The organism is Streptomyces sp. NPDC052064 (assembly GCF_055585925.1).
This window is the reverse complement of sequence record NZ_JBVJJE010000006.1, coordinates 170,985-286,327: the sequence shown is the minus strand read 5'-3', so window position 1 is coordinate 286,327 and position 115,343 is coordinate 170,985. Positions and strand designations below refer to the sequence as shown.

80 protein-coding genes, 1 tRNA gene and 6 pseudogenes (2 of these 87 cut by a window edge) are annotated in these 115,343 nt (G+C 71.3%); 50 read left to right on the top strand and 37 right to left on the bottom strand.

Annotated elements, in window-relative coordinates:
* Both ACZ6TU_RS18380 and iolC read right to left on the bottom strand, forming a co-directional pair.
* Positions 1–799, bottom strand: partial view of a Cgl0159 family (beta/alpha)8-fold protein gene (locus ACZ6TU_RS18380; RefSeq protein WP_467670782.1) — the 5' portion only. Its footprint begins 80 nt before the window's first position; the window shows 799 of its 879 coding nt (coding positions 1–799); its start codon is at positions 797–799; its stop codon lies off the left edge, out of view.
* A gap of 12 nt (positions 800–811) precedes the next feature.
* Positions 812–1,789 carry a 5-dehydro-2-deoxygluconokinase gene (gene iolC, locus ACZ6TU_RS18375; protein ID WP_467670784.1) on the bottom strand — a complete coding sequence of 326 codons (978 nt, stop codon included), beginning with the start codon at positions 1,787–1,789 and terminating at the stop codon, positions 812–814.
* Positions 1,790–2,110: 321 nt separating this feature from the next.
* Between iolC and ACZ6TU_RS18370 the strand changes: the two genes are divergently transcribed.
* The 8 genes and pseudogenes from ACZ6TU_RS18370 (at position 2,111) to ACZ6TU_RS18335 (ending at position 8,750) form a co-directional block, all read left to right on the top strand.
* Positions 2,111–3,130 (top strand): sugar ABC transporter substrate-binding protein, encoded by a 1,020-nt coding sequence (locus ACZ6TU_RS18370; protein ID WP_467670786.1) that lies wholly within the window; start codon positions 2,111–2,113, stop codon positions 3,128–3,130.
* Positions 3,130–4,206 carry an ABC transporter permease gene (locus ACZ6TU_RS18365; RefSeq protein WP_467670788.1) on the top strand — a complete coding sequence of 359 codons (1,077 nt, stop codon included), beginning with the start codon at positions 3,130–3,132 and terminating at the stop codon, positions 4,204–4,206. Before ACZ6TU_RS18370 ends, ACZ6TU_RS18365 begins: the two co-directional genes overlap by 1 nt.
* A gap of 5 nt (positions 4,207–4,211) precedes the next feature.
* Positions 4,212–5,123, top strand: a complete 912-nt coding sequence (locus ACZ6TU_RS18360) for an ATP-binding cassette domain-containing protein (protein WP_467670790.1) — start codon at positions 4,212–4,214, stop codon at positions 5,121–5,123.
* Between the two features lies 1 nt (position 5,124).
* Entirely contained in the window at positions 5,125–6,027 is a 903-nt protein-coding gene (locus ACZ6TU_RS18355) for a sugar phosphate isomerase/epimerase family protein (protein ID WP_467670792.1), read from the top strand.
* A gap of 18 nt (positions 6,028–6,045) precedes the next feature.
* Positions 6,046–7,065: a Gfo/Idh/MocA family protein gene (locus tag ACZ6TU_RS18350; RefSeq protein WP_467670794.1), complete on the top strand. Its 1,020-nt coding sequence runs from the start codon at positions 6,046–6,048 to the stop codon at positions 7,063–7,065.
* 128 nt (positions 7,066–7,193) lie between these two features.
* A pseudogene (locus tag ACZ6TU_RS18345) lies at positions 7,194–7,649 on the top strand (SMODS-associated NUDIX domain-containing protein); the annotation flags it as partial.
* 58 nt (positions 7,650–7,707) lie between these two features.
* Positions 7,708–8,538: a hypothetical protein gene (locus ACZ6TU_RS18340; protein ID WP_469549540.1), complete on the top strand. Its 831-nt coding sequence runs from the start codon at positions 7,708–7,710 to the stop codon at positions 8,536–8,538.
* The gene (locus ACZ6TU_RS18335) at positions 8,535–8,750 is read left to right on the top strand and encodes a hypothetical protein (RefSeq protein WP_469549536.1); all 216 of its coding nucleotides are present in this window, start codon (positions 8,535–8,537) and stop codon (positions 8,748–8,750) included. The genes ACZ6TU_RS18340 and ACZ6TU_RS18335 overlap by 4 nt, the downstream gene beginning before the upstream one ends.
* Positions 8,751–10,020: 1,270 nt before the next feature.
* Here the strand turns inward: ACZ6TU_RS18335 and ACZ6TU_RS18330 are convergent.
* From ACZ6TU_RS18330 to ACZ6TU_RS18320, 3 genes are read right to left on the bottom strand one after another with little or no spacing between them, the layout of a single operon-like run.
* The gene (locus ACZ6TU_RS18330; protein ID WP_469549534.1) at positions 10,021–11,025 is read right to left on the bottom strand and encodes a Gfo/Idh/MocA family protein; all 1,005 of its coding nucleotides are present in this window, start codon (positions 11,023–11,025) and stop codon (positions 10,021–10,023) included.
* Positions 11,026–11,073: 48 nt separating this feature from the next.
* Positions 11,074–11,850: an SDR family oxidoreductase gene (locus ACZ6TU_RS18325; RefSeq protein WP_469549532.1), complete on the bottom strand. Its 777-nt coding sequence runs from the start codon at positions 11,848–11,850 to the stop codon at positions 11,074–11,076.
* Between the two features lie 8 nt (positions 11,851–11,858).
* Positions 11,859–13,016: a phytanoyl-CoA dioxygenase family protein gene (locus ACZ6TU_RS18320; protein WP_467670805.1), complete on the bottom strand. Its 1,158-nt coding sequence runs from the start codon at positions 13,014–13,016 to the stop codon at positions 11,859–11,861.
* A 108-nt stretch (positions 13,017–13,124) separates the two neighbouring features.
* On the opposite strand from ACZ6TU_RS18320, the gene ACZ6TU_RS18315 reads away from it, so the two are divergent.
* A complete protein-coding gene (locus ACZ6TU_RS18315) occupies positions 13,125–14,159 on the top strand; it encodes a LacI family DNA-binding transcriptional regulator (protein ID WP_469549528.1) in 1,035 nt (344 codons plus the stop codon).
* 74 nt (positions 14,160–14,233) lie between these two features.
* Entirely contained in the window at positions 14,234–14,845 is a 612-nt protein-coding gene (locus tag ACZ6TU_RS18310; protein ID WP_469549525.1) for a TMEM175 family protein, read from the top strand.
* Between the two features lie 3 nt (positions 14,846–14,848).
* Here ACZ6TU_RS18310 and ACZ6TU_RS18305 read toward each other — a convergent pair whose 3' ends face one another.
* Positions 14,849–16,012: a Gfo/Idh/MocA family protein gene (locus tag ACZ6TU_RS18305; RefSeq protein WP_467670811.1), complete on the bottom strand. Its 1,164-nt coding sequence runs from the start codon at positions 16,010–16,012 to the stop codon at positions 14,849–14,851.
* A gap of 111 nt (positions 16,013–16,123) precedes the next feature.
* Between ACZ6TU_RS18305 and ACZ6TU_RS18300 the strand changes: the two genes are divergently transcribed.
* The 5 genes and pseudogenes from ACZ6TU_RS18300 to ACZ6TU_RS18280 form a co-directional block, all read left to right on the top strand.
* Positions 16,124–17,122: a LacI family DNA-binding transcriptional regulator gene (locus tag ACZ6TU_RS18300; protein ID WP_467670813.1), complete on the top strand. Its 999-nt coding sequence runs from the start codon at positions 16,124–16,126 to the stop codon at positions 17,120–17,122.
* Between the two features lie 71 nt (positions 17,123–17,193).
* Positions 17,194–17,373: pseudogene (locus tag ACZ6TU_RS18295) on the top strand (4-carboxy-4-hydroxy-2-oxoadipate aldolase/oxaloacetate decarboxylase); the annotation flags it as partial.
* Positions 17,374–17,591: 218 nt separating this feature from the next.
* Complete coding sequence (locus ACZ6TU_RS18290) at positions 17,592–17,831, top strand: hypothetical protein (RefSeq protein WP_467670815.1); 240 nt, start codon at positions 17,592–17,594, stop codon at positions 17,829–17,831.
* 66 nt (positions 17,832–17,897) lie between these two features.
* Positions 17,898–17,971: transfer RNA gene (locus ACZ6TU_RS18285), tRNA-Pro, on the top strand.
* A 237-nt stretch (positions 17,972–18,208) separates the two neighbouring features.
* A pseudogene (locus ACZ6TU_RS18280) lies at positions 18,209–18,460 on the top strand (transposase); the annotation flags it as partial.
* Between the two features lie 86 nt (positions 18,461–18,546).
* Here ACZ6TU_RS18280 and ACZ6TU_RS18275 read toward each other — a convergent pair.
* Positions 18,547–19,662 carry a trypsin-like serine peptidase gene (locus ACZ6TU_RS18275; RefSeq protein WP_467670817.1) on the bottom strand — a complete coding sequence of 372 codons (1,116 nt, stop codon included), beginning with the start codon at positions 19,660–19,662 and terminating at the stop codon, positions 18,547–18,549.
* A 362-nt stretch (positions 19,663–20,024) separates the two neighbouring features.
* On the opposite strand from ACZ6TU_RS18275, the pseudogene ACZ6TU_RS18270 reads away from it, so the two are divergent.
* Positions 20,025–20,303: pseudogene (locus ACZ6TU_RS18270) on the top strand (IS5 family transposase); the annotation flags it as partial.
* A 44-nt stretch (positions 20,304–20,347) separates the two neighbouring features.
* On the opposite strand, the gene ACZ6TU_RS18265 reads toward ACZ6TU_RS18270, so the two are convergent.
* A complete protein-coding gene (locus tag ACZ6TU_RS18265) occupies positions 20,348–21,718 on the bottom strand; it encodes an aKG-HExxH-type peptide beta-hydroxylase (protein ID WP_469549519.1) in 1,371 nt (456 codons plus the stop codon).
* Complete coding sequence (locus ACZ6TU_RS18260; protein ID WP_467670821.1) at positions 21,715–22,947, bottom strand: FxsB family cyclophane-forming radical SAM/SPASM peptide maturase; 1,233 nt, start codon at positions 22,945–22,947, stop codon at positions 21,715–21,717. The genes ACZ6TU_RS18265 and ACZ6TU_RS18260 overlap by 4 nt, the downstream gene beginning before the upstream one ends.
* 259 nt (positions 22,948–23,206) lie before the next feature.
* On the opposite strand from ACZ6TU_RS18260, the gene fxsA reads away from it, so the two are divergent.
* The 3 genes from fxsA (at position 23,207) to ACZ6TU_RS18245 (ending at position 28,264) form a co-directional block, all read left to right on the top strand.
* Complete coding sequence (gene fxsA, locus ACZ6TU_RS18255; protein WP_467670823.1) at positions 23,207–23,407, top strand: FxSxx-COOH cyclophane-containing RiPP peptide; 201 nt, start codon at positions 23,207–23,209, stop codon at positions 23,405–23,407.
* Between the two features lie 124 nt (positions 23,408–23,531).
* A complete protein-coding gene (gene fxsT, locus ACZ6TU_RS18250; RefSeq protein WP_469549516.1) occupies positions 23,532–27,191 on the top strand; it encodes an FxSxx-COOH system tetratricopeptide repeat protein in 3,660 nt (1,219 codons plus the stop codon).
* Between the two features lie 77 nt (positions 27,192–27,268).
* The gene (locus tag ACZ6TU_RS18245; RefSeq protein WP_469549514.1) at positions 27,269–28,264 is read left to right on the top strand and encodes a hypothetical protein; all 996 of its coding nucleotides are present in this window, start codon (positions 27,269–27,271) and stop codon (positions 28,262–28,264) included.
* Here ACZ6TU_RS18245 and ACZ6TU_RS18240 read toward each other — a convergent pair.
* From ACZ6TU_RS18240 to absR1, 5 genes are all read right to left on the bottom strand, one after another.
* A complete protein-coding gene (locus tag ACZ6TU_RS18240) occupies positions 28,242–30,512 on the bottom strand; it encodes a hypothetical protein (protein WP_469549511.1) in 2,271 nt (756 codons plus the stop codon). The two genes, ACZ6TU_RS18245 and ACZ6TU_RS18240, sit on opposite strands and share 23 nt — an antisense overlap.
* A 53-nt stretch (positions 30,513–30,565) precedes the next feature.
* Positions 30,566–31,663 carry a hypothetical protein gene (locus ACZ6TU_RS18235; RefSeq protein WP_469549508.1) on the bottom strand — a complete coding sequence of 366 codons (1,098 nt, stop codon included), beginning with the start codon at positions 31,661–31,663 and terminating at the stop codon, positions 30,566–30,568.
* Positions 31,660–32,535 (bottom strand): hypothetical protein, encoded by an 876-nt coding sequence (locus ACZ6TU_RS18230; RefSeq protein ID WP_467670833.1) that lies wholly within the window; start codon positions 32,533–32,535, stop codon positions 31,660–31,662. The genes ACZ6TU_RS18235 and ACZ6TU_RS18230 overlap by 4 nt, the downstream gene beginning before the upstream one ends.
* Before the next feature lie 55 nt (positions 32,536–32,590).
* Entirely contained in the window at positions 32,591–33,844 is a 1,254-nt protein-coding gene (locus ACZ6TU_RS18225; RefSeq protein WP_469549505.1) for a cation:proton antiporter, read from the bottom strand.
* Between the two features lie 479 nt (positions 33,845–34,323).
* Positions 34,324–35,409 carry a beta-glucuronidase AbsR1 gene (gene absR1, locus ACZ6TU_RS18220; RefSeq protein ID WP_467670837.1) on the bottom strand — a complete coding sequence of 362 codons (1,086 nt, stop codon included), beginning with the start codon at positions 35,407–35,409 and terminating at the stop codon, positions 34,324–34,326.
* Positions 35,410–35,504: 95 nt separating this feature from the next.
* On the opposite strand from absR1, the gene ACZ6TU_RS18215 reads away from it, so the two are divergent.
* Complete coding sequence (locus tag ACZ6TU_RS18215; RefSeq protein WP_469549502.1) at positions 35,505–37,229, top strand: LuxR family transcriptional regulator AbsR2; 1,725 nt, start codon at positions 35,505–35,507, stop codon at positions 37,227–37,229.
* A gap of 63 nt (positions 37,230–37,292) precedes the next feature.
* Here ACZ6TU_RS18215 and ACZ6TU_RS18210 read toward each other — a convergent pair whose 3' ends face one another.
* Positions 37,293–39,860, bottom strand: a complete 2,568-nt coding sequence (locus ACZ6TU_RS18210; RefSeq protein ID WP_469549888.1) for a CHAT domain-containing protein — start codon at positions 39,858–39,860, stop codon at positions 37,293–37,295.
* 177 nt (positions 39,861–40,037) lie between these two features.
* On the opposite strand from ACZ6TU_RS18210, the gene ACZ6TU_RS18205 reads away from it, so the two are divergent.
* The 3 genes from ACZ6TU_RS18205 to ACZ6TU_RS18195 all read left to right on the top strand — a co-directional run bounded on the left by ACZ6TU_RS18205 (position 40,038) and on the right by ACZ6TU_RS18195 (position 42,588).
* Positions 40,038–41,468 carry a S8/S53 family peptidase gene (locus tag ACZ6TU_RS18205; protein WP_469549499.1) on the top strand — a complete coding sequence of 477 codons (1,431 nt, stop codon included), beginning with the start codon at positions 40,038–40,040 and terminating at the stop codon, positions 41,466–41,468.
* Between the two features lie 62 nt (positions 41,469–41,530).
* Positions 41,531–42,106, top strand: coding sequence for an RNA polymerase sigma factor (locus tag ACZ6TU_RS18200; protein WP_467670843.1), 576 nt, complete (start codon positions 41,531–41,533; stop codon positions 42,104–42,106).
* A 5-nt stretch (positions 42,107–42,111) separates the two neighbouring features.
* Complete coding sequence (locus tag ACZ6TU_RS18195) at positions 42,112–42,588, top strand: hypothetical protein (RefSeq protein WP_467670845.1); 477 nt, start codon at positions 42,112–42,114, stop codon at positions 42,586–42,588.
* 83 nt (positions 42,589–42,671) lie between these two features.
* On the opposite strand, the pseudogene ACZ6TU_RS18190 reads toward ACZ6TU_RS18195, so the two are convergent.
* The 5 genes and pseudogenes from ACZ6TU_RS18190 to ACZ6TU_RS18170 form a co-directional block, all read right to left on the bottom strand.
* A pseudogene (locus tag ACZ6TU_RS18190) lies at positions 42,672–42,791 on the bottom strand (cytochrome P450); the annotation flags it as partial.
* A 102-nt stretch (positions 42,792–42,893) separates the two neighbouring features.
* Entirely contained in the window at positions 42,894–43,682 is a 789-nt protein-coding gene (locus ACZ6TU_RS18185; RefSeq protein ID WP_467670847.1) for an N-formylglutamate amidohydrolase, read from the bottom strand.
* Between the two features lie 134 nt (positions 43,683–43,816).
* Complete coding sequence (locus ACZ6TU_RS18180; RefSeq protein ID WP_467670849.1) at positions 43,817–46,036, bottom strand: NADP-dependent isocitrate dehydrogenase; 2,220 nt, start codon at positions 46,034–46,036, stop codon at positions 43,817–43,819.
* 662 nt (positions 46,037–46,698) lie between these two features.
* A complete protein-coding gene (locus ACZ6TU_RS18175) occupies positions 46,699–47,796 on the bottom strand; it encodes a mechanosensitive ion channel family protein (RefSeq protein WP_467670851.1) in 1,098 nt (365 codons plus the stop codon).
* A 229-nt stretch (positions 47,797–48,025) separates the two neighbouring features.
* A complete protein-coding gene (locus tag ACZ6TU_RS18170; protein WP_469549493.1) occupies positions 48,026–49,009 on the bottom strand; it encodes a lysylphosphatidylglycerol synthase transmembrane domain-containing protein in 984 nt (327 codons plus the stop codon).
* A gap of 213 nt (positions 49,010–49,222) precedes the next feature.
* Between ACZ6TU_RS18170 and ACZ6TU_RS18165 the strand changes: the two genes are divergently transcribed.
* The gene (locus ACZ6TU_RS18165; protein WP_469549884.1) at positions 49,223–51,109 is read left to right on the top strand and encodes an ABC transporter ATP-binding protein; all 1,887 of its coding nucleotides are present in this window, start codon (positions 49,223–49,225) and stop codon (positions 51,107–51,109) included.
* A gap of 103 nt (positions 51,110–51,212) precedes the next feature.
* Positions 51,213–51,719, top strand: coding sequence for a hypothetical protein (locus ACZ6TU_RS18160; protein WP_467670855.1), 507 nt, complete (start codon positions 51,213–51,215; stop codon positions 51,717–51,719).
* 2 nt (positions 51,720–51,721) lie between these two features.
* Here the strand turns inward: ACZ6TU_RS18160 and ACZ6TU_RS18155 are convergent, their stop codons facing one another.
* Positions 51,722–52,702 carry a Bug family tripartite tricarboxylate transporter substrate binding protein gene (locus tag ACZ6TU_RS18155; RefSeq protein ID WP_469549491.1) on the bottom strand — a complete coding sequence of 327 codons (981 nt, stop codon included), beginning with the start codon at positions 52,700–52,702 and terminating at the stop codon, positions 51,722–51,724.
* Positions 52,703–52,799: 97 nt separating this feature from the next.
* On the opposite strand from ACZ6TU_RS18155, the gene ACZ6TU_RS18150 reads away from it, so the two are divergent.
* Together ACZ6TU_RS18150 and ACZ6TU_RS18145 are read left to right on the top strand one after the other, a co-directional pair.
* Positions 52,800–54,428, top strand: a complete 1,629-nt coding sequence (locus tag ACZ6TU_RS18150; RefSeq protein ID WP_467670859.1) for a sensor histidine kinase — start codon at positions 52,800–52,802, stop codon at positions 54,426–54,428.
* Complete coding sequence (locus ACZ6TU_RS18145) at positions 54,425–55,126, top strand: response regulator (RefSeq protein ID WP_469549488.1); 702 nt, start codon at positions 54,425–54,427, stop codon at positions 55,124–55,126. The genes ACZ6TU_RS18150 and ACZ6TU_RS18145 overlap by 4 nt, the downstream gene beginning before the upstream one ends.
* An 8-nt stretch (positions 55,127–55,134) precedes the next feature.
* Here the strand turns inward: ACZ6TU_RS18145 and ACZ6TU_RS18140 are convergent, their stop codons facing one another.
* Complete coding sequence (locus ACZ6TU_RS18140; protein ID WP_469549485.1) at positions 55,135–55,446, bottom strand: hypothetical protein; 312 nt, start codon at positions 55,444–55,446, stop codon at positions 55,135–55,137.
* A 247-nt stretch (positions 55,447–55,693) separates the two neighbouring features.
* Entirely contained in the window at positions 55,694–56,641 is a 948-nt protein-coding gene (locus ACZ6TU_RS18135) for a methionyl-tRNA formyltransferase (protein ID WP_469549483.1), read from the bottom strand.
* A gap of 263 nt (positions 56,642–56,904) precedes the next feature.
* Here ACZ6TU_RS18135 and ACZ6TU_RS18130 point away from each other — a divergent pair, with 263 nt between their 5' ends.
* The 8 genes from ACZ6TU_RS18130 to ACZ6TU_RS18095 all read left to right on the top strand — a co-directional run bounded on the left by ACZ6TU_RS18130 (position 56,905) and on the right by ACZ6TU_RS18095 (position 77,225).
* Positions 56,905–58,260, top strand: coding sequence for a lysine N(6)-hydroxylase/L-ornithine N(5)-oxygenase family protein (locus ACZ6TU_RS18130; protein WP_467670865.1), 1,356 nt, complete (start codon positions 56,905–56,907; stop codon positions 58,258–58,260).
* A 273-nt stretch (positions 58,261–58,533) separates the two neighbouring features.
* Entirely contained in the window at positions 58,534–59,592 is a 1,059-nt protein-coding gene (locus ACZ6TU_RS18125; RefSeq protein ID WP_467670867.1) for a FecCD family ABC transporter permease, read from the top strand.
* Positions 59,589–60,650 carry a FecCD family ABC transporter permease gene (locus tag ACZ6TU_RS18120; RefSeq protein WP_467670869.1) on the top strand — a complete coding sequence of 354 codons (1,062 nt, stop codon included), beginning with the start codon at positions 59,589–59,591 and terminating at the stop codon, positions 60,648–60,650. Before ACZ6TU_RS18125 ends, ACZ6TU_RS18120 begins: the two co-directional genes overlap by 4 nt.
* Positions 60,651–60,688: 38 nt before the next feature.
* Positions 60,689–61,528 carry an ABC transporter ATP-binding protein gene (locus ACZ6TU_RS18115; RefSeq protein WP_467670870.1) on the top strand — a complete coding sequence of 280 codons (840 nt, stop codon included), beginning with the start codon at positions 60,689–60,691 and terminating at the stop codon, positions 61,526–61,528.
* 115 nt (positions 61,529–61,643) lie between these two features.
* Positions 61,644–62,702 carry an iron-siderophore ABC transporter substrate-binding protein gene (locus tag ACZ6TU_RS18110; RefSeq protein WP_469549480.1) on the top strand — a complete coding sequence of 353 codons (1,059 nt, stop codon included), beginning with the start codon at positions 61,644–61,646 and terminating at the stop codon, positions 62,700–62,702.
* Between the two features lie 46 nt (positions 62,703–62,748).
* Positions 62,749–64,536: an ABC transporter ATP-binding protein gene (locus tag ACZ6TU_RS18105; protein WP_469549478.1), complete on the top strand. Its 1,788-nt coding sequence runs from the start codon at positions 62,749–62,751 to the stop codon at positions 64,534–64,536.
* A gap of 58 nt (positions 64,537–64,594) precedes the next feature.
* Complete coding sequence (locus ACZ6TU_RS18100) at positions 64,595–75,538, top strand: non-ribosomal peptide synthetase (protein WP_469549476.1); 10,944 nt, start codon at positions 64,595–64,597, stop codon at positions 75,536–75,538.
* Positions 75,525–77,225: an ABC transporter ATP-binding protein gene (locus ACZ6TU_RS18095; protein WP_467670878.1), complete on the top strand. Its 1,701-nt coding sequence runs from the start codon at positions 75,525–75,527 to the stop codon at positions 77,223–77,225. The genes ACZ6TU_RS18100 and ACZ6TU_RS18095 overlap by 14 nt, the downstream gene beginning before the upstream one ends.
* 83 nt (positions 77,226–77,308) lie before the next feature.
* Here the strand turns inward: ACZ6TU_RS18095 and ACZ6TU_RS18090 are convergent, their stop codons facing one another.
* The gene (locus ACZ6TU_RS18090) at positions 77,309–78,415 is read right to left on the bottom strand and encodes an alpha/beta hydrolase-fold protein (protein ID WP_469549471.1); all 1,107 of its coding nucleotides are present in this window, start codon (positions 78,413–78,415) and stop codon (positions 77,309–77,311) included.
* 91 nt (positions 78,416–78,506) lie between these two features.
* Between ACZ6TU_RS18090 and ACZ6TU_RS18085 the strand changes: the two genes are divergently transcribed.
* From ACZ6TU_RS18085 to ACZ6TU_RS18075, 3 genes are read left to right on the top strand one after another with little or no spacing between them, the layout of a single operon-like run.
* Positions 78,507–78,719 (top strand): MbtH family protein, encoded by a 213-nt coding sequence (locus ACZ6TU_RS18085; protein ID WP_467670882.1) that lies wholly within the window; start codon positions 78,507–78,509, stop codon positions 78,717–78,719.
* A gap of 6 nt (positions 78,720–78,725) precedes the next feature.
* On the top strand, positions 78,726–80,324 hold the full coding sequence (locus ACZ6TU_RS18080; protein ID WP_469549468.1) for an amidohydrolase: 1,599 nt from the start codon (positions 78,726–78,728) through the stop codon (positions 80,322–80,324).
* Positions 80,321–80,845, top strand: a complete 525-nt coding sequence (locus tag ACZ6TU_RS18075; RefSeq protein WP_469549465.1) for a GNAT family N-acetyltransferase — start codon at positions 80,321–80,323, stop codon at positions 80,843–80,845. The genes ACZ6TU_RS18080 and ACZ6TU_RS18075 overlap by 4 nt, the downstream gene beginning before the upstream one ends.
* A gap of 19 nt (positions 80,846–80,864) precedes the next feature.
* Here ACZ6TU_RS18075 and argB read toward each other — a convergent pair whose 3' ends face one another.
* The 7 genes from argB to ACZ6TU_RS18040 all read right to left on the bottom strand — a co-directional run bounded on the left by argB (position 80,865) and on the right by ACZ6TU_RS18040 (position 86,646).
* Positions 80,865–81,779, bottom strand: coding sequence for an acetylglutamate kinase (gene argB, locus ACZ6TU_RS18070; RefSeq protein ID WP_467670888.1), 915 nt, complete (start codon positions 81,777–81,779; stop codon positions 80,865–80,867).
* A 57-nt stretch (positions 81,780–81,836) separates the two neighbouring features.
* Positions 81,837–82,496 (bottom strand): isochorismatase family protein, encoded by a 660-nt coding sequence (locus ACZ6TU_RS18065; RefSeq protein WP_469549462.1) that lies wholly within the window; start codon positions 82,494–82,496, stop codon positions 81,837–81,839.
* 73 nt (positions 82,497–82,569) lie between these two features.
* Complete coding sequence (locus ACZ6TU_RS18060; protein ID WP_469549460.1) at positions 82,570–83,634, bottom strand: NAD(P)/FAD-dependent oxidoreductase; 1,065 nt, start codon at positions 83,632–83,634, stop codon at positions 82,570–82,572.
* A gap of 21 nt (positions 83,635–83,655) precedes the next feature.
* Complete coding sequence (locus ACZ6TU_RS18055; protein ID WP_469549457.1) at positions 83,656–84,174, bottom strand: isoprenylcysteine carboxyl methyltransferase family protein; 519 nt, start codon at positions 84,172–84,174, stop codon at positions 83,656–83,658.
* Complete coding sequence (locus ACZ6TU_RS18050; RefSeq protein ID WP_469549453.1) at positions 84,171–85,259, bottom strand: type III polyketide synthase; 1,089 nt, start codon at positions 85,257–85,259, stop codon at positions 84,171–84,173. Before ACZ6TU_RS18050 ends, ACZ6TU_RS18055 begins: the two co-directional genes overlap by 4 nt.
* Positions 85,260–85,558: 299 nt before the next feature.
* Positions 85,559–86,401: a UbiA family prenyltransferase gene (locus tag ACZ6TU_RS18045; protein WP_469549450.1), complete on the bottom strand. Its 843-nt coding sequence runs from the start codon at positions 86,399–86,401 to the stop codon at positions 85,559–85,561.
* Positions 86,392–86,646 (bottom strand): hypothetical protein, encoded by a 255-nt coding sequence (locus ACZ6TU_RS18040; protein ID WP_469549448.1) that lies wholly within the window; start codon positions 86,644–86,646, stop codon positions 86,392–86,394. The genes ACZ6TU_RS18045 and ACZ6TU_RS18040 overlap by 10 nt, the downstream gene beginning before the upstream one ends.
* A 187-nt stretch (positions 86,647–86,833) precedes the next feature.
* On the opposite strand from ACZ6TU_RS18040, the gene ACZ6TU_RS18035 reads away from it, so the two are divergent.
* Complete coding sequence (locus tag ACZ6TU_RS18035; protein ID WP_467671492.1) at positions 86,834–87,706, top strand: oxygenase MpaB family protein; 873 nt, start codon at positions 86,834–86,836, stop codon at positions 87,704–87,706.
* A 46-nt stretch (positions 87,707–87,752) separates the two neighbouring features.
* Here ACZ6TU_RS18035 and ACZ6TU_RS18030 read toward each other — a convergent pair whose 3' ends face one another.
* The 6 genes from ACZ6TU_RS18030 to ACZ6TU_RS18005 all read right to left on the bottom strand — a co-directional run bounded on the left by ACZ6TU_RS18030 (position 87,753) and on the right by ACZ6TU_RS18005 (position 96,191).
* Entirely contained in the window at positions 87,753–89,234 is a 1,482-nt protein-coding gene (locus ACZ6TU_RS18030; RefSeq protein ID WP_469549881.1) for a glycoside hydrolase family 43 protein, read from the bottom strand.
* Between the two features lie 87 nt (positions 89,235–89,321).
* A complete protein-coding gene (locus ACZ6TU_RS18025; RefSeq protein ID WP_469549445.1) occupies positions 89,322–90,065 on the bottom strand; it encodes a cupin domain-containing protein in 744 nt (247 codons plus the stop codon).
* A complete protein-coding gene (locus ACZ6TU_RS18020) occupies positions 90,062–90,994 on the bottom strand; it encodes a DUF6807 domain-containing protein (protein ID WP_469549443.1) in 933 nt (310 codons plus the stop codon). The genes ACZ6TU_RS18025 and ACZ6TU_RS18020 overlap by 4 nt, the downstream gene beginning before the upstream one ends.
* Positions 90,987–92,114, bottom strand: coding sequence for a Gfo/Idh/MocA family protein (locus ACZ6TU_RS18015; RefSeq protein WP_467670898.1), 1,128 nt, complete (start codon positions 92,112–92,114; stop codon positions 90,987–90,989). Before ACZ6TU_RS18015 ends, ACZ6TU_RS18020 begins: the two co-directional genes overlap by 8 nt.
* Positions 92,115–92,385: 271 nt before the next feature.
* Positions 92,386–94,101 (bottom strand): substrate-binding domain-containing protein, encoded by a 1,716-nt coding sequence (locus tag ACZ6TU_RS18010; protein WP_467670899.1) that lies wholly within the window; start codon positions 94,099–94,101, stop codon positions 92,386–92,388.
* Between the two features lie 89 nt (positions 94,102–94,190).
* A complete protein-coding gene (locus ACZ6TU_RS18005; RefSeq protein ID WP_467670900.1) occupies positions 94,191–96,191 on the bottom strand; it encodes an RICIN domain-containing protein in 2,001 nt (666 codons plus the stop codon).
* 483 nt (positions 96,192–96,674) lie between these two features.
* On the opposite strand from ACZ6TU_RS18005, the gene ACZ6TU_RS18000 reads away from it, so the two are divergent.
* The 11 genes and pseudogenes from ACZ6TU_RS18000 to ACZ6TU_RS17950 form a co-directional block, all read left to right on the top strand.
* A complete protein-coding gene (locus ACZ6TU_RS18000) occupies positions 96,675–98,474 on the top strand; it encodes an RICIN domain-containing protein (RefSeq protein WP_469549440.1) in 1,800 nt (599 codons plus the stop codon).
* Between the two features lie 273 nt (positions 98,475–98,747).
* The gene (locus tag ACZ6TU_RS17995) at positions 98,748–99,776 is read left to right on the top strand and encodes a LacI family DNA-binding transcriptional regulator (RefSeq protein ID WP_467670902.1); all 1,029 of its coding nucleotides are present in this window, start codon (positions 98,748–98,750) and stop codon (positions 99,774–99,776) included.
* Between the two features lie 550 nt (positions 99,777–100,326).
* Positions 100,327–101,643, top strand: coding sequence for an ABC transporter substrate-binding protein (locus ACZ6TU_RS17990; RefSeq protein ID WP_469549437.1), 1,317 nt, complete (start codon positions 100,327–100,329; stop codon positions 101,641–101,643).
* 70 nt (positions 101,644–101,713) lie between these two features.
* Positions 101,714–103,774 carry a beta-galactosidase gene (locus tag ACZ6TU_RS17985; protein WP_469549435.1) on the top strand — a complete coding sequence of 687 codons (2,061 nt, stop codon included), beginning with the start codon at positions 101,714–101,716 and terminating at the stop codon, positions 103,772–103,774.
* 30 nt (positions 103,775–103,804) lie between these two features.
* Positions 103,805–104,716: a carbohydrate ABC transporter permease gene (locus ACZ6TU_RS17980; protein WP_469549433.1), complete on the top strand. Its 912-nt coding sequence runs from the start codon at positions 103,805–103,807 to the stop codon at positions 104,714–104,716.
* 82 nt (positions 104,717–104,798) lie between these two features.
* Positions 104,799–105,626 carry a carbohydrate ABC transporter permease gene (locus ACZ6TU_RS17975; protein WP_469549431.1) on the top strand — a complete coding sequence of 276 codons (828 nt, stop codon included), beginning with the start codon at positions 104,799–104,801 and terminating at the stop codon, positions 105,624–105,626.
* A 62-nt stretch (positions 105,627–105,688) separates the two neighbouring features.
* Positions 105,689–105,949: pseudogene (locus ACZ6TU_RS17970) on the top strand (FAD binding domain-containing protein); the annotation flags it as partial.
* A 1,211-nt stretch (positions 105,950–107,160) separates the two neighbouring features.
* Entirely contained in the window at positions 107,161–108,789 is a 1,629-nt protein-coding gene (locus ACZ6TU_RS17965; protein WP_467670910.1) for a TIGR02677 family protein, read from the top strand.
* Entirely contained in the window at positions 108,789–110,126 is a 1,338-nt protein-coding gene (locus ACZ6TU_RS17960) for a TIGR02678 family protein (RefSeq protein ID WP_467670912.1), read from the top strand. Before ACZ6TU_RS17965 ends, ACZ6TU_RS17960 begins: the two co-directional genes overlap by 1 nt.
* A complete protein-coding gene (locus ACZ6TU_RS17955) occupies positions 110,123–114,334 on the top strand; it encodes a TIGR02680 family protein (protein ID WP_469549427.1) in 4,212 nt (1,403 codons plus the stop codon). Before ACZ6TU_RS17960 ends, ACZ6TU_RS17955 begins: the two co-directional genes overlap by 4 nt.
* Positions 114,331–115,343, top strand: the 5' portion of a protein-coding gene (locus tag ACZ6TU_RS17950; RefSeq protein WP_469549425.1) for a TIGR02679 family protein. Its footprint extends 286 nt past the window's final position; the window shows 1,013 of its 1,299 coding nt (coding positions 1–1,013); its start codon is at positions 114,331–114,333; its stop codon lies off the right edge, out of view. Before ACZ6TU_RS17955 ends, ACZ6TU_RS17950 begins: the two co-directional genes overlap by 4 nt.

Here is a 115,343-nt window from a genome sequence, read left to right as displayed (position 1 = left end):
GGCCCTGCACGGTGGGCAGGCGCAGGGCCTTGCGCCAGCGTTCGTACGCGCCCTCCTGGTCGCCGCCGACCTCCCCGCCGAGCAGCACGGCGGGGAGCGTGGAGGTCTCCAGGACCTGGGCCATGTCGTCCGGGTCGTCGGTGACGGGCAGCTTCAGCCAGGTGTAGGCGGAGGTGCCGCCCAGGCCCGCAGAGATCGCGATGGACCGGGTGACGGCCTCGGCGGACAGGTCGTTGCGCACCTTGCCGTCGACCCGCCGGGAGATGAACGGCTCGACGAACAGGGGGAGTTGCCGGGCCGCCATGGCGTCGATCGCCCGCGCGGTGGACTCCAGGGTGGTGAGCGAGCCCGGGTCGTCGTAGTCGATGCGCACCAGGAGCTTGCCCGCGTCGAAGCGGAGCCGGGCGATGTCCTCGGCGCGGTGGCCGGTGAAACGGTCGTCCATCTCGAACGTGGCGCCGGCGAGGCCGCCGCGGTTCATCGAGCCCATCACGACCTTGCTCTCCAGCACCCCGAGCAGGAGCAGGTCCTCCAGGATGTCGGCGGTGGCGAGCACCCCGTCGACCCCGGGCCTCGACAGCGCGACGCAGAGCCGTTCCAGCAGATCGGCGCGGTTGGCCATGGCCAGGCGCCGGTCGCCGACCGCGAGGGCGCCGCGCGCCGGGTGGTCGGCGGCCACGATCATCAGCCGGCCGCTGTCGCCGATCAGCGGGCGGCGCACCCGGCGGGCCGCCGCCTCGGCGACGGCCTCGGGATTGCGGGCCCGGACCGTGGTGAGGTCGGGGATGCCGATGTTCAATGCAGGCTCCGTTCAGTGACTCGTGCTCGGCGACGGCACTTCGGCGAGGAGGTCCTCGACCTCGGACTCGGCGGGCATCGCGGAGGAGCAGGCGAGGCGTGAGGCGACGAGGGCGCCGGCGGCGTTGGCGTGCCGCATGGTCTTCTCCAGGTCCCAGCCGGCGAGGAGGCCGTGGCAGAGGGAGCCGCCGAAGGCGTCGCCCGCGCCCAGGCCGTTGACCACCTCGACCGGCACCGGCGGCACCTCGGCCCTGGTGCCGTCGCGGTGCACGGCCAGGACGCCCTTGGGGCCCTGCTTGACGACGGCCAGTTCCACGCCTGCCTCCAGCAGCGCGTCGGCGCAGGCCTGTGGCTCGCGCACGCCGGTGGCGACCTCGCACTCGTCCAGGTTGCCGACCGCGACGGTGGCGTGGCGCAGTGCCTCGCGGTAGTACGGGCGGGCCTCCTCGGGGTCGGCCCAGAACATCGGCCGCCAGTCGAGGTCGAAGACGGTGATGCCCGCCTTGTCGCGGGCCTTGAGGGCGGCGAGGGTGGCGGAGCGGCTCGGCTCTTCGCTCAGGCCGGTCCCGGTGATCCAGAAGATCCGGGCCCCGCGGATCGCGAAGAAGTCCAGCTCGTCGGTGTGGATCTCCAGGTCGGGGGCCTTGGGGCGGCGGTAGAAGTACAGCGGGAAGTCGTCCGGCGGGAAGATCTCGCAGAACGTGATCGGCGTCGGGTGGGCGTCGACCGGGGTGACCCAGCGGTCGTCGACGCCGAAGGACTTCAGCTCCTCGTGCAGGTAGGTGCCGAAGGGGTCGTTGCCCGTCCGGGTGATGACCGCCGTACGGCGTCCGAGGCGCGCCGCGGCGACCGCCACATTGGCCGCCGAACCTCCAAGGAACTTCCCGAACGTCTCCACTTGTGGCAGCGGGACGCCGGTCTGGAGGGGATAGAGGTCGACCCCGATGCGGCCCATCGTGATCAAGTCGAAATACTGGGCTGGCCCGGCCATGCACGACCTCCTCGGGAAGCTGGGGATGCGGGTCCGGAGCCGCCCTGACACCGTGGGGCGTGGGTGACCTGGGACCTGCCGCTCAACAGGTGTAGGTGCCGGAGCAGGGCCCTGTCAATAGTTTGTACTTACATTCGGACCTGCTTGTGAAATGATGTCTTAACAAAGTATTGACAGCGAGCGCGGCAGGGACTTGTATCCCGTGGCATCGCAACAGTCTGTTTGCGGCATCATGATCCGGACTCCGTAAGGCTCCGGGACCACGGATCCCTCGTGATCCCCTCCTTTCCCCCGCAGTAGCACAGTGAGGTGCCAGGAAAGATGGACCGCTCTTCTCACCCCCGCTCCCGCAGAATCGCGCCGGTTGTCGCCGTTGCCGCGGCAGCGGCCCTGACCCTCGCCGGCTGTTCCAGCAGTTCCGGGGGCAAGAAGTCCGAGGAAGGCGCCGCGAACGCCTCCGCCGGCAAGGCGACCACGCCCCGCATGACCGTCGCCCTCGTCACCCACCAGGCGCCCGGCGACACCTTCTGGGACACCGTGCGCAAGGGCGCCGAGGCCGCCGCCGCCAAGGACAACATCAAGCTCATCTACTCCGCCGACCCGAACGCGGGCAACCAGGCCAACCTGGTCCAGAACGCGATCGACCAGAAGGTCGACGGCATCGCCGTCACCCTCGCCAAGCCCGACGCCCTCAAGGGCGTCATAGGCAAGGCCGAGAAGTCCGGCATACCCGTCGTCGGACTCAACTCCGGCCTGAGCGACTGGAAGAACCTCAACCTGCTGGAGTTCTTCGGCCAGGACGAGTCCGTCGCGGGCGAGGCCTTCGGCAAGAAGCTGAACGAGGTCGGCGCCAAGCACGTCCTGTGCGTCATGCAGGAGCAGGGCAACGTCGGCCTGACCGAGCGCTGCGACGGCGTGGCGAAGACCTTCAAGGGTAAGACCACCCCCGACAACGTCAACGGCACGGACATGCCGTCGGTGAAGTCGACGATCACCGCCAAGCTGAAGCAGGACCCCTCCATCGACTACGTCGTCACGCTCGGCGCCCCGTTCGCGCTGACCGCGGTGCAGTCGGTGGGCGACGCCGGCAGCAAGGCGAAGGTCGCGACCTTCGACCTCAACAAGCAACTCATCAAGGCCATCCAGGACGGCTCCATCCAGTTCGCCGTCGACCAGCAGCCCTACCTCCAGGGCTACCTGGCCGTCGACGGTCTGTGGCTCTACAAGAACAACGGCAACTACAGCGGTGGCGGCGAGCAGCCCGTGCTGACCGGCCCGGCCTTCGTCGACAAGTCCAACGTCGACAAGATCGGGGAGTTCGCCGCGAAGGGCACCCGGTGATGAGCATGACCCAGCAGGCCACGCCGGCGGTGGACACACCGCCGGCCTCCGGCCCCAAGGAAACCGACGGGCGAACGGCACAGCGCCCCCTGGCGCTCAGACTGCTCTCCCGGCCCGAGGTCGGCGTCTTCCTCGGCGCCGTCGCGGTCTTCGTCTTCTTCCTGATCGCGGCGCCGTCGCTGCGCCAGGGCAGTTCGATCGCGACCGTCCTCTACCAGGCGTCGACCATCGGGATCATGGTCGTGCCCGTGGCGCTGCTGATGATCGGCGGCGAGTTCGACCTGTCCTCCGGCGTCGCCCCGATCGCCTCGGCGCTGACCGCGAGCATGACCGCCTTCCAGCTGACCCTGAACGTGTGGGTCGGCGTGGTGGTGGCGCTGGTGGTGTCGCTGGCGATCGGCTTCTTCAACGGCTGGCTGCTGGTGAAGACCGGGCTGCCGAGCTTCCTGGTCACCCTGGGCACGTTCATGGGCCTGCAGGGCGTGAACCTGGCGGTGACCAAGCTGATCACCGGCAACGTGGCCACCGACGACATCAGCGACATGGACGGCTTCGACCAGGCGAAGGCGATCTTCGCGTCGTCCTTCAACATCGGCGGCGTCGAGGTGAAGATCACCATCATCTGGTGGCTGGTCTTCGCGGCCCTGGCCTCCTGGGTGCTGCTGCGCACCAAGTACGGCAACTGGATCTTCTCGGTCGGCGGCAACAAGGACAGCGCCCGCGCGGTCGGTGTGCCGGTGAACTTCACCAAGATCTCGCTGTTCATGCTGGTCGGCTTCGGTGCCTGGTTCGTCGGTATGCACAACCTGTTCGCCTTCAACACGGTGCAGTCCGGTGAGGGTGTGGGCAACGAGCTGATCTACATCGCGGCGGCGGTGGTCGGCGGGTGTCTGCTGACCGGCGGCTACGGCACGGTGATCGGCCCGGTCTTCGGCGCGTTCATGTTCGGCATGGTCAACCAGGGCATCGTGTTCGCCGGATGGAACCCCGACTGGTTCAAGACCTTCCTCGGCGTGATGCTGGTCGGCGCCACCCTCGTCAATCTGTGGGTCCGCAAGCAAGCGACCCGGAGGTGATCGCAATGACAAGCAATTCCACGGGCACCCACGGGGCCGTTCTGAAGGACACCCAGACCACGGACGAGCGGCCCGTCGTCGAGCTGCGGGGCGCCGGCAAGTCCTACGGCAACATCCGCGCCCTGCACGGCGTCGACCTGTCCGTGCACGCCGGCAAGGTGACCTGCGTCCTCGGCGACAACGGCGCCGGCAAGTCCACCCTCATCAAGATCGTCTCGGGTCTGCACCAGCACACCGAGGGCGAGTTCCTCGTCGACGGCGAACCGGTGCGCTTCTCCACCCCGCGCGAGGCTCTCGACAAGGGCATCGCCACGGTCTACCAGGACCTCGCCGTCGTCCCGCTGATGCCGGTGTGGCGCAACTTCTTCCTCGGCTCCGAGATGACCAAGGGCCCCTGGCCGGTCCGACGTCTCGACATCGAGAAGATGAAGAAGACCGCGGACGAGGAACTGCGCGCCATGGGCATCGTCCTCGACGACATGGAGCAGCCCATCGGCACGCTCTCCGGCGGCCAGCGCCAGTGCGTCGCGATCGCCCGGGCCGTCTACTTCGGCGCCCGCGTCCTCATCCTGGACGAGCCGACCGCCGCCCTCGGCGTCAAGCAGTCCGGTGTGGTGCTGAAGTACATCGCCGCCGCCCGCGAGAAGGGCCTGGGCGTCATCTTCATCACCCACAACCCGCACCACGCCTACATGGTCGGCGACCACTTCAGCGTGCTGCGCCTCGGCACCATGGAACTGTCCGCCTCCCGCAGCGAGGTCAGCCTCGAGGAGCTGACCAACCACATGGCCGGCGGCACCGAACTCGCCTCGCTCAAGCACGAGTTGGCCCAGGTGCGCGGCGTCGACGTCGAGGAGCTCCCCGAAGAGGGAGACCTCACCGCCCCCGTAGCCACGTCTTCGGAAGGAAAGTCCTGACATGGCCCTCGCGCTCGACCGCATCCGGGTCGGCTCCGCCCCCGACTCCTGGGGCGTCTGGTTCCCCGACGACCCCCAGCAGGTGCCCTGGGAACGCTTCCTCGACGAGGTCGCCGAGGCCGGCTACTCGTGGATCGAACTCGGCCCGTACGGCTACCTGCCGACCGACCCGGCCCGGCTCACCGACGAGGTGACCAAGCGGAACCTGAAGGTCTCCGCCGGCACGATCTTCTGCGGCCTGCACCGCGGCCCCTCCGAGTGGGACTCCACCTGGGAGCAGGTCAGCCGGGTCGCCGCCCTCACCCAGGCCATGGACGCCAACCACCTCGTGGTCATCCCGTCCTTCTGGCGGGACGACAAGACCGCCGAGATCCTGGAGCCCCCGGAGCTCACCACCGAGCAGTGGCGCAACCTCACCACGGGCATGGAGCGCCTCGGCCGTGAGGTGAAGGACAAGTACGGTCTGGACATCGTCGTCCACCCGCACGCCGACACCCACATCGACACCGAGGAGCACGTCGAGCAGTTCCTCGACTCCACCGACTCCGGCGCGGTCAACCTCTGCCTGGACACCGGGCACTACGCCTACTGCGGCGGCGACAGCGTCAAGCTGATCGAGACGTACGGCGAGCGCATCGGCTATCTGCACCTCAAGCAGGTCGACCCGGACATCCTCGCCGACGTGGTCGAGAACGAGGTCCCGTTCGGCCCCGCCGTGGCGCGGGGAGTCATGTGCGAACCGCCCGCCGGTGTGCCCGAGCTGGGTCCGGTTCTCACCGCCGCCCAGAAGCTGGGCGTGGACCTGTTCGCCATCGTCGAGCAGGACATGTACCCCTGCGAGCCGGACAAGCCGCTGCCGATCGCGGTGCGCACCCGCAAGTTCCTGAGGTCCTGCGGCGCCTGACGATCCGAAAGGACGGCCATGACTGAGCGCGCCACCCTGGGAGTCGCGGTCATCGGTACCGGGAGAATGGGCGCCGACCACGTGCGCCGCATCCACGAAGTCACCAGCGGAGCACGGGTGGTGGCCGTGGTGGACGTCGACGCGGAGCGGGCGAAGGCCGTCGCCGCTCGCGTCGACGGCTGTACCGCCTACACCGACCCGGCGGCCGCGATGGCGGCGGCCGACGTCGACGCCGTCCTGATCGCCTCCCCGGGCCCGGCCCACGAGGCCACGCTGCTCGCGGCCTTCGAGCGCGACCTGCCCGTCCTGTGCGAGAAGCCGCTCACCCCCGACGCGGCCTCCGCCCTGCGCGTCCTCGAAGCCGAACTGCGCCTCGGCCACCGCCGTGTCCAGGTCGGCTTCATGCGCCGCTACGACCCCGAATACGCGAAGCTGAAGGCCCTGCTGACGTCGGGTCAGCTGGGCCGCCCGTTGATGCTGCACAACCGGCATCGCAACGTGGCCAGTCCGCCCTTCTTCACCAGCTCCATGCTCATCAGCGACTCCGTCGCCCACGAGGCGGACGCGACCCGCTGGCTGCTGGGGCACGAGATCACGGCGGTCACGGTCCTGCGCCCGGCCCCCTCCGCCAACGCCCCCGACGGGCTGCGCGATCCGCAGTTCGTCGTCTTCGAGACCGACGGCGGCGCACTCTCCGACGTGGAGATCTTCGTCAACTGCGGCTTCGGCTACCAGGTGCAGGCCGAGGTGGTCTGCGAACGCGGCACCGCCCGCATCGGCGACGGCCACGCCCTGGTCACCAACATGGCCGGCCGCTGGGGCGGCACCATCGCCCAGGACTGGACCGAACGCTTCGAGACGGCCTACGACCGGGAGGTCCAGACCTGGGTCGACGCCACCCGCCGCGGCGAGGTCACCGGCCCCAGTGTCTGGGACGGTTACGCCGCGGCGGCGGTGTGCGAGGGGGGCGTGCGGGCGCTGGAGGACGGCGGGCGGGTGGAGGTCGAGCTGGTGGAGCGGCCGCCCATGTACCGGTGACGAGCGCTGCCCGGCGGAAACCGGGAACCTCCGATCCCCTGAAGTCACCTCTTGGGATCGTCGTACCAGAACGGTGCGCAACAGGACACAGCGGCCGCTAGGATCCACTCCTCGAAGAGGGGGATTCAGTGCTCGCGGACATCGCTGTTCGCGTTGCCGTCACCGTAGCAGCGGCATTGGTCGTCTACATCGGCAAGACACTCTGGCAGAACCGGCGGCATCTACGGCTGCTTCTGCTCCTGTTCACACCGTGGCGGCGCATACGTGTCTCGGTGGCCGTGCTCCTGCGGCTCGACGACGAGGACCGCTACATCCTGTTCGACTCGCCCACACGGCCGGCGGCCTTCGGCCCGCCCGGCGGAGTGGTCAAGTATCACGAGACCGAGCGCCGCAAACTGGACAAGCTCGGCTTCGAGTGCGAGCAACGCAGCCAGGAGGTGATGAGGTGCGATTTGCGGGGCTTCGTACGAGCGGCCAGAATCCCGGGCTTCGCACGCTGGCTGCACGGCGGCGCCGACCGTGAGCCGGCGACGGACTGTCTGCGCCGCGAACTCGTCGAGGAACTGGCCGAGGTCGGCCACCCCGAACTGACCCCATGGGTGCCGTCCGTCAACTTCACCCTCGTCCGCCGGGTGGTCGACGGTGACGGACTTCTTGCCGGACCGTACGTTCCAGAAGCTGTTCGACCCTCGGACCGCCCTGAGCGCCTTACCGGTGGTCTGGCGCGCTTCCTACAACCAACTCGACCCCGAGCGGGCCATCCTCGTCTGTCTCGCCGTGCGCAACGTCCTGCGACGGGGACCTGCCGTGGTCGGGACGCGTTTCGCCGGGCTGCGCTGGGACGTCACCTTCTTCCACGTACACCTGTACCTGGCGGGGTCGCTCCAGGAGTACGCCACGGAACAGATGGCCCGGGGGCGCAGCCGTCTGGTCCGCCCCATGCTCGAAGAGGCCATCCGCTGCTGGGAGATCGTCGAACCGGACGCGGACCGGCTGCTGGCCCCCGAGAGCAAGGCACGCCGCATCTGCCGTGGGAAACGCGGAGTCACCCGGCTCTACCTGGCCCGCAACACGCGGCGGCCTTTCGACCTCCTGCGGGGAGCCCGCACGGATCTGGAGTACGCCGAAGCGGCGGAGGACACCAGCGCCGGTCACTTCACCTTCCTGCTGGAGGTGCTCAGCCGGCTGTCCGACGATCCGGCGGGACTTCCCGCACTCTGGGACGCGGCCGACGCCCTGATCGAACGGGCGGTCCCCCACGTCGCCGGTTCCTCCCGCTGGCTGGTCACCCTGGGGGAGCACCGGCTCAAGAGGGCGCAGTCACCGCACGGCCGCCCCGCCGACGGGCTCGACGTCCAGTCGGCCTCCGCGTTGTACGGGCAGTTGCGCACCGACCTCGTGCCGGCCGGTGAGGAGAGCCGGGAAGCCCAGGTGGCGCTGGGCGGGCGGCCCTGCACTACGCGAAGGTCATGAAGCTCGCCGGCGGCAAGGACGACGAGGCGGTGATGCTCCACCACCTCACCGAGGCGATCAGCTGGTTCGAAGCGGTCTCCCAGGACGACCAGGCCCCGGACAACGTGCACGGCCTGCTGGGTGAGGCATACCTGCGGCGGGCCCGTACGGGCAGTGAGAAGGACCTGCGGGCAGGGCGTGGCAACTCGATCCCCACTGGCCCTGGCCGCTGATGCAACTGGCGGAATTCGCGGCCCCACGGGCGCGGAAGGGCGTATCGGCCGTGACCCCGCAGGGGAGCGGGACGCCGGAACTCGGGGACGAGGAGCACGCGGACCCGAGGGTGTCCGAGATCCGGCGTGCGGTCCGCGAAGGCGATCAGGCCTGGCTCTACCAGGAAGCGGCGTGGACGGCCGTCCACGCGCCCAGCCCTTTCGCCAGGAGATTCTGGGGGGACGGTCGGAAACCTACGTACTCGACGACCCCCAGCGGCTGCTGTCCGCGACGCTCGTACTGAAGCCGACCAGCCGGGGCGAGGCCGAGGCGGAACGCGATCAGCTGGCGTCCCTGCGCCGCTACCTCAAAGACACCGGGGCACCGGACTGGATGCTGCTGCCCGCCCCCTGGCGATGGTCGAACTTCCCCCGGACTGGCCGACGTCCCGCGATCCCGCGCCGGACACCGCCCTGGCGTCGCGTCGCGCGGTGGGCCGAAGCCTGGCGGCGGCCATCGCGGACGCCTACGAAGGACGCGGTGGGCACCCGCTCGCGTCGCTCGCCCAGGCGGTTCGGTACCTGGCACGCATCCACGTCTGGGCCACGGAGGTGTCGGAACCGCCGTCGGGGCAGGCCTCCACCGCGACGGACGCCTACGAGAGGGTCGCCGGCGACCTGGCCAAGCGTGCCGGACGACTCGGCGTCCCTCGCGCGGACGCACTCGCCGCCCGCTGGGCAGCGGTCACGCCCGCCGAGCTTCCCCCGGTTCCGGGCCGCGACGCGCACGCGGAGAACTGGCTGGTCACCGACAACGGCAAGATGGTCGCCCTCGGTCTCGAACCCCACGGCCACCTTCCCCTGCTCTACGAGGTGGTTCAGCTGGTCGAGGACCACGCCGCCCTGGGCCTCAAGGACAGCGACTGGCCGGAACGCGAGGCTCTGTGCGGGCTGTACCTGGACGAGCTGGCGCACCTCGGTTACCCGGCGACGGTCGCCGCCGCGCACGTGCTCCCCGCCTACCAGTCGTTCGCTCTGGTGCGGGCGCTGTTCCTGATGGAGCATCTGTCGGAGAACGCGGCGGCCGAACTCGGCCGCCTCCACGGGCTCCCGCCGCTGGGCGCGGAGACGTCTCGGCCATGCCCACGCCCTGATGGAACGCTGCGAGGAGGCAGCGGCCGCGGCCGGGCTACGGAGCCTGGCCGCGGAGCTGAGGGGCTTTCTCGACGGCTGACGGCAGGTCCGCGCCCCTCCCACGGGCGGGCCCGGCCTTCGTCGGCAGGCCCGCCCGTCAGGCCTCCCGCGCCTCCGCGATCGTCACCGGCCGGTGCTCGTGCAGCGACAGCGTGCACGCCTCGGCGATCCAGCCCGCTTCCAGGGCGTCCTCGATCGTGCAGGGGGAGGGGCGGGTGCCGGCGACGACCTCGGTGAACGCGGTCAGTTCGGCGCGGTAGGCCTCGGTGAAGCGGTCCATGAAGAAGTCGTGCGGGGTGCCCGCCGGGAAGGTCACGCCCGGCTCGACCGAGCGCAGCGGCAGCTTGTCCTCCAGGCCGACGGCGATGGAGTCCGTAAAGCCGTGGATCTCCATGCGGACGTCGTAACCACGGGCGTTGTGGCGGGAGTTGGACACCACCGCGATGGTGCCGTCGTCCAGGGTGAGGATTGCGCCGGTGGTGTCGGCGTCACCGGCCTCCTTGATGAAGTCGGCACCGCGGTTGCCGCCCACGGCGTACACCTCGGTCACCTCACGGCCGGTCACCCAGCGGATGATGTCGAAGTCGTGCACCGAGCAGTCGCGGAAGATGCCGCCGGAGGCGGCGATGTACGCGGCGGGCGGCGGTGCCGGGTCGAGCGTGGTCGAGCGGACCGTGTGCAGCGTGCCGAGCTCGCCGCTCCGCACGGCGGCGCGGGCGTTGACGAAACCGGTGTCGAAACGGCGGTTGTAGCCGATCTGGATCGGCACGCCCTTGCCCTGGACGGCCTTCAACACCTCGACGCCCTCGCTCATGGTCTTGGCGACGGGCTTCTCGCAGAAGACGGGGATGCCGGCCTCGACCCCGGCGAGGATCAGCGCGGGGTGGGCGTCCGTCGCGGCCGCGACGACGATGCCGTCCACGCCGGCGGCCAGCAGGGCCTCGGGCGAGTCCACGACCTCGGCGCCGAACCGTTCGGCGGCGGCCTTGGCGGCGTCCGCGAACGGGTCGGTGACGACGAGGGACTCGACGGCGTCGAGCCCGGAGAGGGTCTCGGCGTGGAAGGCGCCGATGCGGCCGAGGCCGAGGATTCCGATACGCATGGGGGTGTTCGCTCCTAGTGTGCGGGTCTTGCGAGGGGGGAAGAAGGGCTAGTCGAGGCCGCCGAGCACGTTCTGGTCCCAGTCGATCACCGATCCCGTGACCACCCCGGACCGGTCCGACAGCAGGAACACCACGAAGTCGGCGATCTCGTCCGGTTGGCCCAGCTTGCCCATCGGCAACTTCGTGGCGGCCTGCTCACGCCAGCCGTCCCCGGCGCCGTGGAAGGCCCGCTGCGTCGCGTCCTCGCCCTCCGTCGCCGTCCAGCCGATGTTCAGGCCGTTGATGCGGATCCGGTCCCAGCGGTGCGCGTGCGCGGCGTTGCGGGTCAGGCCGATGAGTCCGGCCTTGGCGGCGACGTACGGCGCCAGGAACGGCTGCCCGCCGTGCGCCGACGACGTGATGATGTTGACGATCGTGCCGGGCGCCTCCCGCGCGACCATGTCCGCGACCGCCGCCTGCATGGCGAAGAAGGGCCCCTTGAGGTTGATCGCGATGTGCTGGTCGAACAGCTCGGGCGTGGTGTCCAGCAGCGTCCCCCGGGAGGTCAGCCCGGCGGAGTTCACGAGGCAGTCGACGCGGCCGTACGTCTCCAGGACCCGGGCCACGGAGGCCTTCGCCTGCGCCGCGTCCGACAGGTCGGCCCGCACGTACAGGGCCTTGCCGCCCGCGGCGGTCAGCTCCGCCACCAGCGCCTCGCCGGGTTCGGGGCGCCGCCCGGTGACGGCCACGACCGCCCCCTCGCGGACCGCGGCCCGCGCGATGGCGGCGCCGACCCCCTGACTGCCGCCGTTGACCAGGACGACCTTGTCGTCGAGAAGTCCCACGAGGTTCCTCAGCTCTCTCGTCGTTCGGTACCGGCCCGCAGCTCCGCCCGGAGCGCCTCCGGCGTCCACCCCTCGTACAGTGCCCGCCGGACGAGATCCGCCTGCGAGGGCGGGGCCAGGCCGTCGACCGGCGGGTCGCTGTCGAGGTTGGTGGGGAAGGGGTAGCCCTCGGCGCTCGCCGCGATGACGTTGGCCAGCCACGCGTCGCTCGCGCCTTCGGCCTTCCGTTTCAGCAGCACGGGGTACACCGCGTTCGCCACGGCCTCCCGGTCCACCGTCTCCATCGCGCGCCCGAACGCGGACGACACCTGCAACAGGTTGGCCATGCGCCGGATACCGGCAGAGCGGTTGGTGCCGGCGGCGTGGAAGAGGGCCGGGTTGAAGAAGACCGCGTCGCCCTTCGCGAGCGGCAGCTGCACCTGGTGCGCCTCGAAGTACGCCCGGAACTCCGGGCGCCGCCAGGCGAGATAGCCCGGCTCGTACCTCTGCGAGTGCGGCAGGTACATCGTCGGCCCGGACTCCACCGGCATGTCGCAGTGCGCGACCGCGCCCTGGAGGGTCAGCACGGGGGAGAGGCGGTGCACGTGCCCGGGGTAGGCGGCGGCGACCTCGTCGGACAGGAAGCCCAGATGGTAGTCGCGGTGCGCGGTCTGGGCGGCGCCGCCCGGGTTGACCACGTTGAGCTGCGAGGTGACCTGGTAGCCGGGGCCCAGCCAGGCCGTCGCCACGAGGGCGAGGACGTCGTTGGCGTAGTAGTCGGCGAACGCCTCCGCGTCGTAGAGAGCCGCCTTCTCCAGCGCGTTCCACACCCGGTCATTGGCGCCCGGCTTCGCGAAGTGGTCACCGGCTGTCGCGCCCGAGGCGCGCTGCTCGGTGATCAGGGCGTCGAACACGGCGGTGGCCCGGTCCACGACCTCCGGGTCCGGAAAGGCACCGCGGAAGACGACGATGCCGGGCCCCTCGGCGAGCGCGCGCACCAGCTCGGCCTGGACCACCCGGTCGCCCTCGAGCAGACCGGCGTCGTAGACCGGCACGTTCCGCTCCACGGCAGAGGCGTGCGGATAGTCGGCGGGGTCCGTCGCCCGCTCGACCAGCGCGCGGAACGCGTCGAGATCGCAGTCCTGCTCGGACAGCCAGACGCGGGGGTGTACGGGAGTGAAGGACATCGTCGTCCCTTCGGGGTCACGGAGCGACGGAGCCCTGTCATTCTTGTCAGTACAAACCCCTCGAACAACCAGCAGGCAGCCATCAAAAACCCCTCAAGGAGCCGGCGCATGGGTCACCCCTTCCCGATCCGGGAGATCGCACGTCAGGCGGGCCTGAGCGAGGCGACCGTCGACCGGGTCCTCAACGGCCGGGGCGGGGTCCGGGAGAGCACCGCGCAGGAGGTGCACCGGGCGATAGCCGACCTGGACCGGCAGCGCACCCAGGTCCGGCTCGTCGGCCGGACGTTCATGGTCGACATCGTGATGCAGGCGCCCGAGCGCTTCACCACCGCGATCCGTGCCGCCCTGGAGGCCGAGCTGCCGTCCCTGCACCCGGCGGTGCTGCGCTCCCGCTTCCACTTCCGCGAGACCGGCCCGGTGGGCGAGCTGGTGCGGATCCTGGACCGGATCGCCCGGCGCGGCTCGCAGGGCGTGATCCTCAAGGCCCCGGACGTCCCCGAGGTCACCGCCGCCGTCGGCCGCCTCGAAGCCGCCGGCATCCCGGTCGTGACCCTGGTGACCGACCTGCCCGCCAGCGCTCGCCTCGCCTACGTCGGCATCGACGACCGGGCGGCGGGCGCGACGGCCGCGTATCTGATGGGGCAGTGGCTGGGGGAGCGCCCGGGCAACATCCTGACCAGCCTCAGCAGCGGTTTCTTCCGCAACGAGGAGGAGCGCGAGATGGGCTTCCGCAGCGCCATGCGGGCCCGGCACCCCGAGCGCACGCTGGTCGAGATCGCCGAGGGGCAGGGCCTGGACGCCACCCAGTACGACCTCGTCCGGGCCGCGCTGGAACGCGACACGGACATCCGCGCGGTGTACTCGATCGGCGGCGGCAACATCGCCACGCTCCGGGCCTTCGACGACCTCGGCCGCGAGTGCGCCGTGTTCGTCGCGCACGACCTCGACCACGACAACACCCGACTGCTGCGCGCGCACCGCCTGTCCGCCGTGCTCCACCACGACCTGCGCCAGGACGTGCGCGAGGCCTGCCACACGGTCATGCGGGCACACGGCGCGCTGCCGCCGGCCGGGCCGTCGTTGCCGTCGGCGATCCAGGTGGTGACGCCGTACAACATGCCGCCGCAGGCGACGGCCGTGTGATCCCGGAGGCGTTCGGGGGCGTGACCGGGTGTGGATCCGGAAGGGAAGCTTCCACGGCCCCTACCGTCGAGCCCATGTGGACATCACGCCCGGACGGCGGGCCGGACCGGTTGCTGGCGCTCGCCGACGGCGTGTTCGCCATCGCCATCACGCTGCTCGTCCTGGATCTCTATGTGCCGCGGGGCCTGGAGCCCGACCAGTACCACGAGGCCCTGCGCCGGGTGCTGCCCGATCTCGGGGCCTACGCGCTCAGCGTGGTGGTGCTCGGCAGTTTCTGGCGCGACCACCGCAGGATCTTCCGTGACGTACGGGAGGTTGACGGACACGTGATCATCCTGTCCCTCACCGGCCTGGGTGTCGCGGCCCTGGTGCCCTTCCCGACCAGGCTGCTCGCGGAGTACGGCGACGAGTCCGTGTCGGTCGCCGTCTACGCGGCGGCGGTCGCCGCGCTCGGCGCCTGCCATCTGGCACTGGCCGCCGTCCTGGCGAAGCGCCCCTGGCTCCGCGCTGGCACCCCCTCCGATACCGGCAGCACGCCCTACCTCCTCGAGAGCGCCTCGATGGTGGTGGTGTTCGCCGTGACCGTCCCGCTGGCCCTGGTGACCGGGGCCCCGGCCATGTGGCTGTGGCTCGTCCTCGTCCCGGTGAGATTCGTCCTGGGCCGCCGCCTCCAGAAGGCCGGCTGAACGTCAGGCACCCACGGCCACGTCCGCCCAGGCACCGCTCGACGCCGATCGCGCCATCGCGTCCAGCACGGCCGCACTGTGCACGGCGTCCGCGAGTGTCGCCCCGTGCGGAGTGCCCTCGGCGACCGACCGGAGGAAGCGGTACGCCTCGATGACCTTCAAGTCGTCGTAGCCCATGGCGTTCGCCGCGCCGGGCTGGAAAGCGGCGAACTCGCCGTGGCCCGGGCCGACGTACACCGTCGTCACGGCCTGGTCCTGGTAGGTCGTGCCGCGGCTGATCCCCAGTTCGTTCATGCGGCGGAAGTCCCAGAACACCGCGCCCTTGGTGCCGTGCACCTCGAAGCCGTAGTTGTTCTGTTCGCCGACCGAGACCCGGCAGGCCTCCAGCACACCGCGCGCCCCGGAGGCGAACCGCAGCAGGCAGCTGACGTAGTCCTCGTTCTCGACGGGGCCGAGTTCACCGCCGGAGGCGCGGCTGTGGCCCGCCGTCGCGCCGGTGGGACGCGCCCGTTCCGGAAGGAAGATCGCCGTGTCGGCCGTCAGGGACATGATGTCGCCCAGCAGGTGACGGGCCAGGTCCGCGCCGTGCGAGGCCAGGTCGCCCAGCACGCCGCTGCCGCCCCGCTCCCGCTCGTACCGCCATGTCAGCGCGCCCTCGGGATGGGCCGCGTAGTCGCTGAACAGCCGGATGCGGACATGCGTGACCGTGCCGATCTCCCCGGAGGCGATCAGCTCGCGGGCCGCCTCGACGGCGGGCGCGTTGCGGTAGTTGAAGCCGACGGTGCCCTGCACGCCCGCCGCGGCCACCGCGTCCGCCACCGCACGGGCGTCCTCGGTGGTCAGACCCACCGGCTTCTCGATCCAGATGTGCTTGCCCGCCTCGGCCATGGCGACGCCGATCTCGCGGTGCAGGAAGTTCGGCGCGGTGATGCTGACCGCCTTCACCCGGGGGTCGGCGACCACCTCGCGCCAGTCACGCGCGGTCGACGCGAACCCGAACTGCGCGGTGGCCTCCGCCGCCCGGCCCGGCACCTCATCGGCGACCGTGACCAGCTCCGGAACGAGGGGCAGCTGCGGATAGTGGTGCCGCACGCGCGCGTACGCCTGGGTGTGCACCCGCCCCATCCAGCCGAATCCGACGACGGCGACGCCGAGCGTGTCCACCATGAGAGCCCCTCTTTGGACCGTTCCAGAACCTGTTCAGCCCACCCTGGGCGCGCTTTCCCGGCGCTGTCAACCCTTTGACAATGCGACGACCCGCATGGAACGGTCCATCCCATGAGACCGCCGACGATCCGCGACGTTGCCGAACGGGCCGGCGTCTCCAAGTCGCTGGTCTCCCTGGTGCTGCGCGGCTCCGACCAGGTACGCCCCGAGAAGCGGGAAGCCGTGCTCCGGGCCGCGCGAGAACTCGGCTACCGCCCCAACGCAGCCGCCCGCAGCCTCAGCGAACAGCGCACCCGCACGGTGGGCGTCCTCCTGAACGACCTGCGCAATCCCTGGTTCGTCGACCTCCTCGACGGTCTGAACTCCCTCCTGCACGACAACGGCCTGCACATGCTGCTCGCCGACGCCCGCCTCAACCGTCGCACCGGCCAGGACCCGGCCGATCCGCTCCTGGACCTCCGCGTCGACGGCCTGGTCGTGGTCGGAACCCTGCCTGACCCCGCGGCCCTCGGCGCGGTCGCCGAGCGGATGCCGGTGGTCCTGGCGGGTGCCCGCGAGCCCGTGCCACCCGGGGTGGACCAGGTCGCCGGCGACGACGAACAGGGCGCCCGGCTGGTCACCGAGCACCTCATCGGCCTCGGCCACCGCCGCATCGCGCACCTCGCGGGCTACGGAGCCGTCGGCGAACTGCGCCGCCGCAGCTTCGAGGCGACGATGCGGGCGCACGGCCTGGCGGACCGGGCCGTCGTCGAGACCGGCGACATGACCGAGGAGGGCGGCTACCGCGCCACCGTCCGCCTCCTCAGCCGGCCCGACCGACCCACCGCCGTCTTCGCCGTCAACGACATCACCTGCGTCGGCGCCCTCTCCGCGGCGGAGGAACTGGGCCTGCGCGTCCCGCACGACGTGTCCGTCGTCGGCTACGACAACACGAGCATCTCCCGGCTGCGCCACCTGTGGCTCACCACCGTCGACAACGCCGGTCACGAGGTCGGCCGCCGCGCCGCCCGCTTCCTCCTCGACCGCTTCGAGCGGCCCGGGGGAGAGGGGCGGGTCCATCTGGCGGCGCCGACGCTGGAGATCCGGGGTACGACGGGCCGGCCGTCCTAGAGGTCCCCTGCGTACCCCTCTGCGGGGCTTCACGGCGGAGACGTCTGCACGCGATACGGCGGACGGCCGCCGCCGTCTCCACCCCGGGCACGGTCAAGGCCACCGGCGGCGGCGCGGTCAACGTGCCGATCGCGATCGGCGGCCAGGTGATCCGCCCCGGCGACGGGATCCTCGTCGACGTCGACGTCGACGTCGACGCCGTCGTGGTCGTCCCCCGCGTGCAGGCCCGGCGGACGGCCGAGGCCGCCGAGGGCACGGGCCGGGCGCTGATGGGCGCGCACTGGCTGGGGGCTGACCCACGGGAGGCGCGGGCGGAGGTCCGGGCGATACCGGGATGCACCGTCGACTGTCCGTCTCAACCCGTATGCCCTGGTGGGGAGTTCCCTCCGACTCGCGTATTGTTTGCGGCATATGCCCAGGGCTGAGCTCCTCAGGGCATGCGATCGCGCAGGCGAAGGGGGAACAGGACGTGGGCGAGACGCGGCACCGACCCGTCCGGCGTACCGGACTGACCGGAGGTGCCGTCCCGGCGCTCCTGGCCGTCGCGGGCTGCGTCGGCCACGCGACCAAGGCGGAGATCCCCTGGTGGGCCGTCCTCGCCGTCGCCGTCTCGACAGTGGGCCTGGCCGGCTGGACCGGGGCCCGGATCGACCGTCGCCACGCACCCCGCCACCTCGAACACATGCCACCAGCGGGGCCGCGAGGCTGAGCACCCCTCCGCACATGCGGTAGGGTTGACCTGCGCGATCACGCGGTTCACCCGCGCGAGGCGCATCGGGACGTGGCGCAGCTTGGTAGCGCACTTGACTGGGGGTCAAGGGGTCGCAGGTTCAAATCCTGTCGTCCCGACTGGAGTCCGCTCCATAGTCGCAGGTCAAGGCCTTGAACACATCACGTGAGACAAGGCCTTGATCATTTCTGGGTCCTCGCACCACAGGACAGATCCACGCTCAGCCCCGTAGCAGTTGAAGCCGGAACTGGGATTGACCTCCAGACAGAACGCCTCCCCGTCGTCGGTGAGGATCAGGTCGACACCGGCGAGGGCGAGGCCGAGCCCACGCGCCAGCTTTCGGCACCGCTCCGCCAGGTCGCCGGGCAGCTCCCAAGCCTGCCGCGGACGGTGTCATCGGGCTTGTCCATCCGATCGCCCAGTGGCCCGAGGACGAGGCGGAGCCGGTGAAGTACTGGATCTCGAACCTGCCCGCCGACACCCCCGCCCGCGATCCGGTGAGGCTGGCCAAGTCACGCTGGCGCATCGAGCACGGCTACCGGGAGCTGAAGAGCAGCCTCGGACTCGATCACTTCGAAGGGCGCTCGTTCATTGGCTGGCACCGGCACCGGCACGTCGCTGAGTTGCGTGAGCCGTCGTCGCGCACCTGCTACGCCGTAGGGCCGGCCGGGTCGTCCTGCGCGGGGGAATGTGCTCAGGGCCACTCGGCACGCAGAGCGTTCACCATCCGCGGCATCCCACCTCCGCCCGCGCAGACGTTGTTATCCTCCGCGACGATGGGACCAGCCATGCGCAGCTCGTCGCCGGAGTGAACCCCGATGATGTAGGGCAGCCCGTCCGGAAACGTGCCGAACAACGGCCCGCCGGAGTTCCCGTCGGACGCGTCCCCGCGGTGCTCGATCTCATTCCATTCCCCCGAGGGGTCGTCGTCGATCACGGGGATGCCGTTCTGGAAGGTGGGTCGCTCCGCGCCGGTGATGCTGCCTGGATACCCGACCAGCGTCCAGCGTCCCTCGTCCTCCCAGTCGTCGTCGTAGGTTTTGGTGCCGAACCACCCGAGGGGGTTTCCCAGGGGGTTGTAGAGCTTCAGGACGGCGAAGTCGCGGTCCTGAGTGGAGTCACCCACGTTGTTCGGGTGGACGACGTGGCGGTACGCCTCGCAAAACGACTCCAGGCCCACCGTCGACACGCCGTTGAAGAATCCGGGGATGAACCTGACGGCCCATCGTCCGGCGCCCCCGTCCCGGGGCATGAGATGCGCACTGGTGGCGATATGGCGTGGTCCGACGAGCGCGGCCGTCCCAAACCGCCTGCTCACGCCGAACTCGAAGACCTCGATGCGGCCGATACAAGTCATCGGGTAGCCCTCAGGACGGAAGGGGGTGCGATTCTCGGGGCCGTACACCTTGTGCAACCGCACGTCTTTGCCGTTCTTGACCCGCCACGGCGGCGGTTCCGTGGGTGCGACCTTCGGATGGTAGACGCGGGGTCGCCAATCGGGCCGATGAGGCTGCGTCGTGGACGCCCAGGAATCTCCGACCCCCTCCTGTGTCCGACCGTCACCTCCGAGCCGCCCCAGGAACGCACCCTTTGGCAACTGGAACGACCCGTTTCGTGCGAGCTCGGCTCCCAGATCCGGCAACCTGGCCCGTTCGCTGCCGTCCGGGCTGGAGAGGTGCACCACCCTGTCGGACATCGATTCCCGCATCTCAGCCGGGATCATCTCGCCGGAGACGGGGTCGTTGTCCATTTCCAGCAACTGCTCCAGTGTCAGCGGTTCCGCGGTGTCGTCATTCGTCAGGTTGGTCATGGCGAGTGCTTCCTTCCCCAAGGGGTCGGCAAAGTTGATGATCTTGTGTAGGTGCCTGAGGCTGTCGACGCTCCTGGCTCAGGATGGCCGCCGGGCAATGGGCAGAGGAGGCGCTGTCCTCCTGCCAATCCACTGGAGCGTCTTCGACGGGAAGCCCTACTGTTCGTCGACGCAATGCCACAGAAGCAGGACGAAGTCGACCTCTTCCTCATGCAGCGTGCAGCCGCCGCGGCGGCTTCTGGTCACTGCCGACAGCTGTGGCTCGCGACTGTGACAGTCCTCCTATACAGGGAACATCACATAAATAGAGCATATGTGGGCGAGATGGCGAGCGCATATCGAGGACCAGGCTGTGTCTGATAATTGATCTTGCGGTTGGTCGGGGTGAGTTGACGGATACGGCGTGGGAGCGGATAGCTCCGCTGCTGCCGGGTGTGGATGGTCGAGGGCGGCCGTGGCGGGATCACCGTCAGGTCGTCAACGGCGTGTTGTGGCGGTTGCGGACGGGGGCACCTTGGCGGGACCTGCCCGAGCGCTGTGGCCCGTGGCAGACGGTCTACGAGCGTTTCGCCCGCTGGCAGCGGGACGGGACCTGGGCGAGGCTGCTCGAGCACGTCCAGGTCCGCGACGATGCGACGGGGACGCACGTCCTGCACACCCATCATTGCCTGATATGGGCAGATACTCAGATCAGCAGCGCCTCCGGCACCCCGTTCCTCCGTACCCACTCCGCTCGATGCCCGGCCGCCAGGGCCAGCCCCCGGCGGTGGGCCTCGGCAGGGATCGGGAGGTGGCACAGGCCGTCGAGGGTGTTCAGCATCGTCTCCGCGAAGTGCTGCCCGAGGGATGTGAGGCGGCCGGAGGCCAGCAGGACCTCCGTGGCCTCCCGGGCGCCCGTGCGCCAGCGCGCGAACTGGGCGTGCGCCCGCGCGAGTTCCTCTGGGTCCTGCTCCACGGCCCGATGCCGGTTCCAGAACTCCGCCACCCCGAGGTGTGCGTACGCCCCGTGGAACAGGCCGATCAGGGGCCGGGGATCCGGGCGCCAGGGAGCGTAGTAGCGCTCGTCGCCGCCGGGCTCGAACAGGTCGAAGAGATGCAGGACGGCGGCGAACTTGCTGTGCTGCAACTCGTGGGCGAGGGACAGGGCAAGACCGCGACCTGTGCGCGGCCGGGACAGCGCCATGGAGCCGAACGCCTCCGCACTGCTGCCGCTGAAGCTGCCCGTGCTGCCGAGGGGCACCAAGGTGCGTGGGCCGGTGGCGAGTTCGGCCCAGGTCTCCGGGTGGTGGGCCCGCAGCAGCCGGCAGGCATCCCGGGCCGTGACCTCCCACCAGTGCAGATCGTCCGCCGTCAGACCCAGCGGCTGCTCGGGCACGCCGGGGAAGCGCAGCGGGTCCACGTCGTCCAGGAGCAGGGGCGCGCCGGTGTCCAGCACAACGAGCCGGTGGGCCGCCCGCCACCGTCCCGACGATGCGTACGGCGCCTTCGGCACGGCCACAGGGCCGGGAACGGATCCCCGCCCCGCCACCCCGATCCGGGCCTCACCGTCGGCATCGATCTCCACCTCGGCCAGGTCGCCGGGCCCGGCACCGGAGAAGCCGGCACCGCCGAGCGCGGGCAGGAAGACCCGGTCCGTCGTCAGGGGCCACCGCACCCGTGCGGACACGCCCGCGCGGACCGCGGCCGCCGCGGCGAGGGAGCTGAACCAGTGGACCGGCGGCTCGCCGCTCGCCCCGGCCTCGGCCTCACCCGCGACGACGCGGTCCAGCCGGGCCAGCAGGCCGACCAGCGCGGTGCCCACCGACGGATGGCTGAGGACCGCCGACACCGCCCGGGGATCGGCGCGATGGGCGGCCGCGAGGAGCTCCCAGGCCTGCCCGGCCGCCTCGGCCACGCCGCCGCCGATGTCACGGGCGGCCTCCGTGACAGCGTGTACGCAGGCCAGACGGCGGCTGTACTCGGCGCGGGCGAGCAGGTCCAGGGCCTCGGCCCCGCCGCCGCCCGTCGCGAGCGCGGTGAAGAGCCTGCCGGGCACACGGATCGGCACGGGCCTCATGCCGCTTCCGCCGGGGCACTGCGCAGCCCGTCCAGGTCCCCGGCGAGCCGCTCCCTGACCCGCACGATCAGAGCGGCCAGGTCGGCACAGTAGACACTGGGGTTGGCGAACCCGGTGGCCGGCCGGTAGCGGTTGGCGTAGTGGCCGCCCCCGCACACCTGCCGCAGCCGGCAGTCGCGGCACTGCGCGGACAGACCGTCGGCGCCCCACTGGCGGGCCGCGACGCCCGGATGGCGCAGCAGCGCGTCGAAGGAGTCCCGCTCGACATGGAGGCCGGTCCGCGCGGCGCCGTGATAGGCGGTGCGCAGCGTGTCGTCCTGGGCGAGCGCTCCGTCCGTCTCCACCACGGCGTACCGCACGGGAGCCAGGCCCAGCGCCTCCGTCTCCGGGGCACCGCCGAGCAGCAGCGTCATCATGTCCTCGAGCAGCCGCACCCGCGTCTCCCGCCGCCGGGCCCCGTACCACCGCTCGAACACCTGCCACAGCCAGTCCGCGTACGGCGTGCCGGGCAGGCCGGGCCGCAGTCCGGGCGGGGGAGTGTGCCAGTTGCCCTGCGGAAGCAGGAAGTCCACCGCGGGCGGACGGTACGTCAGCAGGTGCTCGTAGCAGCGCACCGGATCGTTCCGCAGGTCGATGGTGCACAACAGGCCCGCGAACAGCTCGCGATGGGGCCCGTCGGCCAGCCGGTGCAGGGCGGCGGCGACCCGGGCGTGGCTGCCGCGTCCGTCGGCGCCACGGCGGTGCCGGTCGTGTGCCGCGCGGTCGCCGTCCAGACTGACGGAGACACGGATGCCGTGCGCGGCGCACAGGTCGAGCCAGCGTTCGGTCAGCCGTACGCCGTTGGTCTGGAGCGCGAGGTGCAGCCGTACGCCGGGGCCGGCCGCGGCGCGCAGGACCGAGGCGGCCCGGCCGACGGCGGCTTCCCCGGCGAGCAGCGGCTCGCCTCCGTGCAGCACCACCCCGGCCTCTCGCACGCCGTGCGCCGCCAGGTGTTCGGCGATGCGCTCGGCCGTGCGGTCGAGCGTGTCCGGCGCCATGGTGCGCGGCTGCGCGCGCCAACTGCTGTCGTGCGAGCGGTACATGTAGCAGTACTGGCAGGCGAGGTCGCAGCGGCTGTGCACCTTCAGTACGAAGGAGTGGAACGGAGTGGGCGACCATCCGGCCGCTTCCCGCGCCGCGACGTCGGCAGCGACCGGCCAGGGCGGCTCCGCATGGCGCAGTCGATTCATACGTACCCCCCGGTTCGCATGCCGACCGGCCCGGTGCCCGCCCGGCCGGCCCACGCCATTTGGCTCAGTATTCGGCGCCGGTGACAGACCGTCAACATCGAGATTCCGTCGTCCGGGCCGCCACCGCCCGAAAGTAGCCGTTTTCCCGAGCCGCCCCGTGGGGACGTCAACACTGGACACCGAGTCCCCGGACACGGACGCGCCGGGTGTGGGAGGCCGCCCGCCACGGCGGTCCGTCGGGCACCGCGGAGGATGGGCCATGGCAGAGCTCGAGGAAGCGGGTGCGGGTGTCGAGCAGGGCGAGACGACCCTGGAGTCCGTCGTGCTGGACCTCACCGACGTGCCGCTGGACGATGTCGCCGCACTGCCGTCCTCCGTGCTCGGGGAGACCCTGCGCCGGCTGCGGACGGGGCGCACCGCGGGCGACCCCTTCGTCACCGGGTTCAGCGAGAGCCAGTGACCGGCTCCGGGTGCCGACGCCACCCTCGCGCGAAACTGCCTGATCAGGGGCAACCCGCCCTATACTGACCGTCCCTGACTGTCGTGCTCCACCGTCCAGCACCTGCCGTCGAAGCGGAGTGGCCATGCCCGACATCCACGCAGCCGACCGCTCGGGACGGTTCGCCCTCTTCTGCTCCACCGCGGAGAACCTCGGCGTCAGCACGACCGTGCGCAACGTCGCGGACCTGCTGGCCGCGGGCAACCGCAGCGTGCTGATCGTGGACGGCCGCGCCCCGGGCACGCAGGCGCCCGGGGCCGCCGGCGGTATGCCGGCGGGAACATCGACGCCCGTGCCCGAGCCCGCGCCCGGGCGGATCGCCCTCGTGGCAGGCCCCGACGCGGCGTCCCTCCTCGCCCTCGCCTCGGACGCGGCCGCGCTGCGCTACGACCACGTCCTCGTCGAGGCGCCGCTGCCCGACGCGCCGGGCGCGCCGTCGGAGGGCAGGCTCGGCTCCCTGGCCGACTCGCTGGTGCTCTGCTTCGCGATGACGGCCTGGTCCATCGACGGTGCCGCCGCCCTGGGCGAGCAGATGAGCGGAGGCCGCTCCGGCCGGCCCGTACGCCTGCTGGCCCTCGGCCTGAAGAGCAACGTCGAGTCGCACGACCGGCTGCGCGGCGCCCGCGAACGGGTGCGCCGCAAGTTCGGCCCCCTCACGCGGACCTCCCACACGTCCGAGCTGGCCTTCCTGGAGATCCCGTACAACCCGCTCTACCTGGACACCCGGCGACTCGCCGTGGAGAGCGAGCCGGAAGGCTCCGTGACGGGACTGCGCCCCTACTACGAGCGGCTCGCCGACTGGCTGCGCAACCGGCGGCCGGTGCCGCTCAACCGGGTCACCATCGTCCACTCCCAGCGCCACGCCCCCTGGGCCGCCTGGCTGGAGGACCAGTTCCGGCGCGGCGGCATCCGCACCGAACTGCGCGCCCAGGACACCTACTCCGGCGACCGACCGGCTCCCGGCACGGCCCTGCTGTTCCTCTCCCCGGTGGACATGGACCACACCGCGCTGGCCCAGCTCGCCGCGCTGTCCCACCCCGACGTCCGGATCGTGCTGGCCGACGAGCCCTTCCCGGACCCGGGGGCCGCACACCACGAGCGCATCGACCTGCGCGGGACCGACGAGGACGAGGCCGTGCGGCGGCTGTGGTCCGGACTCGGCCTCGCCACCCCGCCCCCGGCGGACGGCACCCCCGGCCCACGGTTCCCGCGACTGCCCGCCGTGACCAACGTGGCCCCCCGCTACAGCGGTTTCGTCGGCAGGGACGATGTCCTCGGCGATCTCCTGGAGGAACTGCACGCGGCCGGCCGGGACCGCACCCCGCTGGTCGTGCACGCCGCGAGCGGCTGGGGCAAGAGCGAGACCGTCCGGGAGCTCTGCCACCGTTTCGGCTCCGCCTACGACGTGGTCTGGTGGGTGCGCTCCTGGGAGATCCCGCGCGCCCGCCGCGGCCTGAACCGGCTCGCCGGCCGGCTGGACCTGGTCACCACGGGCGACGGCGCCTCCCCGGAACTGTTCGAGCACCTCTCACGCACCGACACCCAGAGCTGGCTGCTCGTCTACGACGGGGCCGAAAACCCCGACGGTCTGGAGGAGTTGCTGCCCACCCCGCACACCCGCGGACACGTACTGATCACCAGCCGCACCGCCCCGGACACGGCAGGCATGGCGGTCTTCGCCCTGCCGCCCATGTCGCCCGCCGAATGCCAGGCCGTCCTGGGGGAGCAACTCGCCGAGATCGACGAGGAACAGGCCCAGCGGGTCGGGCAGATCCTGGGCTTCGTCCCGCTCGCCGTGCGCATCGCCGCCCTCTGCCTCGCCGAGCGCGCCGCGGCACACCGGCGCGACGACAGCATGGGCGACCGGGCCGCCGCCCGGGCAGCTGTCGCCCACCTCCTCGCCGAGTACCGCACCGCCCAGCAGGCCCTGCTCGAACGCGAGGGCGCGGCCCCGCCCGTGACGGTCATGGTGCGGGTGGCCCGGCAGACGGTGCTGCACACCCCGGGTGCCGCCGCCTGGCGCGCCGAGAGCCGCACCAGCGACGCCCTCGGCTGGCTGCTGAACGCGGCATCCCTGCTCACCGGGCGGGGCATGGGGCTGGAACTCCTGAGGTCGAGACGCATCCTCGCGGAGCTGGCCCGCGACGGAGTCGCGGCCCGGAACCCCGGCGTGGGCCGGCCCCCGGCCGACACGCGGCTGCCCGACGAGCACATGGTGAGCGTCGCCCTGTGGGCCCTGTCCCGGGTCGGTCTCCTGGAGGTCGACTTCGACCGGCCCGACCAGCCCCTCGGCCAGCACCACGCCGTACGGGACGCCGTCCGCGCCGGCATGGAACCGGCCGAGCGCGCCCACATCGAGCAGGTGCTGCGCGGCACCCTCGCCGAGTTCACCCCGGACGAGGACCGCGGCCTGTCCGCCGACTGGGCGCGCGAGGTGTACTCGCTGCGGCTGTGGGAGGACCAACGGCCCCGCGTCCGGCGTTCCCTGCTGCGCCACATCAACGCCCTGAGCCAGCGCGGCGAGACCGCCGACCTGGCCCGTCTGCTCGACATCTCCGACCGCGCGCAGGCGGCCTGGCGCCCGGAAGACGACGACCCGTCGCCGGAGTACCTGCGCCTGCTCAACCTCACGGCACGCGCCCACCGCCTCGACGGCGCCTACGAACAGGCCCGTCAGCTGGCCGAACAGGCCCTGCGCGGCCACCGCAGACTGCTGGGCCCGCTGCACCCGAGAACACTGCTGTCCGCCGACTCCTACGGCGCCGTCCTGCGCTCCCTCGGCAGGTTCTCCGACGCGCTGTTCCAGGCCCGCCCGGTGCTGGAGGGCCTGACGCTGCTGCTCGGCCCGCAGCACAGCGCGACCGTGCAGGCCGAGCACAACCTCGCCTTCACGGAGGCACTGAGCGGACGCGCCCCCGACGCACTGGCCCGGCTCCTCGCCCGGTTCCGCCTCCGCCAGGCCGTCGGCGGCGAGGACGCCCCGGCCGTCTGGCAATCCGCCGACCTGCTCGCCTGGGTCTACCGGACCCTGGGCCGCGACGCGGAGTCCCAGGACCTGCTGCGCCAGTGGCTGCACCGGCACGGCGACGTAGCCACCAGCGCCCGGCTGGGCATCGAACGCGGCCTGGCCATCAGCGAACGACGCATCACCTACAACTCCGCCCGCTCGCACGAGCCCGTCTACGGCTACGAGAAGGCCCTGGAGCGCGACCGGCGGGTGCTCGCCGAGTCCATCAGCCGGTTCGGCGCCGAAAAGCTCGACACCGTGCGCTGCCGTTTCAGCCTGGCGGCCGACCTGCACGCGCTCGGCAAGCACGACGAGGCCGAACACGAGGCCCACCAGTGCAGCCGCGTACTGGAGAGCACGCTCGGCGCCTGGCATCCCTACGCCGGGCTGGCCGGGGTCCGGCACGCGGTGTACCTGAGGGCCACGGGAGCCGTCGAGGAGGCCGAGGCCACCGGCAGGGCCGCGCTCAACCTCCTGGAGGACCGGCTCGGAGACAGCCACGCCTGGGTGTCCGCCGCGGAGAACTCCCTCGCGGCGACCCTCGCCGCGGCCGGGCGGACCGAGGAGGCGGTCGCACTCACCGAGCGCGCCCTGCGCCGTTTGCGGGACCTGGACATGGGGCATCGGCCCGACGGGCGGCGGGTGGGTGCGCACCACACCTGGCTCGCCTCCCGGAGCACCGGATCCGCCCCACCGGCCAGGGACTTCGACATCGATCTGGAACTGCCCGGCATCTAGGCCCGACATCCGGGCACGAGAGCCAGGCCCGGCGCCGTCGCCCGGACGACGGTTCCCCGACGGAAAGGTGAGCGTACGTGGCAGCAGCCCCGCACCCGGAGACCGAGCTCTTCACCGAGTCCCACTGGTCCCCGGAGGCCCACGGCCGAATAACCGAGCTGTGCCAAGGGGCCTTCGCCGGCGTCCCCGCCCTCAGGTCGGTGTCGCACTACAGCAACGGAATCATCGACTTCGTCGTCCGCAGGGGCGACTGTCCTCCGCTGAGCAGTCTGGTCACCGAGCGCGGCGAGGACATCGCGAACGAGTCCCTGCCCGGCAGCCGGCTCCTGCTGTGCACCCAGGACCTGAACGCCCTGATGCGGCCACTGGGCACGGGCGAGCTGATGCGCGTCGTGCTCGCCAACGCGCGCGGCGGCCTGTGGGGCGGTCGCGTCAAGGCGGGGGAGTACCTGTCCGCCCTCACCGACACGCCCGGCGGGATGCGCGCCGCGGACGCGGCCATGAACGGCCTCGTCTCCGCCATCCGCACCCGGGTGCACCACCTCCCCGACGAACTGCCCGGTGGCCTGACGGACCCTCCGGAACCGCTGCCGGAACACAAGGAGCGGCTGCGCATCGACTTCGGGACGGCGACGGCCCAACACGACGGCCTGTCCGAGATGCGGCTGCGGGCCCTGTGGGGCGGCCACGTCAACACCCTCGACCTTCAGTACGCCGCCTTCTACCGGGACTGGAGGCTCGTCTGCGCGGGCGACGTCTTCGAGAACCCCGAGCTCGGCCCCCGCTTCCTCGAAGTCAGCGTGCGCTCACGCCGTACCGCGTACCGCGACCTCGCCCAGAGCCTGCGCGGCCATCTCGCCCGGCTCACCGACGCCCTGCGACTGGTGGTGCAGCCGCCCGCCGACCGCCTGGTCCTGGACGTCCAGGAGGGCGCCGTGTTCGTGACCTGGCTGTCGCCGCGGGACTACGTCCTCGGGGTGACGCTGGACCAGCGGCAGGTCGGGCACGCGGAGCGCCGCCTGCACGACCTGGCGGGCGCCCTGCGCGAGCTCACGGTGCCCGAACGGCACTGACCAGCGCGCCCCACACCTCGTCGGCGAGCGCCTCCACGGCGCGCGCCGCCGTGGGCCGGTGCGCCGGGCCGGGGCTGCCGAGGGACTGCACGGGCAGCACTTCCACCGCCGTCTCGTACTCCCGGCAGACCCGGCGCAGCCGTGCCCACTGCTCCTCCGTCGGCGCGCCGGGCGCGGCGGAGCGGAACCAGGCGTCGGCGCCCGTACGGAACCGCTCCGTCAGCTGCCGGACCAGGGTGGCGCACCCCAGCGCCGTCAGATCGGCCCGCCCCGCCCGTGGCGGCGGGCCCTCGCCCGCGTCGGCCGGGCGGCCGGCCAGCCGCTCCACGGCCGCGTCGAGGAGCGCGAACACCTCCTCGAACCGCCCCTCGACGGGCTCCGGCAGCGACGAGCGCGCCGGGCCGGGCGCCACCGCGACCAGATCGCGCCGGGCCAGATCGCTCACCGTCCTGCGCAGCTGGCCCAGTTGGGCGCTGTGCTCGCCGAGCGCACCGCGCAACTCGCTGGTCAGGTCTGCGAGATCGGCCTCCTGGCGCAGATCCGTGAGGCGGGCCCGCAGCCGGTCCAGGGCCTCGTTGACGGCCCTCGGGAAGTCGCCCGGGCGGTACATCAGGGGCTGCGAGCCGAGCGAGCGCGCCAGCCGGTCCCGCATGGTCCGCGACACATGGCCGTTGACCACGAGCAGCACCTCGGCCTGGGCCGGATGCAGCGCGCTGCGCAGCCCCCGCACGCGCGCGGTGATGCGTTCCTGGTCGTCCGCGACGAGCACCGAACCGGTGACCACGATCGCGATGTAGGCGTTCGGGACGGGCTCCAGCCAGTACGCCACCACCAGCGACCCGTCGTCGGACGACGCCCGCGCCGGGACCGGGTCGCGCGACGCGATGCGCCACTGCCCGAGGGCCAGCGCGTCGTGGATCGTGGCGAGCACCTGGTCCTCGGACACGTTGTCGTGCAGCCCGCGTACGGCCCTCAGCACGGTCGCGGCGGTCACCTCCCGGACCGCGCCGCCGCCGTCCTCGCTCAACTGCCAGGCGTGATGACAGGTCTTGAGGATCTCGCGGGGCACTCCGCCGGTGAGTTCCTGGAGGATCGCCACCGACTCGGCGCCGAACGGCGCGGGCCACCGCTCGATCCCGTCCGTACCCTCGGCGGAGGCGGGACGGGCACCCGAACCGACGTACTCGGCGACGAGTTCGGCGGTGAGTTCCGCGGTGAAGCGGGTCGGCCACAGCTGTACCACGCGCTCGTGCAGGCTCGGGCGGAACGCGTTGAGCCCGCGCGGCGAGGTGCAGAACACCAGCAGACCGCCCCGGCTGACATAGACGTTGACCAGGCGCTCGAAGGCGTCGACGAACGTACGCCGGGACTCCTCCGGCCAGTCCAGCACCTTCTCCAGTGAGTCGATCAGCAGGACGTACGGTTTGCCGACCCGGCCGTGCAGGAAGCCCTGGACGGCCAGCGCGTCGAAGACCGGGTCGATGCCCGTGACGGCGTCCTTGATGCCGCGTTCCTTCAGTTGCTGCGCCGGCTCGTCGCCGGTCAGCCACGCCCACACCATCGAGGTGAACCGCGGGTCCTGGAGCAGGGCGAGCGCGGTGGCGAACCTCCGGTGCTCCGTCACCTCGCCGAGGGTGACCCGCAGATCGGCGTGCAGCACCTCGGGGTCGTAGCGCAGGGCGGAGACCACCTTGTCCGGGTCGAGCACGCGGTCGCGCAGCCCGGTGGCGATGTCGTCGAGGGCGATGTCGTCGAGCGGGACGTCGTCCGTCCGGCCGGGCCGCGGGCCGGAGCTCTGCTCGCCCACCCGGACCGCCGTCACATAGGCGTAGTAGTCCCGGACGAGTTCCTCGAACGCGGCCCGGCCCTCCGGGGTGTCCGCGGGGCCGCGCAGCCGGTCGCGGTACATGCGGCCGAAGTCCTGCGCCGGTTCGTCGACGATCCACATGGCCGGGCCGTCCGGACGGGCCAGCCCGTTGCACACCTCCCGTGCCGCGTGGCTCTTGCCGAGGCCGAACTCTCCCACCACGGCGATGGCCCGGCCGCGCCGGCCGCCCCGGGGCCGGTCGCGGAGGTAGTCGCGCACCAGGTCCTGGAGTTCATCCAGGATCCGGGTGGGGACATGGGCGTTGCCCGAGTCCGCGGCCTCGACCGGGGCGTCACCGAGATCGGCCGAGGGGCCGAGCCGCACGACCGGCACCAGGGGGAAAGGGTTGCTGTACCAGGTGTCTGCGCTGCTTGCGGCCACGATGGCACTCCTTGCGGGTCCTGTCAGGCGCGGTCGGGGTGGCGTGGCGGGCGTCAGCCGCCGGGGCGGGGCCGGATCGGATCGCGGAGCAGGGCGTCGCGACCCGCCCGACGCTGCTCCCAGTAGGGTCTGAGCGCGTCGGCGTCGATCGGCCAGGGGTGCGGCGCGCAGCGCAGCGCGTCCGCCGCCGAGTGGAAGACCTTCCGCAGTTCGCGGACGTCGCGGGGCTTCCATTCGCGGTGCGCTGCCATCAGAGAGCTCCTGTCCGGCTCGACCAGGACGTGCGGTCCGCCGTGGCCCGGCCGGGCGCTGCGGCTGAACCGCCAGATGTCCTCGCAGTTCAGCTCGCTCAGCGCGAGATGGGTGACCGCCGCCGATCCGCTGAGGGCGGCGGCCACTTCCTTCGCCGTCTCCGCCGCGCCCTGGCTCACTTCGACGAACAGTACGATCCTCGGGTGCGCATGGCTCAGACAGGTGCGCAGAAACGCCGCCCTGAGGTGTGCGTCGTTCCACCGGATGTGCGGGATCACGGCGAAGAGCAGCGCGTTGCGCTGGACCAGCAGATCACTCATCTCGCCGTAGGCCTGGTACGGATCCTCTTCCTCGATGATCGCCTTGACCCGGGACTCGGGGAAGTCGTGGAGCCGGAGTCTCTTCGCGAGCTCGCGGCGTATGCGGGCGTTGATCAGCCTGGTCGGCGCGAACGACTCGCCGTCCGGGTCGACACTGATCCGGCGGCCGTCGTTCTCCAGCCCCGCCGTCGGCACGAACACGGGGAGCGGGTTCCCCACCGCGGCCGCGTCCGCCGCCACACGCTGCTTCACCTCGTAGATGCACCGGTGGATGAGCGTCGTCTTGCCCATGCCGGGCGGGCCGCTGACGATCACGACACGGCCGGACCCCACGTTCGAGTCGAGGAGTTCACCGAGTTCGGGCCAGCTCCTGTCGAAGCGGTCCAGTGCCTCCCGGGAGTGGTCCACGTCCACCCACTGGTGCACGTGGTCCGGCTCTCTCCACGGCACCAGGGGGTGGTCGGCACTGAGTGCGGCGGCGCCGTTCGCGCCGTCCTCACCGCCGTGACCGTTGTTCATGCTGTTCGATCCGTACGGTTTGCGCACTCCGTAGGGGTTCGCCCAGTCGGAGCTGGTCATCCGTGGTGTCCTCCGGGGCTTGTGGGACGGCCGTTGCCGCGTATGCTCCGCAGCCACCACAGGGGCGCGGGGCGCAGCAGTTCCCCCACGTCCCGTGTCTGCCGGTCCCAGGTGGTGCGCACGGCGCTCGCCTCGCTCTTTCTCTCGTGCGGTCCCAGGAGTTGCCCGTCCCGGCTGCTTGGCAGTGCCTCCGCCAGGGGCAGGGAGTCGGCCAGCCGGCGGGCCGCTTCGCTGCGCGGAGCCGGGCCGGGCACCAGGGCCAGCAGGCCGGAGAGCGCCTCCCTGGCCCGTAGCGCCTCGGTGTGGTCCGCATCGGGATCCTGCTCGTACGCCGCGAGATACAGCCATGCGATCCTCCGGAATTCCCGCACCGCCGCCGTCAGTTGCCGGCTGCGCGTGCGCCGCTCCGCCGAGATCCGTTCCGTCATCTGCCCGACGAGGGTGAGCGCGGCTCCCGCCGCCAGCAGGTACGCCCCGTCGAGGAACCCGCCCTGACCTGAACCGCCCTTGTCAGCCGACGCCCCCGGCGGGTCGCCCGCGGCGGCCAGCAGCGCGTCGCAGACCCGCTCGAAATCGCCCCGGTGCCGCTCGGCCCACTCGTCCAGCGACAGCACGCCGCCCTTCCGCCCGGGAACCTCGACGGCAGCCACACCGCCGCCGGTCCCCGCGGGCCGCCGCACCACACCGATCCGCAGCGCCGCGTCCCTGAGCTCGTCCCGGTGCTCGTCGGCCAGGCAGTACACCAGCCGGACATCACTCCTGCCGGTGTCCGCGACGGCCGGCCCGGCGGTGACGGGAAGCAGCAGCAGGGCGAGGGCCGGGACGCCGAGCACAGCTCGCTGCCCGCCCCCGCTCCCTCTCCGTTCGCCCATCCGGCCTCCCCGTGCCCCTGGCCGCGGCCGCGCCCGGCCGCCGCACACCACCCGGTTATGCGGAGGACCGCAGTCCGTCGGCCGTGGCCGGAGGGGCCGACGGCCCGCCGCCCTCGCCCGCCGGACGCTCGGGGAGACGCTCCAGCCCGCCCTCGGGTTGCCGGTTCCTCCAAGACCGGTGGCGCGACCAGCAGCCGAACCCGATCTGTGCCCCGTAGTGCAGCAGGTTGACCGTCACCACCGCCGGGGCGACGATGCCGACCGTCTTCGGGAAGTCGCGTTCGAGGGTGAGGGCGAGCAGCACGGCCGTGAGGCCGTTCTGCTGGCCGATTCCCAGCAGGAACCGGTCTCTTCCCGACAGACCGCGGACGAAGAGAGGCATCAGCAGCACGGCCACCACCGCCTGCGCCACGAACGCCGTGGCACCGAGCAGCACACCCGGGGCCGGGGACACGCCCTGGGCGACGAACAGCCCCAGCAGGGCGGTGGCGAGCAGGAAGGCACTGGAGACCGCCCGCGCGAGCGGCCGGGTGAACGTCTTCGTGCGCAGGAACAGTCCGGCGACGGCCACGGCGAGCATCAGCATGTTCGCGGCGGCGAGCATGAGCATGGCCACGACCAGCAGGGCGGCGAGCGGTGTCGCCGGCCGCCGGGTCCCGCCGGCGTCGAGCTCCTTCCGGGCGGGCCACAGCCTGCCGCCCGCCCGCCACAGCAGCAGGGCACCGGCCAGCAGCAGCGCGTTGAGCACCAGTCCGAGAGCGTAGCCGCGGGTGCCGCCGCCCACCATCGAGGGCGTGCCCGCGTGCCCCGCGGCCGTGTAGGCGTATCCGGCGACGTACAGCGTCAGCAGGACCGTCATCGGATCGTCGAAGGAGGCCCACGCGGTGAGCAGGGACCGGGCGCGCTGCGACATGTGCCCGTCCCTGCTGAGGGCGGCCACCGACAGCGGGTCGATCTGCGCGACGACGATGCCGAGGATCAGGTACTCCGGGCGGTCGAAGGCCAGGACCATGACACCCGAGATGATCCCCGCCTTGAGGACGACCCCCAGGGTGACGGCCGCCACCACACCGCGCAGATCACGGCGCAGGTCGGCGAGGTCGATGCCGAACGTGCTGCCGTACAGGCCCACGGCGAGCAGCAGCCCGGTGGCGAAGACGTATCCGGTGGTGCCGACCATGCGCGACGGATCCGTCGCCAGGCCGATCACCGTCCCGAGGACCAGAGCGCCGAGGGCGCCGAGCAGAACGGCCGGAACCGCCTCCGGCAGTCTCGGCCGCCAGGCACGGTTGCGTTGGGACGTCTCCACTGGCTCCCCCCATCCCCCGGTGTTACGCCGCGAGCGTAGTCGGGCCGCCGGCACCTCGTGCGCTTTCTGGTACGGACGTGCAACCGCGAGAGCAATCAAGCGTAGGCGTCATCATCCGGACGGCGTAACGCCATTGCCAGCCGTTCCCTTGCACGATGCCCGGCGGCGACCGCTGTTGAACGCTCTTCACCCCTGGGGTGGATCCACGGCGTCGCGGCCGGTGCGCCCCGCGCCCGCCCCGCCGCCCTCGACGGCACATCGTCCGTCGGCCGTGCGCCCCTCGCCCCGGCCGGACATCGGCGTGAACGAGCGGATGGCGGCGCACGCGCCGGCGGGCCGCGCACGGGCAGTTCAGGACGGCGTGCTCGACGACGCATGGCTTGGTCGAGGACGTCACCCACCCCCGATGAGGTGACGTCCTCGACCGCTCCCCCGGTGCCGGACTGTGGCTCAGATGTCCGCGCGGCGGGCCCGTGCCGTCACCAGCACATCACCGCCGTCTCGCCGGAACCCCAGGCGGAGTACAGGCGTACGCGGGCGAAGTAGCGGCGGCCCTTGACGAGCCGGGCGCTGATCGTGGCGTTGTGCGGAGTTCCTCCGTCGTCCCGCCCGGCGAGGTAGCGGGGTTCCCCCTCCCGCTCCTCGAAGACCACGACGACGGCGTCGCTGTCGCCGAAGGTGCCCAGCGTGTACGTGCGGGTCTCCGGCGGGTCGACGACGAAGTCGGCCTGCTCGCCAGGGCCGAGACCGAGCGGTGCCGAGCGGAACGGCACCAGCGCGGGCGGATCCGGCAGATCCGTCGGCGGATACCAGCGGAGCACGAACTCCTTGTCGGCGGCGGACAGGGTGCCGGGCGGGTTCAGGCCCGCACGGTACTGCTCCGGCTCCAGGACCAGCCCCGACGAGAACGGATACTCCATGATCGACTGTGGGTCCCAGACGGAGCCGTTGACCTCGTCCGGGTCGAGCTTGCGCAGGATGTTGTAGTGCGTCCGCTCCCGGCCCCAGTGGTTGGGCGGGCCCGCCAGTTCGGCGTACACGGCCTCGTCGTCCCAGTGGATGCCGGCGAACGGGCTCTGGTGCTCGTGCAGCATGCCGAGCGCGTGCCCGATCTCGTGCAGGGCCGTCCCGCGCTCCCCGGGCGCGGTCAGGTCCCAGCCGAAGTTCATGGTGCGCTCGTGCCGGCCGGCCAGCAGCGCGTCCCGGCCCACCGCCGACCAGGAGCCGGCGCCGAGCTGGAACCCGATGCGCAGTTCGGCCTCCGAGCGGTCGTCGACCTCGGCGAAGGCGATCCCGATGCCGAGCTCCTGCCACTCCGTGAAGCACTCGCGCACCACGTCCCGCTGCTCCTTGCTGCCGACCCACGACACCCGTCGCGTCATCCCCGTCCCCGGCACGGGGATGACGGACGCATCGGTGTCACGGTCGAAGAAGCAGTAGTGCAGAACCGTGCCGTTGACCCACATCCGCCGCCCGCTCGCGAGCGCGCTCAGCCGCTCGGCTGCCAGCCCAGGTGCGAAGGCGGGCGCCGGCGCCTGTGCCAGCGAGCAGTAGCGTGCGGTCATGGCGACAGCCTGCCCTGCGGCCGGTGCCGGGCGCCTGAGTCGGGGGCTACTCAAGTCGCCCTGTATCAGAAGTGAGTAGCCGCGCTCATGTCTGTGTGACGACTTACGAGCGGGACGCGACGACGCTGGAGCTGCCCTGGCCGTTCGCCGGGCGGGAGGACGAACTGGAGCTGGTCCGCCGGTCCCTGGCCGGCGGACGCCGCGGCATCGTGGTGACGGGCCCGGCGGGCTGCGGCAAGACCCGCCTCGTCACCGAGGCGGTCCGCGGCACCGACTGCGCCCGGGCGGCGGGTACGCCCGAGAGCCGGGCCATCCCCTTCGCCGCGTTCGCCCATCTGCTGCCCGAGTCGGTAACCCTGCACCGGGCGGTCCAGCTCCTGTCGGGCGTACGGACGTTGGTCGTGGACGACGCCCAGCTGCTCGACGACGCCTCCGCCGCCCTGGTCCACCAGCTCGCCCTGTACGGCCGGGCCCGCCTGCTGGTCGTCGCGACGGACGGCACCCCGGTGCCCGGGGCGATCTCCCGTCTGTGGACCGGTGAGCTGCTGCCGCGTCTCGCCCTGGAACGGCTGCCCGAGGAGGAGACCGAGCAGCTGCTCACCGCCGGGGCCGGCCCTCTCGAACCGCTGACCGTCAACCGGTTGCGGCGCCTGAGCCAGGGCGACCTGCGGCTGCTGCGCGACCTGCTGGGGGCCGTCCGCGGACTGCTGACCCCCGTGCCGGGCGCCGACGAGCGGGAGTGGCGGGGTCCGGTGCCGCTGACCACGGCCGTCCGCGAACGCACCGCCCATGTCCTCGGCCGCACCTGCCCGCTCGAACGGGAGACCCTCGACCGCCTCGCCTTCGCCGAACCTCTGTCGCCGACGCTGGACGATCTGGACCTCGGGGCCCTCGAAGTCCTGGAGTCCGACGGCCTGATCGAGGTCGACGACCTGGGCGGCGTCCGCCTCGCCCACCCCCTCCACGGCTCGGTGCTCAGGGCCGCGGCCGGCCGGCTGCGGGCGCGCCGGCTGTCCCGGACGCCGGACGCGTACGCCTCGGCGCTCGACGCCGAGTCGGCCGCCCTGGCCCGCCGGATCGAGCAGGACGACGTACGGGCGATGCCCACGCCGGTGGGGGAGTGGCTCGTCGCCGAGGGCGGTCCGCTGCCCGCCCGGTACGCCGCCGTACGCGCCCGGTTCGCCCGGTTGCGGGGGGAGCTGAGGGAAGCGGCGGCCTGGGCCAGAGAGGGCCTGCGGGGCGATCCCGGGGGCGCGTCGTGCCGGGAGGAACTCGCCTGCGCGTCCGCACCGGTGGACAGCCGGGGGCACCTGGACCTCGAAGCTCTCACCGACCCCTACGACGCCGTCCGTCTCGGCGCCCCCGAGAAGGTCATCGACCGGCTGACCGGTGTGTTCGCCCGGCACGCCGACGCGCTCACCCGTGCCGACGGCCCGGCCCTGGACGAGGTGGCCGAGGAGCTGGAGCGGCGCGGTTTCACGCTGTTCGCCGCGGAGGCGCACGCCCAGGCCGTGCGCGCCCACCGCGATCCGAGCGCCGCCCGGCACTCCCGGACCCGGGCCGTCGCCCTGGCCCGGCGCTGCCAAGGCGCCCGCACACCCGCCCTGTCCGGGCTGGTCCTCGGCGAACTCACCGCCCGCCAGCGGCAGATCGTCACGCTCGCGGCGGCGGGCCTGAGCAACCGGCAGATCGCCGAACGCCTCACCCTGTCCATCCGGACCGTCGGCAACCATCTGTACAGCGCCTACGCCCGGCTCGGCGCGAGCGACCGCGGCGCCCTGCCCTGGCTGACGGAAGTCCCGCAAGCCCAGCCGGCCTAAGGGCTTCTGAAAGAAGCCCCAGGCCGCACCAGGACCGGCGGCCTGACCCGAACAGGGGACGGGTCAGGCCGCCCCGAACGCCGAGAACGCCCAGCCCGTGGCCTGGTGCAGCGCGTCGCCCGGCAGGGCGGTCCGGGCGTCGCGCAGCGCCTCCGCCAGGGACAGGCCGGCTCCGAGGCCCTTGTGGAGCGCGAGCATCAGCGGCACCACCGCGGCGTCGTTGACGGGCGCGCTGCACGCCACCACCCCGGCCGTGCCGAGCGGCAGCAGCGCGGTGACCAGGCCGAGCAGTTCGTCGGCGCCGACGGAGGCGAGAAGAGCGGTGTCACAGCAGGACAGGATGATCCGGTGGGGGCTGCGGTCCAGACGCTCGAAGTCGTGCACGACGATCGGGCCGTCGGCCATCCGCAGGGAGGAGAACAGCGGGCTGTCCGCGCGGAACGTGCCGTGCGCGGCGATGTGCGCCAGCGCGGCCCCGTCCAGCTCCTCCAGCACGCGCGGCACCCGCGCCCCGTCGTCCTCCAGGACGGTCGCACAGGCGTACCGGCCGGCCAGCTCGGGCACCTCCGCGCCGCCCGTGGCCAGGCCCGGGCCGCGTACCAGCACATGGCGGCCGTCCGGCGGCGGGGCGGTCTCCCGGGCCCGCAGCCAACTGCCCGCCGACGGCGACACGCTGAGCACCCGCTCCCGCAGCGACGGCAACAGCGCCCACGGCACCCGGTGCAGCCGCCCCGGCGGCACGATCACCACCGGGCCGCCGCCCAGGTGCGCCGCGGCCGGTCCGAGCAGCAGCTCCTCCAGCCGCCGCCCCGCGGCCTCCACCACCGGAAGCCGCGCCTCGGCCCCGGGATGCGCCAGCCGCCGCAGCCCCGCCTGTACGTGCTCGGCCTCGGTCTCCGCGTCGGCCAGCAGCCCGGCCTCGAACCTGCGCACCCGCCCCTGCCCGCACAGCAGCACCTGCACCCGCCCGTCGAGCACGGCGAGTTCCACCAGCCGTACCTCGTCACCCAGCCGCTCCAGCAGCCGGCCGACGTCGAAACGGTCGCCGTCCCCGGGGGCCTCGCCGCGCATGTGCAGGGTCCGGGAGCGGATCTGCCGCTCCAGGCGCCGCTGTTCACGCTCCAGTGCCGGAACCGGCCGGCCCTCCATCCGGGCGGCCTCCGCGCGGGAGGCGATCTCGCGGAAGGCGGTCATGCCGCTGAGCAGTTCCGGGTCGGCGGGCGGCCGGGTCGGCGGCGTGGACAGCACGGTGGCCCGCCAGCGCTCGCTCCACACCAGCAGCCGCCGTGGGCTGCCGGAGACCAGACTGGCCCGCTGCGCCAACGCGGCCAGTTCCGCGCCCTGTTCGGTGGCGCGCGCCCTGAGCTCCGAGGCGCCCAGCGTCATCCGGTGGTCGTCCAGCACGTCCAGGCCACGCCGGCACGCCTCCAGGACGCCCCGGGTGGATCCGGCGGCCCGGGCCCGCAGCGCCTGCGCCGCCCAGCCCGTCATCCGTGCCAGCGGCGGGCCGCCCCGCCGGCTGCGGGCGGCGACGGCCAGATGCCGCTCCGCGTCCGCCGTCCAGCCCAGGCCCAGCGCGATCCGGCCCGCCAGCAGTGACGCCTCCGGCGCGGCCGGCGCGCCGAAGGCGGCCAGCTTCCCGGCCACCGCGGCGGCGTCGGCGACCAGCCGCCCCGAGCCGCGCCCGGCCGCGTGCCGCGCCTCGATCAGCACCAGCCGGGCGTGCGTCTCCCACCAGGTGCGCCGCTGCCCGGCGAACAGCCGTACCGCCAGAGCGGCGCGGGCGATCGCGGTGTGCGGGTCCCCGGCCAGCCGTGCGGCCCGCGCGGCGGCAAGCAGCAGCTCCGCCTTGCGGGTGGACTGACCGCCGATCCCGTCCAGCTTCCCGATCGCCGCGTCCGCCTCGGCCAGCGCCTCGGGAGCCAGCCCGGCCGCCATCAGCACCTCACAGCGCCGGATGTTCAGCATGAACGTCGGCGTGCCCAGCCGGGCGTACCGCTCCTCCGCCTCGTCGAGCAGCCGCAGTGCCGCCGGCACGTCACCGGACCGGAACGCGGCAAGTCCCCGGCTCTCCACCGCGTCGGCCTTGTCGTGCTCCTGGCCCGTGGTGTCCCACAGCGCCTCGGCCGCGGTGAAGTCCGCCTCGGCCCGCTCCACCGCCCCCAGTGCCAGATGCACGGTCGCTCGCAGGGTCAGCGCCCGCGCCGTCCAGATCACGTCCTCCGCCTGCCGCAGCACCGGTATCGCCCGGCGTACGTCCTCCAGCGCCTCGCGATGGTGACCGAGCACCCACCACACATAAGCCCGCCGGTACAGCACCCGCGCCCGCGTGTGCCCACCGCCCCGCGCGACCCCCCGCTCGAACGCCGCCAGGCCCTCCCGGGTACGGCCCGCGTGCACCAGCGCCACGCCCATGGTGGCCAGCACGTCCGCCTCGCGGTCGGCCGAGTCCGCACGCGCCGCGAACTCCCGGGCCCGCCGCAGATGGTGCAGCGCGAGCCGCAGATCACCGAAGTCCCGCTGCCAGATGCCGATCACCTGGTGGGCGACGGACGCGTGCAGCGGGGAGGGATCGGCGTCGAGCAGCGCCCGGGCCCTCGCGAGAGCCTCGCCCGGGTCGGCGAACACCATCGGCAGCAGTTCCTGCACCGAGTCGCTTCCCGCTGTCACTCCACGGATGGTAGTGGCCCCCGAACCGCACCACACGGTTTGGCGCTGTATCAAAAGACCGCCTCGCGGCTCTTGTCGACGAGTACCGACGACCGTTCGCCGCACCGACCGACGCCGTCGCCCAGTGGGAGGACCCGCATGGCACCTCAGCGATTCCACGAGCAGTTCGACCAGATCCAGCGCTCGATGCCGGACGTACCCCTGGCGATGGGACCGGACGACTCGGCCGAGTTCATGTACGAGAAGGGCGTCGTCCTCGTCCGCGACGGCGAGGAGGCCCGGATCGTCGAGGACACCGTACGGGCACACTTCACGGCGGCAGCCGACCTCGACCAGGACCAGGTCCGCCGGGCGGGCCCGCAGACCAACCGCAGCGGCGTCACCCGGATCCGGGTCGGCGACCCCGGCGAGGGGAGCCGGGAAGCGGACCGGGCTGTCGCACAGGCCCTGCGATCCGTACGCGAGCGCGAGGCGCGGGCCGGGCACCGGATGGTCGCCCGCAACCACGTGGTGCACATCGCGGTCAACGCCTGCCCCGGCGACGAACCCGTACCCGTCCCGGTGAGCGAGCCGTCCAACCCGGCGGCCGCGGACACCGCGTACGACCCGGACACCGCCGTCGGCGTCCTCGTCGTCGACACCGGCCTGATGCACGACTACCGCTCCTGCACGCTCCTCGCCCACACCGACGGCGACGCCCAGGTCCAGGAGTGCGACGACCAGGGGATCCTCCAGCAGTACGTCGGGCACGGCACGTTCATCGCCGGTCTCGTCGCCGCCGTCGCGCCCAACACCGACATCACCGTGCGCGGGAGCCTCAACGACGCGGGCGCCGTCCTGGAGTCGGAGTTCGGCGAGAAGCTCTTCGAGGCCGTCGACGCCGGCGGCTGGCCCGACGTCCTCAGCCTCTCCGCCGGCACCTCCAACGGCCGCACCGACGGCCTGCTCGGCGTGGAGAACTTCATGCGGGAACTGCGCGAGCAGGGCACCCTGCTGGTCGCCGCCGCCGGCAACAACGGCAGCGCCGCCCCCTTCTGGCCCGCCGCCTACGCCGACCTTCCCGGCTGGGAGGACTCCGTGCTGTCGGTCGGCGCGCTGCGCAGCGACGGCGAGTTCGGCGCCTGCTTCACCAACCACGGCCCGTGGGTGAAGGTCTACGCTCCCGGCGAGCGCCTCACCAGCGCCTTCACCGGCTTCGGGACGCCCGTCCCGTACATCTACCAGCACTCCACGTACGACGCTTGCCGCTACGGCTTCACTTACGGGTGCACCTGCCAGCACCCCCGCCACACCGGCGTGCTGAGCGACGAGAACGCCTGCGCCAAGCCGGACCAGGTGATGTTCGAGGGGTACGCGCAGTGGAGCGGCACCTCCTTCGCCACCCCCGTGACCGCCGGCCTGGTCGCCGCCCACATGACGGCGCACAAGGAGACCGACCCGCGCGCGGCCCGGCGGCAACTGCTCGCCACCGGCGCCGGGTTCGCGGAAGTGCGCGGGGCGCACGTACCCGCGCTGCGCCCGCCCACCTGGCGCCCTGTCCCGGTCGTACGTCTGGCCCCCGGGCTGTGAGGGCCGGAACCGCCCTCTCCACGGCGTACGATGACGTGCCGTACTCGAGGGGTGGGGCTGCCGTGGACCGTACTGATGCCGGCGCGCTCGTCCAGGCCGCCACCGACGGCGACGCGGCGGCCTGGAAGGCGCTCGTGGAAGGGCTGAGCCCCCTGGTGTGGTCCGTGGTGCGGGCCTACCGGCTGTCCGACGCGGACGCCCACGAGGTGTACCAGACCGCGTGGTTCCGCTTCGCCCAGCACCTCGGACGGATCCGGGAACCCGGCAAGGCGGGCGCATGGCTGGCGAGCACCGCGCGCCACGAGTGCCTGAAGGTCATCCGGAGCTCGCAACGGCTGACCCTGACGGACGATCCACAGCTCCTGGACCGGGTCAGCGAGGACGGCACGCCGGAACAGTCGCTGCTCGACTCCGAGGAGGCAGCCGCCCAGAGCGAACGGGTACGGCGGTTGTGGCAGGAGTTCGAGGAACTGGGCGAGCGGTGCCGGCAGTTGCTGCGGGTACTGATGGCCACGCAGCCGCCCAGCTACCAGGACGTGTCCGCCGCGCTCGGGATCGCGGTGGGCAGTATCGGGCCGCTGCGCCAGCGCTGTCTGCGGCGCCTGCGGGCCCGGCTCGAGGCACGGGGGGCGATGTGAGCGACATGAACGACGACATGTTCGACGAAGACGACCGGGGCGACCAGGAGTTCGACGCCGGGCTGCTGGAGGAGGAGCTCCGGCAGGCCGCCGCCGTCCTGGACCCCGTGCCGGCGGAGCTCCAGCAGATCGCCGTCGACGCCTACGCACTGCACGACCTGGAGGCCCGCGTCGCGGAGCTCACCTTCGACTCGCTGGTCGACGCCCTCCCGGTCCGGGGAGCCGGCGACGCGCCCCGGATGCTGACCTTCCGGGCGGGCGAGATGACCGTCGACATCGAGGTGACCGCACACGGGCTGATCGGCCAGGTGCTGCCGCCGCAGCCGGTCAGGATCGAGGTCCTGGACGGACCACGCCCCGGCTCCTCGTTCACGGCCGACGACCTGGGCCGCTTCACCGCCGACGCACCGCCGTCGGGCCCGTTCGCCCTGCGGCTGCGGACCGGCGGGGACGTGGTGGTGACGGAGTGGCTGCGGGCCTAGGGGGTGTCGTCGGGGATCAGGTCGCAGACGCGGGCGAGATGCCGTCGATTCCCGCGACCTGATCCAAACGATGGGCCCGCGTGACGCCCGGTCACCTCCGCGCGACTGGACCGCGGATCGTCGGTGATCAGCTTCACGTCGTCGTGCCGGATGGTCAGCCACGCCCGCCCCTCGCCGTACGGCAGCCGGATCGGGTCAGAGGGCGGACCGGTCCCGTACCGGGGGGAAGCGGTCTCCTCCGTCCTTCCCCCGCCCTCACCGCGCCCCCGCCGCTGGTCGCACGGGAGTGCTCCAGCCGGTGACGGTCAGCCGGACACGGCGTCGACCAGGCGGGCCAGCGCGGCGGCGAGCCGCTCGAGTCCGGGACCGGCGGGACCGCCCGGCTCGGTCATGTAGGTGTCCCGGCGGATCTCCACCATGAGCGCCTCGACCCGCGGGTCGGTCCCGTAGAACTCCAGCGGCACATAGGCCCCCCTGAAGGGGCTGTCGCGCTCCGTCTCCCCGAAGGCCTGCCGCGCGGCGTCCAGCAGCCCGGGAGAGGTGTGGAAGGAGTCGGTGCCGAGACACACCGGCGGACGGGCCCCCTCCCCGTGCAGCTCGTACGGCAGCCGGGCGCGGGGATACGAGTGCACGTCGATGATCACGGCCCGCCCGGTGGCCGCCAGCCGGTCCGCCACGGCCTGCGTCATCGCCCGCGCGTACGGCAGGAAGTACCGCTGGACGAGCGGCCCGGCTTCGACGTCCCCGGACCGCAGCACGGCGCCGTGCGTGGTCCGGGTGTAGACCGCGCCCATTCCGACGGCACGCATCTCCTCCCGTTCGTCGGGGAAGCGCTCGGGGTCGACGACCAGCCGCGACAGCCGGTTGACGAACCGCCACGGGACGACGCCGGCCGTCCCGGCCGCCGCCTCGGCGATCTCCGCCGTGTGCGCGTCGGTGATGTGGTCCAGCTCTCGCGCGAGCTCGTCGTCGCCCAGCACGATGTCCGCACGCACCGACGGCGGTATCTCCCGTGCCGAGTGCGGGACATGCAGGATCACGGGGGAGTGCCCGGCGCCGGGCAGGACATCGAAGGACCGGAGGTCGTCGGTCACGCGGCGGCTCCACGGGCTTGTCGGGGGGGGGGGGGGCTTCGCTCGAAAGCCCCGGCCTCTTCGAACATAACTCCGCCCCGGCCGGGCGGTGCGCCGGCCGGGGCGGAGCGGAGGGGCCGAGGGGGCCCGGGGCGTCAGCTCAGGGACGCCAGCGCCTCGTTCCACGTGGCGGACGGGCGCATGACCTCGGCGGCCTTCGCAGGGTCGGGCTGGTAGTAGCCGCCGATCTCGGCCGGCTTGCCCTGGGCGGCGGCCAGCTCGTCGACGATCTTCTGCTCGTTGGCCGCGAGCGTCTCGGCGATCGGGGCGAAGGCCTTCGCCAGGTCCGCGTCGTCGGTCTGCTGGGCCAGCTCCTGCGCCCAGTACAGGGACAGGTAGAAGTGGCTGCCTCGGTTGTCGATGCCGCCGACGCGCCGGGTCGGCGACTTGTCCTCGTTGAGGAAGGTCGCCGTGGCGCGGTCGAGGGTGTCGGCGAGGACCTGGGCGCGGGCGTTGCCCGTCACCTTGGCGAACTGCTCGAGGGACGGCACCAGGGCGAAGAACTCACCCAGGGAGTCCCAGCGCAGGTAGTTCTCCTTGACCAGCTGCTGCACGTGCTTCGGCGCCGAGCCGCCCGCACCCGTCTCGAACAGGCCGCCGCCCGCCATCAGCGGGACGACCGACAGCATCTTGGCGCTGGTGCCCAGCTCCAGGATCGGGAACAGGTCGGTCAGGTAGTCGCGCAGCACGTTGCCGGTGACGGAGATGGTGTTCTCGCCGCGGCGGATGCGCTCCACCGACAGCTTCGTGGCCTCGACCGGGTTCAGGATCCGGATGTCCAGGCCCTCGGTGTCGTGCTCCGGCAGGTACGCCTTGACCTTGGCGATCAGGTTGGCGTCGTGCGCGCGGGTCTCGTCCAGCCAGAACACCGCCGGGTCGCCGGTGGCGCGGGCGCGGGTGACGGCCAGCTTCACCCAGTCCCGGATCGGCGCGTCCTTGGTCTGGCAGGCGCGGAAGATGTCACCGGCCGAGACGGTCTGCTCGATGAGCGCGGTGCCGTTCCGGTCGACCAGGCGGACCGTGCCCGTGGTGGCGATCTCGAAGGTCTTGTCGTGGCTGCCGTACTCCTCGGCCTTCTGCGCCATGAGGCCCACGTTCGGCACCGTGCCCATGGTGGACGGGTCGAAGGCGCCGTTGGCCTTGCAGTCCTCGATCACGGCCTGGTAGACGCCCGCGTAGGAGGAGTCCGGGATGACCGCCAGGGCGTCGTGCTCCTGCCCGTCCGGGCCCCACATGTGGCCGGAAGTGCGGATCATGGCCGGCATGGAGGCGTCGATGATGACGTCGGAGGGCACGTGCAGGTTCGTGATGCCCTTGTCGGAGTCGACCATCGCCAGCTCCGGGCCCTCGGTGAGCTCGGCGTCGAAGGAGGCCTTGATCTCGGCCCCCTCCGGCAGGGCGTCCAGGCCCTTCCAGATGCCGCCCAGACCGTCGTTCGGGGTCAGGCCGGCCGCGGCGAGCTTGTCGCCGTACTGGGCGAACGTCTTCGGGAAGAACGCGCGCACCACGTGGCCGAAGACGATCGGGTCGGAGACCTTCATCATCGTCGCCTTCAGGTGCACCGAGAACAGCACACCCTCGGCCTTGGCCTTGGCGACCTGCTCGGTAAGGAACTCGCGCAGCGCGGCGACCCGCATCACGGAGGCGTCGACGACCTCGCCCTTCTGGACGGGTACGGACTCGCGCAGCACGGTGGTGGTGCCGTCGTCGCCGACGAGCTCGATGCGCAGCGCGCCGTCCTCGGCGATCACCACGGACTTCTCGGTGGAGCGGAAGTCGTTCTGGCCCATGGTCGCCACGTCCGTCTTGGACTCGGCGGACCAGGCGCCCATGCGGTGCGGGTGGGACTTGGCGTAGTTCTTGACCGACGCGGGGGCCCGGCGGTCCGAGTTGCCCTCGCGCAGGACCGGGTTCACGGCGGAACCCTTGACCTTGTCGTAGCGGGCGCGGATCTCGCGCTCCTCGTCGGTCTTCGGGTCGTCCGGGTAGTCCGGCAGCGCGTAGCCCTGGCCCTGGAGCTCGGCGATGGCCGCCTTGAGCTGCGGGATCGACGCCGAGATGTTCGGCAGCTTGATGATGTTGGCGGCGGGCGTCTTGGCCAGCCGGCCGAGCTCCGCGAGCGCGTCCGGGATGCGCTGGTCCTCGGTCAGGTACTCCGGGAACAGGGCGATGATGCGCCCGGCCAGCGAGATGTCGCGGGTCTCGACGGCGACACCCGCCTGCGAGGCGTACGCCTGGACCACCGGCAGGAAGGAATACGTTGCCAGGGCCGGGGCCTCGTCAGTGTGCGTATAGATGATGGTCGAGTCAGTCACCGGGTGCTCCGCTCCACGTCTGCAACATTGCTCGACATCAAGATATCTCCTGATCGACCTCGTCTCGACAGGGGTCCGTGCCCAGTTTCGGGTGACCGGCACCCATCAGCCGTCCGAGCGAAGCGGAGCATGAGATACCGCGGCGGAGTGACGGCCCCGGCGGCGGCCCGCATCGGCACGGCGGCGGTCCCTGACCTGCTTCTCCCTCGACGCACTCGGCCCGGACGTGCGGTCCGTCCGCGTCGGCGGCCGCCCGGGCGCTTTCGAGCAGGTGGCCGAGAAAACCGCGGACCACCCCGGCGCGTACGCTCCCCGCGAAAGCCCGGGGCCCGTGCCCGGCGGACTGCGGGGCGTCACCGGCGGGCGGCCCCGTGCGTACCGAGCCGCTGACCGGCGACCGGATCGCGTACATCTACTGTTCCCGTGTCCCCGCCCGCCGATCGCCACCGAGGTGGCGCAGATCACCCTGGCGGCCATGTGATCAAGGACCGGTCCCGCTGTCGCTCGGCGGGGCGGCCTTCACCGCCGTCGAGCGTGCGTTCCCGGAGCGGTACGGCGACGGCACGGAGAACGCCGTGCACGCGCCCGGCCACCGGGACCGAACCGCCCGCCCCTGCCGGGCCGCACAGCCGGCGGGGCGGGCGCCTGCACGAGAACCGGCCTCAGTCGAGCCGGGCAGAGGTCATGTCGTCCGGCTCGAGCTCGCCGGTCCGCTGGTGGGGGATGGCCACCCCGCCCTGCTGGAGCGCCACCGTCCGGGCCGGGGCGGGGATGCGGATGCCCTCCGCGCGGTAGCGCTTGTGCAGGCGCTTGATGAACTCGTGCTTGATCCGGTACTGGTCGCTGAACTCGCCGACGCCCAGGATGACGGTGAAGCCGATGCGCGAGTCGCCGAAGGTGTGGAACCGGATGATCGGCTCGTGGTCCGGCACCGCGCCCTCGACCTCGGTCATCGTCTCGGCGATGACCTCGTTGGTCACCCGCTCCACGTGCTCCAGGTCGCTGTCGTAGGCCACCCCGACCTGGACCAGGATGGTCAGCCGCTCCTCCGGCCGCATGAAGTTGGTCATGTTGGCCATGGCGAGCTGGCCGTTGGGGATCACTACGAGGTTGTTGGACAGGTTGCGGATCGTCGTCTGCCGCCAGTTGATGTCCTCGACGTAGCCCTCCTCACCGCTGCTGAGACGGATGTAGTCACCGGGCTGGACGGTCTTGGAGGCGAGGATGTGGATGCCCGCGAAGAGGTTGGCGAGCGTGTCCTGAAGCGCCAGCGCGACCGCCAGACCGCCGACACCCAGGGCGGTGAGCATCGGGGCTATGGAGATCCCCAGCGTCTGGAGCACCACCAGGAAGCCGATCGCCAGGACCAGGATCCGGGTGATGTTGACGAAGATCGTGGCCGAGCCGGCGACACCGGAACGGGACTGGGTGACCGTGCGCACCAGGCCGGCCACCACCCGCGCCGCCGACACCGTCGCCACGAAGATGAGCAGGACCGTCAGCACCTGGTTGGTGTGGTGCTGCACCGTCCGGGTCAGCGGCAGCACCGCCGCCGCGCCCGCCGCGCCGCCCACCACCGCGGCCCACGGCAGCACGGCCCGCAGCGCGTGCACGATGACGTCGTCCCCGCTCCAGCGGGTGCGGTCGGCGTGCCCGCCCAGCCAGCGCAGCAGCATGCGGAGCGCGAAGGCCGCCAGCAGGCCGGACGCCAGGGCGATGCCTGCGAAGACCAGGTCGTCCGCGGTGAGCGCCCGGTTCACCTGTCACCTCCGGAAAGAAGAACTGCGGCGAACGCCGTCGCCGGCGGCCGGATGTGAAGTTTCGTCACGTCGTCACCTGTTCGTCCTGCGGGATGTTCGGTCGCGCCCGACCACCCTGACCTGGGGTCGGCGCGATCGTTCATCCTGCCGCATTCCGCACGGGGTTTCGTACCGGGGAACGGGCCGAGCAGGGGAGTTCAGCCAGGCCACTCCGGGGCCTGGCGGCCGGTCAGATCACCTTCAGGCGTACCAGCGCCCCCAGTGTCAGCGCGCCCGGCAGCAGTGGCAGCCAGACCGTGATGACCCGGAAGGCCAGGACCACGGCCGTGGCCACCGCGGCCGGCCCGCCCGCCGCCACCAGTGCCATGACCAGCGCCGCCTCCACCGAGCCGATCCCGCCCGGGGTGGGCACCAGTGCGACGGCGACCGTCGCCGCCAGGTAGGCCACCGCCATGTGCGCGGGCGGCACGTCCAGCCCCATCGCCAGGCCCACCAGCACCAGTACGGAAGCCTGCAACGCGGGGAAGATGATGGCCCCGCCCCACAGGGCCAGGGCCCGGGCCGGGCGGGTGTGCACCGAGCCGGCCTCGCCGAGCGCCGTCCGCAGGAACGACAGCACGGCCGAGCGCACCCGCCGGACCAGGGCCAGCACGGCCACCGCGACGACGAGCACCGCACCGACACCGGCCAGCAGCGGGCCGAACGCCGTCTCCGGAACCAGCGTGCCGAGCCGCAGCGCGTCGGGGAACGCGATGAGCAGGGCGCCCAGCAGGGCCACCCGGCCGACGCTCTCCGCCAGCAGATACAGCGCGAGAGCCGCCGAGGAGCGGGCGAGCGGCAGCCCGCACACCGTCATGAACCGCAGATTGACCGCGCTCGCGCCCAGCCCGGTCGGCAGCAGGTGGTTGGCCGCCCCCGCCGCGAACTGCGTGGCGAGCAGCCGCCGTCGGGGCAGCCGCTCGACGACCGCGCCCTGCCGGGTGCAGGCGGCGGCGACCCAGGTCAGACAGGTCACGCCGGCCGCGGCCAGCAACCACGGCCACTCGGCGTTGCCCAGGTGCGCGAAGCCCTCCGCCAGTACCGACCGGTGCTGCACCGCGACCACCGTGACCAGCAGGAGCGGCAGCAGACACAGGATCTGACGCAGGCGGCGGACCGGGACGCGACGGGGGAGTCGTCCCGGGCGGATTTCGGGGAGTTGTACCGCTGTCACGTCCGCAGAGGCTTCCCGTGCCCTGCCAACGGCGGGTTGCGGACGGGCGGACGGCGTCTTGCGCGCGGGGAGCGGCTCGGAGGAAATCGTCATCGGGGCCTTTGCGGGGGGACGGGAGAGAGGGGGATCGGGCCGATTGTGCGGGATGTCGGGGCGATGTGCGAGTGCCTTGACCTCAAGATTGCTTGAGGTTCTACGTTCCCTCCCATGAGTATGGAGACCACAGCGTGGACACAACTGCACAGCGTCATGAACGCCCAGGAGGAGCGCCGCCCCCTCGCCCTCGCCACCCTGCGCCGCATCGGCGCGTTCGCGCGCCCGCACCGGCGCCGCATCGCCCTCTTCGTCCTGCTCGGCGTGGGGACCGCCCTGCTCGCCGTGGCGACCCCCGTCCTGGCCGGGAGTGTCGTCGACGCGATCGTCTCGGGCGGCACCGAGCGCACCGTCGTACGACTGTCCCTGCTCATCGCGCTGATCGCGGTGGCGGAGGCGGCACTCGGCATCCTCGGCCGGAGACTGTCGGCGACGCTCGGCGAGCACCTCATCCTCGATCTGCGGACCGCCGTCTTCGACCATGTACAGCGCATGCCGGTGGCGTTCTTCACACGCACACGTACGGGCGCCCTCGTCTCCCGGCTCAACAACGACGTCATCGGCGCCCAGCGAGCCTTCAGCAACACCCTGTCCGGAGTGGTCAGCAACCTCGTCACGCTGCTGCTCACACTCGCCGTGATGCTCACCCTGTCCTGGCAGATCACCCTGCTCGCGCTGGTGCTGCTGCCGGTGTTCGTGATCCCGGCCCGGCGCATGGGCAGCCGTATGGCACGCATGCAGCGGGAGGCCGCGACGCTCAACGCGGCCATGGGCACCCGCATGACCGAGCGCTTCTCCGCACCCGGCGCCACCCTGGTCAAGCTCTTCGGGCGCCCCGAGGAGGAGTCCACGGAGTTCGCCGAACGCGCCCGCCGGGTCGCGGACATCGGCGTCCGGACGGCGACCGCCCAGGCCGCGTTCATCACCGCCCTCACCCTGGTCTCCGCCCTCGCTCTCGCCCTGGTCTACGGCCTCGGCGGCGCCCTCGCCCTGCGCGGCACGCTGGAGCCCGGCGCGGTCGTGTCGCTGGCGCTGCTCCTGACCCGGCTGTACGCGCCGCTGACCGCGCTCGCCGGGGCGCGGGTCGAGGTGATGAGCGCCCTGGTCAGCTTCGAGCGGGTCTTCGAGGTGCTCGACCTGAAGCCGCTCATCGAGGAGAAGCCGGGCGCGCGCGAGGTGCCCGAGGGACCCGTCGCGGTCGAGTTCGAAGGCGTCCGCTTCGGCTACCCCTCCGCCGACAAGGTCTCCCTGGCCTCCCTGGAGGAGGTCGCCACACTCGACAAGCGGGGCGGTGACGAGGTCCTGCACGGCATCTCCTTCCGCGCCGAGCCGGGGCAGACCGTGGCGCTCGTCGGCTCCTCCGGCGCGGGCAAGTCGACCGTCGCGCAACTGCTGCCGCGCCTGTACGACGTCGACGAGGGCGCCGTGCGCGTCGGCGGCGTCGACGTCCGCGACCTGAGCGCGCGGTCCCTGCGGGAGACCCTCGGCATGGTCACCCAGGACGGGCACCTCTTCCACGACACCGTCCGCGCCAACCTGCTCCTGGCCCGCCCCACGGCCACGGAGAGCGACCTGTGGGACGCCCTGCGCCGGGCCCGCCTCGACGCCCTGGTGCGGTCGCTGCCCGACGGTCTCGACACGGTGGTCGGCGAACGCGGCTACCGCCTGTCCGGCGGGGAACGCCAGCGCATGACCATCGCCCGGCTGCTGCTGGCCCGGCAGCGCGTCGTCATCCTCGACGAGGCCACCGCCCACCTCGACAACACCTCCGAGGCCGCGGTCCAGGAGGCACTCGCCGAAGCCCTCGAAGGCAGGACGGCGGTCGTGATCGCCCACCGGCTCTCCACGATCCGGACAGCCGACCAGATCCTGGTCGTCGAGGCCGGCCGGATCGTGGAACGCGGCACGCACGAGGAACTCCTGGCGGCGGGGGAGCGGTACGCGGAGCTGTACCGGACCCAGTTCGGCGGGACGGAGAGCACGGTCGTGGACGCGGCGGCCGCATAGGCCGCCCCGACCTGTGTGAACGGTGCCGGGCGCGCGTCCGTATCCCTCACGAGTACTCCTGCCTGCCCGCGAGGGCAGGACGGTTCGCACCCGGAGAGGCGACGTGTCCCAGCACCAACCGCACGCACGGTCCAACCGCCGGCCCCTGTCCCGTGCCCCTCGGCTGCGCGCCACCGCGCTGGCCGGCGCGCTGGTCGTGCTCCCCCTGGTCACCGCATGCGGCGGCGGTCACGACGACAAGCCGGCCGCGCGTGGCGGGACGGTCACGCCGAGCGGGTCCGCCGCTCCCGCCGCCGGGGTCGTCGCGCCGGCGAAGGTGGAGGTGATCGCCGGCCTGACCGGCTGCAAGGTGAAGATCCGCACCGAGGCGGACGAGCTGCGCGAGGGCGTGTGCCACACGAAGAAGGGCGACTACCTCATCACCACCTTCCCCCAGGAGAAGCTCAAGGAGACCTGGCTGGCGTCGGCGAGCGTGTACGGGGGCAAGTACCTCGTCGGCATGCGCTGGGTGGTCAGCGCCAAGCCGGAGATGCTCGAACCCCTCCGCGCGAAACTCGGCGGCAGCGTCCGGGAGTTGCAGGGCATCGGCCCCAGCGCGAACCCCTCCTGACGTCACCGCGGCCCGAGCCGGCGGACCAGACCGGCGACCTGCTGGTCCTGCCGGGCCAGGTAGGACTCGAAGGCACGGCCGGTGGCGAACACGTCGGTCCAGCCGTGCCGGCGCAGCTCGGCCCGCCACTGGCGGGAGTCGTGCAGCTCGGTCAGCGCCTCGACCCAGCGCCGCCGGTCGGTGTCGCTGATGCCGGGCGGGGCCACGATGCCCCGCCAGTTGTCGAAGACCAGGTCGATCCCTGACGACTTCAGGGTCGGGACACCCGGCAGGACACCGACCGGCCGCTCGCCGGTGACGGCCAGGACCCGCAGCCGACCGGCGCGGATCTGGTCGAGGAACTCGCCGAACCCGCTGGTGGCGATGGAGACCCTGCCGTCGAGCAGCGCGGGCAGCAGCTCACCGCCCCCACCGTCGTACGGCACGTACGTGACCTTCCTCGGGTCGATGCCGACCGTCTGCGCCAGCCGCATCGGCAGCAGATGGTCGGGTCCGCCGAGGGAGGAGCCGCCGCCCACCCTGAGGCTCCCGGGGTCCTCGCGCCAGGCGTCGACCAGCGCGCCGATCGTCCGGTACGGCGAGTCCTTCCGGACGACGATCGCGCCGGCCTCCTCGACGAGGCGTGCGATCGGGGTGGTCTCGGTGACGGTCACCTTCGACCCCGCCGCGTGCGCTGCGCCCACGACTCCGAGGCCCATCTGGAGGGCGAGATCGCCGTTGCCCCTCTCGTCGGCGAGGCGCTTCAGGCCCACCGTGCCGCCGGCGCCGGGCAGGTTGAACACCTGCACGTCCGAGGCGATCCCGGCCTCCGCCATCACCCGGGCCGCGGTCCGGGCCGTGGTGTCGTAACCACCGCCCGGGGTGTTGGGCACCATGAGCCGCAGGTCCCGCGGTCCGTCGCCCGGCCACCCACCGCACGCGCCGGCCGCCAGCAGGGCCAGGGCGGAGAAGGCGCCGAGCAAGGCGCGTGCGGGACGTCTCATGACACCTCACTTCCGGTTTTCCCTGGCCGGCGTCATGATTGTGCGACTCGGCACACGAGCCGCCCCACCTGTGTCGGCATTGAAGATTGAGTTCATTGTGGTCGCCACCTTTCGTCGCCATTCGCTCGCGGGCGAGATGCTGGTGCTCCAGCTCGCCATCGTCGTGGTGGTGCTGCTGGCGGTCGCCGCGGTCTCGCTCGCCCAGTCGGAGGCCACGTTCAACCGCGTCGAGGGACGCCGGGTGAGCGCGCTGGCCGAACAACTGGCCGCCAACCCCCTGGTACGCAGCCAGCTGGTGCGTCCCGCGCCCGGGGAGACCCTCGCCCCGCTGGTGCTCGCCACGCAGGCACAGTCCGGAGTGACCTCGGTGACGGTGGCCGACGCCTCCGGCCGGATCGTCAGCTCGACCAACCCCACGGTGATCGGCGAGCGGCTGCCCCAGGGGCAGGCCACCGACCAGGCGCGGGGCTGGTCGGGGCCGCTGAGGCTGGACGGCAACCGCGAGCTGGCCGCCCAGGTCCCCGTCCTCGGGGCGACGGAGGAGAACCTCGGCCGGATCCTCGGCACGGTGATGATCGGCGAGGCCGATCCGACGGTGTGGCAGCGCCTCAGCGGCGCCTCCTCGTATCTGCTCGCCTATCTGGGCATCGCCAGCGGGCTCGGCGTGGCCGGCTCCTGGCTGCTCGCGCGGCGGGTGAAGCGGCAGACCCTCGGGCTGGAGCCGGGGGAGATCGCGGGACTCGCCGAGCACCGGGAGGCGATGCTGTACGGGATCGCCGAGGGCGTGATCGCCCTGGATCCGCAGCACCGGCTCACCCTCGTCAACGACATGGGCCGCCGCCTGCTCGACCTGCCCGAGGACTGCGTCGGCCAGAGCCTGGACGGTCTGGGCATCGACGGACGGCTGCGCGACGTGCTGGCCGGCACCGCCGCCGGCAAGCGGGACGAGGTCGTCGTCCGCCACGGCCGGGTCCTGGTGATGAACCGGATGACCGTCACCAAGGACGGCCGGCTCCTCGGCTCGGTCACCACCCTGCGCGACCGCACCGAACTGGCCCGGCTGGAGCGGGAGATCGGCTCCTTCCGCAGCTCCTCGGAGCTGCTGCGGGCGCAGGCGCACGAGTTCGCCAACCAGTTGCACACCATCTCCGGGCTGATCCAGATCGGCGAGCAGGACGAAGTCGTGCGCTACATCCGCGCGTTGAACCAGCACCGCCAGTCCCTGGACGTCACCCTCAGCCGCCGCGTCCGGGACACGGCGGTGGCCGCACTGCTGATGGCGAAGGCGTCCCTCGCGGCCGAACGGAAGGTCAGTCTGCGGATCTCGGACGACACCGCGCTGGAGCGGCTGGCTCCGGAGGACGCCGCCGACGTGGCGACCGTGGTGGGCAACCTGGTGGACAACGCCGTCGACGCCGCGGCGCACGACGGGGAGCGGTGGGTCGAGGTGGCCCTGCGGCAGGACGCCTCCAGCGTGGAGATCGTGGTCCGCGATTCGGGGCCGGGCGTGGCTCCCGAACTGGCCCGCGAGGTGTTCTCCCACGGATTCACCACCAAGGCCGCGCGGGAGGGCGAGCGCGGCATCGGACTGGCCCTGACCAAGTTGGTCTGTGAACGGCACGGGGGAGAGATCTCGGTGTCCAACACCCCCGACGGGGCCGTGTTCACCGCACGCATGACCGTCAGCCACCTCCCCGAAGCGGTGGCGGAAGGAGCGGCCCCATGACCGGAACGCGCGACAAGGCGGGCACGATCGACGTCCTCGTGGTCGACGACGACTTCATGGTGGCCCGGGTCCACCGCGCGTTCGTCGAACGCGTCGAGCCGTTCCGTGTCGTCGGCGTGGCCCACACCGGCGGACAGGCGGTCGAGGCCGTGAACGAACTGCGCCCCGACCTCGTCCTGCTCGACCTGTATCTCCCCGACCTCTTCGGCCTCGACGTCATCCCCCGGCTGCGCACCGCCGGCCACGACTGCGACGTCATGGTCATCAGCGCCGCGCAGGAGGCCGACGCGGTCCGCGGCGCCGTCCGTCAGGGGGTCGTCGACTACCTCCTGAAACCCTTCGACTTCGAGGATCTGCGCCCCCGCCTGGAGCGTTACGCCGCCCAGCGGGGCCGGCTGCTCACGGCGGTGGTACGAGGCCAGGCCGACGTCGACCGGGTGCTGGCCGGAGCGGGCGTCCCCGCACCGGCCCCGGCGCTGCCCAAGGGCATGAGCGTGGAGACCGCCGAACTCGTCGAGCGGGCCCTGCGCGCGGCGGACGGCACCCTGTCCGCCTCCGAGTGCGCCGCGCTGACCGGCGTGTCCCGCGTGAGCGCCCGACGCTACCTGGAGTACTTCCACGGCACCGGCAGCGCGGAGGTGTCCCTGCGCTACGGCGTCGCCGGCCGGCCCGAACGGCGGTACTCCTGGCGGGCGTGATCCTCTGGCTACGGCCGGCCGTCGCCCTGCGGAGGGCCGGGCGCCGGCAAGGGGGAAGGCGCGGGGGCCGGGACGGAGACCGTCGCGGCCGAGCCATCTCGGCCGTTCGGTGTCGAGGTGCCTGGCTTCTCCGCCGCGTCCTCCCCGATCCTCACGGTGTACAGGCCCGGGCTCTGGTCACGCCACTGCCCGGATTCCGGTCCGACGGCCGTCGCGGCGGTCAAGGGGAGCACTACGGCCGCGGTGAGCGCCAGGATCCAGCCGAGGACGAGGCTCAGGAGCGTGCCACTGGTCTGGTGGTACGTGTCGTGGTAGGCCAACTGTCGTCCCGTTGGTTCGACTTGACGTCATGTACTGCCCCCATGGGAGTCACTGTCGCAGCCGCCGCCGGCAAAGGGAATCTTGAAACTTAAAGCCCCACGCCTTGCACAGAAGTTTCACAGCGGCCCAGCGCCCGGAAAAGGCGATCGCCGTCGTACGGATCAGAGGCGCGTACGACGGCGATGCCCGGTCGGCCCCGGGACCGTACCGGGGTCGACACGTCGGGACGCCGGTGGGACCGGCAGGTCAGGGCTGGTTGGTCAGGTAGCCGCCCATGGCGGTGAAGTACTCGGTCGCGGGCAGCTCCCGGCCGTCCTCGGTCCGTACGCGCGTGATGGCCAGGCCGTGGTTGCGGCCGGTGCGGGCGTCGGCTCCGGCGACGATCACCACGCCCTCGCCCTCGCGGTAGAAGATGCGGCCGGGGGTGCCGCCATACCGCCCCTCGGAGACGACGGCGGCCAGGACCTCGAGTCGCTTGCCCTTGTGGAAGGTGAACGCGCTGGGGTACGGCTCGGACTGGGCGCGGACCAGTCGCTCCAGGCTCTCGGCCGGCCAGGTCCAGTCGATGCGGCTGTCCTCGATGGACCGCTTGTGGAAGAAGCTGGCCTGGGAGCGGTCCTGCTTGGTGAACTCCGTCTGCCCGGAGGCGATGAGGCCGAGCGCGCCGATGGTGACCGGGGCGATGAGGTCGACGGTCTTGTGGAACAGGTCGGTCGCCGTGTCAGTCGGCCCGACCGCCACCGCCTCCTGTCGCACGATGTCGCCGGCGTCGAGTTCGTCGTTCATCATGTGCGCGGTGACGCCCACTTCGGGCTCGCCGTTGATCAGCGCCCAGATCAGCGGGGAGAAACCGGCGTACTTCGGCAGCAGCGAGTCGTGCACGTTGAGCGTGCCGTGGCGCGGCAGGTCGAAGATGCGCGGCGGAATCCACGTACGCCAGTTGTTGGCCACGATGATGTCCGGGTCGGCCCCCTTGAGACGCTCGAACAGTTCGTCGTCGTCAGGGCGGTTGCGGATCACGACCGGTACGCCGTTCTCCTCGGCGAGGTCGGCGACCGAGTCGCTCCAGATCTTCTCGTACGCGTGCTCGCTCTTGGGATGCGTCACGACCAGGACCACGTCGTGCTCGGAGTCCAGGAGGGCTTGCAGGGTGCGGTGCCCCCAGGTCTGGTAACCGAACATGACGACCCGCATGGGGTTCCTCCTCGAAGCAGGGAATGGCCGTGGCCAGTAAAGCAAGGCTTACCTAAGTGGTCAACGGGGCCAGTTCGCGCATGTGTTGGCGACTCGCCCGCTCCGGCGCGTCCGTTTTGCCTATGGACACCTCCACCGGATGAGCTTAGCCTTACCTAAGTTTTGGGTGGTGCCTCTTCGGCGTGCCCGACTTCCGTACTTCCCGATGCTCGACCAACGGCTGCCTGCCCAGAAGGGCCGCCGCACCGCACGATGGGAGTGACATGGCACAGGCTCGTCCTGGCGACGCCCCTTTGATCCACGACCTCATTGGCATCGGCTTCGGGCCGTCCAACGTGGCCATGGCGATCGCGCTCAGCGAGCACAACGCACGCGCCGGCGGGGGAGAGGCGGTCTCCGCTCACTTCTTCGAGCAGCAGCCGCGCTTCGGCTGGCACCGAGGCATGCTCATCGACGACGCGACCATGCAGGTGTCCTTCCTCAAGGACCTGGTGACGCTCCGGAACCCCGCCAGCGAGTACAGCTTCCTGTGCTACCTCAAGAGCAAGGGACGGCTGATCGACTTCATCAACCACAAGAACCTCTTCCCGCTGCGGGTGGAGTTCCACGACTACTTCGAGTGGGCCGCGGGCCAGGTCGACGACATGGTCTCCTACGGCCACGAGGTCGTCGGCGTCATGCCCGTCGTGCGCGACGGTGACGTGGAGTATCTGGACGTCACGGTCCGGTCGGGGGAGGGTCTCGAGGTCCACCGGGCCCGCAACCTCGTCCTCGGCACGGGCCTGCGCCCCCTCATGCCGGAGGGCGTGGAGCGCAGCGACCGCGTCTGGCACAACTCCGAACTGCTGGGCAGGGTCGACGCGTTGGAGGGCACCTCGCCCTCCCGGTTCGTCGTCGTGGGCGCCGGGCAGAGCGCCGCCGAGAACGTCGCCTACCTGCACCGGCGCTTCCCCGAGGCCGAGGTCTGCGCGGTCTTCTCCCGTTACGGCTACAGCCCCGCCGACGACAGCGCCTTCGCCAACCGGATCTTCGACCCCGAGGCCGTCGGCGAGTTCTTCACCGCGCCTGAGCCCGTCAAACGCCGGCTGATGGACTACCACGGCAACACCAACTACTCCGTGGTGGACATCGACCTGATCGACGACCTGTACCGGCAGATGTACCGGGAGAAGGTCCTCGGCACCGAGCGCCTGCGCTTCCACAACGTCTCCCGGCTCACCGGTGTCACGGAGACGCCGGACAAGGTCAGGGCCACCGTCACGTCCCTCGTCACCGGCGAGGAGACCCTCCTGGACGCCGACGTCGTGGTGTTCGCCACCGGCTACAGCCCGGCCGACCCCGTCGGTCTGCTCGGCGAGGTGGCCGATCGCTGTCTCCGTGACGACGAGGGCCGCGTCCGTGTCGAGCGCGACTACCGCATCGCGACGGAGCCCGGCCTGCACTGCGGCATCTATCTCCAGGGCGGCACCGAGCACACGCACGGCATCACCTCGTCCCTGCTGTCCAACACCGCCATCAGGGTCGGCGAGATCCTCGACTCGCTCCTCGACCGGGGCCGCAAGTCCGCTTCCGACGAGGCCCGGACGGTCGCCGACGGCACCGGCAGCGCCACCCGCTAGGGCCTGTTGCGAAAGTGCCGCCTGCCGCGCGACGCCCGGCACGCACTCTCGCCGCACCGGCCCGAAAGCCCGAGTACGCCCAGTACGAGGGCTTCCGGCCGGCACGCCGAGAGCACGCACCGGACGCCGCGCGGCCGCCCTTCGGGCGACGACGCCACTTTCGCAACAGGCCCTAGTCCACCCACCGGTTCCGCCGTCACATCGCCGCGCCTCGACAGGTGGGCCCACCCGGCAGGCGCAGCGGCACTCATCAGAGGGATAACGTACGTCGACATGGGCACGATCGCAGTGGAGCGCCCCACGTCCAAGGTCACAACTCAAGCCCGTCGGCGCCGAGTTGTGGGCCTTGGTGCGCTGGTGTTGATCCTGGTGGCCGCGGGGGCGGCGTCATTGGCCGTCGGTGCGCGCGCGTTGAGCCCCGGCGAGGTGTGGCACGGGCTGTTCGCGGCACCGGAGTCCGACCAGCGGCTCACCGAGATCAGGCTCATCGTGGAGACCGTGCGTGTGCCCCGTACGGTGCTCGCGATCGTGGCGGGCGTCGCCCTCGGGGTCGGCGGGGCGCTGATCCAGGGGTACACGCGCAATCCGATCGCCGACACCGGCCTGCTGGGCGTGAACTCCGGCGCCTCGTTCGCCGTGGTGACGGTGATCGCCGTGTTCGGGCTCTCCGATCCCTTCCAGTACATCTGGTTCGCGTTCCTGGGGGCGGCGGTCGCCGGCGTCGTGGTGTTCGGTCTTGCGAGCATCGGCCGCGGTGCCGGGAACCCGTTGACGCTCGCCCTGGCCGGGCAGGGAGTCACGGTGTTCCTCGCGGCGATGACCGTGGCGATCGCGCTGTCGGACCAGAAGTCGCTGAACGCGCTGCGGTTCTGGAACGCGGGCTCCGTGGCCGGCGTGGGATTCGGGGTCATCTGGCCGGTGACCGGGTTCATCGTGGCCGGACTGGTGCTGGCACTGATCACGCTGCCGGCCCTCAACCTGCTCAACCTGGGCGACGACGTGGCGCGCGGGCTCGGGGTGAACATCGCACTGAGCCGCACCGTCGGCATCACGGCCATCACCCTGCTGGCGGGCGCCGCGACGGCCGCGTGCGGGCCCATCGCGTTCCTCGGGCTCATGGTGGCCCACGTGGCCCGGTACCTGACCGGGCCCGACTACCGCTGGCTGGTGCCGTACGCGGGTCTGCTCGGTGCCGTCGTCCTCCTGGTCTGCGACATCGTGGGGCGCCTGGTGGTGCGGCCGAGCGAGCTGGACGCGGGCGTCGTCGTCGCTCTGCTGGGCGCCCCGTTCTTCGCGGCTCTGGTGTGGCGCGGAAAGTTCAAGAACGCATGAACAGGACAGATGTGAAGCCGTCGGTGGCGCCGGGCGTGCGGCTCGGCCAGGTGTCGTTCGTATGGCGGCCGTGGATCGTGTGCGTCACGCTGCTGCTCGCGGCGGCGACGTTCCTGGTGTTCTGTCTGTCCATCGGCGTCGGGGACTTCCCCATCGGGCTGCCCCAGGTGATCGCCACGATCTTCGGCCGGGGGGAACAGGTCGACGAGTTCGTGATCATGGATCTGCGGATGCCGCGGGCCCTGGCCGGGGTCGTCGTGGGCATCGCGCTGGGGGTGTCGGGAGCACTCACCCAGTCCATCGCCCGTAATCCGCTGGCCAGTCCGGACGTCCTGGGCATCACGAACGGCGCCAGCGCGGTCGCGGTGTTCCTGGTCACGGTGACGGGCGGGACGGCGGCGGCGGTCGTCAACTCCGTGGGCCTGTCGGCGGCGGCGCTCATGGGCGGTCTCGGCACAGGCCTGCTGGTGTACTTCCTCGCCTGGCGGCGCGGGATCGACGGCCTCCGGCTCATCCTCATCGGCATCTCGGTGAGTGCCGTGATGGAGGCCCTCACGACCTGGCTGCTGGTCACGGCCGACATCAGGGACGTGGCCCAGGCCCAGGCATGGCTGGTCGGCTCGCTGGACGACCGGTCGTGGGACGAGGTCCAGGTAGCCGTCTGGGGCACGCTCGTCCTGCTGGTCGTCGTGGCGGGCGCCGCGTTCCAGTTCAAACCGATGCACCTCGGCGACGACGTCGCCGCGGGCCTGGGGGTCCGGTACGCGGCCGTGCGGGCGGTCCTCCTGCTGTGCGCGGTGCTGCTGGCCGGCGTGGCGGTGAGCGCGGCGGGCCCGGTCCCGTTCGTGGCGCTGGTGGCGCCGCAGGTGGCGATGCGTCTGGCACGGTGCCCGACGCCGCCCATGACGGCCTCCGCGCTGGTCGGTGCGCTGCTGCTGACCGGCTCGGACCTGGTCGCACGCACGGCACTGCCCGTCAGTCTCCCGGTCGGCGTGGTCACCGCGGCGATCGGCGGCCCCTTCCTCGTCTATCTGCTGGTACGGGCGAACCGCAGATAGCTGATAAAAAGTCAGGCGAGCCTAAGTAAGGGGGCCTTGTGGTCACTCAGTCCGTCACCGGGGTCGAGTCGAAGTCCGATCACGCCTCACGGCTGGCAGCCAGGGGCGTCACGGTCGGGTACGGCGCCCGGACCGTCATCGACGATCTCGACGTGGCGATTCCCCCCGGCGTGATCACCACCATCATCGGCCCCAACGGCTGCGGAAAGTCGACCCTGTTGCGGACCCTGTCCCGGCTGCTCAAGCCGTCCAAGGGGACGGTCGTGCTGGACGGCGACGACATCGCCCGGCTCAGGACCAGGGACGTGGCGAGGAAACTCGGCCTGCTCCCGCAGGCGCCGGTCGCGCCCGAGGGGCTGACGGTGGCCGACCTGGTCGCCAGGGGTCGTCATCCGCACCAGAGCTGGCTGCGGCAGTGGTCCTCGGACGACGCCGACGTCGTGGAACGCGCGCTGGCCATGACCGGGGTGTCCGACCTGGCCGACCGCCCGGTCGACGCGCTGTCCGGCGGACAGCGGCAGCGCGTCTGGATCTCGATGACCCTGGCCCAGGGCACCGATCTGCTGCTGCTGGACGAGCCGACGACCTACCTCGACCTGGCGCACGCGATGGACGTGCTCGATCTGGTCGACGATCTGCACGAGTCGGGATGCACCGTGGTGATGGTGCTGCACGACCTCAATCTGGCCGCGCGCTACAGCGACAACCTCATCGTGATGCGGGCGGGGTCGATCCTGGCGCAGGGCCATCCCCGTGACGTGCTGACCGCAGAGCTGCTGCACGAGGCGTTCGGACTGCGCGCCAAGGTCATCGACGACCCGGTGGGCGACCGGCCGCTCATCGTCCCGATCGGTCGTACGCATGTCCAACTCGACTAGTTCGCCATAAAGTTACAAAAGTAAGGCTAGGCTTGCCTTACTGCCTTGCGATACGGTTTGCCTGCCCTTACCCGGGGGCGTACTGGACAGTGCGAAAAAGCAAGGGGATTGACGGATGCTCCTCCACAGAACGACGCGCAGGACGCCATGGCGGCGGGTCGCGGCACTGCTCTCCGCCGCCACGCTCGGCGTCGGCCTCCTCGCGGGGTGCGGTTCCGGCTCGGACTCGGCCGACAAGGGCAGCGACAACTCCTCGACCGCAGCGGCCGGCGCCTTCCCGGTCACCGTGGATCACGCGTTCGGCACCACGAAGGTCACCGAGGCCCCGAAGCGGGTCGTCACCGTCGGCTACACCGACGACCAGACCGTCCTGGCGTTCGGCATCAAGCCGGTCGGCATGACCGACCAGTACCCGAACCCGGCGGGCAAGAGCCCCGACATCAACACCCAGTGGCCCTGGGTGAAGAAGCAGTGGGGCGACGCCAAGCCCGAGGTCATCATGAAGAACGGTGACACCGGCCCCAACTACGAGAAGATCGCCGCCCTGCGCCCGGACCTGATCGTCGCGGTCTACTCCGAGATCGACCAGGCCGGCTACGACAAGCTCTCCAAGATCGCGCCGACGGTGGCCCGCACCAAGGCCGAGAAGGAGCCGTTCAGCGCCCCCTGGCAGGACAACGCCCTGCACATCGCCAAGGCACTCGGCAAGGCCGAGGAGGGCGAGAAGATGGTGCAGGACATCCAGGGCAAGCTCGACGCGGCCAAGAAGGCGCACCCCGAGCTCGCGAAGCAGACCGCCGTCGTCCTGTCCTGGTACGAGAACTCGGTGGCGCCGTTCACCTCCACCGACGTGCGCGGCCGGCTCGTGACGGGCATCGGCTTCAAGTACCAGACCGAGATCGACAAGGTCGCCGACGGCAGCTTCTACACCAAGCTCTCACCCGAGCGCGTCGACCTGGTCGACGTCGACCGCATCTTCGTCATCAACGACAAGGCCGACACGGCGTCCCTGAAGAAGTTCAAGCTGTTCGCCAACCTGGACGCCGTGAAGAAGGGCAACGTGTCCTACCTGCTGGACAGCGAGGGTCCGGCGGTCGGCGCGGCCATCTCCCAGGGCACCCTGCTGTCCATGCCGTACGCCGTCGACGAGCTCGTGAAGTCGGTGGCCGAGTAGCGATGCCGGTCACCATCTCCTGTCCCCTTCCCGCCCGGGTCGCGGTGTGAGCGCGACCGACACCCGCCCCGCCCCGGCGACGCTGCACACGGCGACCGGACGCGAGGCCTCCCGATGGGTCGCGGCGCACTGCCGCGAGGTGCCATGGCTGTCGGCGGCCACCGTGCTCACCACGGTGGCCGGCGCGGCGCTCCAGGTGCTCCCGGTGCTGCTGCTCGGCCGGGTGGTCGACGGCGTGGTCGAGGGTGAGTCGCGCTCGGTCCTGGTCACCATCGGGGTGTTGATCGGGGCCGCCGCGTTGCTCGGCGCGGCGGCCACCGCGGTGTCGACCTACCTGATCGGCCGGCTGGGCGCCGACCTGCTCGCGCGGCTGCGGGAAGGAGCCGTCCGGGCGGTGCTGGGGATGCCGAGCGCCCGTATCGAACAGGTCGGCCGGGGAGACGTGCTCTCCAGGGTCGGCGACGACGTGGCCGTCATCTCCAAGGGCATCCGTACGGCCATCCCCACGGTGTTCTCGGCCGGAGTGCTGGTCACCATCGCCACGTTCGGCATGTTCGGGCTGGACTGGCGGCTCGGACTGGCGGGCGCCGGCGCGCTGCCCGCGTACGCGCTGGCCCTGCGCTGGTACCTCCCCCGCTCCGCGCCGCTCTACCGGAAGCAGCGGGTGGCCCAGGCCGACCGCGCCCAGGCGTTGATCAGCGGTCTGAACGGGATCGACACGGTCCGGGCGTACCGGCTGGAGGGCGCCTTCCGAGAGAAGGTCACCAGCGAGTCCTGGCGCGTGCGCGATCTCGGAATCGAGGTGTTCCGGTTCTTCGGCCGGTTCGTCGGCCGGGAGAACCGCGCCGAGTTCATCGGGCTGGTCCTGATCATCGTGGTGGGGTACGCCCTGCTGGAGGCCGACGCCGCCAGCCTGGGCGAGGTGTCGGCCGCCCCGCTGCTGTTCCACCGGCTGTTCGGTCCGCTGGGCCTCATCATGTTCACCTTCGACGAGGCGCAGAAGTCGGGCGCGAGCCTGACCCGGCTGGTCGGTGTGCTGGGGGAGGCCGGTGAGGGCCGACTGGTGGGTGACCCGGCCGTCGTGCCGGCGGACGCCGAGCCGTTGCCGGTGACGGTGCGGGGGCTGACGTTCCGTTACCCCGGCGCGGAGGAGGCGGTGCTGAGGGACGTCGATCTGACGATCCCGGCCGGGGGTTCGCTCGCGCTGGTGGGTGCGACGGGTGCGGGCAAGACGACGCTGGCCGCGCTGATCGCGGGCATCGGCACTCCCGAGGCCGGGTCGGTGCGCATCGGTGCGACCGACCTGGCAGGTCTGGACGAGGCCGGGGCGCGGGCCCTGGTGAGCATCCTGACGCAGGAGACGCACGTGTTCTCCGGCCCGCTCGCCGACGACCTGCGGCTGTCCGCGCCCGGGGCGACCGACGCCGAGTTGACGGACGCGCTGCGCACGGTCGGTGCCGACGCATGGGTCCAGGCGCTGCCCGGCGGGCTGAACACCACGGTCGGCGAGGGCGGTGAGCGCCTGGACGTCACCAAGGTCGCCCAGATCGCCCTGGCCCGGCTGGTGCTGGCCCGCTCGCCCGTGGTGGTGCTCGACGAGTCGACCGCGGAGGCCGGCAGCGAGGGCGCCGCCGAGCTGGAACGCGCGGTCCTGGCCGCGTGCTCGGGCCGGACCACCCTGTTCGTGGCGCACCGGCTGACCCAGGCGATGGCCGCGGACCGGATCGCCGTGCTCGACGCGGGCCGCGTCGTCGAGCAGGGCACGCACGACGAGTTGGTGGCTCTGGGCGGCCGGTACGCGCGACTGTGGCAGGCGTGGCGCGAGGGTAGTTAGGCAAGCCTAAGTTAGGCTGGGCTTACTTTGGTTTCCTTGAAAGGGTGCTGAGTCTTCGATGATGGAACCGAGTGCTCGTCTCGTACGGCTTTCTCCCGCACGCCTGGCCGACGTACGCCGCCGGACCGGCGACTACTCCGACAGGACCATCACCGAAGCGTGCGCCATCGGGCTGTCGTACTGGACGACGGGCCAGAGCCCCGACGGCATCGACCTCACCCCCGGCACCCTGTTCGCCGACGTCCTCGGATGGGTCGACAACAGCGGGGCCGGCCCAGGCGACTGGGAGGTCGGCGCGGACGGCCGGAGCATCACCGTGCCCGACGGCGTCGCGCCGGCCGACGCGCAGCTCGCCCTTGACGACCTGGCCGACTTCCCGGACCGGCCCCTCGGCACCATCGGCCCGTCCAGCGTGGCCGCGAGACTCGACGTCCTGGCCCGCTGGAACGACACCGAGGCCGAACGCGCCCGCCCCACCATCGTGGAGATGTTCCGCGAGCAGGCACGGACCAGGCCGGACGCCGTCGCCATCGTCGACGAGCACCGGTCGCTGACGTACCGTCAGGCTGCCGAGCGTTCCAGCCAGTTGGCCCGCCATCTGATCGAACGCGGCCTCGACCGCGAACAGGTCGTCGGCATCTCGCTGGGCCGCTCCGCCGACATGGTCATCGGGCTCCTCGCCGTGCTCCAGGCGGGGTGCGCGTTCGTGCCCCTCGATCCGCAGTGGCCCGCCGCGCGCCGGGCCGTCGTCATCGAGGACGCCCGGGTCGTCGTGCAGCTCAACGACTCGGGCGAGCACGACCCGGCCGAACCGCCGGCCGTGGCCGTCGACCTCGACGACTGGCGCTACGGTTCCCACCCCACCGAGGGGACCGGCGTCACCGTCCACGGCGACGCCCTCGCGTACGTGATCTTCACGTCCGGCTCCACAGGACGCCCGAAGGGCGCCATGATCCGCCACGAGGCGATCAGCGAGCGCCTGCTGTGGCAGGTGAACGAGATCCTGGGCTTCGGCCACGACGACGCCTCGCTGTTCAAGGCGCCGCTGTCCTTCGACATCTCCATCAACGAGATATTCCTGCCGCTGGTGTCCGGGGCCCGGCTGGTGGTGCTGCGACCCGGCGGCGAACGCGACCCGCACCACCTGCTGAGCGTGATCGCCGAGCAGCGCGTCACCTTCACCTACCTCGTGTCGTCCATGCTGGACGTCCTGCTGGAGATCGCCGGCGACTCCGGCCGGCTGGACAGCCTGCGGCACGTGTGGTGCGGCGGCGAGGTGCTGACCCCGGAGCTGTACGAGCGGTTCCGCACCAAGCTCGACATCCCCATGTACCACGGCTACGGCCCGGCCGAGACGACCATCGGCGTCTCGCACGTCATCTACCGGGGAGAGGCGGAGCGCCTGTCGACCTCCATCGGCAAGGCCAACCCCAACACCCAGTTGTACGTCCTCGACGAGGAACTGCGCCCGGTCCCCGTCGGCGTCGGCGGCGAACTGTACGTCGGCGGCTTCCTCCTGGGGCGCGGCTACGTCAACGCGCCCGGTCTGACGGCCTCCCGGTTCGTCGCCAACCCCTTCGCCGACGACGGCTCCCGCCTCTACCGCACCGGTGACCTCGCCCGGTTCGCCCCGGACGGATCGCTGGACTTCCTCGGCCGCGCCGACAACCAGATCAAGATCCGAGGCATGCGGCTGGAGATCGAGGACGTCGAGGTCGGCCTCGCCGAGCACCCCGGCGTACGGCACACCTGCGTCGTCGCGCGGAAGAACGCGGCGGGCGGCACCTACCTGGTGGGCTACGTCATCCCGGCCGCCGGCAGCGAGGACCTGCGGGCGGACGAGGTCAAGGCGTGGGCCGCCGAGCACATGGTCGAGTACATGGTGCCCGCCCACATCGTCGTGATGACCGAGTTCCCCCTCACCGCCAACGGCAAGCTCGACCGCAACGCCCTGCCGGAGCCCACGATCGGCACGGGCACGCTCGTACGGCCCACCACCGAGAACGAGCGCGCGGTCTGCGCCGCGGTCGCGGCGGTGCTGAGGCTCGAAGAGGTCGGCGTCGACCAGGACTTCTTCCAGCTCGGCGGCGACAGCATCCTGGCGATCTCGCTGCTGACCGCGCTGCGCGACGCGGGCCTCTACGTCACGGCACGGCAGATCTTCGCCCACAGCACCGTGGGGGCCCTGGCCTCGGTCGCGAGCCGGGAGGACGTCTCCACGGTCGACCACCGCGATGTCGCGACCGGGTCCGTCGTGGGATCGCCCATCGTGCAGTGGCTCGGCGAGACCACCGACGCGATCGACGGCTTCGTGCAGTCGGTCGTGCTGAACACCCCGCCCGACCTGACCGCCCACGCTCTCGACGAGATCCTCACCGCCGTGGTCCGCAGGCACGACATGCTGCGCGCCAGGCTGGTGCGCGGAAACCGCTGGAGCTTCGACATCCCGGAGCCGGACCAGGCCGTCGCCGGGTGGCAGGAGAGCGACCGGCCGCTCGACACGTGCGTCGCACTCGCCACCGGCGCCCTGGACCCCGGCAACGGCGTGATGCTGCGCGCCGTCTGGCGGCGCGCAGCAGGGCAGCTGGTCCTGGTCGCCCATCATGTGGTGATCGACGGCGTGTCGTGGCGGATCCTGATGGACGACCTCGCCACGGCGTGGCGGCAGTTCACCTCGGGTACGCCGATCGAGCTTCCCCCGGTGGGCACGTCCTTCCGGCGCTGGACGCAACTGCTGGAGCGCGCGGCGTTCGACGCGGACAGTTCCTACTACTGGCGCCCCCTGCCGGGAGAGGACCGGCCGGTGGGCAGGCGCGCGCTGTCCGACGCCGACACCGTCGCCACGGAGCGACTGCGGACCGTCTCGGCCGGCCCGGAGATCACGTCCGCGCTGCTGGGCGAGATCCCCGCGAAGTTCCACGCGGGCGTCAACGACGTCCTGCTGACAGGGCTCGCCGTAGCGCTCGCCCGCTGGCGCCGTGACCTGGGACAGGACCAGACCTTCGCGCACATCGAACTGGAAGGCCACGGCCGCGAAGGACAGTTCGTGGCGTCCTCCGCCGGCTTCGAGCCCGAGCTGTCGCGGACCGTGGGCTGGTTCACCACCCTCTTCCCGGTGACCGTCGACCCCGGCACGGCGGCCGACTTCACCGCACCCGCATACCTGGCCGCCGCCCTCAAGGCGGTCAAGGAAGACCTCGCCCGGGTGCCGGACAACGGCGTCTCCTACGGTGCCCTGAGATACCTGACCGACACCGAGTTCGACGCGCCCGCACCGCAGGTGCTCTTCAACTACCTGGGCCGTTTCGCCGCGGGCGAGCCCGGCAACTGGCAACTCGCCCAGACCACCGGTCAGTTGGGCGAGAAGCGTGATCCGCGGATGCGCCTGCCGCGCGCCCTCGAGTTCAACGCGATCGCCGAGCCGGCCCCGACCGGCGAATACGACCTGGTCACCACCATCTCCTGGCCCGACGGCATGTTCACCGACGAGGACATCGAGACCATCGGCGCGTACTTCCGGGACGCCCTGGCCGGACTGGCCGCACTCGACCCGCAGGGCGGCCACTCGCCCAGCGACTTCCGCCTCGTCGTGCCGCTGACACAGGCCGACGTCGACGCCCTGGACGGCCCGGCTCTGCGGGACATCCTGCCGCTGACGCCGTTGCAGGAGGGCCTGTACTTCCACTCCGTCTTCGACGACGACTCGGCAGGAGCCTACGTCGAACAGCAACTGCTCACCCTGGACGGCGAGGTGGACGCCGACCGGCTCGCGGCGGCGGCCACCCGGCTGCTCACGCTGTACCCGAACCTGGCCGCGCGCTTCGTGGCCCTCGCCGACGGCCGTGTGGTCTCCGTACTGGAGAGCGGTGTCGAGGCACCCTTCGCCACCCTGGACCGCCCCGGCATCACCGACGCCGAGCTGCGCGACCTGGCAGAGCGGGACCGCCGCGCCGGATTCGACCTGGCGGCCGGCCCCTTGATGCGATACACCCTCGTCCACGGCGGCCCGGGCCGGAACGTCCTCGTACAGACCGTGCACCACATCATCGCCGACGGCTGGTCCGTGCCGCCGATGCTCCGCGCACTGCTCGCCGAGTACCACGCGCCGGGGTCCGTGTACCCGGTCGGCGGCTTCTCCGACTACGTGGCCTGGCTCGCCGGACGCGACGCCGACGAGAGCGACCGGGTGTGGCGCGAGCAGCTCGCGGACCTGCCCGGCCCGTCGCTGGTCGCCGAAGGACACACCCCGTCCGACCGGTTCGCCGACACCGCCGTTCGGCCGGAGCACGACATCGACGCGGCCGCACGGTCGGCCGGCGTACCGCTGAGCGTGGCCGTGCACGGCGCCTGGGCGGTGACGCTGGGCGGCATCCTGCACGGCAGGGACGTGGTGTTCGGCTCCACGGTGTCCGGGCGCGACGCGGATGTGCCCGGTATCGAGGACATGGTGGGTCTGTTCATCAACACGATCCCCGTACGCGCACGTTGGACCGGCGGCACCACCGCGCGGGACCTGCTCGCCTCGGTGCGGGAACACCAGGGCGCCGTCCTGCCGCACCAGCACGTCTCACTGGCCAGGATCGGCCGCCAGGCAGATGCCGGCTCCCTGTTCGACACCCTGGTGGTCTTCGACGTCGCGACCGACGTGGACGCACTGCGGCGGCCCGGCGACACGCTGGCCATCACCGACCTCGTGAACGAGGGCGCTCCGCACTACCCGTTGACCCTGGTCGTGGAACGCGCACTCGACAGCCGTCCGCGCTTCAACCTGATCTACGACGGTGAACTGCTGCGGGAGACCACCGCCCAGTCGATCCTGCGCACGTTCACCTCGACCCTCACCGCCCTGCTCACCCGACCGGACACCCTGGTCGACGACGTGGCCTCCGAGGGTGACCGGCGTCCCGCGCGCATCACTCCGACGACCCTGGGCGGCCTCTTCGACGCCGCCGCGCGGCGCGACCCGGCCGCCACCGCCGTCACCCAGTGCGGCCTGGACGGTGGTACCCGGTCCCTGACGTACGGCGAACTGGCCGACGCGAAGAACGAGTTGGCCTCCGCCCTGCGCGCCGCCGGTGTCGGCCCCGGCCGGCGGGTCGCCGTCGCCGTCCCGCGGTCCGTCGAGCAGGTCGTCGCCCTGGTCGCGATCGTCGGCGCGGGCGGCGCGTACGTACCGCTGGACCTGGCCTACCCGGACGAACGGCTGGAGTACATCCTCGCCGACGCCGCTCCGCAGGTCGTCCTCGTGGACCCCGAGCAGCGGGACCGCTTCACGGAACTGCTGGCCCGTACGGGCGTGCGGGCCCGCGTGCTCGTCCAGGGCGACGAGCTGCCCCAGGCCGGCACCGAGCAGTCCCGACCGGAAGCCGGCTGGCACGACCCCGCGTACGTGATCTACACATCCGGATCGACCGGCCGGCCCAAGGGCGTCGTCGTCCCCCACTCCAGCGTGGTGACCCTGCTCGCCAACACCCGGCCCGACATGGACTTCGGCCCGCACGACGTCTGGGTCCAGTTCCACTCCTTCTCCTTCGACTTCGCGGTCTGGGAGCTGTGGGGCGCGCTGGCGTACGGCGGTGAGCTGCTGGTGCCCGAGTACGGCCTGACCCGCTCCCCGGTCGACTTCCACCGGCTGGTCCGCGAGCGCGGTGTGACCGTGCTCAACCAGACGCCGTCCGCCTTCTACCAGTTCATCGAGGCCGACCGGCACGCCGGCGAGCCCCTGCCCGCCCTGCGCCGCATCATCTTCGGCGGCGAGGCGCTGGACGTCGGGCGGCTGCGCGGCTGGGTCGAGCGGCACGGCACCGGCTCGCCCGAGCTGGTCAACATGTACGGCATCACGGAGACCACCGTCCACGTCACCCACCGGGTGCTGACCGAGGGGGACTTCGGCCCCGGCGACGACGTCAGCCCGATCGGCGGCCCCCTGCCCGGCCTGGTCACCTACCTCCTCGACGACCGGCTCCGGCCGGTACCGCCGGGACGGGTGGGCGCCATCTACGTCGCCGGCGACCAGGTGTCGCTCGGCTACCTGGGCAGGCCCGGCCTCACCGCGAGCCGGTTCGTGGCGAACCCCTTCGCCGGGGACGGCTCCCGCATGTACCACACGGGCGACCTAGCCCGCCGCACCCTCGACGGCGAGCTGGAGTTCGCCGGCCGCGCCGACGACCAGGTCCAGCTCAAGGGCTTCCGCATCGAGCTGGGCGAGGTCGAGGCCGCGGTCCGGGAACTCGACGGCGTGGTCGACGTCGCCGTGACGGTGGCCGACAGCGGTGATCACCTGATCGCGCACGTGGTGGGCCGGGTGCCGGGGGACTTCGCCGAGCACCTGGCCGCGAAGCTGCCCGTGCACATGGTGCCGGGCCGGGTCCTCACGATCGACGCCCTACCGCTGACGGTCAACGGCAAGCTGGATCGAAGGGCCTTGGCGGAGCGCACCCTCAGGGGCGCGGGGCTGTATCAATCTGCGGCTCCGCCGCGGGGCGGGACAAGCCACGACGCACCCGCAGGCGAAGACTCAACGCTTGCCACGCTCGTCGAAATCTTCACTCAGACGCTGCCCGGCACCGCCGTCGACGCCGACACCGACTTCTTCCACGCCGGAGGCGACAGCATCATCGCCATCACGGTCGTCAACCGGGCCCGCACGCTCGGCCTGCCGATCGCGCCCCGGGACGTGTTCCTGCTCAAGACACCCCGCGCGCTCGCCGAGCACTCGGCGACGCGCACACCACAAGCCGCCGCCCTCACCCATCACGAGGACGGCCCACTCCCCCCGACGCCGATCATCCTGCGCCAGCGCGAACTCGACGGCTCCCTCGCCCGGTTCGCCCAGGCCAGGACCCTCCAGGCCTCAGAAGGCACCGGCTTCACGGACGCCCAGCGCGCCGCGAACGCCGTAGTCGCCGCGCACCCGACCCTGCGACTGCGGCTCCGCACCGAACACGGCGTGTGGACCCTCCGCACCGAACCCGCCCGCGAGATCACCGTCGTACGCCCGGACACCACCGACGCGACGGCCGTCGCGGACGAGGCCGCCGGACGGCTCGACCCCGAGGCCGGGGACGTCATCGCCTTCGCGTGGCTGGAGGCGAGCCGGACACTGGTGATCACCGTGCACCACCTCGCCGTCGACTCGGTGTCCTGGCTGATCCTGCTGGACGACCTGGCCGCCGCCCTGCGCGGTGAGCCCCTGGCCCCGCCGACCACGTCCTACGCCGAGTACGCCGAAGCCCTGACGCTCCAGTCGGCCCAGGCCGTCGACGACCTCGGACACTGGGTCACCACGCTCAAGGCGCCCGAACTCCTACCGGCCGTGGGAGAGTTGCGCGAGACCACGGTCGTGCTCGCCCCCGACGTGAGCGACCGCCTGACACGCACCGCCCCTGCCGCACTCGGCGTCGGCCTCACCGAGCTGCTGTGCGGAGCCCTGCGCACCGCGCTGACGCACATCCAGCCGTCCCCCACCGACCTCGCGATCGACCTGGAGCGGCACGGCCGGGTCCCGGTGCTCGAACAGCACGACTACACCCGTACCGTTGGCTGGTTCACCTCCATCGCACCAATACGGCTCACCGCGCACACCGACCCCGTCGCGGCGGCCCGCGAGGTCGCCCAACGCCAGCCGGACGAGCACGGGCATGTCGCCTACGGCCGGCTCAGGTACCTCAACCCGCAGACGGCCGCGTTGCTCACCGCCCGCCCGCAGGTGCTGTTCAACTACCTCGGCCGGGGCAGCGAGTCCCAGGCGCTGCACCTCACCGGCGGCGACCAGGGCAGCCCGTACGCCGTCGAGGTCAACGCGTGGACCGACGAGGCCACCGGCAGCCTGCTCGCAGAGTTCCTTCTGGCCGACGGCATACCCGACGAGCTCACCGAGCACTGGCGCGGCGCACTCCAGCGCATCGCGGACGCCGCCACGACGGCCGAGCGCACCGCACCGGTCACCCCGCTCCAGCGGGGCCTGTTCTTCCAGGCCCAGATGGCGGGCTCGGCCGGGCACTACGTGGCGCAGAGCTGGTTCACCTTCGACCGGCGCCTGGACACCGGCGCGCTGGCCGAGGCGATGGCGTACGTGATCGCCCGGCACCCGGTCGTGGGCGCCGGCTTCACGACCGACTCCGACGGCAACCCCGTGCAGGTCCTCAAGGCGGGCCGGCGGGTCGACGTCCGCACGATCGAGCTGTCGACGGACGCCGAGGTCGACGCCCTGCGCGCCCGGGACCGCGACACGGGGTTCGACCCGGGCGAGCCACCGCTGATCCGGCTGACCGTGGTGCGCCTGCCCGACGACCGCGACGGCCTGCTGCTCAGCTACCACCTGCTGCTGTGGGACGGCTGGTCCCGCGAGATCATGCTGCGGGACCTGTTCGACGCCTACGAGTCCGTCGTCGCGGGCGAGCCCCTCGAAGCGGTCCCGGCCACGCCGAGCTTCGAGGACTACGCCCGGGCGCTCGACGCCAAGGACCCCGCCGTCTCGGAACGCTTCTGGGCGGAGTACCTGGCCGGCCTGCCCGGTCCCACACTGCTCGCCGGACCGGCGCCCTCCTTCTCGGACGACCTGCCGCGCGCGCTCGTGCACACGCTGTCCGCCGAACGGTCCGACCTGCTGCGGGAAGCGGCAAGGACGCACGGCGTCACGCTGAACTCCGTGCTGACCGGAGCCTTCGGCCTCCTCCTCGGCGCCCGCACGGGCCGCAGTGACGCCGTGTTCGGCGTGACCGTCTCCGGCCGGGAGGGCGAGGGACTGTCCGACATCGTCGGCGTGCTGCTCAACACCGTGCCGATGTGGACGCGGCCACGGCCGGACGACACCGTCCGCGACTACCTCTCGGCCGTGCAGACGGCCAGGGTCGAGGCGATGGAGCACGAGCACCTGGGGCTCGGCGAGATCCAGCGGGCCAGTGGGCACGACTCCCTGTTCGACAACCTGTTCGTGCTCCAGAACTTCCTGGACATGGACGCCTTCGCCGAGATGAACACCCGGCACGGCATCACCTCGGTGAAGGCCGACGACTCCACCCACTATCCGTTCACCTGGGTCGTCACGCCGGGCGACCGGCTCACCGTCAAGCTGGAGTACCGCGACCAGGACACCGGGAACGCCCGTCGTCTCCTCGACGACTACCTGAGCGTGCTGGAGGACGTGGCCCGGTCGACCGGCCCGGTGGGTGCGCTGCGGGGCCTGGGGCCGGAGCCCTCGCGGGGCGAGCGTACGGACGTCGGCACGGACACCGTCGTCGACCGGTTCGACCGGGCGGCGGACCGCGCACCGCAGCGGGTCGCGCTCGTCGCCCACGGCTCGACCATGACGTTCGCCGAACTCCGGGACCGCAGCCGCGCGGTGGCCGGCGTACTCGCCCAGCGCGGCATCGGCCCCGAGACGAACGTGGGTCTCGCGATCCCGCGCTCCCTCGACTCGATCGTGGCGCTGTTCGCCGTGCTGCGGGTCGGCGCCGCGTACGTGCCGCTGGAGCTGGACCACCCGGACGAGCGGATCGCCGCGATCGTCGAGGACGCCCGCCCGGACGTGATCCTCACCGTGAGCGCCGTGTCGCCCCGGCTGACCTCGCTGAACGGCGAGCTGATCGAGCTGGACCGCCCGTTGCCCGAGGCCGCGCCGTTCGTGACGTTCGCGCCGGACGACCCGGACCGCCTGCGGCACCCGGCGTACACGATCTACACCTCGGGATCGACCGGCAAGCCCAAGGGCGTGGTGACCGAGTACGCCGGACTCACCAACATGCTGATCAACCATCAGCGCCGGATCTTCGAGCCGGTGCTGGCGGAACACGGCCACCGGATCTTCCGGATCGCGCACACCGTGTCGTTCGCGTTCGACATGTCCTGGGAGGAGCTGCTCTGGCTCGCCGACGGGCATGAAGTGCACGTCTGCGACGAGGAGTTGCGCCGCGACGCGCCCCGGCTGGTCGAGTACTGCCTGGAGCACGGGATCGACGTGATCAACGTGACCCCGACCTACGCACAGCAGCTCGTGGCCGAGGGCCTGCTCGACGACCCGGAACGCCGGCCGCCGCTGGTGCTGCTCGGCGGCGAGGCCGTCACCCCGACGCTGTGGCAGCGGCTCGCCGAGACCGAGGGGACCGTCGGCTACAACCTGTACGGGCCCACCGAGTACACCATCAACACCCTCGGCGTCGGCACCTTCGAGTGCCAGGACCCGGTGGTGGGCGTCGCGATCGACAACACCGACGTGTACGTCCTGGACCCCTGGCTGCGTCCCCTGCCGGACGGCGTCCCCGGTGAGCTGTACGTGTCGGGCATCGGCATCGCGCGCGGCTACCTCGGGCAGCCCGCCCAGACCGCGCACCGCTTCGTCGCCTGCCCGTTCGGCGAGCCCGGCGAGCGCATGTACCGCACCGGGGACCTGGTGGTCCGCCGGCCCGACGGCAACCTCATGTACCTGGGACGCACCGATCAGCAGGTCAAGATCCGCGGGCACCGCGTCGAACTCGGCGAGGTGGAGGCCGCGTTCGCGGCGCACCCGGCGGTGCGGTTCGTCGCCGCGGTCGCCCAGCCCGACCCGCAGGTCGACGGCTCGTACCGGCTGGCCGCCTATCTGGTGCTGGACGGGGCGGAGTTGGCGACCGTGGCCGCCGAAGTCGGCGCCGGGCTGCCGGACTTCCTGCGTCCCACGCACTACGCCCAGGTCGACAGCATCCCGCTGACGGTGAACGGGAAGGCTGACACCAAGGCGCTGCCGGAGGCCAAGCCGCTGGGCGCGCTGACCACGGTGGGGGAGCGGGGACCCGAGACCGGGACCGAGTCCGTGGTGTGCGAGTACTTCGCCGAGGCACTGGACCTGGACGACGACGAGGTGAGCGCGGTGAGCGACTTCGTGTCCCTCGGAGGACACTCCATGCTGGCGGTGCGGCTGATCGGGCTGCTCCGCCGCGAGTACGGTCCCGTGATCACCATCCGTGATCTGTTCACCCTCCGCACCCCGGAAGCGATTGCCCGCCACCTCGATGACAACTCCTGACACGCAGCGGCCCCGCTCGGGGTCCGACATCCTCCGCACCGCACTGCGCCGCAACGTCGGCGCCATGGCCGGCGGCACGCTCCTCATGGGCCTGTACCAGGCGGGCGAGACGGCCTTCCCCATCGCGCTCGGCCTGATCGTCGAGCACACGATGCGGGACCGCAGCCTCGGCGCGCTCGGCCTCTCGGTCGCCGTACTGGCCGTGATCATCACGACCGTGTCGCTGTCCTGGCGGTTCGGTATGCGCATCCTTCAGAAGGCCAACACGACGGAGGCGCACCGCTGGCGCGTGAAGGTCGCGGCCTGCGGACTCCAGCCGGTGGCCAGGGACGTCGACCTCAAGTCCGGCGAGGTGCTGACCATCGCCACCGAGGACGCCGACCAGACCGCCGACATCATCGAGGTGGTGCCGCTGCTGATCAGCTCGCTGGTCGCGGTGGTCGTCGCGGCGGTCGCGCTGGGCCTGGCCGACATCCGGCTCGGCCTGCTGGTGATCGTGGGAACCGTCGCGATCCTGTCGTGCCTGAGCGTGCTGTCCAAGCGGATCGGCACCAGCACCCAGGAACAGCAGGCCCGGGTGGCGCGGGCGGGCGCGAAGGTCGCCGACCTGATCACCGGTCTGCGCCCGCTGCACGGCTTCGGCGGCAACCACGCGGCGTTCCGGTCCTATCGGAAGGTCAGCACGGAGGCGAAGGTCCAGGCGATCACCGTCGCCAAGGTGAACGGCGCCTACGCGGGCACCGCGCTGGCCCTCAACGCGGTTCTCGCCGGCGCCGTGACGCTGACGGCGGGCTGGCTGGCGTTCGACGGCCGGATCAGCATCGGCGAACTGGTCATGGCCGTGGGCCTTGCGCAGTTCATCATGGAACCGCTCAAGCTGTTCTCGGAGATGCCGAAGTACGTGATGATGGCGCGCGCCTCGGCCGAACGTATGGCACTGGTGCTGACCGCGCCACCGGTCATGACGCCGGGATCCGAACGCCCGGCCGAGAGCGGGGACGTGGAGATCGACTGCGTCCGGTACGGAACCCTGCGCAAGCTGAAGTTCCGGGTGTCCGCCGGGGAGTTCGTGGCGATCGCCGCCTACCAGCCGCGCGCGGCGGCCGACCTCGCGTCGATCCTGGCCGTGAACGTCCCGCCCGGCACGTACGAGGGAACGGTGCGGGTCGGCGGGCGGGGCCTCGCGGACCTGTCGGTCGAGGCGGTCCGCGAGCACATGCTGGTGAACCCGTACGACGGGGAGATCTTCGCGGGGACGCTCCGCTCGAACATCGACCCCTCAGGAACCAGCAGCATGGTCCCCGAGGCCGTCGAGGCGTCCATGCTGACCGACGTCGTCGCCCTCCACCGCGAAGGCCTCGACTACGGCGTCCGCGACCGCGGCGCGAACCTCTCCGGGGGACAGCGCCAACGGCTCTCCCTGGCCCGCGCCCTGGCCGCCGACAGCGACGTCCTCGTCCTGCACGATCCGACGACGGCCGTCGACGCGGTCACGGAACAGCTCATCGCACGCAACGTCGCGAAGCTGCGCCGGGGCCGCACCACCATCGTCATCACCAGCAGCCCGGCCCTCCTGGACGCCGCCGACCGGGTCCTCGTCCTGGACGACGGCGTCGTCACGGCCGAGGACACCCACCGGAACTTGCTGGCCAAGGACGAGAACTACTGCTCAGCGGTGGCTCGTTGACGCGCCCCGTAAGGGGCGTGGGGCTGTCTCGATGTGCGGCTCCGCCGCTCGGGCGCGATCAACCCCCACCGGCCCGCGGACAATCACCTGGAGCCCAGTGCCCAGGCGACATCCCTCAGCAGGGCATGACGCCACCCCACCCGATCATGGCCGGAGGCCCCGCGCGAAACCCGCACGGTCGCCCCGGCCCGCTCGGCCAACGCCTCCACCGCCTCACCATGCGGCAGCATCCGCGTCTCATGCTCCCCCACATCGAACGCGACTCGAAGCCCCGACAGATCACCCCCTGCCCGCAGCCGCGCGGCGATCGCCCCACCCACCGGCCCCCCCAACGGGTCCGCCGCACCCATCGCATCGGACGTCCACCAGAACGACCCCGACTGACAGGCCACTCGCGACACCAGCTCCGGAAACTCCAACGCCGCGTACACCGCACTCAACCCACCGAGGCTCTGCCCGGCGACCACCAGCCGGTCAAGCTCGGCGGTCACCCCCGACTCCGCCACCAGCGGCAGCAGTTCGTCCCGGACCGCATCCCACAGCTCGGGCCGGCACGCGAACTCGGCCTCCCTGTCCTTGGCCGGCAGGAAGACGAGGGTGACCGGCGGCATCTCACCACTGGCGACCGCAGAGTCGAACGCGGTCATGGCCGGGTGCAGATACAGCCAGTCGTCCCCGTCGAGCAGCAGGACCACCGGCCCGCCACCACCCGCCGGATGCACGCGCACGGTCCGCCGCCCGCCCAGCCGTTCACTGGCCCAGCGGATCCGCGTGCGGGGGAGGGGCAGCACGCCGTCGGCGCCGACAGCGGGCCAGTGCGGCTGGGCCGGTGCGTCCGGCGTCGCGGCGATGGACCGGTCACCGCCGGCTCCGACCGGGTTGAACGGATCGGCGTACGCCTCCTCGCCCACGCGGAACCGGTACGTCACCCGCAACCGCGCGGGCATGCGCACCTCGGCGTACCAGCAGTCCGTGTCGCCGAACCGGCACAGGGGCACCGCCTCGGACCAGCTCTCGAAGTCGATGCTCGCCGCATCGGACCCACGCCACAGGAAGAGGGTCACCCAGCCGTCGCCGTCGGGTATCGACGCGGGTGTCCGCGCGGCCGCCCAGAACGCGTCGGTGCCGGGTGCGCCGGGCAGACCGAACGCGGCGAACGTGTCGAACGTGTCGTCCCCCACCAACCTCATTGAACGTCTCCTTGTGGAGCGGAAAGCGAGAAGGCTAAGCTCACTTGCGATTAGGCGAGCCTAACCTAATGTTCATAGGAGGCACCGGCAGATGAGCACCAACCCCTTCGACGACGCCGACGGCCGTTTCCTCGTTCTCGTGAACGACGAGGGCCAGCACTCGCTCTGGCCGTCCTTCGCGGACGTGCCCGGGGGCTGGACGATCGCCTTCGAGGAGAACACCCGGGAGGCCTGCCTGGAATACGTCGAGGCCAACTGGACGGATCTGCGCCCCCGTTCCCTCTCCGAGTCCATGGACGCCTGACGCCCGATGCTCTGCACCAGACTGACGAACGCCCGTTTCGTCACCATGGACCCGGCCCACCCCGTCGCCCACGACCTGGGCATCTGGAAGGGCCGGATCGTCGGCCTGGACGAGGCCGTGACCTCGCTGCCCGCACGGGAGGTGATCGACCTTCAGGGTGCCACCGTGCTTCCCGGGTTCATCGACGCGCACGTGCACCTGGCCTGGACCGGCTTCAAGCAGAACACGCCGAGCATCGCGGGACGCACGCGGATCGACGACGTGCTGGCCGTCGTGGAGGAAGCCGTCCTCCGGAAGGGCTCGCCCGGCGCCTGGGTGAGCGTCGCCGGCTACGACCAGCGGGCCCTGGGCCGTCATCTGACCGCCGCGGAACTGGACCGGGTGAGCCACGGACGCAGGGTGTTCGTGCTGCACGACTCCGGACACGGCTGCGTCGTCAACACCGCCGTCCTGGACCTGCTCCCCGCCGACGTCCCGCACGAGAACGGCTTCCTCGCCGAAGGCGCGATGGGCGCCGCCCGCGCACTGCGCCTGCCGTACTCCCAGGAGGAACTCGCCGAGGCGATCGGACGCGCCGCCCGGACCTGCGTCGCCGAAGGCGTCACCGCCTGCGCCGAGGCAGGCATCGGCGGCACCCTCTTCGGCCACAGCCCGGTCGAACTCGGCGCTTACCAACTCGCCCGCGACAAGGGGCTGTTGCCGCTACGGGTACAGCTCATGGTCGCCGCGGACCGGCTGCGGCCCGTAGCCGCGCACGAGGCCGACGGCATTCCCAGGGCCCTCGACCTCGGCCTGCGCACGGGCTTCGGCGACGACTGGCTCTCCGTCGGCGCCCTGAAGATCTACACCGACGGCGGCATGATGGCCCGTACCGCCGCACTGGGCAGGCCGTACGAAGGGCTTGACCACACGGGCCAGTTGCAGGACGACCCGGAGACGCTCACCGACACGATCGTGGCCGGCCACCTCGCCGGCTGGCAGCTCGCCGTGCACGCCATCGGTGACCGCGCGGCCGACGTCGCCCTCGACGCCCTGGAACGGGCCCAGCGCCTGCGCCCGCGCCACGGCGTCCGGCACCGCGTCGAACACGCGGGCCTCATCCGCCCCGACCAGCTCTCGCGCTTCGCGCGGCTCGGCGTGAGCGCGGTCGTCCAGCCCAACTTCCTGCGCTACTTCGGCGACGACTACGCGGCGATCATGGGCGAGGAGCGGGCGCCGTGGCTGTACCGGGGCAAGGGATTCCTGGACCACGGCATCACCCTCGTCGGCAGCTCCGACCGGCCGGTCACCGACGGATCCCCGCTGCGGGCCGTCCAGTTCATGGTCGAGCGCGCCTCCGAGTCCGGCCAGGTGATCGGACCGGACGAGGGCATCACCGTGGACGAGGCGCTGCGCGCCTACACCGTCGCCGGTGCCTATGCCTGCCACTGGGAGAACAGCGCCGGCAGCCTCTCCCCGGGCAAGCGCGCCGACCTGGTCGTGCTCGGCGACGACCCGCGGCGCGTCGACACCTCCCGCATCGGCGACATCGAGGTGGTGGCGACGTACGTCGACGGTCACGATCGGCGCGACGGCGGATCCGAAAGCGGGGAAGGGAAGCCTTGAACACGGCTACGCCGGGCACCACACCGCCGTTGCCGCACGCTCCTCTCACAGCGACCTCAGTCGTACGCCCCGCCCGCCCCGAGGATGCCGCCGCGCTCGCCGCCCTGTCCCGACCCTTCGTGCACTCCGGGGCGTTACGCCGGCGCCCCGTCTCGCTCTACGCCGCCCACGCGGCCGACTTCCTCGTGGCCGAGGGACCCGACGGCGCCCTGGAGGGCTGCCTGGCCCTGCGCGTACACGCGGCCGACGAGGAGGGGAGTCGCGGTCTCGCGGGCGTTCTCTACAACTTCTGCGTGGCCCGGCACCGGCAGGGCAGCGGACTGGGAGGCCGGCTGCTGCGTGCCGTGCCGGCCAGGGCGCGCGCCCAGTCGGTGGGCTCCTTGTTCACCGCCACGGTCGGCAGCGGCAGCCTCTTCCTGCGGCACGGTTTCGCCCCGGCCGGCGTGAGCCTCGCGCCTCCGACCTGGGCGAGGTCCTTGGACCCGCGCCGCAACGCGCGCGTCCTCGCGCGAACCCTGTGAGGGTGGGGGATCCGAGTCCTCAGGCGGAGCTCGCCCCGGCGCCCGGGGCTCCTGGGCCGTGCTCCGGAAGCACCGTGGTGCCGGGGCTGTTCCGGCCCAGTACGCCCCGCAGCAGTGCGTGCGGTACGCGGCCGTCGAGCACGTGCGCCCTGCGCACGCCGCCGCGGACGGCCCGCAGGCAGCCCTCCATCTTCGGCAGCATCCCGGCCGCCAACTCCGGTAGCAGCGCGGCCAGTTCATCGGCCGTCAGGCGCTCGATGACCTCGGTGCTGTGCGGCCAGTCGGCGTACAGTCCCGCCACGTCGGTGAGCACCACCAGGCGGGCGGCGTCGAGGGCCACGGCCAGTGCCGACGCCGCCAGATCGGCGTTCACGTTGTAGACCTGCGCGTCCTCACCGCGGGCGACGGGGGAGACAACGGGGATGTGCCCCTGCTCCAGGAGCGTGCGCACCGCGCGCGGGTTCACGTCGACGACATCGCCGACCAGTCCGATGTCCACCGCCCGGCCGTCCACCCAGGCCGGCCGCCGCACGGCCGTCATCGTGTGCGCGTCCTCGCCCGTCATCCCCACGGCGAGAGGGCCATGGGCGTTGATGTGGCCGACCAGCTCCCGCTGGACCCGGCCCGTCAGCACCATGCGCACCACGTCCATGGTCTCCGGGGTGGTGACCCTCAGGCCCGCCTCGAAACGCGTCTCCAGGCCGAGGCGGTCGAGCATCGCGCTGATCTGCGGCCCGCCGCCGTGCACGACGACCGGGCGCAGGCCCGCGCGCCACAGCTCCACGACATCGTGGGCGAACGCCTGCTGGAGGCCGGGGTCCACCATGGCATGGCCGCCGTACTTGATGACGACCGTGCTGCCCCTGAGCTCCTCCGGCGGGCGGAGCTCTTCGGGGGAGAAGGTCGCGACCTGGTCGGCCTGGGTCACGCTCACGGAGCCACTCCATTCACGGCAGGCCCGAGACTTCGGGCGGACAGGGGGGAAGCGTCATCACGCGTTCCGGCGCTCCTTGTGGTGGAGGAGCAGGCCGCGCAGCAGGGAGTCAGTCGTACAGACCACGCCGCTGCGCGCGGCCCAGCGAAGGGCCAGGGAGTGTTCCTCGGCGGAGATGTCGGCCACCGCGTCGGCGACGACGAACGGCTGGATGTCGTTCATGAAGGCGTCCGCCGCCGTGAGCAGGACGCCGAGATGTGCGTGCACTCCGCAGATGATCAGCTGGTCGCGGTGCTTGGAGCGCAGCAGTCTGCCGAGATGGCTGCGCAGGAAGGCGTTGTGCCGCACATTGGCCAGCAGGTGCTCGCCGGGACGGGGCCTGAGGGGCGCGATGATCGCGGCGGCATCCGGCTCGTCCCCGATGCCCGGGCCCCACATGTCGGCGACCAGACCCCGCGTGCCCGGCGGCTGTCCGGCCGGCTCCGCGCTGAAGACGACCGGCAGGCCCAGGGCGTCGGCGAGTTCGCGCAGCGCCACGATGTTGTCGACGAGTTCCACCACGGGGGAGCGCCCCGGCGGGAACGCCCCGACGAAGTGGTTCTGCATGTCGTGGACCAGCAGCGCGGCACGCGCCGGATCGATCTTCCAGGAGACGTGCGGGTGAGGGAGGCAGGAACGATCCGGCATCGGGTAGGAGCCGATGGTCGGCAAGCCCACGGCGGTTCCCTCCCCTGACGACGCACCGCACGGATCCGAACTCATGGTCTTTGCTTAGCTTAGCCTAACCTAATTAAAAATTCCGGTTAGCGCTCGGCCGACTCGCCTGATGCTGTCCGGCCGGACGGGCCAGCGCGTCGACGGCCGCGGAGAACAGCCACGGCAGCCCCTGCGCCAGAGGAACCAGCGCCGCGCGAGCCGGGGGCACTCGCGTCGCGCCGAGCAGCGCGTGGGTCAGCCAGCGGTAGCGCCGTGTGAGCTGCCGCCACTCCCGCTCGTAGCCCGCCAAGTCACCGCTGGTCACGGCCCGGACGGCCGAAGGCGCCTGCGCGAGCGCCAGCGCGATGCCCTCACCGGTCAGCGCATCGACGTAGCCGGCGGCATCGCCGACGAGCAGCACCCGGCCGGCGGTGCGCGCGCTCGTGTCCTGACGGAGAGGGCCCGCACCGCGCACCGGTCCGGCGTGCCGGACCCCGGCCAGCCGCTCCCGCAGCTCGGGGAAGGCGGCGAGGTGGTCGTCGAACGACCCGCAGGCGGTGGTGAGCACCGCGACACCCACGAGGTCCTCGGCCACCGGGGTCACGTAGGCCTCCGCACACCGGGCCCAGTGCACCTCGACGTGGTCGCTCCAGGGGGCGAGCTCGTAGTGGCGCCGCAACCCGTGCCGCGGGCGGACCCGGCGCGGCCGGTCGAGGCCCAGGGCCCGGCGGATCGGCGAGTGAAGGCCGTCGGCCGCGACGAGGTGGCCGGCCCGGACGCCGTCGACCGACACACCGTCCTCGTCCTGCTCGACACGGCGCGCGGTGCGCTGCTCGACCCGCACGCCCGCGGCCAGCACCGTGTCCCGCAGTGCCGCGTGCAGCGTCGTGCGACGCACCCCGCGGCCCGGGCCCGCTCCGAAGTCGGCATCGACCCGGCGTGGTCCGGCGACATAGCGGATGCCCCGCAGGTCGTGGCCCGGCGGGAGCGCGCCGAGCGCCGCCAAGGCGGCGACGGCACCCGGCATCAGTCCCTCGCCGCACGCCTTGTCGACGGTGCCCGCACGCCGTTCCCACACGGCGACGTCGAGCCCGGCCCGGGCCGCGTGCAGGGCCGTGGCCAGGCCTGCCGGCCCCCCGCCTACGACGAGCAGGTCCATGTCCAGCTCCTTCAGGCTCCTTCAGGCCAGCCTCGCCAGGGCGGCGTCCTCGGCGCGGATACGGGTGGCGAGCAGGAACCCGTTCAGCGCGGTGAAGACAACCGCCGTGATCCAGGCCGAGTGCACCAGGGGCAGCGCGAGCCCCTCCACGACGACGGCGACGTAGTTGGGGTGCGGGATCCAGCGGTAAGGGCCGTCCGTCACGCGCGCAGCACCCGGCACGACGATCACCCGGGTGTTCCACTGCCGTCCCAAGGTGGCGATGCACCACCAGCGCAACGCCTGCGAGGCCGCGACGAGAACGAGCATGGCCCAGGCGAGGACCGCTGCCGTGTCCGGTCGGAGCATCCACACCTCCACGAGCGCGCCGACGAGCAGACCCGTGTGCAGCACCACCATGAACGGGTAGTGCCCTCGCCCGGACTCCACGCCGCCCCGCGCGAGGCTGAGGGCGGCGTTGCGCCGGGACACGGCCAGTTCGGCGACCCGCTCCAGGCCGACGGCCAGGACCAGAACGGTGAACAGGACCTCGCTGCTCACCTCTCACCACCCGGAGCGCGCAGGAGCACGAACTCGGAACAGAAGCCCGGGCCCATGGCGAGCATGAGCCCGTAGGACCCGGGCGGGGGCGGACGGTCGGCGAGCGTGTCAGCCATGACGTGCAGCACCGAGGAGGAGGACAGGTTGCCGATCCGGCGTAGTGAGTCCCAGGTCATACCCAGGGCGTCCCGCTGGACCCCGAGGACGTCCTGCAACGCCTCGAGAACCTTGGGTCCACCGGGGTGCGCCACGTACCAGCCGAGGTCCTCGCGGGTCAGCCGGTGGTCGCCGAGAAAGCCGCGGACGTCGTCGCCGATGTGACGGCGCACCAGGTCGGGTACCGAGGGGTCGAGCACGATCCGCAGCCCGCCGGAGCCGACGTCCCAGCCCATCATGCGCTCCGAGTCGGGGTAGAGACGACTGCGCGACGCGAGGACCTCGGGACGAGCCGGATCGTCGGACTGTGCGAGCGCGTGCTCGGGCCCGACGGCGACCACCGCCGCGGCGCCGTCCCCGAACAGGCCGCTGGCCACGAGGTTGGCGACCGAGGTGTCGTCGCGCTGCAGCGTGAGCGAGCACAGCTCGACCGACATCAGCACCGCGACACCGTCCGGCCGGCCGCGCAGCAGATCGTGCAGGCGGGCGATACCGGCCACGCCCGCCACGCAGCCGAGCCCGACGAGGGGCAGGCGCACCACATCGGGCCGCAGCCCGATCTCCGCTGCGACGCGGGCCTCGAGCGAGGGGACGGCCAGGCCGGTCACCGTGCACGACACGATGTAGTCGACGTCGGCCGGTGTGAGGCCGACGCCCTTGAGCGCGTCGACGACCGCGCGAGCGCCGAGCTCGACGCCGGCCCGGATGAAGAGGTCGTTCGACTCGCCGAAGCTCTTGAGCCGGGCGTACTCCTCCAGCGGGAGCACGGTATGCCGGGTCTCGACGCAGACGTTGCGGTGGAACCGTTCCACGATGCCTCGGTTGACCGAGTCCTCGACCAGCATGGTGGTGAAGTACTCGGTGATCTCCTCCTGCCGGTGGCGGTGCTCGGGCAGGGCGCCGCGAACGCTGAGGACGCGCATGGTCATGCTGGCTCCTGTGGTCGGCTGGGCGAGCGGGTGGGCGCGACGAACGCCCGACCGAGGCCGAGCGCGACGGTCGTGGTGAGCCGGGCCCCGGGCGAGGCCGAGCCCGACGAAGCCGTCGAGGACACGCTGGTCGGCGGCCGAGGCACGCAGCCCGGCCCCGAGGACCCGCGTGCAGCGGGCGAAGGCCCAGGAGGGCGACGCGCAGACCCGGGGCGGCGCGCAACCGGCCCGGGGTGGAGGCGGCGCAGACCGGCCCGGCGCCGGCCACGGGGACACCGAAGTGGTGGGGGAGAGCGCCATCAGCCGGCCGCCACGAGCAGTACGACGTCGAGCAGGGCGATGGCCACCGCGGCCCGGAAGGGAGTACGACCGCGGGCGACCAGCGAGAGCAGCGCGAGGACGGTCACCAGCGCGAGGACCGCCCACGCCCACGCCGGGGGCGTTCCTGCGGGGCCCAGCACGGCGAGCAGCGAGGCGGCGGGCAGCAGCACGGCGGCAAGGACGCGCGAGCGACGCTCGCCGATCCGGTGCGGGAGGCCGCGGACACCGGTGCGTTCGTCGTCGGAGAGGTCGGGCAGCGTGTTGAGCAGGTGCGCCCCGACACCGAGCGTGGCGCCGGCGCCGGTCATCCACAGCGGTGCCCAGCCCTGGGTGGGATCGGCGAGGGTGACGACCGAGGGCAGTGTCCCGAAGGCGCAGGCGTACGGTGCCCAGGACCACGCGGTCGCCTTGAGCCCGAGGTTGTAGGCGTGGCCCGCCCCGGTGGCAAGGGTGGCGTTGACCAGCGCGCTGCGCCAGTCGGCCAGCGCGGACAGCACGAGGCAGGCGAGTGCGGCCACGACCAGGGCCGGCACCACCCGGCCGACCGGGAGGGCTCCGCCGGCCAACGGCTTGTCGGCGCGACCGACGGCCCGGTCGCGACCGAGGTCCAGCAGGTCGTTGCCCCAGCCGATCGTGAGCTGGCCGGTGAACACCGCCGCGGTGACGGCGACGGCGTCGAGCGGGTGCAGATCGTCGCGGAGCGCGAGCAGGCCCGCGACGGCGGTGACCGCAAGGGCGGGCCCGCCGTGGGCGGCGGCGAGCAGCGCGAGCACGGGCGGCGGTCCGGGGCGCGCCGGTACCGCGCGGGTGGTCACGGGCATCGCCGCGCCTCGGCCGACCTGCGACGGATCGTGGCGTCGAGCACGTCGAGCGCGTCGAGCGCCGTGCGCGGGCGCGGCACGGGCGTCCAGGACGGGGCGCTCAGGCCGACCGAGCGCCGGTCGACGCCACGGCCCCCGGAGCCGTCGGGCAGCCAACGGGCCAGGCCGAGGAGGTCGTGCGTGCCCTCGGCATGCGGGCGTCGTCCGGCAGCGGAGCCGATGCTTACCGTCGCACGAGTGACCATGATGGGCATGCAGGATCGCTGCCACGTTGCCCGCCCGCTCACACGAGGCACTCCGGCATCCGGTGGAACGTCCGCAGCGTCGGCAGCCCTCGGCCGTGCTGGGCGTCGTGGCGCCGTACCGCGCAGGTCGACAACGCCGCCGTCTGTTCCGCTGCGGACGACGACGCCGCAGAATGGGACCGTGGACATGGACGTCCTCACGGTTTCAGGCGTGCGGGACAGGCTCGGCAAGGCGCTCTTCAGCCGCGTCGCGGGACCGGACGGTCCCGCCAACCGAGCTCGCATCCACAACACCCCGGGTCCGCGATGGTTCGGCGCGGAACGGCCCATCCGCGTCGTGCACGGCGACGCCTCGATGTTCATCGGCGGACTGCGCGCCCTGCTGCTGCAGTCCCTGCACCCGTTGGCCATGGCCGCAGTGGCCGCTCATTCCGGATACCGCGGCGACCCCTGGGGGCGATTGCAGCGTACGAGTACGTTCCTCGCCGTGACGACCTTCGGAACCGCCGAAGACGCCCGCAGCGCCGTCGAACGGGTCCGCGCGATCCATGAGCGGGTCAAGGGGGTGACAGCGGAGGGCGAGCCCTACTGGGCCGCCGATCCCCACCTGCTCGAGTGGGTGCACGTCACCGAGACGGACAGCTTCCTTCGCGCCCACGAGCGCTTCGGGGCCCGGCCCTTCGCATCCACCGACTACGACGCCTACGTGGCGGACACGGCGAAGGTGGCGACGGCCCTCGGGGTGCCGGACCCGCCCCGGACGCGGGCGGAGCTCGAAGCACGCCTGGCCGCGTACCGTCCGGAACTCCGTGCCACCCCCGAGTGCCGGGCGACCGCGCGCTTCCTGCTGGTACACCCACCGCTGCCGCTTGCCGCCCGGCCCGCCTACGCCCTGCTCGCCGCCAACGCGGTGACGTCCCTCCCGGAGTGGGCCCGCAAACTGCTGGGGCTTCCGCGCGTCCCCGTGTTCGAGGACGTCGCGATACCGCTCACCGGCCATGTCCTGACCAGGGCGATCAGGTGGAGCATGAATCCCCCGCCGGCGGGTGACGTCCGGTGAGCGTGCCGCCACTTCGGACGCACCGAGGCGGACATCGAACAGGCGCTTACGCGCGCTGTTCGGCGAACCGGACCCGGCGGACGAGGACCTCCCGCGACTCGGCCCACACACCGACCAGGCGCCCGGTGAACCCGCCCGCCACTTCGGTGGAGAGATAGCGTCCGTCCAGACGGGCGAGGACATCGGTGCCGGTTCCGTCGACGATGCCCAGCTCGATGTCGTCCGGTCCGTTCCAGGTCGGCTGTGTGGATCGGATGCGGAGGGTGACAGGGGAGCCGGCCAGCGGACGGGAGCCGAGAACCGTCTGGATCTGTCCGATCCGGGCGACGGCTGTGACTTCGCCGTCGGCGACGCGCAGCCCGTACCAATGAGCACCATCGAGCCGTAGCGCGACCGTGAACGCGCTCTCCCCCGGATCGATGAGGAAGTCGGCCTCCCAGTGGCCTCCGCCGACCCGGGTGAACAGGCCCGAGGGCTCACCGGTCGCGCTCGGTGCGTGACCCACGGCCACCGCTCCCGGCACGCCGCGGACGAACCGGTCGGGACGCTCTCCCGGCGAGACCCACCTGAGATGGAGCCCGGGCGCGGAGAAGTCGTCCTCGAAGTCCCGTTGCGCGGTGGGGACGCGGAGGCCCGCCGGCTCGAAGTGTGGCCAGTCCTCCACCCAGGAGACCTCGGCGAGGAACGTCTCACGCCCGTTGACGTGGAAGCGCGGGCTGCGGCCTCGCGGCCGTGTGCCGAGATACACCGCTGCCCACGTCCCGTCGGGGCGCTCGACCAGATCGGCATGACCGACGTTCTGGACGGGATGAGCCGTGCTGCGGTGGCTGAAGACCGGATTGTGCGGGGCGGCTTCGAACGGCCCTAGGGGACTGCGTGAGCGTGCGACCGACACCACGTGGCCCCGGTCGGTGCCGCCTTCGGCGATGACCAGGTACCACCAGTCGCCGCGCCGGTAAAGGTGTGGCCCTTCGGAATGGGCCAGGCCGGTGCCGTGCCAGATCCACCGCGGCTGTTCGAGGAGCACGCCCTGCTCCGGATCGACCGCGACCTGTCTGATGCCGATCTCGGTCTCCGACCACGAGCAGTAGGTGACCAGGCAGATACCCTCATCGTCCCAGGCCAGGTCCGGGTCGATGCCGTCGAGTTCGGTCAGGCACACCGGTGCCGACCACGGCCCGGCCGGGTCGGTCGCGTGGTAGATCTGATGACCACCGCGAGCATCGTCGATGTTCGTGGTGATCAGCCGGAACCGTCCCTCGTGGTGGCGCAGCGTCGGGGCGTAGACGCCCCGACTCGACGGCGACCGGCCCGCGGGGAACTGATCGTCCCTCGTCAGGGCGTTGCCGATCTGACGCCAGGACACCAGGTCCCGGGAATGCCAGATCGGGACGCCGGGGCTGTACTCGAACGACGAATTCGCCAGGAAGTAGTCCTCGCCGACCCGGCACACCGATGGGTCGGGATACATCCCAGACAAGATCGGGGCGGTCGCCGCGTCGGCGCTCCTACCGCCTTCCGGCAGCATCGAACTCATGCGAAACACTTTCCTTTGGTTCGACGGTTCGAACCCGGGCAGATCAGCAGCCGTTCGGGCACGTTCGGGTGTGGGGCGTCACTGAGGCTCGGCCGATGTGCCGGCCCGGCGGGCCGGGTCGTAGGCGCGCAGGAAACCGCACATGCCCAGGGTCTGCCGGGGCGGTCGGGCGATACGTGAGACGGTCGCCTTGTACAGGTGGTTGAGGTCGCCGTTGCGCAGCGAATCGATCTGCCGCAGCGCCGCCCGTGCGGCGGCCAGCGCACCGTCCTCGACCGTCTTCTCCCAGGTGTCCAGGCGCGGCTGGACGAGTCGCACGGCTGCCGCACAGAAGTCCTCGTAGGCCGAGCGGTTGCCGCGCCGCCACTGCCGCGTCAGCTCCCTGAACCCCTCGATGGCAAGGTCCCTGCGTGCCTGGGCGCGCTCGGGGTCGGGGGTCCCGTCGGCGTCGAGGAGCGAGGCCGCGTCCGGATAGGTCTCGGGGGAGAGGTGCGCGGGCGGGAAGGTCATGACCGCGTCGCCCGCCTCAGGAAGGCCGCTGTTCTGCATGACGACGATCACGCGCAGGTCCTCGTCGTTGATGGCGCGGTGGATCGTTCCCGGCGTGAACCAGACCGTGTCTCCGGGGTGCAGCTCGGTCGTCGTGTGGCCCTTGTAGTTGAGGGTCTCCAGCCGGCCGCGGCCGCTGACGACGACGTAGCACTCCGAGCAGACGAGGTGCATGTGGGGTGAGCCGCCGTGTTCGTCGTCCGCCGTGGGCCAGGGGTACACCTCGAGCTGGCTCAGTCCCACGGCCCCGGGGAAGTCGGGGAGGGCGGTCACGGCGCGAACCTCTGGGCGATCGGCTCGAGTTCACGACGGTCCACCAGGCGGTCGATGAACACGAAGCGGTGGCTCAGGGACAGGGTCTCACCGGGCTCGAGCTTGACCTCGGTGTCGAAGGCGGGCGACGGGTTGAGGCAGGCGAAGGCACTGCTGCGGGCGAACCACTTCAGCGGGACGGCGGCCGTGGTGGTGCCGGCGTAGGCGAGGACCGTGGCCCCGCCGTCGATCTCGTCGTGCTCGCCGGTGATGGCCGCCCAGGCGCCCTGGGTGCCCATGACGGCATCGCCTTCATGCCCCCCGTCGGCGATGACGTCCGCGCCGGTCCAGGCCCGGGGCCCGCGCCAGAACAGTCCGGTGTAGCCGGCGCTGGGGCGGCCGTGCGTGGTGGGGCTGCCCATCTCCAGCGGTTCGCGGTGGACGTTGGTCAGGGCCGTGGTGAAGTCCAGCGCCCAGACTCCGTCGGCGGTGTCGGCGGTGTCGGCGCTGTGGAAGCGGAGCGTGCGGGTCTCGTCGATCCACACCTCGTCGCTGGAGGCGATCCAGTCCAGGACCTGGACGACCGTCACCTCGCTGCCGCCGACGTCCTGCCGGTCGAAGGCGCGGTGCACCTGGCAGCCGTGGTTCTCACGCCAGACGTAGCCGTGTCCGGGTGCGCCCGCCTCGAAGGTGGGCCCGCCCCAGAAGTTGTCCCCGGACAGGTGCGACCAGGTCATCTGCAGGCCCTTGTGCCAGCGGTGGTCCCAGGGCCGGTAGACGCCCACGGGTGCGCCGGAGAGGGTTTTCAACGGGTAGAGATACGGCTTGGGGGATTCTTCGAGCGGGGTGTCGGGCCGGTAGACGTACGTGGCGAGGTCCACGCCCGCGGCCGACACCACGAACTCGGTTCCGGCGGCGTCGTGCTCGATGCGCAAGGGGGTCTCAGACACCGGTCTTCTCCTTGACGGCGTTGTCCCGGGCGGCGGCGGGGCGGCCGCTCATGGAGTGGTAGTACGGGTTGGCCGGGGTGATCATGCCCGGTGTGACGGGGCGTCCGGTGCTCGCCGACTCGTACAGGGCCGCGATGAAGGCCAGGACGCGGCGGCCGTCGTCACCACCGGCCTCCGGGCGTTCTCCGGCGCGCAGCGACCGCAGCAGCGCGCGCAACTGTGCGGCGTGCGAACTGGGTTCGTCGTCGAGCGGTGCTCCCAGCTCCACCGCCGTGGCGCCGGCCCGGTGGGGCGCGGGGGTCCACGTCCAGTCGGAGTTGTCGTAGCCGTAGAGGTGGGACAGCTCGACGGTGGCCTCGGGGAAGTCGAAGCGCAGGTAGCTGGTCTCACGGGGAGACAGGAGGCTGTTGATGACGGAGACCATGGCCCCGCCGGCGAAGCGGACCATCGCCATGGAGACGTCCTCGGTCTCCACGTCGCGGGCCAGCGTGCCCATGGCGGCGCGGACTTCGGTCCAGTCCCCCATCAGGGACAGCATGAGGTCCATCTGGTGGATGCCGTGGCCCATGGTGGGACCGCCGCCCTCGGTCTCCCACTTGCCGCGCCAGGGAACCTCGAAGTAGGCGTCGTCCCGATACCACAGGGTGTGGCAGACACCGACCAGAGGAGCGCCGAGGCTGCCGGTGCGGATGTGCTCCCGCAGGGCCCGGGCGGCGGACCCGAAGCGGTGCTGGAAGACGTAGGAGACGTAGGGGCCGCCCTCGCGCTCGTGGGCGGCGACGGCGTCGTACTCGGCGACCGAGAGGGTGGGGGGTTTCTCGCACCACACCGACGCGCCGGCGTCCAGACAGGCGGTGATGGCCTCGCCGTGGGCGATCGGGGGCGTGCAGACGATGACCAGGTCCGGGTGCTGCTCCTGGAGCATCCGGTCGAGGCTGTCGTAGGCGGCGGGAATGCCCCAGCGGGCAGCGAACGCCTCGGCGCGCCGCAGGTCGACGTCGACCACGGCAATGACGGTCGCCTCGCCGTTCTGGGCGTGGACGGCGGGCATGTGGCAGCCGTCGGCGATGTTGCCGGCACCGACGATCGCCACCCTCGCGGGCTGGCTGTACTCAGTCATGTGGCTCTTTCGTGGAAGCTCGGGCGGTGCCTGGGCGCGGCACCGGGGGTTCGTCAACCGCTGACGAAGAAGGTCGGTTCGACCTGCTCAGCCCAAGGCGTGCACGCGTGACCGTGCGGTCGAGGGGAACGGCTCTGTCGGACGAAGCTCGGCTCTCGCCGATGCGAACACGGCGGCAACCCGAACGTAGTGAACGATCACCTTCAGGGTCAAGAGTTGCGTAGTGATCGTTCACATTGTGTGTGACGCCTTACCGGACCGCCGACCGGATTCAGCGGTCGACCGGGCCGCTCGACCCTCGCGGCACGAGGCGGAACAGATCCGTCACCTCGGACTGCGGCTCGGGCTCGCCGCGCAGAAGAGCGAGCAGCGACAGCATCGACCGGCGGCCGACCTCTTCCTTTTTGATGTGCACCGTCGAGATGCTCGGCGAGAAGTATTGGGTGAACTCCTCGTCGTCCCAGCCGAAGACGCTCATCTCCTCGGGCACCCGCATACCGCGGTCCTGGAAGCCGCGGAGTACCCCCAGAGCGACATAGTCGTTGGCGGCCAGCACGGCCGTCACGCCGGCATCGGCGGGCAGGTCCCGCGCGGCCTCGTAGCCGGAGCGCACGGACCAGTCCCCGTCGACGACGCCGTAGGACGTAAGGCCCAGTCGCTCGACCGCCTCCACGTAGACCGCCCGCCGGTTGCGTGCCGAGGCCCAGTCCTGCGAGCCGGCGACGTGGAGGAACCGGCGGTGTCCCTGGTCCGCGAGGTGACGCAGGATCTCCTCGACGGGCCGTCCGTCGGCCAGTCGTCCCCGGGACTGGAGGTTGTCGTCGTACTCGCCCAACACCACCACGGGCCGCTGCCCGGCGCCCTGGCCGCCGGCGAGGTCCCCCAGCGGCACCAAAGACAGCACCCCGTCCGCCTGCCGGGCCTCCAGCAGGGACAGCACGCTGCGGGCGCGCCGCGACTCGCCGCCCTCCAGCCCGACGACGTCGGTCATGTACCCGGCCTCGTGCGCCGCGGCTGAGGCGCCCCTCAGTAGAGGGATCGGAACAAAGCCGCTCAACTCGGGCAGCACGATGGTGATCCGGTGGGACCGCTGCGTGCGCATCGACCGCGCCATGAGGTTGGGCCGGTAGTCCAGCTCGGCGACGGCCCGCTCGATCCTCGCTCGCGTCGCCGGCTTCATGCCGCTGTCGTTCTTCAGGAACCGGGACACGGTCTGGTGCGACACGCCGGCCCGCTTGGCGACCTCCCAGATGGTCGGCCGCTTCCTCTCCGGGTCGGAGGCCGCCCCCGGACCGGCGGCCTTCGCGGCGGGCCGACCGGCCTTCCGCACCGGCAGAGGACGCCCTGCCTGCTCGCACAGAAACTCCAGCAGCTCCGCGCCGGATGCCTCCGCGGGCAGCCCGTAGGCGCCGGCGAAGGCCGCGACCCGCGGCGCGAGGTCGTCGACGCGCACCAGGCCACGGGCGGCGGCTTCGGCGACGAACGTGCCCGTACGGGCCGCGTCGGCACGGGCTTCCAGCAGGTCTACGACGGTGCGCGGCACGGTGGTGACGGGTAGCCCGTCGACGACGGTGATGTCCTCGGCGTCCGTGGCCGCGCGGTGCAGCACGACGGTCTCGTCACGAGTGGTACGGCGTGACGAGACCGTCAGCTCCACAAGGTCGGTGGGCCGGCCGCCCAGGCCGTGCACCGCACACGCGGAGGTGTGGGAGACGACGCCCGACCCGGGGCCGTCGGTACGGCGGTCCCGCCCCGGGGTCCCGGGATCCAGCCGCAGCCACGCGACCTTGATCCTGAGGTGCTCCGGCGGGGGAGAGGCGGCCAGGCGGTACACCCCGTGGCCGACGCTCTCCAGCGCCCCGGACCGCTCCAGCCGCAGGAGCTGGACGCCTTGCACGCCGTCCAGCTTCGCCTGGGCGGTGGTCACCAGACCCCACTGGCCGGCGGCCCTGGCGTCCAGGGCCCGCAATACGTCGGCCTGAGTCATGCAGCAATCATTACACGGGCACCCTGCGCCGTCCCCTCCCCGCGTGTACCGCCTTTCCGGCCTCGCGGGAGAAGGGACGGCGGGGGCGGCTACTTCGGCTGGAACTCCCAGACCGTGCTAGCGTCCTGCGTTCCGGTGTTCCACTTCGCCTCACTCGCGGAGTTCCCGTACAGGTAGGCCCTTCCCGTGTGGGTGTTCCTGACGCGGAGCCCGCCTGCCGCGACCCCTTCCAGGTTCCAGAGCGAGGCGTCCGCGACAGTGCCGGTGTTCCATATGACGTTGTTGTCGGTGGCGGCGGCTTCCAGATAGAAGCGTCCCGTCCGCGCGTTCCTGATGGTCCAGGACCCGGACGAGTCCTTGGCGACGATCCAGTCCTGGTCGTCGTAGACGGTCGCGGACGCGAGGATGACCGCGCCGTCCGCATCGGTGTCGAGGTACTTGCCCGAGGACGTGTTCCTCAGCTTGTACCGCGCGCCGCTGACGAGGTAGGCGACCCGCACGCACTCGCCGGCCGCCAGGGCGACGACGGTGTCCCCGGACACGGTGCTGTACGCCTTGGTGCCGGACTTCACCCAGTTGTCGTTCGCGTCGTACTGGCCGATTTCGACGGACCGTACGACGCCGATGGTTCCCGGCAGTGTGAACGTGGCCTGGGTCGTGGTGGTGAAAGCGAACTCGGCCGCACCGCGCCTGACGCCGAATGCCTGCGCACCGCTCGATGTCGTAAACGTGATGTCGGCGCCGCCCACGGTCTTGGTGGTGGTGGTGCTGGCGCTCGCGCTCCGGTTGAACGTCTGCAGGTCGGTTCCGCCGCGTTCCACCGGACGCTTGCTGGCGAGGTCCCGGTGGATCTTGTTCAGCACATGGTTGAGCCGGGCGACCTTGTCCGAGACGGCCTTGCGGGTGACGACCTTCGTGGTGGGGTTGAAGTCGTACAGGCCGTGGTTGCTGCTGCCCGTGCTGGAGTCCGGGTCCAGAGCGGCGTACAGATTGAAGGCGGTGTTGCCGGCGATGCCGTTGAACTTCTCGACGTCCGCTGCCGGGGTCCCTCCGAAGTTCTCCATGATCATGGGGAAGTTCTTCCCCTGGGCCCAGACGGCGTCCCTCCCGTAGTTGTAGAGCGTGTCGAGGCCCGTGGTGTACGGGTCCTTCCCGAAGAAGTCGATGGTCGCCGTCCCCTGGGCCCTGAGGACCTCGTTCTCGGCGACCGGCACCGTGTCCGCGCTGCCGGCGAGGTTGGTCCGGGTGTACACCGAGTAGTCCGACTGCTTGATCACCTGTCCCAGCTGGGTCAGGTAGTTCAGCAGCACGTCCTTGCGGAACTTCGTCGCGTCGGTGTATCCGCCGCTGTTCCAGAGGTCGGTGCTGTAGGTGCTGTAGCTCCGGTCGATGGACTGGCCGCCCTGCTGCTTCGACACGTTCGGTTCGTTCAGCACCTGGATGCCGACGACGGTGTGAGCGGTGTCGGCGGACGCGAGGTGGGTCATGAGCCGGCCGAGTACGAACTTCTCCCTGGCGAGCAGGTTCGGATCGGTCTTGTCAAGGAGAGGGTTGCCGTTCAGGGTCAGCTTGGTGCCGTCGGACCTCACCACGGCCTGGTAGTCGTTCATCACGTAGGCCGGCATCCGGGCCGCCAGGGACGAACCGGTCGATTCGTGGCCGAACCACAGGAGTTCCAGCTTGAGGCCGTACTCCCCGCACCAGGCCAGGTACCGGTCGATGTCGGTGAAGTCGAAAACGTCCTTCGAGGTCTCCACCTTCGACCACCAGATCGGGATGTTCACCACGGTGAACCCGTCGTCGCGGATCATCCCGAGCACCGGCTTCAACTGGGCGTCCGTCCAGCCGAACGTGTACTTGTGCTTCTCGTACCGGAACTGGACGCCACTGTGGAAGAAGGGCTTCCCGTCGACCATCAGGACGATCTTGTCGTACGTGGACCTCGATGTGTCGACGTAGGACACCACGCCGCCGGCCGCGGCGGCCCGCGGGAGGCCGCCGACGAGGTTCAGCGCCATGCCCCCGAGGGCTGCCGCCCCGCTCGTGGCGAGGAATCTGCGGCGCGACCAAGGGCCGGTGTTCGACTTCATTGCACTACCTCCGTGTCAGGTGAACTTCTGCCGGATAGTGAACGATCACGATTGAGGGTTCGACGGCGCCCGTCAGGAACCTTCGAGGCAGGGGCGTCGGGCGCAGCGCGATCGAGCCGACAGGCGATGGCGGGGCCCTGGTGAGCAGAGATTGACTGAAACCAACGATGGCGCACATAAGACTGGTCGAAACGCTTGTGTGTCAATGGCGTGAACGGGGAGAGTTGCGTCGCAGCCCAGAGTGGGTCGGCTCCGGTCGCACCGGTGGGACCCCCGCGAAGTGAACGATCACCCGCAGACATCTTGACCGCTCAGGTGAACGATCACTACGTTGCCCCTGCTGTAGTCGGACACCTCCTCCTTCCCGGTACATTCGGGGCTTTTCCGTGCCGCCCTCGGGCCGAGTCACGGCCGGGCCCCTTCCTCCCCACCGGGCACCGGTCGGTAGCACCAGAGATCAAGGGAGATCACGTGTATACGGTCATGCGCAGAACGGGCCGTCGGCCCCGAAGATGGGCCGGCTCCCTGGCCGCCGGCATCCTGCTCCTCGCGGCCTTCCTCACGGCTCCGGCCGCCTCCGCCGCCGAAACCCCGGGCGCGACGTTCATCAACGAGACGTTCGACGCTCAGACGACCCCCGCGAACTTCGGTTTCCCGGTCGGGGCCGCCATAGGCAACGGCGTACTGGAGGTCACGAAGGGCATGGGCAACTACACGACGTCCGTGCGGCCGTTCGCGTCGTCGATCACCCAGGAGAAGACGCTCGACCTGCGGTTCGACTGGAAGACGGCCATCAGCAGCACCGGGATGAAGACCGGTCTGGAACTGCGCGACAGCGCCGGACGCCTAATCTTCGGCATGGCCGCGACCGGCGCGGAGTTCCGTCACGCCGCGACAGGACCCGACTCGGACTCCACCTCCGCCCCGGACTCGCTCAATCCCACCTGGACCAAGATCAGCTTCGACCCCGCCAAGTGGTACACGGTCGATCTGCACATGGACTTCACCCTCGGCAAGATCCAGTACACGGTCACCAGCAGGGAAGCCGCGCCGAAGGTGCTGGTCTCCGTCACGAAGAGCATCACGGGACAGAACCTGGCGAAGCTCGTCGCCTGCAACTACTACGGCACCGGTGTGCAGTCGATCGACAACTTCCGCCTGATCCGCCCCGTGAACCCCGCCTACGGCTCCCTCGCCGGCTCGTCCGTCTACGCCTTCGGTGACAGCATCGTCTACGGGCACCAGTACGCGCGCAGCTTCGTGAACTTCGTCGCCGAACGCGAGGGCATGACGCTGACGAAGTACGCGCGCAACGGCGCGACCGTGGGACCGGCGCCCACCGCCATCGGTGGACAGATCCTGAACCAGGTGAAGTCGGCGAGCTCGCAGGCGCCCGACTTCGTCGTCTTCGACGGCGGCACGAACGACGCGATGGAGATCCACGACTCGCACACCTACGAGGTCGGCACCGTCAGCGGCTCCCAGGACCCCGCCACCCTCGACCCCGGCACCTACGCCGGGGCACTCGAAACCACCATCCACACCATGCGGCAGAAGTGGCCGACCGCCCAGCTCGTCTACGTGGCCGCCCACAAGATGGGCTCGCGCGACTGGGACACCCAGCTCGCCCTGCGCCAGGTGCAGTTGCAGGCCGCCCAGAAGTGGGGCGTCGCGGTGGCCGACGTCTTCGGGGACGCGACGCTCGACACGCGCGTCGACGCCCAGCGGGTGGCGTACACCTTCGACGGACTCGTGGGCGGCTACCCGGGCAGCGGCGGCAGCGGCACGCATCCGAACATCGCCGGGATCACCGACTTCTACGTCCCTGTGCTCTCGTCGGAACTGTCCCGGCTGGCCGACACGACGACGATCGAGGCGCGGCACTCGGGCAAGTGCGCCAAGGCGGTCGGCTCCTCGACCGCGGCCGGAGCCGCGATCGAGCAGGCCGGCTGCGCCGGCGGTGACGACCAGCGGTGGCAGCTGCACGAAGTCGGCGGAGGCTACTACCAGATCCTCTCCCGGCACTCGGGGCTGTGCCTCGACGTGGCCGGTTCCTCCACGGCGAACACGGCCGCGATCGTCCAACAGACCTGCGACGGCCGCACCAGCCAGCAGTGGCGGCTGAGCGACACCGGCACCGGCTTCGTCGAGATCGTCGCCCGTCACTCCGGCAAGTGCCTCGACGTGGACCGGGCCCTCATGACGGACGGGGCCCGACTGCTGCAGTACACCTGCTGGAACGACGAGTCGCACACCAACCAGCACTGGACTGTGCAGGTCTGACATGAGGAACGCGTGCCGCCCGGTGACGGCGGACTCGGCGGCCGGCCGCACGGCCCGGACAGGGACCATGCGGCCGGCCGGGCCGGACGATCAGCGTGACAGCCGGGCTCGACCGGCCGATGCGGTCGGCTCCGGCGAGACGGCAAGAGGAAAGGGCCCGGTTTGCCATGGAGAACTCGGCAGTACAGTACCGATGGGCGCGCGGGGCGTGGAGATGCGGCGGGGGGCGGCACGGTGGACGCGGACACGGGACCGGAGCGAGCGGAGCGGGACGTGAAACGGCCGAAGCCGCCGCCCAGAAAGCGTCCCACCATCCTCGACGTCGCGGCGCACGCGGGGGTGTCGCATCAGACCGTCTCGCGCTTCCTGCGGGGCAACGGTGGCATGAAGCCGCAGACGGTGGCCCGAATAGAGCAGGCCGTGGCCGACCTGGACTACCGGCCCAACCTGGTGGCGCGGTCGATGCGCACCCGCAAGTCGAACCGTGTCACCGTGGTCCTTCCGGCCATGACGACCTTCGTGCCTTCGCAGATCCTGCGGGGAGCGTCCGCCGAGGCGCAGGCGGCCGGCTACCTGCTGGACATCGTCGGCCTGGAAGGCGACGAACGGGTCAGAGGCGACCGCGTCCGCGCCCTGCTCGACTCCGGTCAGGCAGACGGAGTGCTGACCTTCACCCCCATCGGCGACCTGGAGAAGCTGGGGCTGGACCATACGCCGACCGTCGTCATAGGTGAGTACGACGACCAGATGCGGTCCCACGGAATCACGGCTGACGGCGAGCCGGCCGCCATGATCATCGATCACCTCGTCTCCCTGGGGCATCGGCGCTTCGTCCATGTCGCCGGCAGTACGGACTGGATGTCGGCACGCAAGCGACGCGAGGTCTATCTGCGGACGGTCGCCGAGCGGGGCCTGGAGAACTACGCCGTCATCGACGGTGACTGGTCCGTGCGGTCCGGATACGACGCGGCCCAGGGCCTGTCGGCGGACTCCGGCGTCACCGCGGTCCTCGCCGCCAACGACGACGTCGCCATGGGCGTGATCCGTGGCTTCCAGGACCGCGGGTGGCGGGTCCCGGATGACGTGAGCGTCTTCGGCTGGGACAACCAGGAGTTCACCGCGTACTTCAACCCGTCCATCTCCACCGTGGATCTCGACCGCGAGGCCATGGGCCGGCGGGCCATGCAGGCCTTGCTCGCCCGCATCCGCGAGGAGACCGAGCCGGAACTGCATCTGGACCTCGACTGCCGCCTCGTGCTGCGCGAGTCGTCCGGACCGGCGAGGACGAACCACACCATCTAGCCCGTCGGCCCCATCAGCCGGCCGTCGCGCAACGGGCGTTCGGACGGACAAAAGCGCCCGAACGCCTCGTCCGCACCGGGCGGAACACGCTGACCCGGCATGTTCCCGCGCGGTCGCGTTCCGCTTCCGTACCGGCCCGGAACCGGTGAAGTCGCACCAAGTACCCAAGTGTTATGTAGAGAACTCTTGACCGAGATGTGGCCGGTTACTACGCTCGCAACGTGAACGTTCACTATTGCTGACGCACACAGCCTTCAACTCGGCGCGACGCTCGCGGTCGACCCCGCGGATCAGCTCGGCACATCGACCAAGGCTCCAGCTTACGTTCACAACCCCCCTGTCAGAGCCGCTGCAGCCCACCCGGGATCCCGATAAGCCGGGCCGGCTGCCAGCAACCGGATCGCAAGTAACTTTCGCGGCCCGCAAAGCAGCCGAGTTGTGTAGTTGGCCGCCACGCGGCGAGACGGCCGGCGTCGTACGCCGGCTTCTTGAGACCACGTTTCCCCCGTCTGGGCGCACCGCCCAGTGATGGCAGCAGAGGAGCCCCACCATGAACCACTCGTCCCGTCCGAGCAGACGCTCTCGACTCCGTGCGGTCGGGCTGACCTGTTCGGTCTTCGCCCTGGTCCTGTCCGCGGGCTGCGCCGCGGACTCCTCCGGCAGCGACGGCGGCAAGACCGTCATCCGGTTCAACTGGTGGGGGTCGGACGTCCGGCACGAGCAGACCAAGCAGATGATCGCGGAGTTCGAGAAGAAGCACCCGAACATCGACGTCCAGCCCGAGTACTCCAACTGGGACGACTACTGGAAGAAGCTGTCCACCAGCGCGGCCGCCAATGACATGCCCGACGTCCTGCAGATCACGGACCCGTTCATGTACTCGTACATCGACAACGGGCAGCTGATGGACCTGAAGAAGGTCAAGGACGTGCTGAACACCGACAAGCTGCCCCCGAACTCGATGTCGATGACGACCGTGAAGGGCGGCCTCTACGGCGTCCCGGCCGGCGACAGCGCGTTCGGCGTCGCCGTGGATCCGGCGGCGTTCAAGAAGGCCGGTGTGCCCATTCCGGACGACACCAAGTGGTCGTGGAACGACTACGTGAAGACCGCCACCGCCATCGCCAAGTCGAAGTCGAAACTGGTCGGCAGTGTGATGCCTCTCTACCCCAACATGGTGGGCCCCTGGCTGCGGCAGCACGGTGAGGACTACTGGACCGAGGACGGCAGCCAGATCGGTTTCACCGAGGGCACCATGGCCGCCTACTGGGAGTGGGTCGTCAAGCTGCGTGACAGCGGTGGCACGACCAGCCCCGAGGCGGCGGTCGAGGCCCTGGCCTCAGGAGCCGGCATCGAGCAGAACCTGGTCGCCCAGCACAAGGCGGCCATGACCGAGATGTCCGTCACCCAGCTCGGCGCGCTGGAGGCCGCCAGTGGGCGCGAGACCAAGCTGCTGCTCTTCCCCGGCGAGGACGGTGCCGCCCAGGTCGGCGCCTACACCAAGCCCGGCGTCTTCTACGGGGCCTCGGCGCGGACGGAACACCCCAAGGAGGCCGCGCAGCTGCTCGACTTCCTGGTCAACTCCCCCGAGGCGGGCAAGATCGGGAAGTTCGACCGCGGTGTTCCCGTCAACCCCGACGTGCTCAAGGCGATCACGCCCGAGTTGTCCCCCGCTGAGAAGCGGATCGCCGACTACCTGCGCCGTGCCAACGCCCTGAAGCCGACCGCGGTGCACCTCCCCAACGCGGAGGCCGGTCCCGCTGTCCCGGAGATCTTCCAGCGCCTCAACGAGGACGTGCTGTTCGACCGCCTGTCGCCGAAGGCGGCGGCCAAGAAGTTCATCTCCGAGATCAAGTCCCAGCTCTGAGCTGCCCCATGTAGTAGCGCTTCTGGAAGGAATCCCCGCTGTGTCCGATCCGCGCACGAACGATCCGCGCATGAACACCTTTCGCAGTCGACTGCCGGGAGTCGTCTACGGCGGGGACTACAACCCGGAGCAGTGGCCGAGGGAGGTGTGGCAGGAGGACGTCCGGCTCATGCGAGCCGCGGGCGTGCGGCTCGTGAGCCTGGGCGTCTTCTCCTGGGCCATGCTGGAGCCGGCCGACGGCGAGTTCGACTTCTCATGGCTCGACGAGATCATGGACCTGCTGTGGGCGAACGGCATCCATGTCAACCTCGCGACGCCGAACGCCGCGCCACCTCCGTGGCTCGCCACGGATTTCCCCGAGATCCTGTCGGTGGACCGGCAGGGAGTGCGGCACGGCATCGGCAGTCGAGGACACTTCTGCCCCTCCTCCCCGGTCTACCGGGACCGCAGCCGGCGCATCGCCACCAAGCTGGCCGAGCGGTACGGGAGCCATCCGGCACTGGCCATGTGGCACATCGGCAACGAGTACCACTCCGACTGCTTCTGTGACCTGTGCGACGACCGCTTCCGCGAGTGGCTGCGGCAGCGGTACGGCACGCTGGACGAACTCAACCACCGGTGGGGCACCGAGTTCTGGAGCCAGCGCTACGGCGACTGGTCCCAGGTGCACCTGCCCCGACCCGTGCGCGGCTGGGTCAATCCCACCCGTGAGCTGGACTTCTCCCGCTTCACCTCCGACCTCCTGCTGGAACTGGTCACGCAGGAGCGCGACCTGCTCCACCAGATCACCCCCGATGTGCCGGCGACCACCAACTTCTTCGGGTGCCGGCTGACCGACAGCCACCGGTGGGCGAAGGAACTCGACGTCGTCGCCTTCGACTGCTACCCCGACCCCGGCAAGCCGCACTCGTTGGCCGTCGCCGCCTTCCAGTACGACCTGATGCGCACCCTGCGCGGCGGGCAGCCCTGGATGCTGATGGAACAGGCGGCCGGCGCGGTGAGCCAGTGGAAGACCAACCAGGTCAAACAGCCGGGCCGGATGCGTCTGGGCTCCTACCAGGCCGTCGCGCACGGCTCCGACGCGGTGATGTTCTTCCAGTGGCGGGCCTCACGCCAGGGGCAGGAGAAGTTCCACTCGGCGATGCTCCCGCACGGCGGTGAGAAGACCCGGACCTGGCAGGAGGTCAAGGCCCTCGGCAACGAACTGCGGGCCATCGACGAGATCGCCACAGCGCGCACCAGCGCCCAGGTCGCGATCGTCTGGGACTGGCAGAACTGGTGGGCCGTGGAAGGCTGCGCCCACCCGGACAACGCCTTCGACTACCGGGACACCGTCGCCCGGCACTACCGGGCCCTGTGGAACAGCCAGGTCGCCGTCGACGTCGTCACCCTCGACTACGACCTGTCGCCCTACCGTGTCCTGGTCATCCCCAACCAGTACCTGATGACACGTCAGCACAGTGCGGCTCTGCACAGGTTCGTGGAGGACGGCGGCCATCTCGTCGTCTCGTACTTCTCCGGGATCGTCGACGAGGACGACCGGATCGTCGAAGGCGGATATCCGGGGGCCCTGCGCGAGGTCATCGGCGCGCACGTGCTGGAGTTCTCTCCGCTGCCCGCCGAGGCCACGGTGCCGGTCCAGGCGGCAGCCGAACAGACCGCCCTGACCGGTTTCCTCGCGACCGCTTCCCTGTGGCAGGACGACCTCGAAACGGAGACCGCCCGACCGCTCGCCGTCTACCGCAAGGGGCATCTCGCCGGCAAAGCCGCAGTGGTCGAGCACGAACTGGGCCAGGGCCGTGCCGTGTACGTCGGCACACGTCTGGACGACGACACCCTCGAGGCCCTGGTGCGGCACGTCCTGGATCGTGCCGGGGTGCGACCGGTGCACGCCGCACCACGAGGCGTCGAGGTCACCGAGCGACGGACGGACACGAGTGCCTACCTGTTCCTGCTGAACCACCGGCAGGACAAGGCGACCGTCACCCTCGACCGCTCCGGCACCGACCTGATCACCGGACGCCGCCTGGAGGCCGGGCAGACGCTCGTCCTCGACGCGGCGGACGTCGCCGTCGTGCACTGTGCGCTGTCCGCACCGCAGCACGCCGAGCCGTCGTCGAGCGACTCCTGAACCCGCACCCGATCCAAGAACCCGAGGACGATGACTGTGCTCCGCAGACACCTCAGCCAGGCGGCAAGAAAAGAAGAACGGACCGCATGGGTCTTCCTTCTGCCGTGGTTCATCGGCATGGCCGGCGTCACGCTCGGCCCGATGATCGCCTCACTGTACTTCTCGATGACGGACTACAACCTGCTGAGCTCTCCTGAGTGGGTGGGCTTCGAGAACTACAGCAAGATGCTCGACGACCCCCGATTGCGCACCTCCCTGAGCGTGACCTTCGCCTACGTCGCCCTCAGCGTGCCGTTGCTGCTGGCGGTCGCCCTCGCCCTGGCGATGATCCTCAACCGGGGCATCAGGGGACTGGCGTTCTACCGGTCCGTCTACTATCTGCCGTCGCTCCTCGGTGCCTCGGTCGCGGTGGGCATCCTGTGGCGACAGGTCTTCGGCACCGACGGCCTGGTGAACAAGTTCCTCGGACTGTTCGGCATCCACGGGCCCGGCTGGATCTCCAACCCGGACACCGCGCTGTACAGCCTCGTCGTCCTGCACGTGTGGACCTTCGGCTCTTCGATGGTGATCTTCCTGGCCGGTCTGCGGCAGATCCCCGAGCAGTACTACGAAGCCGCCGCTCTCGACGGCGCCGGCCGCTGGCACCAGTTCCGGCACGTCACCGTGCCACTGCTCACCCCGATCATCTTCTTCAACCTCGTTCTGCAGGTCATCAGCTCCTTCCAGTCCTTCACCCAGGCATTCGTCGTCAGCGGGGGGACGGGAGGTCCCTCGGACTCGACCCTCTTCTACTCGTTGTACCTGTACGAGGAGGGCTTCGGCCGGCTCCACATGGGATACGCCTCGGCCATGGCGTGGCTGCTCGTGGTGATCGTCGGTGCCCTGACCGCAATCAACTTCTACTTCAGCAAGAGATGGGTGTTCTACGGTGACGGTAAGTGAGATGACACTCCTGAAGGCCGAAGACACTCCTTCGCCTGCTCCAACTCCCGCGCCTGCTCCCGCCGCGCAGCGCCGTAGGCGGGTGGCTCGGATACGCGCGCTCGTCAAGCACGTCGTGCTGATCGCCTTCGGCCTCGTGATGGTCTACCCGCTGCTGTGGATGATCGCCAGCTCGATCAAACCGGACGCTCTCATCTTCCGTGAGCCCTCCCTGCTGCCTACGGAGACCGACTTCGGCCACTACTCCGACGGCTGGAACGCACTCTCGCACCCGTTCGGGCTGTACCTGCTGAACTCGGCGATCGTCGTGCTGGGGGCGCTGCTCGGTAACCTGGTCAGCTGCTCCATGGCGGCCTACGCCTTCGCGCGGCTGAAGTTCCGCGGGCGGGCCTTCTTCTTCGGCATGATGATGCTGACCCTCATGGTGCCGGTCTACGTGCTCATCATTCCGCAGTACGTGATGTTCTCCAAGATCGAATGGGTGAACACGTTCCTTCCGCTGATCGTCCCCAAGTTCCTGGCCACGGACGCCTTCTTCATCTTCCTGATGGTCCAGTTCTTCCGGAGTCTGCCCACCGAGCTGGACGAGGCGGCCAAGATCGACGGAGCCGGGTACTGGCGTATCTACTTCCGCATCCTGCTGCCGATCTCGTTGCCGGCCCTGGCCACCACCGCGATCTTCACCTTCATCTGGACGTGGAACGACTTCCTGAGCCAGTTGATCTACCTGACCAAACCCGAACTGCAGACGGCGCCCGTGGCACTGCGCAACTACGTCGACGCCACCAGCGGAGCGTCATGGGGATCCCTGTTCGCGATGTCCGTCATCACGCTGATCCCGGTCTTCATCGTCTTCCTCGTCGGCCAGCGCTATCTCGTCAAGGGAATCGCCACCACGGGAATGAAGTAGGCCTTCCTCTGGAGGACTCAGTGCGGGACGGCGCTTTCAGGCGGCGTTGGCGGTGGCGCCATGCAGTTGAGCTTCCGCCCTCTCCTCGCCCGATGCTTTCGGGTTACTGAAAGTGCGTGACCGGCAGTCCTACGAGTTCGCGCTCACCTCGGCGGCCGTCGCCCTGCGCATCCGCCGGCCAAGTCATCCAGGAAGCGAAGGCGGCCGCCGGAGGCGTGGGCACCGTGCCGTGGAAACTTACCGCCGTCGAGCGGCAGCTCATCGGGAAGCGGCCGTCCGACGCCCTGTGGACCCAGGCCGCCGAACGGGCCGCCGAGAGGGCGCCCGCGCGGCCCGGCTCATCGAGTTCACCGGCCTCCAGAAGCAGGCGCTGCGCGATCTCAGCACCTGAGTGGAAAAGGGCGTGGAACTGCCCCGCTCGACCGCGTACGCCGTGGACGACAGCCAGGTCGAGGTGCCGGAGACCGCGACGGCGCCGGGGCATCCAGCCCGTCGTCGACCTGACCGTCGGCCACACCGACCGGGTCGTGGTGCCCGTCGGCCGGTCAGTCACCTTCAAGGTCAGGATCGAGGTACCGCCCGGCGCGGGCCGTGTCGTGAAGACCGAAGGGGATTTCACCGGCACCGGCACCTTGACCACGAACCCATTCGGGGCCCCTCGTACGACCGTCGAGGTCCGGCAGACGTTCACCTATGCCGAACCGGGCACGTACTTCCCGCTGGTGAGGGCCACCTCGCCACGACAGGGCGACACCAAGACGCTGTTCGCTCAGGTGGCGAACCTCGGCGGGGTACGCGTCGTGGTCCGCCAGCAGGCCACTGCCGACACAACGCTGCCCCGGCGTGACGAGCCGGGGCAGCGTTCCTGTGTGCTCCCGGGCCCGGCGCTGGAGCGAGCTCTCGGCACCGAGCAACTGAGGGGTGAGCCGACGCGCTCCCGCCGCCGCACGTTGAAGGGCACGCTTGGGCATGGCTTGTCGGGTCGTGTCCGAGCCGGGACCGGATCTTCGGCCCCGAAGATCCGGCGTCCTCAACCAGAGTTGTGAACTCGCCCGCCTCCGGCCGGAACTGTTCGACAAGGCCTTTCGGGAAACGACTCGTCCTGTGCCCCTCATGTACCTGATGTGGCTTCAGTTGAGTCAGCATCATCGCCCGCACATGCCGAGACGACTGTCGATCAGGCGCCTGTTCGGAGGCTTACAACAGCCTGGTTCGTGCGAAAGTGCAGGCCGGTAGCCTTCCTGTCGGAGTGAAGCGATGTTCCTCAGGGACTGTAGGACGTTCGGCCCTGTCTCACATTCGGTGGTGACGGAGCGTGCCGGTTGTAAAGTGAAGACTGCCCTTGACCTGCAAAAAGCCGGCAGGGAGCCGTCTTCCAGGAGGCGATCGGGCTATGGGCGGCCTGCTTCGATCCAGCGGTATGGGAGCGGTGGTCTCCCCTGTACCCGGGGAGCCATGAGCTTCGGCCCACGCGGCGGTGCAGGGCTCCAATACGTGAACAGCCGGTTTTCCGCAACACTCCTCCGGAGTGTCAGTGGCGGTCCGTACCCTCGACGGCATGGAGGGGAACGAGCAGAAAGTCCCACACGGGGAGGAAGCCGACGCCGAGGCCTGGCAGCGGCTGAGCGCGTACGCGTACCTCAGCGCTCCCGAGCGCCTGGAGTACGTCGCGGTGATGCGGGTGTTCTGCGGCACGCTGCTCGCCGACCTGTCCGTATCCGACCTCCTCGCCAAGCTGGCCGAGAAGGATGTCCCGGGTGCGTCGCTGGACGCGGAAACGCTCACCCGCAGGCTCGAAGAGCTCGTACGTTGGGGCAATCTGCTGCGCAGCACGCACACCGTCAAAGCGACCAGCATCACCGAGTACCAGCGCTCACGGTCCCGCTACCAGCTGTCGAAGCTGGGGGAGCGCGTGCAGCGGAGCGCGGACGAGGTACTGGCCGGGGCGGACGCGGCACGCGAGGTGAGCAGCGAACTGCTGGTCCTCGTCGACCGCGGACTGCGTGAGATCGCCGCCATGGCCGCGGCGCCGGGTGGTGCCGATCCGCAACAGGCGCTGGAGCGGATCAGCACGCTCTTCGTGCAGTTCGCCGAATTCGCCGAGTCCGTCCGGGACTTCTACGCCTACCTGGGCCAGGTACTGGCGCGCTACGATCTCGACTCGGCCGAGTACCAGGGGTTCAAGGAACTGCTGCTCGACTACGTGGAGGCCATTACCGAGGACGTCTCCTTCCGGGCCCCGCGCATCGCGGCTCACCTGGACGCCGTCCGGCCTCACCTGCCCGGCCTGCTCGCCCGGATCGACGCACACGCGGCGGGCATGGGAGCACTCGCCGACGGGCTGACCGAGACGCGGGTGCAGCGCAGCCGCGGACGGGACATCGCGGACTGGGAGGGGCTGCGAGAGTGGTTCACCGACACCGGAGGCCATTCCAGCCAGGTGGATCAGCTTCGGGACGCCACCCTGCGGGCCCTGCAGTCGCTGCTCGCCAACGCCAAGCGGATGCTGCGTTCGGCGTCCGGTGAGATGTCCCGTCGCAAGGACCTGCTGCGGCTCGCGGCCTGGTTCGACGCGGCGGAGCCGGAAGAGGCCCACGACCTGGCGGTCGCCGCCTTCGGGCTCTACGGCGCACGTCACTTGGGGGTGGCACCGGACCCCGACCGGTCCGTGCCGGCGTATGTGAGCTGGTGGACAGGACCCGTGGTGGATGTGCCGGTGGCGCTGCGCGAGCGCGGCAGCAGGGCCCCGCGCGGACGGGCCGCGGCCGCCGAGGATCACTCCGAGCAGAAGCGCCACCTCATGGAGCAGGCGCGGCAGCAGGCCGAGGCCCGGCAGGTGGCCGCCGACGAACTGCGCAGCGCATCGGGCAGGTTCGAACAGGTGCGCCTCAGCGCCCCGGCCATGCGACTGCTCCTGGAGCTCCTGACGACCGCCCTCGGCAATGCCCGGCTGAGCAAGGACACCCGCGACTTCCTGCTCGACGGCGCGCAGGCGGACGACGTGGACCTCGACATCCGGCTGACCGCCTGGCGCACCCCCGGCCGGTCCACCGTCCTGCGGTCGGTGGACGGCGACCTGACGGCGGACGATCTCTCGCTGGCCGTCGAGAGCCTTACCGTCGGGAGCGCATCCGCAGCGGCGATGGGGGAGGCGAGCGCCTGATGCCCCTGCCCTCCGCGCACGATGTCGCCCTCGCGGCCGAGCGCCGCACCGCCGCCCGGCTCCTGCTGGCCCACCCCCTGGTCACCAGCAGCGGACCGCACAGCGACACCTTTCCACTGATCCGGCGCCACGCCGACTGGCTGGCACAGCGTTTCCAGCAGGTGTTCGGGTACCGCCTGCTGGTGGAGGCCTCGTACGCCCGGCTGTTCAAGGCGGGCCTCGGCCCGGGCTCGGGCCACCGTCTGGAACGACCCTCGACCGGAACGCCGTTCAGTCCGCGGACGTACGCCTATCTGGCCCTCGCGCTGTCGGTCCTCGTCACCGCACCCGAACAGCTCCTGCTTTCCCAACTCGTCGCCGACCTGAGGGCCGCGGCCGTCGACGCCGGCATCGAGATCGCCGACACCGGGCGGCAGGCCGAGCGGAGGACCCTCGCGGCCGCCCTGCGGCAACTCGTCGACTGGGGCGTCCTGGTCGAGACCGAGGGTCATGTCGGGGCCGTCGCCGAGGAGCGGGCGGGTGAGGCGTTGCTGACCGTGGACCGCGAGATCGCGCGAGTCGTGGTCGCCGGCCCGCTCGCTCAGAGCCGCGACGGCGCGGACCTCGTGCGCCGCGCCGCCGACCCCGGTTTCGGGGGGCCACGTACATACGTGCGCAGACGTCTCGTCGAAACCCCGGTCGTCCACCTCGACGACCTCACGGACGCCGAGCGCGAATGGCTGCGTACCCGGCAGCGACGTGAGGCGCAGGCGTTCTCCGAACTGCTCGGCCTGGAAGCCGAGATCCGCGCCGAGGGCATCGCCCTGGTCGACACCGAGGACGAACTCACCGACCTGCACCTGCCGGGCACGGGCACGGTGGCTCAAGCCGCGCTGCTCCTCGTGGAGCGGCTGGTCGCCCGACTGCGTCCCGAAGACCCGGGCCACCCGGCGATCGGCGGACGACTGGTCATCGGCGTACCCGTCCCGGACGGGCTGCTCCCCGACCTGCTCGACGAACTGATCGAGGAGTACGGCAGGCGCGCCAACTGGCAGCGCGGCCACCTGGAGGACCGGGACGGATTCCTCGCGGCCGTACTCGACCTCCTCGGCCGGATGCGTCTGATGGCTCCCGCCGGGCCCGTGCGCGCGGACGGCCACGGCCTGCCCGAGGGATACGAACAGACGGTGGCCGACGGGCGCTCCGTCACCGATGTCTCTCAGGCGCGGGGCCAGGACCGTCCGGACGGCGGCTGGATTCTGCTTGCCGCAGCTGCCCGGTACGCCACCACGGTGGCGGTCAGGCCCCGTACCGACCGGTCCCCAGCGGACGATGTCTCCGAGGAGCCGCCCCGATGAACCGCCCGCCGACCCTGCACCGCTACCGACTGCACCGCGCGGGCATCCGGAACGTCTGGCAGTACGACGAGCAGGAGTTCGCCTTCGGCGAGGGCCGCCTGCTGCTGCGCGGCAAGAACGGCGCCGGCAAGTCCAAGGCCCTGGAGATGCTGCTGCCCTACCTTCTCGACGGCGACGCCCGTGCGCTGGACGCCACGGGAACCGGACGCACCACGCTGGCCTGGCTGATGCTCGACGGTTTCGAGCAGACCAACCGGCTGGGCTATCTGTGGCTGGAGTTCGTGCGGACGGACGAGCATGGGAACGACCACCACCTGACCATCGGCGCGGCCATCCGCGGGTCCCAGTCGACCAAGACGGCGAAGCCGTTCTTCTTCACCACCCGACTGCGAATCGGTGAGGACCTCGACCTTGCCCCCGCCGGGCGCCTCCTTCCCATCGACCAGCTCAAGTCGCTCGTCGGCTCGGAGAACGTCACCGACCGCGCCGTCGAGCATCGGGCCAGGGTGGCCCGCGAACTGTTCGGCCTCACCGACCCGGCGCGCTACCGCAACCTGCTCCACCTACTGCACCGTCTGCGCCGTCCCACCATCGGCGACCGCATCGACTCCGGCGGACTGGTCTCGGTTCTCGCCGAAACCCTGCCCGCCCTCGACGACGAGGTCGTGGAGAAGGTGGCCCGCAATCTGGACGACCTGGACTCCGTGCGGGCCTACCTCGGACGTCTCGAACGCACCGACCAGGCGCTGCGCACCTTCCTCACCAACTACCGCGGCTACCTGCACGGCGCGCTGCGCAGCCGCACGGACCAGGTGACCGGTGAGCTGGAGCAACTGACGGAGCACCGCAGGTCCGCGGGTGACGCGGCGCGCAGGGCGGAGGGGCTCCGCGAGCGCGAGCAGGAACTCGACGCCCGCATCGAAACCCTCACGAGCGAGTCGAGTGCCGCCGAGACGGACCTGGCCGCCCTGCACGCCAGCACCGGATACCGCAGCCTGCGGGAACTCGGGGAGAAACGCACCACGGTCACCGCCCTGCACAGCGCGGCTGCCACCGCCTTCAAGGCCGTCCGCCAGGCGCACAGCAACCAGGAGGAGGCGGGGCGGCGTCTCACCGCCGAGGCCCGACGACTCGGTGAAGAACTGGTCGAACTGAGCGCCGCACACGGCGAGTTGGTGCGGGAAGCCGAGCGGTCCGGGATCGACCCCGTGCACCTGGGGGAGCCCGTGGCGACGCCCGTCGCACCGGTCACGCCCGCCACCACAGCCGAACTGATCGCACCCGAAGACGACTTCCACCTGGTACGACATAGCGAGGTGCTGGCGGTCGACACCGAGACCTGCACGACCGCGCTGCAGGCCTGGGACGCCCGACTCGACGTCGCACAGCCGGTGATCAGGAACCGCGTCAGGTTCGTCACGGAACTGGGCGCTCTCATCGAGCGGTCGAGTGAGGCTCAGAGGCAGGCGGACGAGGCCGACGCCGCCCGTGAACGTCTGGAGGAACAGGCGGACCATGCGCGGTCCCGGGCCGACGGTCGCCGACAGGAAACCGCGCGTGAGTCGGAGGCGTACGCCATCGAGGCCAGAGACTGGAGCGAGCGACTGCGGACTTCCACCGGGGTGTCCCTGGACATCGTGTACGCCCTTGTCGCGCAGGACCCGGCCGACGGTCCGCTGCCCGCGCAGACCCCCGACGAGGTGGCCGAAGCAGCCCGCTCGGCCGTCGACCCGTGGTTGGCGGAACTGGGCGCGGAGCGCGACGATCTCTCCCTGACCGTCCGCGAACTGGAGGCAGAACAGGACCGCCTCCGGCGCCGGCGCGAGGAATGGGATCGCCGCACCGACCCCGAGCCTCCGCCCCCGCCCCACCGGACGGCTCCCCGCACACCGGGCACCGGAGCGCCCCTGTACCGGCTGGTGGACTTCGCCCACGACCTGGAGCCGGACGCGCGGGCAGGCCTGGAGGCCGCGCTGGAAGCGAGCGGCCTGCTCGACGCCTGGGTGTGTGCGGACGGTGCGGTCCTCGACCCGACCACCCATGACACCCTCCTGGTCCCGGGAGCACCTGTGACCGGGCTGACGCTCGCTCGGGTGTTGCGGGCGGTTGCCGCCCCCGACAGTGGAGTCACGGCGGAGCGAATCGAGCGCGTGCTCGGGGCGGTGGCTCTGGCCGGGGCCGGGGTCCACGCCGGCGATGCCGGCCCGGTGGACGAGGCGACAGAGTCGAGGCCGCACAATGTGATCGGTACCGATGGCTCCTGGAGGCTCGGCATCGCCCACGGCCGCCACGCCAAGGAGGCCGCCGAGTACGTCGGCGCGGAGGTGCGTGCGGAGACACGCCGCCGGGCGCTGGCGGAACTCGACCGCGGACTGGCCGAACTCGAAGGCGAGTTGACGGAACGCCGACATGGCCTGCGGAACCTCACCGAGCACCGCGACCGGATCGGCGACACCCTGCGCCGTCCGCCCTCGGCACGTGGGCTGACGGACGCGTGGGCTCGTACGACCGAGGCTGAGCGCACCGCAGAATCCCTCGCCTCGCAGGCGTCCGCGGCCGCCCGCGAAGCGGAGCAGGCACGTGCCCGCGCGGTCGCCGCCCGGCGCGAGACGGAGGCGACGGCGAGTGCCCAGGACCTCCCGGCGGACCCGGCCGCACTGGAAACGGTCCGTCTGGCTCTGGACCGCCTCGGGCAGGGTACGCAGCGGCTTCGTCGGCGCATGCGCGCGGTCCTGTCCGCGGCCGAGGGCCACCGGGGCGGCCGGACGGACTACGAGCGTGCCGAAGCTGCCCGCCAGGAGGCCGAGTCGGACTACGCCGAGCCGCTCGGACGCCTGGAGACCGCCCGCCGAACCGTCCAGGCCATGGAAGAGGCCCTCGGAGCCACGGAGCAGGAGATCCTCGCCCGGGAGGCCGCGGCGACGCGCCGTCTGGAGGCCGTGGGACGCCAACTCCCGCACACGCGAAAGGACCTGACCCAGGTACACGACCTGCGCGTACGGGCGGAAGAGGACGAGAGGGTGCAGCGCGAGACACTCGCCGGCCAGGAAGCCGAGGTGCTGGCCTGCGGCAGGAGACTGCGTACGGCCCTCTCACTGCCGGGCGTGCTGAGAGGAGCGGGTCTCGACCCCGACGCGGACGACGGCGCCCTGAAGTCCCCGGACCCCGTCCACCACGATGTGCGGGAACGCATCGCAGCGCTGCGTCTGCTGGGAGACGCCGTGCGTCGCGGCCTGGACGCCGAACGCCGTGACATCTCGGACACCACCCTCCTCAACCGCCACACCGACCTGCGCGACCAGCTCTCCGGCGGCTACGACGCGACGATCGAGGAACACGACGGCATCAAGCTGTGCCGGCTCGTCGACGACCACGGCCCGCACGACATCGCCGTGGTCGGCGAGCGCATCGCGGCCGAGGCCGCTGAGGCTCGTGACCGTCTGACGGAGCGCGAACGCGAGGTCTTCCAGCGCTTCCTGACGGGAGAACTGGGTGACCACCTGTCCTCGCAGGTGCTGGCCGCAGGCGCCCTGGTCGCCGCCCTCAACAGCACCCTCGCCACGGTTCGTACCTCACACGGCCTGGGCGTCACCCTCGACTGGAAGCTGGCGGACGGTGTCGAAGCCGACGTCAAGGCGGCCGTCGACCTCCTGCGCAGCCCCTCCGGGCTGCGCACCCGTGAGCAGTCCGAGCAACTCCGCGACGTCCTCCAGCGCCGTATCGAGGACGCCCGCCGCGCCGACCCGGCCGCCGGCTATGCCGCCCACCTGCGCACCGCCCTGGACTACCGCGGCTGGTTCGCCTTCACCCCCTGGGTGGTGAACGACGCGGCACCGGGCAGCCGCCGTAAACTCTCCGGCCGCACCGGTCTGAGCCAAGGCGAACAGCGGGTCCTCTCCTACCTGGTCCTCTTCGCCGCGGCGGCAGCCCACTTCACCAGCCTCGCCGACACCGCCCCGCACACGCCCCGCCTGATCCTCCTCGACGACGCGTTCGCCAAGGTGGACGAGCCCACGCACGCCCGCCTCGGCCGCATTCTGGTCGACCTCGACCTCGACTTCGTCCTCACCAGCGAGCGACTGATCGGCAACTGGCCCGACGTACCGTCCCTCCACATCTACGAGTGCCTGCGGGACCCGCATGTACGGGGCGTGGCCACGCTCCACTACACGTGGAACGGGCGACAGCGGAGGCTGATGCCGGTATGACAGGACGCGAACGAGCCGACGCACACCCTCCGGACGCCGAAGCCCTCGCGTTCCTCACCCGGCCGGGCCTCACCCGCCTCTGGACCGCCGCACGCACCCGCCTGGAGCGCAACGGCCTCCAACCGGCCGGAACCATCAGACTCCAGTACCTGGACGCACAGGAACGCGAGGCATTGTCCCTGCTCCTGGCCCGACCGATCACCGGCCCCACCACCACGATCCGCCTGCCGGACCTGGACACCCGCCTGCGCACCAGCGCGGTCGGACGGGGCCTGGCCTCCACACTGGAGGAACTGGGGCCGTCCCTGACCGACCGCCGGGCGGTCCGCGACGCGGCGGCGGCCGAACGAGCCCGCGTGTGGTCAGCGGCTCAGACGGAGGTGGAAGTCACGTCACTGTCGGCCCAGCCTTGGACAGCACAGTGGCTGGAGGAGATACGACGCGGCGGCACACTCGCCCGCCAGGACCCGAACACCGCGGCCACCGTCATCACCCATGCCGTCCAGACCCTGGCGATGCTCTTCCCCGGCACGGCCCCACGCTCCACCCCGGCCACCTGGGGCCGCGGCGAACTGGCCACCCGCGCCACCGGCTCGGCCCACGGCCTGGACGACGGCACGCTGCTGTCCCGGCTGGTCCTCCGCGGCATCGCGCTGGCGCACGGTGTCGAGCTCCCCGCAGATGCGCCCGCGCGCCGGGCCCTGTGGCGCACGGCCTCGGTCACCCCGGACGAGGTGTCCAGCACGGTGCTCACGTACGGCCTGTGCCCCACCGGCGGCACTTGGCGGGAGGCGGCCCTGCGCGAGCGTGCCGACCACCACATGGAAACTCACGTGACCCTGCGCGAGCTACGCACACTGAGGCTGGAGATGCCGCCTGGCACCCTCGTCCACGTCTGCGAGAACCCACGCGTGGTCGAGGCCGCGGCCGACGCCGACCGCACGGCGCCCCTCGTCTGCACCTCGGGAAGCGCGACGACGGTCGTTCTCTCACTCCTGGACGCGCTGGC

Excerpts from the sequence above, each read along its gene's own strand:
- ACZ6TU_RS18355 (WP_467670792.1), top strand. The coding sequence starts at position 5,125 with ATGGCCCTCGCGCTCGACCGCATCCGGGTCGGCTCCGCCCCCGACTCC.
- ACZ6TU_RS18275 (WP_467670817.1), bottom strand. The coding sequence starts at position 19,662 with ATGACCAACCTGACGAATGACGACACCGCGGAACCGCTGACACTGGAG.
- absR1 (WP_467670837.1), bottom strand. The coding sequence starts at position 35,409 with ATGACCGCACGCTACTGCTCGCTGGCACAGGCGCCGGCGCCCGCCTTC.
- ACZ6TU_RS17985 (WP_469549435.1), top strand. The coding sequence starts at position 101,714 with ATGAACACCTTTCGCAGTCGACTGCCGGGAGTCGTCTACGGCGGGGAC.
- iolC (WP_467670784.1), bottom strand. The coding sequence starts at position 1,789 with ATGGCCGGGCCAGCCCAGTATTTCGACTTGATCACGATGGGCCGCATC.
- ACZ6TU_RS18095 (WP_467670878.1), top strand. The coding sequence starts at position 75,525 with ATGACAACTCCTGACACGCAGCGGCCCCGCTCGGGGTCCGACATCCTC.
- ACZ6TU_RS18305 (WP_467670811.1), bottom strand. The coding sequence starts at position 16,012 with ATGGTGGACACGCTCGGCGTCGCCGTCGTCGGATTCGGCTGGATGGGG.
- ACZ6TU_RS18050 (WP_469549453.1), bottom strand. The coding sequence starts at position 85,259 with ATGACCATGCGCGTCCTCAGCGTTCGCGGCGCCCTGCCCGAGCACCGC.
- ACZ6TU_RS18315 (WP_469549528.1), top strand. The coding sequence starts at position 13,125 with ATGGGTCACCCCTTCCCGATCCGGGAGATCGCACGTCAGGCGGGCCTG.
- ACZ6TU_RS18005 (WP_467670900.1), bottom strand. The coding sequence starts at position 96,191 with ATGAAGTCGAACACCGGCCCTTGGTCGCGCCGCAGATTCCTCGCCACG.
- ACZ6TU_RS18165 (WP_469549884.1), top strand. The coding sequence starts at position 49,223 with ATGGAGACCACAGCGTGGACACAACTGCACAGCGTCATGAACGCCCAG.
- ACZ6TU_RS18330 (WP_469549534.1), bottom strand. The coding sequence starts at position 11,025 with ATGCGTATCGGAATCCTCGGCCTCGGCCGCATCGGCGCCTTCCACGCC.
- ACZ6TU_RS18010 (WP_467670899.1), bottom strand. The coding sequence starts at position 94,101 with ATGACTCAGGCCGACGTATTGCGGGCCCTGGACGCCAGGGCCGCCGGC.
- ACZ6TU_RS18000 (WP_469549440.1), top strand. The coding sequence starts at position 96,675 with ATGCGCAGAACGGGCCGTCGGCCCCGAAGATGGGCCGGCTCCCTGGCC.
- ACZ6TU_RS18195 (WP_467670845.1), top strand. The coding sequence starts at position 42,112 with ATGAACGACGACATGTTCGACGAAGACGACCGGGGCGACCAGGAGTTC.
- ACZ6TU_RS18135 (WP_469549483.1), bottom strand. The coding sequence starts at position 56,641 with ATGCGGGTCGTCATGTTCGGTTACCAGACCTGGGGGCACCGCACCCTG.
- ACZ6TU_RS18300 (WP_467670813.1), top strand. The coding sequence starts at position 16,124 with ATGAGACCGCCGACGATCCGCGACGTTGCCGAACGGGCCGGCGTCTCC.
- ACZ6TU_RS18365 (WP_467670788.1), top strand. The coding sequence starts at position 3,130 with ATGAGCATGACCCAGCAGGCCACGCCGGCGGTGGACACACCGCCGGCC.
- ACZ6TU_RS17955 (WP_469549427.1), top strand. The coding sequence starts at position 110,123 with ATGAACCGCCCGCCGACCCTGCACCGCTACCGACTGCACCGCGCGGGC.
- ACZ6TU_RS18080 (WP_469549468.1), top strand. The coding sequence starts at position 78,726 with ATGCTCTGCACCAGACTGACGAACGCCCGTTTCGTCACCATGGACCCG.
- ACZ6TU_RS18235 (WP_469549508.1), bottom strand. The coding sequence starts at position 31,663 with ATGACCAGCTCCGACTGGGCGAACCCCTACGGAGTGCGCAAACCGTAC.
- ACZ6TU_RS18230 (WP_467670833.1), bottom strand. The coding sequence starts at position 32,535 with ATGGGCGAACGGAGAGGGAGCGGGGGCGGGCAGCGAGCTGTGCTCGGC.
- ACZ6TU_RS18085 (WP_467670882.1), top strand. The coding sequence starts at position 78,507 with ATGAGCACCAACCCCTTCGACGACGCCGACGGCCGTTTCCTCGTTCTC.
- ACZ6TU_RS18100 (WP_469549476.1), top strand. The coding sequence starts at position 64,595 with ATGATGGAACCGAGTGCTCGTCTCGTACGGCTTTCTCCCGCACGCCTG.
- ACZ6TU_RS17960 (WP_467670912.1), top strand. The coding sequence starts at position 108,789 with ATGCCCCTGCCCTCCGCGCACGATGTCGCCCTCGCGGCCGAGCGCCGC.
- ACZ6TU_RS18350 (WP_467670794.1), top strand. The coding sequence starts at position 6,046 with ATGACTGAGCGCGCCACCCTGGGAGTCGCGGTCATCGGTACCGGGAGA.
- ACZ6TU_RS18210 (WP_469549888.1), bottom strand. The coding sequence starts at position 39,860 with ATGGTGTTCGCCGACCCGGGCGAGGCTCTCGCGAGGGCCCGGGCGCTG.
- ACZ6TU_RS18320 (WP_467670805.1), bottom strand. The coding sequence starts at position 13,016 with ATGTCCTTCACTCCCGTACACCCCCGCGTCTGGCTGTCCGAGCAGGAC.
- ACZ6TU_RS18090 (WP_469549471.1), bottom strand. The coding sequence starts at position 78,415 with ATGAGGTTGGTGGGGGACGACACGTTCGACACGTTCGCCGCGTTCGGT.
- ACZ6TU_RS18015 (WP_467670898.1), bottom strand. The coding sequence starts at position 92,114 with ATGACTGAGTACAGCCAGCCCGCGAGGGTGGCGATCGTCGGTGCCGGC.
- ACZ6TU_RS18030 (WP_469549881.1), bottom strand. The coding sequence starts at position 89,234 with ATGCTGCCGGAAGGCGGTAGGAGCGCCGACGCGGCGACCGCCCCGATC.
- ACZ6TU_RS18370 (WP_467670786.1), top strand. The coding sequence starts at position 2,111 with ATGGACCGCTCTTCTCACCCCCGCTCCCGCAGAATCGCGCCGGTTGTC.
- ACZ6TU_RS18130 (WP_467670865.1), top strand. The coding sequence starts at position 56,905 with ATGGCACAGGCTCGTCCTGGCGACGCCCCTTTGATCCACGACCTCATT.
- ACZ6TU_RS18310 (WP_469549525.1), top strand. The coding sequence starts at position 14,234 with ATGTGGACATCACGCCCGGACGGCGGGCCGGACCGGTTGCTGGCGCTC.
- ACZ6TU_RS18045 (WP_469549450.1), bottom strand. The coding sequence starts at position 86,401 with ATGCCCGTGACCACCCGCGCGGTACCGGCGCGCCCCGGACCGCCGCCC.
- ACZ6TU_RS18145 (WP_469549488.1), top strand. The coding sequence starts at position 54,425 with ATGACCGGAACGCGCGACAAGGCGGGCACGATCGACGTCCTCGTGGTC.
- fxsT (WP_469549516.1), top strand. The coding sequence starts at position 23,532 with ATGCCCGACATCCACGCAGCCGACCGCTCGGGACGGTTCGCCCTCTTC.
- ACZ6TU_RS18260 (WP_467670821.1), bottom strand. The coding sequence starts at position 22,947 with ATGAATCGACTGCGCCATGCGGAGCCGCCCTGGCCGGTCGCTGCCGAC.
- ACZ6TU_RS18035 (WP_467671492.1), top strand. The coding sequence starts at position 86,834 with ATGGACGTCCTCACGGTTTCAGGCGTGCGGGACAGGCTCGGCAAGGCG.
- ACZ6TU_RS18335 (WP_469549536.1), top strand. The coding sequence starts at position 8,535 with ATGAAGCTCGCCGGCGGCAAGGACGACGAGGCGGTGATGCTCCACCAC.
- ACZ6TU_RS18205 (WP_469549499.1), top strand. The coding sequence starts at position 40,038 with ATGGCACCTCAGCGATTCCACGAGCAGTTCGACCAGATCCAGCGCTCG.
- ACZ6TU_RS17990 (WP_469549437.1), top strand. The coding sequence starts at position 100,327 with ATGAACCACTCGTCCCGTCCGAGCAGACGCTCTCGACTCCGTGCGGTC.
- ACZ6TU_RS17980 (WP_469549433.1), top strand. The coding sequence starts at position 103,805 with ATGACTGTGCTCCGCAGACACCTCAGCCAGGCGGCAAGAAAAGAAGAA.
- ACZ6TU_RS18155 (WP_469549491.1), bottom strand. The coding sequence starts at position 52,702 with ATGAGACGTCCCGCACGCGCCTTGCTCGGCGCCTTCTCCGCCCTGGCC.
- ACZ6TU_RS18120 (WP_467670869.1), top strand. The coding sequence starts at position 59,589 with ATGAACAGGACAGATGTGAAGCCGTCGGTGGCGCCGGGCGTGCGGCTC.
- ACZ6TU_RS18125 (WP_467670867.1), top strand. The coding sequence starts at position 58,534 with ATGGGCACGATCGCAGTGGAGCGCCCCACGTCCAAGGTCACAACTCAA.
- ACZ6TU_RS18360 (WP_467670790.1), top strand. The coding sequence starts at position 4,212 with ATGACAAGCAATTCCACGGGCACCCACGGGGCCGTTCTGAAGGACACC.
- ACZ6TU_RS18110 (WP_469549480.1), top strand. The coding sequence starts at position 61,644 with ATGCTCCTCCACAGAACGACGCGCAGGACGCCATGGCGGCGGGTCGCG.
- ACZ6TU_RS18265 (WP_469549519.1), bottom strand. The coding sequence starts at position 21,718 with ATGAGGCCCGTGCCGATCCGTGTGCCCGGCAGGCTCTTCACCGCGCTC.
- fxsA (WP_467670823.1), top strand. The coding sequence starts at position 23,207 with ATGGCAGAGCTCGAGGAAGCGGGTGCGGGTGTCGAGCAGGGCGAGACG.
- ACZ6TU_RS18060 (WP_469549460.1), bottom strand. The coding sequence starts at position 83,634 with ATGGACCTGCTCGTCGTAGGCGGGGGGCCGGCAGGCCTGGCCACGGCC.
- ACZ6TU_RS18040 (WP_469549448.1), bottom strand. The coding sequence starts at position 86,646 with ATGGTCACTCGTGCGACGGTAAGCATCGGCTCCGCTGCCGGACGACGC.